Origin of the sequence: Actinomadura sp. 21ATH, from assembly GCF_041951345.1 — a bacterium.
GTDB lineage: Bacteria > Actinomycetota > Actinomycetes > Streptosporangiales > Streptosporangiaceae > Spirillospora.
The window spans coordinates 112,011-227,353 of record NZ_JBGNUR010000009.1 but is presented as its reverse complement, the minus strand read 5'-3'; the positions used below and the strand labels follow the sequence as shown (position 1 = coordinate 227,353).

At 73.8% G+C, this 115,343-nt stretch carries 97 protein-coding genes and 1 pseudogene (2 of these 98 cut by a window edge); 62 read left to right on the top strand and 36 right to left on the bottom strand.

Features of this window, described 5'->3' with window-relative positions; translation table 11 throughout:
• Window positions 1-57, top strand: partial view of a hypothetical protein gene (locus tag ACA361_RS25790; RefSeq protein ID WP_375015868.1) — the end only. 609 nt of this gene lie to the left of the window's left edge; only the last 57 of its 666 coding nucleotides appear in the window; its start codon lies beyond the left edge, outside the window; it ends in the stop codon at window positions 55-57.
• Window positions 58-132: 75 nt separating this feature from the next.
• Here ACA361_RS25790 and ACA361_RS25785 read toward each other — a convergent pair whose 3' ends face one another.
• A complete protein-coding gene (locus ACA361_RS25785; RefSeq protein ID WP_375015866.1) occupies window positions 133-570 on the bottom strand; it encodes a nuclear transport factor 2 family protein in 438 nt (145 codons plus the stop codon).
• Between the two features lie 42 nt (window positions 571-612).
• On the opposite strand from ACA361_RS25785, the gene ACA361_RS25780 reads away from it, so the two are divergent.
• The 9 genes and pseudogenes from ACA361_RS25780 to ACA361_RS25740 form a co-directional block, all read left to right on the top strand.
• Window positions 613-1,227: a sigma-70 family RNA polymerase sigma factor gene (locus ACA361_RS25780; RefSeq protein ID WP_375015865.1), complete on the top strand. Its 615-nt coding sequence runs from the start codon at window positions 613-615 to the stop codon at window positions 1,225-1,227.
• On the top strand, window positions 1,224-1,943 hold the full coding sequence (locus ACA361_RS25775) for an anti-sigma factor family protein (RefSeq protein WP_375015863.1): 720 nt from the start codon (window positions 1,224-1,226) through the stop codon (window positions 1,941-1,943). The genes ACA361_RS25780 and ACA361_RS25775 overlap by 4 nt, the downstream gene beginning before the upstream one ends.
• 146 nt (window positions 1,944-2,089) lie before the next feature.
• Window positions 2,090-2,392, top strand: a complete 303-nt coding sequence (locus ACA361_RS25770; protein ID WP_375015989.1) for a TlpA family protein disulfide reductase — start codon at window positions 2,090-2,092, stop codon at window positions 2,390-2,392.
• Window positions 2,393-2,649: 257 nt separating this feature from the next.
• Window positions 2,650-2,802 (top strand): hypothetical protein, encoded by a 153-nt coding sequence (locus tag ACA361_RS25765; RefSeq protein ID WP_375015861.1) that lies wholly within the window; start codon window positions 2,650-2,652, stop codon window positions 2,800-2,802.
• Window positions 2,799-3,638: a sulfurtransferase gene (locus ACA361_RS25760; RefSeq protein ID WP_375015859.1), complete on the top strand. Its 840-nt coding sequence runs from the start codon at window positions 2,799-2,801 to the stop codon at window positions 3,636-3,638. Before ACA361_RS25765 ends, ACA361_RS25760 begins: the two co-directional genes overlap by 4 nt.
• A 62-nt stretch (window positions 3,639-3,700) precedes the next feature.
• Window positions 3,701-4,009: a DUF1416 domain-containing protein gene (locus ACA361_RS25755; RefSeq protein WP_366623850.1), complete on the top strand. Its 309-nt coding sequence runs from the start codon at window positions 3,701-3,703 to the stop codon at window positions 4,007-4,009.
• Between the two features lie 189 nt (window positions 4,010-4,198).
• Entirely contained in the window at window positions 4,199-4,777 is a 579-nt protein-coding gene (locus ACA361_RS25750; protein WP_375015858.1) for an RNA polymerase sigma factor, read from the top strand.
• Window positions 4,774-5,676 (top strand): hypothetical protein, encoded by a 903-nt coding sequence (locus tag ACA361_RS25745; protein ID WP_375015856.1) that lies wholly within the window; start codon window positions 4,774-4,776, stop codon window positions 5,674-5,676. Before ACA361_RS25750 ends, ACA361_RS25745 begins: the two co-directional genes overlap by 4 nt.
• Window positions 5,677-5,758: 82 nt before the next feature.
• Window positions 5,759-5,887, top strand: a pseudogene (locus ACA361_RS25740) (DUF397 domain-containing protein); the annotation flags it as partial.
• Window positions 5,888-5,919: 32 nt separating this feature from the next.
• Here ACA361_RS25740 and ACA361_RS25735 read toward each other — a convergent pair.
• From ACA361_RS25735 to ACA361_RS25710, 6 genes are all read right to left on the bottom strand, one after another.
• Window positions 5,920-7,743 carry an ABC transporter ATP-binding protein gene (locus ACA361_RS25735; RefSeq protein WP_375015854.1) on the bottom strand — a complete coding sequence of 608 codons (1,824 nt, stop codon included), beginning with the start codon at window positions 7,741-7,743 and terminating at the stop codon, window positions 5,920-5,922.
• A gap of 100 nt (window positions 7,744-7,843) precedes the next feature.
• A complete protein-coding gene (locus ACA361_RS25730; protein ID WP_375015852.1) occupies window positions 7,844-8,080 on the bottom strand; it encodes a hypothetical protein in 237 nt (78 codons plus the stop codon).
• A gap of 50 nt (window positions 8,081-8,130) precedes the next feature.
• Window positions 8,131-8,601, bottom strand: coding sequence for a S26 family signal peptidase (locus ACA361_RS25725; protein ID WP_375015851.1), 471 nt, complete (start codon window positions 8,599-8,601; stop codon window positions 8,131-8,133).
• Window positions 8,598-9,149, bottom strand: coding sequence for a TlpA family protein disulfide reductase (locus tag ACA361_RS25720; protein WP_375015850.1), 552 nt, complete (start codon window positions 9,147-9,149; stop codon window positions 8,598-8,600). Before ACA361_RS25720 ends, ACA361_RS25725 begins: the two co-directional genes overlap by 4 nt.
• The gene (locus tag ACA361_RS25715; protein WP_375015848.1) at window positions 9,146-9,694 is read right to left on the bottom strand and encodes a MauE/DoxX family redox-associated membrane protein; all 549 of its coding nucleotides are present in this window, start codon (window positions 9,692-9,694) and stop codon (window positions 9,146-9,148) included. The genes ACA361_RS25720 and ACA361_RS25715 overlap by 4 nt, the downstream gene beginning before the upstream one ends.
• A 202-nt stretch (window positions 9,695-9,896) precedes the next feature.
• A complete protein-coding gene (locus ACA361_RS25710) occupies window positions 9,897-10,655 on the bottom strand; it encodes a BTAD domain-containing putative transcriptional regulator (protein ID WP_375015846.1) in 759 nt (252 codons plus the stop codon).
• Window positions 10,656-10,864: 209 nt separating this feature from the next.
• Between ACA361_RS25710 and ACA361_RS25705 the strand changes: the two genes are divergently transcribed.
• Window positions 10,865-12,163: a hypothetical protein gene (locus ACA361_RS25705; protein ID WP_375015844.1), complete on the top strand. Its 1,299-nt coding sequence runs from the start codon at window positions 10,865-10,867 to the stop codon at window positions 12,161-12,163.
• On the opposite strand, the gene ACA361_RS25700 is transcribed toward ACA361_RS25705, so the two are convergent.
• The 3 genes from ACA361_RS25700 to ACA361_RS25690 are packed head-to-tail and all read right to left on the bottom strand — an operon-like array spanning window position 12,054 to window position 13,908.
• Window positions 12,054-12,701, bottom strand: a complete 648-nt coding sequence (locus tag ACA361_RS25700; protein WP_375015842.1) for a hypothetical protein — start codon at window positions 12,699-12,701, stop codon at window positions 12,054-12,056. The two genes, ACA361_RS25705 and ACA361_RS25700, sit on opposite strands and share 110 nt — an antisense overlap.
• Window positions 12,698-13,276 carry a hypothetical protein gene (locus ACA361_RS25695; RefSeq protein ID WP_375015841.1) on the bottom strand — a complete coding sequence of 193 codons (579 nt, stop codon included), beginning with the start codon at window positions 13,274-13,276 and terminating at the stop codon, window positions 12,698-12,700. The genes ACA361_RS25700 and ACA361_RS25695 overlap by 4 nt, the downstream gene beginning before the upstream one ends.
• Before the next feature lie 8 nt (window positions 13,277-13,284).
• Window positions 13,285-13,908 (bottom strand): hypothetical protein, encoded by a 624-nt coding sequence (locus tag ACA361_RS25690; protein WP_375015839.1) that lies wholly within the window; start codon window positions 13,906-13,908, stop codon window positions 13,285-13,287.
• A gap of 144 nt (window positions 13,909-14,052) precedes the next feature.
• On the opposite strand from ACA361_RS25690, the gene ACA361_RS25685 reads away from it, so the two are divergent.
• Both ACA361_RS25685 and ACA361_RS25680 read left to right on the top strand, forming a co-directional pair.
• The gene (locus ACA361_RS25685) at window positions 14,053-14,511 is read left to right on the top strand and encodes a hypothetical protein (protein ID WP_375015837.1); all 459 of its coding nucleotides are present in this window, start codon (window positions 14,053-14,055) and stop codon (window positions 14,509-14,511) included.
• Window positions 14,512-14,585: 74 nt separating this feature from the next.
• On the top strand, window positions 14,586-15,776 hold the full coding sequence (locus ACA361_RS25680) for a S8 family serine peptidase (protein ID WP_375015835.1): 1,191 nt from the start codon (window positions 14,586-14,588) through the stop codon (window positions 15,774-15,776).
• A 168-nt stretch (window positions 15,777-15,944) separates the two neighbouring features.
• Here ACA361_RS25680 and eccCa read toward each other — a convergent pair whose 3' ends face one another.
• Window positions 15,945-19,955, bottom strand: coding sequence for a type VII secretion protein EccCa (gene eccCa / locus ACA361_RS25675; protein ID WP_375015833.1), 4,011 nt, complete (start codon window positions 19,953-19,955; stop codon window positions 15,945-15,947).
• 133 nt (window positions 19,956-20,088) lie between these two features.
• Here eccCa and eccD point away from each other — a divergent pair, with 133 nt between their 5' ends.
• The 7 genes from eccD (at window position 20,089) to ACA361_RS25640 (ending at window position 27,282) form a co-directional block, all read left to right on the top strand.
• Window positions 20,089-21,519: a type VII secretion integral membrane protein EccD gene (gene eccD, locus ACA361_RS25670; RefSeq protein ID WP_375015831.1), complete on the top strand. Its 1,431-nt coding sequence runs from the start codon at window positions 20,089-20,091 to the stop codon at window positions 21,517-21,519.
• 4 nt (window positions 21,520-21,523) lie between these two features.
• Window positions 21,524-22,966: a type VII secretion protein EccB gene (eccB, locus tag ACA361_RS25665; RefSeq protein WP_375015829.1), complete on the top strand. Its 1,443-nt coding sequence runs from the start codon at window positions 21,524-21,526 to the stop codon at window positions 22,964-22,966.
• A 221-nt stretch (window positions 22,967-23,187) separates the two neighbouring features.
• Window positions 23,188-23,508, top strand: a complete 321-nt coding sequence (locus ACA361_RS25660; RefSeq protein WP_375015828.1) for a WXG100 family type VII secretion target — start codon at window positions 23,188-23,190, stop codon at window positions 23,506-23,508.
• Between the two features lie 32 nt (window positions 23,509-23,540).
• The gene (locus tag ACA361_RS25655) at window positions 23,541-23,831 is read left to right on the top strand and encodes a WXG100 family type VII secretion target (protein ID WP_375015826.1); all 291 of its coding nucleotides are present in this window, start codon (window positions 23,541-23,543) and stop codon (window positions 23,829-23,831) included.
• A gap of 107 nt (window positions 23,832-23,938) precedes the next feature.
• The gene (locus ACA361_RS25650) at window positions 23,939-24,478 is read left to right on the top strand and encodes a hypothetical protein (protein ID WP_375015824.1); all 540 of its coding nucleotides are present in this window, start codon (window positions 23,939-23,941) and stop codon (window positions 24,476-24,478) included.
• Window positions 24,479-24,509: 31 nt separating this feature from the next.
• Window positions 24,510-25,625: a hypothetical protein gene (locus tag ACA361_RS25645; protein ID WP_375015823.1), complete on the top strand. Its 1,116-nt coding sequence runs from the start codon at window positions 24,510-24,512 to the stop codon at window positions 25,623-25,625.
• Window positions 25,626-25,827: 202 nt separating this feature from the next.
• Window positions 25,828-27,282: a S8 family serine peptidase gene (locus tag ACA361_RS25640; RefSeq protein WP_375015821.1), complete on the top strand. Its 1,455-nt coding sequence runs from the start codon at window positions 25,828-25,830 to the stop codon at window positions 27,280-27,282.
• Window positions 27,283-27,413: 131 nt separating this feature from the next.
• Here ACA361_RS25640 and ACA361_RS25635 read toward each other — a convergent pair whose 3' ends face one another.
• On the bottom strand, window positions 27,414-28,274 hold the full coding sequence (locus ACA361_RS25635; protein WP_375015819.1) for a hypothetical protein: 861 nt from the start codon (window positions 28,272-28,274) through the stop codon (window positions 27,414-27,416).
• Between the two features lie 175 nt (window positions 28,275-28,449).
• On the opposite strand from ACA361_RS25635, the gene ACA361_RS25630 reads away from it, so the two are divergent.
• The 10 genes from ACA361_RS25630 (at window position 28,450) to ACA361_RS25585 (ending at window position 51,846) form a co-directional block, all read left to right on the top strand.
• The gene (locus ACA361_RS25630) at window positions 28,450-28,671 is read left to right on the top strand and encodes a hypothetical protein (protein ID WP_375015817.1); all 222 of its coding nucleotides are present in this window, start codon (window positions 28,450-28,452) and stop codon (window positions 28,669-28,671) included.
• 275 nt (window positions 28,672-28,946) lie between these two features.
• On the top strand, window positions 28,947-29,342 hold the full coding sequence (locus ACA361_RS25625) for a YbaB/EbfC family nucleoid-associated protein (RefSeq protein ID WP_375015815.1): 396 nt from the start codon (window positions 28,947-28,949) through the stop codon (window positions 29,340-29,342).
• Window positions 29,339-29,644: a hypothetical protein gene (locus ACA361_RS25620; RefSeq protein WP_375015814.1), complete on the top strand. Its 306-nt coding sequence runs from the start codon at window positions 29,339-29,341 to the stop codon at window positions 29,642-29,644. Before ACA361_RS25625 ends, ACA361_RS25620 begins: the two co-directional genes overlap by 4 nt.
• A gap of 3 nt (window positions 29,645-29,647) precedes the next feature.
• On the top strand, window positions 29,648-44,776 hold the full coding sequence (locus ACA361_RS25615; RefSeq protein ID WP_375015812.1) for a hypothetical protein: 15,129 nt from the start codon (window positions 29,648-29,650) through the stop codon (window positions 44,774-44,776).
• Entirely contained in the window at window positions 44,773-45,546 is a 774-nt protein-coding gene (locus tag ACA361_RS25610; protein WP_375015811.1) for a hypothetical protein, read from the top strand. The genes ACA361_RS25615 and ACA361_RS25610 overlap by 4 nt, the downstream gene beginning before the upstream one ends.
• Window positions 45,547-45,673: 127 nt before the next feature.
• Window positions 45,674-47,638, top strand: a complete 1,965-nt coding sequence (locus ACA361_RS25605; protein WP_375015809.1) for a glycohydrolase toxin TNT-related protein — start codon at window positions 45,674-45,676, stop codon at window positions 47,636-47,638.
• 43 nt (window positions 47,639-47,681) lie between these two features.
• On the top strand, window positions 47,682-48,521 hold the full coding sequence (locus ACA361_RS25600) for a hypothetical protein (RefSeq protein ID WP_375015807.1): 840 nt from the start codon (window positions 47,682-47,684) through the stop codon (window positions 48,519-48,521).
• Window positions 48,522-48,528: 7 nt separating this feature from the next.
• The gene (locus tag ACA361_RS25595) at window positions 48,529-49,710 is read left to right on the top strand and encodes a hypothetical protein (RefSeq protein WP_375015805.1); all 1,182 of its coding nucleotides are present in this window, start codon (window positions 48,529-48,531) and stop codon (window positions 49,708-49,710) included.
• Window positions 49,711-49,834: 124 nt separating this feature from the next.
• A complete protein-coding gene (locus ACA361_RS25590; RefSeq protein WP_375015803.1) occupies window positions 49,835-51,433 on the top strand; it encodes a MinD/ParA family protein in 1,599 nt (532 codons plus the stop codon).
• Entirely contained in the window at window positions 51,430-51,846 is a 417-nt protein-coding gene (locus ACA361_RS25585; protein ID WP_375015801.1) for a hypothetical protein, read from the top strand. The genes ACA361_RS25590 and ACA361_RS25585 overlap by 4 nt, the downstream gene beginning before the upstream one ends.
• Window positions 51,847-51,873: 27 nt before the next feature.
• On the opposite strand, the gene ACA361_RS25580 is transcribed toward ACA361_RS25585, so the two are convergent.
• The gene (locus ACA361_RS25580) at window positions 51,874-52,665 is read right to left on the bottom strand and encodes a hypothetical protein (protein WP_375015799.1); all 792 of its coding nucleotides are present in this window, start codon (window positions 52,663-52,665) and stop codon (window positions 51,874-51,876) included.
• 307 nt (window positions 52,666-52,972) lie between these two features.
• On the opposite strand from ACA361_RS25580, the gene ACA361_RS25575 reads away from it, so the two are divergent.
• Window positions 52,973-53,821, top strand: coding sequence for a hypothetical protein (locus ACA361_RS25575; protein ID WP_375015797.1), 849 nt, complete (start codon window positions 52,973-52,975; stop codon window positions 53,819-53,821).
• On the opposite strand, the gene ACA361_RS25570 is transcribed toward ACA361_RS25575, so the two are convergent.
• Window positions 53,818-54,783 (bottom strand): DUF6177 family protein, encoded by a 966-nt coding sequence (locus ACA361_RS25570; RefSeq protein ID WP_375015796.1) that lies wholly within the window; start codon window positions 54,781-54,783, stop codon window positions 53,818-53,820. The two genes, ACA361_RS25575 and ACA361_RS25570, sit on opposite strands and share 4 nt — an antisense overlap.
• Before the next feature lie 113 nt (window positions 54,784-54,896).
• Between ACA361_RS25570 and ACA361_RS25565 the strand changes: the two genes are divergently transcribed.
• On the top strand, window positions 54,897-56,351 hold the full coding sequence (locus ACA361_RS25565; RefSeq protein WP_375015794.1) for an LCP family protein: 1,455 nt from the start codon (window positions 54,897-54,899) through the stop codon (window positions 56,349-56,351).
• Between the two features lie 198 nt (window positions 56,352-56,549).
• Window positions 56,550-57,527 carry a glycosyltransferase gene (locus tag ACA361_RS25560; protein ID WP_375015791.1) on the top strand — a complete coding sequence of 326 codons (978 nt, stop codon included), beginning with the start codon at window positions 56,550-56,552 and terminating at the stop codon, window positions 57,525-57,527.
• 42 nt (window positions 57,528-57,569) lie between these two features.
• On the opposite strand, the gene ACA361_RS25555 is transcribed toward ACA361_RS25560, so the two are convergent.
• Entirely contained in the window at window positions 57,570-60,680 is a 3,111-nt protein-coding gene (locus ACA361_RS25555; protein WP_375015789.1) for a hypothetical protein, read from the bottom strand.
• Window positions 60,681-60,765: 85 nt separating this feature from the next.
• A complete protein-coding gene (locus ACA361_RS25550; RefSeq protein ID WP_375015787.1) occupies window positions 60,766-62,295 on the bottom strand; it encodes a sulfatase in 1,530 nt (509 codons plus the stop codon).
• A 128-nt stretch (window positions 62,296-62,423) separates the two neighbouring features.
• On the opposite strand from ACA361_RS25550, the gene ACA361_RS25545 reads away from it, so the two are divergent.
• Window positions 62,424-63,890 (top strand): family 43 glycosylhydrolase, encoded by a 1,467-nt coding sequence (locus ACA361_RS25545; RefSeq protein ID WP_375015786.1) that lies wholly within the window; start codon window positions 62,424-62,426, stop codon window positions 63,888-63,890.
• Window positions 63,891-63,924: 34 nt separating this feature from the next.
• Here ACA361_RS25545 and ACA361_RS25540 read toward each other — a convergent pair whose 3' ends face one another.
• The 4 genes from ACA361_RS25540 to ACA361_RS25525 are packed head-to-tail and all read right to left on the bottom strand — an operon-like array spanning window position 63,925 to window position 68,963.
• Window positions 63,925-65,469, bottom strand: coding sequence for a glycosyltransferase family 39 protein (locus ACA361_RS25540; protein WP_375015784.1), 1,545 nt, complete (start codon window positions 65,467-65,469; stop codon window positions 63,925-63,927).
• Window positions 65,470-65,476: 7 nt separating this feature from the next.
• Window positions 65,477-66,457: a glycosyltransferase gene (locus ACA361_RS25535; RefSeq protein WP_375015783.1), complete on the bottom strand. Its 981-nt coding sequence runs from the start codon at window positions 66,455-66,457 to the stop codon at window positions 65,477-65,479.
• The gene (locus ACA361_RS25530) at window positions 66,454-67,650 is read right to left on the bottom strand and encodes a hypothetical protein (RefSeq protein WP_375015781.1); all 1,197 of its coding nucleotides are present in this window, start codon (window positions 67,648-67,650) and stop codon (window positions 66,454-66,456) included. The genes ACA361_RS25535 and ACA361_RS25530 overlap by 4 nt, the downstream gene beginning before the upstream one ends.
• Before the next feature lie 14 nt (window positions 67,651-67,664).
• Window positions 67,665-68,963: a hypothetical protein gene (locus ACA361_RS25525; RefSeq protein WP_375015779.1), complete on the bottom strand. Its 1,299-nt coding sequence runs from the start codon at window positions 68,961-68,963 to the stop codon at window positions 67,665-67,667.
• Window positions 68,964-69,108: 145 nt separating this feature from the next.
• Here ACA361_RS25525 and glf point away from each other — a divergent pair, with 145 nt between their 5' ends.
• From glf to ACA361_RS25470, 11 genes are all read left to right on the top strand, one after another.
• The gene (gene glf, locus ACA361_RS25520) at window positions 69,109-70,278 is read left to right on the top strand and encodes a UDP-galactopyranose mutase (protein ID WP_375015777.1); all 1,170 of its coding nucleotides are present in this window, start codon (window positions 69,109-69,111) and stop codon (window positions 70,276-70,278) included.
• On the top strand, window positions 70,275-72,341 hold the full coding sequence (locus ACA361_RS25515) for a glycosyltransferase (RefSeq protein WP_375015775.1): 2,067 nt from the start codon (window positions 70,275-70,277) through the stop codon (window positions 72,339-72,341). The genes glf and ACA361_RS25515 overlap by 4 nt, the downstream gene beginning before the upstream one ends.
• Window positions 72,338-73,207 carry an ABC transporter permease gene (locus tag ACA361_RS25510; RefSeq protein ID WP_375015774.1) on the top strand — a complete coding sequence of 290 codons (870 nt, stop codon included), beginning with the start codon at window positions 72,338-72,340 and terminating at the stop codon, window positions 73,205-73,207. The genes ACA361_RS25515 and ACA361_RS25510 overlap by 4 nt, the downstream gene beginning before the upstream one ends.
• A gap of 2 nt (window positions 73,208-73,209) precedes the next feature.
• Complete coding sequence (locus tag ACA361_RS25505; RefSeq protein WP_375015772.1) at window positions 73,210-73,983, top strand: ABC transporter ATP-binding protein; 774 nt, start codon at window positions 73,210-73,212, stop codon at window positions 73,981-73,983.
• A 76-nt stretch (window positions 73,984-74,059) separates the two neighbouring features.
• Entirely contained in the window at window positions 74,060-76,714 is a 2,655-nt protein-coding gene (locus ACA361_RS25500) for an HAD family hydrolase (protein ID WP_375015770.1), read from the top strand.
• Window positions 76,715-76,794: 80 nt separating this feature from the next.
• Window positions 76,795-77,796: a class I SAM-dependent methyltransferase gene (locus ACA361_RS25495; protein ID WP_375015768.1), complete on the top strand. Its 1,002-nt coding sequence runs from the start codon at window positions 76,795-76,797 to the stop codon at window positions 77,794-77,796.
• Window positions 77,793-79,352, top strand: coding sequence for a DUF2142 domain-containing protein (locus tag ACA361_RS25490; protein ID WP_375015766.1), 1,560 nt, complete (start codon window positions 77,793-77,795; stop codon window positions 79,350-79,352). The genes ACA361_RS25495 and ACA361_RS25490 overlap by 4 nt, the downstream gene beginning before the upstream one ends.
• A 43-nt stretch (window positions 79,353-79,395) precedes the next feature.
• Entirely contained in the window at window positions 79,396-80,286 is an 891-nt protein-coding gene (locus ACA361_RS25485) for a class I SAM-dependent methyltransferase (RefSeq protein WP_375015765.1), read from the top strand.
• 30 nt (window positions 80,287-80,316) lie between these two features.
• A complete protein-coding gene (locus ACA361_RS25480; protein ID WP_375015763.1) occupies window positions 80,317-80,586 on the top strand; it encodes a hypothetical protein in 270 nt (89 codons plus the stop codon).
• Between the two features lie 27 nt (window positions 80,587-80,613).
• On the top strand, window positions 80,614-80,850 hold the full coding sequence (locus ACA361_RS25475) for a hypothetical protein (protein WP_375015761.1): 237 nt from the start codon (window positions 80,614-80,616) through the stop codon (window positions 80,848-80,850).
• Entirely contained in the window at window positions 80,847-81,398 is a 552-nt protein-coding gene (locus ACA361_RS25470) for a hypothetical protein (protein WP_375015758.1), read from the top strand. The genes ACA361_RS25475 and ACA361_RS25470 overlap by 4 nt, the downstream gene beginning before the upstream one ends.
• A gap of 2 nt (window positions 81,399-81,400) precedes the next feature.
• Here the strand turns inward: ACA361_RS25470 and ACA361_RS25465 are convergent, their stop codons facing one another.
• On the bottom strand, window positions 81,401-82,600 hold the full coding sequence (locus ACA361_RS25465) for an endonuclease/exonuclease/phosphatase family protein (protein WP_375015757.1): 1,200 nt from the start codon (window positions 82,598-82,600) through the stop codon (window positions 81,401-81,403).
• A gap of 455 nt (window positions 82,601-83,055) precedes the next feature.
• On the opposite strand from ACA361_RS25465, the gene ACA361_RS25460 reads away from it, so the two are divergent.
• Entirely contained in the window at window positions 83,056-85,128 is a 2,073-nt protein-coding gene (locus ACA361_RS25460) for a hypothetical protein (RefSeq protein ID WP_375015755.1), read from the top strand.
• Window positions 85,129-85,161: 33 nt separating this feature from the next.
• Window positions 85,162-88,116, top strand: coding sequence for an ATP-binding protein (locus tag ACA361_RS25455; RefSeq protein ID WP_375015753.1), 2,955 nt, complete (start codon window positions 85,162-85,164; stop codon window positions 88,114-88,116).
• A gap of 14 nt (window positions 88,117-88,130) precedes the next feature.
• On the opposite strand, the gene ACA361_RS25450 is transcribed toward ACA361_RS25455, so the two are convergent.
• Together ACA361_RS25450 and ACA361_RS25445 are read right to left on the bottom strand one after the other, a co-directional pair.
• A complete protein-coding gene (locus tag ACA361_RS25450; protein WP_375015751.1) occupies window positions 88,131-88,979 on the bottom strand; it encodes a hypothetical protein in 849 nt (282 codons plus the stop codon).
• 170 nt (window positions 88,980-89,149) lie between these two features.
• Window positions 89,150-90,550 (bottom strand): hypothetical protein, encoded by a 1,401-nt coding sequence (locus ACA361_RS25445; protein WP_375015749.1) that lies wholly within the window; start codon window positions 90,548-90,550, stop codon window positions 89,150-89,152.
• Between the two features lie 317 nt (window positions 90,551-90,867).
• Here ACA361_RS25445 and ACA361_RS25440 point away from each other — a divergent pair, with 317 nt between their 5' ends.
• The gene (locus ACA361_RS25440) at window positions 90,868-92,118 is read left to right on the top strand and encodes a MurT ligase domain-containing protein (protein WP_375015747.1); all 1,251 of its coding nucleotides are present in this window, start codon (window positions 90,868-90,870) and stop codon (window positions 92,116-92,118) included.
• A complete protein-coding gene (locus tag ACA361_RS25435; RefSeq protein ID WP_375015745.1) occupies window positions 92,108-92,827 on the top strand; it encodes a type 1 glutamine amidotransferase in 720 nt (239 codons plus the stop codon). The genes ACA361_RS25440 and ACA361_RS25435 overlap by 11 nt, the downstream gene beginning before the upstream one ends.
• A gap of 7 nt (window positions 92,828-92,834) precedes the next feature.
• Here ACA361_RS25435 and ACA361_RS25430 read toward each other — a convergent pair whose 3' ends face one another.
• Both ACA361_RS25430 and ACA361_RS25425 read right to left on the bottom strand, forming a co-directional pair.
• The gene (locus ACA361_RS25430) at window positions 92,835-93,854 is read right to left on the bottom strand and encodes a TerC family protein (protein WP_375015743.1); all 1,020 of its coding nucleotides are present in this window, start codon (window positions 93,852-93,854) and stop codon (window positions 92,835-92,837) included.
• Window positions 93,855-93,972: 118 nt separating this feature from the next.
• Complete coding sequence (locus ACA361_RS25425) at window positions 93,973-94,335, bottom strand: DsrE family protein (protein ID WP_375015741.1); 363 nt, start codon at window positions 94,333-94,335, stop codon at window positions 93,973-93,975.
• Window positions 94,336-94,518: 183 nt separating this feature from the next.
• Between ACA361_RS25425 and ACA361_RS25420 the strand changes: the two genes are divergently transcribed.
• The 4 genes from ACA361_RS25420 to ACA361_RS25405 all read left to right on the top strand — a co-directional run bounded on the left by ACA361_RS25420 (window position 94,519) and on the right by ACA361_RS25405 (window position 97,393).
• On the top strand, window positions 94,519-95,004 hold the full coding sequence (locus ACA361_RS25420) for an FABP family protein (protein ID WP_375015986.1): 486 nt from the start codon (window positions 94,519-94,521) through the stop codon (window positions 95,002-95,004).
• Window positions 95,005-95,327: 323 nt separating this feature from the next.
• Window positions 95,328-95,750: a Fur family transcriptional regulator gene (locus ACA361_RS25415; RefSeq protein WP_375015739.1), complete on the top strand. Its 423-nt coding sequence runs from the start codon at window positions 95,328-95,330 to the stop codon at window positions 95,748-95,750.
• Window positions 95,751-95,780: 30 nt separating this feature from the next.
• Entirely contained in the window at window positions 95,781-96,773 is a 993-nt protein-coding gene (locus tag ACA361_RS25410; RefSeq protein ID WP_375015737.1) for a YgfZ/GcvT domain-containing protein, read from the top strand.
• A 74-nt stretch (window positions 96,774-96,847) separates the two neighbouring features.
• Window positions 96,848-97,393: a hypothetical protein gene (locus ACA361_RS25405; RefSeq protein ID WP_375015736.1), complete on the top strand. Its 546-nt coding sequence runs from the start codon at window positions 96,848-96,850 to the stop codon at window positions 97,391-97,393.
• Here the strand turns inward: ACA361_RS25405 and ACA361_RS25400 are convergent.
• A complete protein-coding gene (locus tag ACA361_RS25400) occupies window positions 97,384-98,859 on the bottom strand; it encodes an FAD-dependent monooxygenase (protein WP_375015734.1) in 1,476 nt (491 codons plus the stop codon). The genes ACA361_RS25405 and ACA361_RS25400 overlap by 10 nt on opposite strands.
• A gap of 136 nt (window positions 98,860-98,995) precedes the next feature.
• Window positions 98,996-99,421 (bottom strand): D-aminoacyl-tRNA deacylase, encoded by a 426-nt coding sequence (gene dtd, locus ACA361_RS25395; protein ID WP_375015732.1) that lies wholly within the window; start codon window positions 99,419-99,421, stop codon window positions 98,996-98,998.
• Between the two features lie 20 nt (window positions 99,422-99,441).
• On the opposite strand from dtd, the gene ACA361_RS25390 reads away from it, so the two are divergent.
• The gene (locus tag ACA361_RS25390) at window positions 99,442-100,269 is read left to right on the top strand and encodes a 3-keto-5-aminohexanoate cleavage protein (protein ID WP_375015730.1); all 828 of its coding nucleotides are present in this window, start codon (window positions 99,442-99,444) and stop codon (window positions 100,267-100,269) included.
• A 34-nt stretch (window positions 100,270-100,303) separates the two neighbouring features.
• The gene (locus tag ACA361_RS25385; protein ID WP_375015728.1) at window positions 100,304-101,287 is read left to right on the top strand and encodes an asparaginase; all 984 of its coding nucleotides are present in this window, start codon (window positions 100,304-100,306) and stop codon (window positions 101,285-101,287) included.
• A gap of 102 nt (window positions 101,288-101,389) precedes the next feature.
• Here the strand turns inward: ACA361_RS25385 and ACA361_RS25380 are convergent, their stop codons facing one another.
• From ACA361_RS25380 to ACA361_RS25360, 5 genes are all read right to left on the bottom strand, one after another.
• On the bottom strand, window positions 101,390-101,818 hold the full coding sequence (locus ACA361_RS25380) for a hypothetical protein (RefSeq protein WP_375015727.1): 429 nt from the start codon (window positions 101,816-101,818) through the stop codon (window positions 101,390-101,392).
• Window positions 101,819-101,908: 90 nt separating this feature from the next.
• Window positions 101,909-103,180: a CynX/NimT family MFS transporter gene (locus ACA361_RS25375; protein WP_375015725.1), complete on the bottom strand. Its 1,272-nt coding sequence runs from the start codon at window positions 103,178-103,180 to the stop codon at window positions 101,909-101,911.
• Window positions 103,177-103,881, bottom strand: coding sequence for a FadR/GntR family transcriptional regulator (locus ACA361_RS25370; protein ID WP_375015723.1), 705 nt, complete (start codon window positions 103,879-103,881; stop codon window positions 103,177-103,179). Before ACA361_RS25370 ends, ACA361_RS25375 begins: the two co-directional genes overlap by 4 nt.
• Window positions 103,882-103,973: 92 nt before the next feature.
• The gene (locus tag ACA361_RS25365) at window positions 103,974-104,207 is read right to left on the bottom strand and encodes a hypothetical protein (RefSeq protein WP_375015721.1); all 234 of its coding nucleotides are present in this window, start codon (window positions 104,205-104,207) and stop codon (window positions 103,974-103,976) included.
• A 65-nt stretch (window positions 104,208-104,272) separates the two neighbouring features.
• Window positions 104,273-105,994 (bottom strand): DUF2207 domain-containing protein, encoded by a 1,722-nt coding sequence (locus tag ACA361_RS25360; protein WP_375015720.1) that lies wholly within the window; start codon window positions 105,992-105,994, stop codon window positions 104,273-104,275.
• Window positions 105,995-106,115: 121 nt separating this feature from the next.
• Here ACA361_RS25360 and ACA361_RS25355 point away from each other — a divergent pair, with 121 nt between their 5' ends.
• The 4 genes from ACA361_RS25355 to ACA361_RS25340 all read left to right on the top strand — a co-directional run bounded on the left by ACA361_RS25355 (window position 106,116) and on the right by ACA361_RS25340 (window position 108,539).
• Complete coding sequence (locus ACA361_RS25355; protein WP_375015718.1) at window positions 106,116-107,069, top strand: neutral zinc metallopeptidase; 954 nt, start codon at window positions 106,116-106,118, stop codon at window positions 107,067-107,069.
• 123 nt (window positions 107,070-107,192) lie between these two features.
• A complete protein-coding gene (locus tag ACA361_RS25350) occupies window positions 107,193-107,621 on the top strand; it encodes a helix-turn-helix domain-containing protein (protein WP_375015716.1) in 429 nt (142 codons plus the stop codon).
• Window positions 107,618-108,079 carry a hypothetical protein gene (locus ACA361_RS25345; RefSeq protein ID WP_375015714.1) on the top strand — a complete coding sequence of 154 codons (462 nt, stop codon included), beginning with the start codon at window positions 107,618-107,620 and terminating at the stop codon, window positions 108,077-108,079. Before ACA361_RS25350 ends, ACA361_RS25345 begins: the two co-directional genes overlap by 4 nt.
• A gap of 127 nt (window positions 108,080-108,206) precedes the next feature.
• Complete coding sequence (locus ACA361_RS25340) at window positions 108,207-108,539, top strand: DUF2516 family protein (protein WP_366617729.1); 333 nt, start codon at window positions 108,207-108,209, stop codon at window positions 108,537-108,539.
• A gap of 3 nt (window positions 108,540-108,542) precedes the next feature.
• Here ACA361_RS25340 and ACA361_RS25335 read toward each other — a convergent pair whose 3' ends face one another.
• The gene (locus tag ACA361_RS25335) at window positions 108,543-109,370 is read right to left on the bottom strand and encodes an SGNH/GDSL hydrolase family protein (protein ID WP_375015712.1); all 828 of its coding nucleotides are present in this window, start codon (window positions 109,368-109,370) and stop codon (window positions 108,543-108,545) included.
• Window positions 109,371-109,441: 71 nt separating this feature from the next.
• Here ACA361_RS25335 and ACA361_RS25330 point away from each other — a divergent pair, with 71 nt between their 5' ends.
• Window positions 109,442-110,182, top strand: a complete 741-nt coding sequence (locus ACA361_RS25330) for an alanyl-tRNA editing protein (protein ID WP_375015710.1) — start codon at window positions 109,442-109,444, stop codon at window positions 110,180-110,182.
• Between the two features lie 57 nt (window positions 110,183-110,239).
• Here ACA361_RS25330 and ACA361_RS25325 read toward each other — a convergent pair whose 3' ends face one another.
• A complete protein-coding gene (locus tag ACA361_RS25325) occupies window positions 110,240-110,884 on the bottom strand; it encodes a TetR family transcriptional regulator (protein ID WP_375015708.1) in 645 nt (214 codons plus the stop codon).
• Between the two features lie 71 nt (window positions 110,885-110,955).
• On the opposite strand from ACA361_RS25325, the gene ACA361_RS25320 reads away from it, so the two are divergent.
• Window positions 110,956-113,307 carry an MMPL family transporter gene (locus ACA361_RS25320; RefSeq protein ID WP_375015706.1) on the top strand — a complete coding sequence of 784 codons (2,352 nt, stop codon included), beginning with the start codon at window positions 110,956-110,958 and terminating at the stop codon, window positions 113,305-113,307.
• A gap of 22 nt (window positions 113,308-113,329) precedes the next feature.
• Here the strand turns inward: ACA361_RS25320 and ACA361_RS25315 are convergent, their stop codons facing one another.
• Both ACA361_RS25315 and ACA361_RS25310 read right to left on the bottom strand, forming a co-directional pair.
• Window positions 113,330-113,992 (bottom strand): response regulator, encoded by a 663-nt coding sequence (locus ACA361_RS25315; protein ID WP_375015704.1) that lies wholly within the window; start codon window positions 113,990-113,992, stop codon window positions 113,330-113,332.
• Window positions 113,980-115,149, bottom strand: coding sequence for a sensor histidine kinase (locus ACA361_RS25310; RefSeq protein WP_375015703.1), 1,170 nt, complete (start codon window positions 115,147-115,149; stop codon window positions 113,980-113,982). Before ACA361_RS25310 ends, ACA361_RS25315 begins: the two co-directional genes overlap by 13 nt.
• 174 nt (window positions 115,150-115,323) lie before the next feature.
• Between ACA361_RS25310 and ACA361_RS25305 the strand changes: the two genes are divergently transcribed.
• Window positions 115,324-115,343, top strand: partial view of a DUF6069 family protein gene (locus tag ACA361_RS25305; RefSeq protein WP_375015702.1) — the beginning only. It continues 373 nt past the right edge of the window; only the first 20 of its 393 coding nucleotides appear in the window; it begins with the start codon at window positions 115,324-115,326; the stop codon falls past the right edge of the window.

Below are 115,343 nucleotides of genomic sequence, written 5' to 3'. Positions count from 1 at the left end.
CCCCGCCCGAAAGCACCCAGTTCCCGACGCCCCCGAACGGCCGGCCCGCCGTGGTAGGCCGCGAGCACCCGAGAGCCCGCCCGGGCGCGAGCGTGGTCGGCCCCGTCGCGCGCGAACGGTGGGCAGGGGGGCTTACGGGCGGGTGTCCTGGTGCCAGACGGGGTTGATCTTGACTTTGTGGATCAGCCAGTGGCCGTCGGGGGTTCGGTGGAGGACGGTGTCGTACCAGCCGCCCACGGCCCAGAAGTCCGTCGGGTCGCCGTTCCGGACGTGGGTCGCGTGGAGCGACGAGCGGACCGTGGCGACGTCCCGGTCGATCTCGATGGAGTGGTTGGCGGTGACGTGGTGGGTGGCGGTGTAGCCGCCCAGGTCGCGCTCGACGAACTCGGCGAGTCCGACGCGGCCCTGGTGCGTGGCCCGGGGCGTCGTCAGCGTGCAGTCCTCGGTGTAGAGGTCGGCATAGGCCCGCCAGTCCCGCTCGTCGAGATGGCGGGCGAACCTGACCAGGACATCGCTGATCTTGCCGGCCTCCAGATGGCGGAGGACATCGCTCTCATCGTGTACGGGCACGCCGCTCAGGTCCTCTCGTGACATCCCGCCGGGCGCCGCCGTATGGAGGCTTTGGACACGGAGCGTAACGAAGGGAGGTGGCCGTTCAAAGGAGGCTGTGAATCGTGTGAACCGAAACGGGCGGTCGTTCGTGTTCGTGGTGTGGGGCCGACCGCGGATGAGGAGTTGCTGCGTGCTCTGTACGACGAGCACGGTGGTCCGCTTCTCGGGTACGTGCTGCGCCTGACGGGGGGTGATCGGGCCCAGGCCGAGGACGTGGTGCAGGAGACGCTGCTGCGGGCCTGGCGGCATCCCGAGGCGCTGGGCGGGCGGCCCGTACGGCCGTGGCTGTTCACGGTGGCGCGGAACCTGGTGGTGGACGCGCACCGGGCGAAGCGGTCGCGGCCGCCGGAGACGGGGATCGACGAGCAGCTGCTGATGACGGCGGCCGGTTCGGACGACATCGACCGGGCGCTGGAGTCGTGGACCGTGGCCGAGGCCATGGCCGATCTCAGCCCGCAGCACCGGGCTGTGCTCGTGGAGACGTACTACCGAGGGAGGTCGGTGGCCGAGGCTGCCAAGGCACTGGGGATTCCGGCCGGGACGGTGAAGTCCCGCAGCTACTACGCCCTGCGGGCGCTCAAGCTCGCCCTGGAGGAGCGGGGGCTGGCGCCGTGAACGACTGCGCGGAGATGCGGGCGGCGCTGGGCGTCTACGTGCTTGGCGCGATCGATCCGGGCGAGCGGTCCAGGCTGGAGGCGCATCTGGAGGGATGCCCCGCCTGCCGGGACGAGCTGGCCGGGCTTGCGGGGCTGCCCGCGCTGCTCGGGCGGGTGACCGAACGGCAGATCGAGCAGATGGCGGGGCCGCCGCCCGAACTGCTGGACTCGCTGCTGGCGCGGGCGGCGCGGCGCAGGCGGTTCGCGCTGTGGCGGCGGCCTCCCGGCGGCGGGCGCCTCTGGTGGGGGCCGGGCGTGCTCGCGGCCTGCGCGCTGCTGGCCGTGGGTGTGCTGACGGGGGCCCTGTTCGCCTCAGCGCGGGAGAAGCCGCAGGTGGCCGCACCGGCGCCGACACCGTCGATCTCCACCGGCTCGGGCGCGGAGCGGCTGCGGGCCAGCGACCCCAGCAACAAGGTGCGGGCGGAGATGGTCCTGTACAGGAAGAAGTGGGGGACGAAGGTCGAGCTGCACCTGGCCGGCGCCCCGTACGGCGCGAGCTGCCGCTTCTACGCGGTGGCCCGCAACGGGCAGCGCGACGTACTGGGAAGCTGGCACGTCGCGTACCGCAGGGGGTACGGCCAGTACGCGGGCTCCACGATGTTCCAGCGCGACGAACTCTTCTCGTTCGAGGTCGTCACGATCGGCGGCCGGCCCCTCCTCACCATTCCGGCCTGAGCCCGCCCTGAGCCCGGCCTGGGTACGGCTGATCTCGTCTGGTTCCGCCTGACTCCTGCCGGGTCCGCCCGCGTGCGGGAAGTTCGGGGGCGCGGCGGGTGTTGGCATGGGACGACGGCGTCCGCGGAAAGGAACGGTACGTGCGGCTGGATGGCGGGGCCTTGGGGGCCGAGCTGGGCGAACGCGCCACGCTGGTGCAGTTCTCCACCGCCTTCTGCGCGCCGTGCCGGGCCACGCGGCGGGTCCTCGGCGAGGTCGCCGCGATGATCGACGGGGTGGCCCATGTGGAGATCGACGCGGAGGCGCGGCTCGATCTCGTCCGCGGGCTGGACGTGGTGAGCACCCCCACGGTGCTGGTCCTGGACGCCGCCGGAACGGTCGTCCGGAAGGCCGCCGGGCAGCCCCGCAAGGCCGATGTCATCGCCGCTCTCGGCGCGGCCATCTCGTGAGCGGGGACCCGTTGACCTGCGCCAAGACGAATGTCACTGTCTCGAAAGCCGAGACGGATGTGACAGCGCCGCGCCTGTCGGCTTACCATCGGACCGTGCGTTACTGGACAGAGCAGCTGCTCACGAAGCGTCGCGCGGTCGACTTCTGCCGCGTCTCGGCTTCGCTCTGTCGCATGGCCTGAGGCATCGAGCCCGCCGTTCCCGAGCAATCCGACTTCCGCTCGTACGCGCACGTTCTCTCCGCCAGGAGCAATCCGATGCAGGCTGATCAGCGTCCGGCCGCGGCCGACGCGCCGGTCATCCTGTACGCCGTGCTGAACGGGCCCGGAAACCGCCTCGGCCGTCAGATGCCTCCGCCGATCCGCCGCTTCACCACGAAGATCCGCTCCGACAGGGAGGTTCCCGCATGAGCCGCTCCGACGTCCTGGTTGACGCCGAATGGGTGGAGTCCAACCTGGACGCCCCCGGCCTCGTTCTCGTCGAGGTAGACGAAGACGTCTCCGCGTATGACAAGGGCCACATCCGTGGCGCCGTGAAGATCGACTGGAAGACGGAGCTGCAGGACCCGGTCCGCCGCGACTTCGTCGACAAGACCGGTTTCGAGCAGCTGCTGTCGTCCAAGGGCATCGCCAACGACGACCTGGTCATCCTGTACGGCGGCAACAACAACTGGTTCGCCGCGTACGCCTACTGGTACTTCAAGCTGTACGGCCACGACAAGGTCAAGCTGCTCGACGGCGGCCGCAAGAAGTGGGAGCTGGACTCCCGCGAGCTGGTCACCGACGTGCCCGAGCGGCCGGCCACCGACTACAAGGCCACCGAGCAGGACCTGTCCATCCGCGCGTTCCGCGACGAGGTCGTGGACGCGATCGGCAAGAAGGGCCTGATCGACGTCCGCTCGCCCGACGAGTTCAGCGGCAAGCTGCTGGCTCCGGCGCACCTGCCGCAGGAGCAGGCGCAGCGGGCCGGCCACGTGCCGACCGCGCGCAGCATCCCGTGGTCGAAGGCGGCGAACGACGACGGCACGTTCAAGTCCGACGAGGAGCTCCGCGAGCTCTACACCGAGGCCGGCGTCGACCTGAACAAGCCGATCATCGCCTACTGCCGGATCGGCGAGCGGTCCTCGCACACCTGGTTCGCCCTGCGCGAGCTGCTGGGCCTGTCCGACGTCAAGAACTACGACGGCTCCTGGACCGAGTACGGCTCGCTGGTCGGCGTGCCGGTCGAGCTCGGCGAGCCCAAGTAACACACCTTCCGCCCGTACCGGAGCATCATCCCGCCGCGACCGGCGGAGAAGGAGAGAAGACCATGACCCAGGGCTGCGCAGCGCCCGCGCAGACGGCGCACCTGCCGGCGACCGTCGACCTGACCAACGAGGCCGTCATCCAGGGCACCGTCACCCGTGACGGCCAGCCCGTGTCCAGCGCCTACGCCCGGCTGCTCGACTCGTCGGGCGAGTTCACCGCCGAGGTCGTCACCGGCGACGAGGGCGTGTTCCGGTTCTTCGCCGCGGACGGCGACTGGACCGTCCGCGTCCTGGCCGCCGGCGGTGTGAGCGTCGACAGCACCGTCAGCGCCAAGACCGGCGAGGTCGCCGCCCTGGAGGTCGCGATCTGACCAGGCCCCGCGCCTGACCGGCTCCGCCGCGAGACCCCGTCGCCCCTTTTCGGGCGGGGGGGTCTCGCGCGTCCGGACGGGAAACGCCGCGTCCGCACTCTCGGGTGAAATGCTGCGGCACGTGCGGACATGTGATCTCCATCTGGTCAGTTCGCCGCGCCCCGGGGGCGTGCGACGGAAGGAGAGATCTTGGCACCCGCCGTGGAGGACCACCATCCACCCGATGACCGGCGCCGCCGATTCGAGGAGATCTACGAGGCCAACCGCGTCCAGATCCTGGGGTACGCGCTGCGCCGTACCGCCGACGCGCAGGACGCGGCCGACGTCCTCGCGGAGACGTTCCTGACGGCCTGGCGGCGGCTGGACGACGTGCCGCGGGACGGGCGGGCGCGGCTCTGGCTGTACGGGGTGGCGCGCCGGGTGCTGGCCAACCACCACCGCGGCGAGCGCCGCCGCTCCGCGCTGGCCGCCGACCTCGGCCTGCGGCTGCGCACCGAGGCGGCCGAGCCCGACCGGAACCTCGCGGACGTCGGCCCCGCGTTCCGGAGCCTGTCCGAGGCCGACCGGGAACTGCTGACCCTCGTCGGCTGGGAGGGCCTGGACCACGGCGAGATCGCCACCGTCCTCGGCTGTTCCCGCAACGCGGTGCGGATCCGCCTGCACCGGGCCCGCCGCCGCTTCGCCCGCGCGCTGGAACGGGCGAACGCGAGCCCCGCCGGCCGTCCCCTGCCCACCGCCGCGCGGATCCCGAACGGAGAGCACCCATGAACCGCGACATCGACACCCTGATCGGCGCGCTCGCCCCCGTCACCGACGCCCGGGCCGCGGAACTGATGCCCGACGAGTCGGCCGCCGACCTGGCCGACCGCATCACCCGTACGGCGGTGGAGCCCGCCGCGCCGCGCCGCCGCCGCTCGCGGGGCCTCACGTTCGGCCTGCCGCTGGCCGCGGGCCTGGCGTGCGCGGCCGTGGCGCTGGCCGCGGTGGCGCAGGACCCCGCCGTCCAGCCACCCCCGAACGCGACCGGACAGAGCCCGGACGCGACCGGCACGGCGCAGAGCCCGAACGTCCGGCTGGCCTCGGCCCTGACCATCAAGCGCAAGGGCGACCACATCGACGTGCGGGTCCGCGACCCGCTCGCCGACCCGAAGCGCTACGGGAAGGAACTCGCCGCCCACGGCCTCAAGGTCGAGCTGTCCCTGGTGCCGGTCTCCCCGTCCATCGTCGGCACCGTGGTGATGATGGACACCAGCGACGGAACGAACGAGCGCGACATCACGACCATCACCGCCAAGGGCGAGTGCGAGACCGGCGGCGGAGGCGACGTCTGCCCGGTCGGCGTCCGGGTGTCGACCGGCTACGAGGGCACCGCGCAGGTCGTCTTCGGACGCGCGGCCCGTCCGGGCGAGCAGTACAACAGCGCCGCTCCGGTGACGGCACCGGGCGAGGTCATGCACGGGATGACGTTCCGGAAGAAGCGGGTGGGCGAGGTGCTGGCCGCGCTCAAGAAGCGGAACGTGACCGTCCCCGAGTACCGCTACATGGACGGCAACGTGAGCAAGGACGTGGGCCCCGACCAGATCCCCCCGACCTGGTACGTGCACGACGCGACCCCCTGGGCGAAGAACCAGGTCCTCCTCTTCGTAGGCCCCAACCCCACGGAGTAACCCCGCCGTCCGCCGTGTCGACTCGTGGCGTGTCGCCCTCTCGCGAGGCCACCGAAGGCGAACACGCCACGAGTCAGTAGAGGTTGCCCATCTTTCGCTCGGGATCGGCGTGCGGGACAGCAAGAATCCGCAGGCGGGGCATCTCGCCCTTGAGCGAGTCGGCTTCGCCGCCCTGCTGAGCAAGATCAAGGCCGGCGAGCTGGATCTCTGACGCCTGTGCTCGGGGGTGGGCGGCACGGCTGGCTAGAGGCGTTCGCCGGTGGGGGCGGCGGTCGGGGCTGGGGTGTAGCCGGATGCCTGGAGGTTGAACAGTCTGGCGTACTCGCCGTTCCGGGCCAGTAGGGTCTCGTGGGTTCCGCGTTCGACGACCCTGCCTGCGGACAGGACCACGATGGTGTCGGCGGTGCGTACGGCGCCGAGGCGGTGCGAGATGAGCAGGCTGGTCCGGCCGGAGCGGTGCTCCTTGATCGCGCTGTGGATGCGGTCCTCGGCCTCCGCGTCCAGGCCGGACGCCGGCTCGTCGAGGATCATCAGGTCGCGCTTGTCGCGCAGGAACGCGCGCGCCAGGGCGAGCTTCTGCCACTGGCCGCCGGACAGCGGAACGCCGGCCCGCGGGTCGTCGGCGTCGTCGTGGGCCGAGTGGAAGACGCGGCTGAGCATCGTGCCGTAGCCGCCGGGCAGCGTGGTGATCTTCTCGTGGACGCCGGCGCGCTCCGCCGCGGCGCGGACGAGCGTACGGTCGTGCAGCCGGGCGAGGTCGCCCAGCCCGATGTTCTCCGCCGCGCTGAGGTCGTAGGTCATGAAGTCCTGGAAGACGACGCCGATGTGCCGGCGCAGGTCCGCGATGTCGAGGTCGCGGATGTCGACGCCGTCCCAGCGGACGGAGCCGCGGGTCGGGTCGTAGAACCGGCACAGCAGGCTGACCAGCGTGCTCTTCCCCGCCCCGTTGAGGCCGGCGAGGGCGAGCGTCTCGCCCTTGGCGATGCGCAGGTTCACGCCCCTGAGGACCCACGGGTGGTCGGGGGAGTAGCGGAACCAGACGTCGCGCAGCTCGATCCCGTGCTCCAGCGGCCGGACGGCGCGGGCCGCACGGGGGGCGGGCAGGTCGGGGCCGGCGGCCAGGACCGTGCGGTAGTGGCCGAACATCAGCAGCGCCTGGTGCGCTTCGGCGATCGCGTTCGCGGAGCCGAGCAGCGCGCCCTGCACCCCGGCGACGGCCGTAATGAAGATCATGAGGTCGCCGACGGAGACCGTACCGGCCCGCGCGGCCAGCAGGCCCCAGAAGAGGACGGCGGCGGAGAGCACCGCGCCCATGAATCCCAGCCCGGCCTGGCAGATCAGTTCCCGCAGGTCCAGCCGCTCCCGCTCCGCGTCGGCGGTGCGGCGTTCGGCGAGGAAGCGTTCGCGGAAGTGGCGGCCGAGCCCGAAGAGCCGCACTTCCTTGGCGGCCTCGATGCTCGTGAGCAGCTGCTCGTAGAAGAGTTCGCGGCGCTCCATCGGGCTGATCTTCCAGAGGACGGCGGCGCGCCGCCTCGACAGGACCAGTTCCGACACCAGCATCGGGATCCCGCTGAGCATGACCAGGCAGGTGATCCACGGGTTGATCACCAGCAGCGTCCCCAGGAACCCGCCGATGGTGATGACCGACTGGACGAGCGCCAGCACGCTCTCGATCGCCTGGCCGGGACTGGTGCTCGCCGATTGCTGCGCGAGCCGCAGGCGATCGGCGAAGGCGGGCGTCTCGAAGCGGGCCAGGCCGGGGAAGCCGTTGACGGCGGTGAGCAGCCGGTCGTGGGCGAGCAGCCCGGCCCGCCGGTCCATCCCGGCCCGCAGGTACCGGGTGAGGTGCGGGACCAGCGCGGCGGCGAGGCCGACCAGCCCGAGACCGATCGTGTAGTGGACCAGCGTGGCCGCGTCCCGCCGCTCGATCAGGCCGTCGACGATCAGCTTGGTGAGCCAGGCGGCGGCGACCGGCAGGGCGCCCGCGGTGACGGTCAGGACGACGTAGCACGCCATGCGGAACGGGCTGGCCTTCGCCGACAGGCCGAGCACGGCGATGAGATGCACGGTGGAACGGCCTCCTCTTGCCGGGACGCGCCGCCCGGTACACGGGTGGGGGGATCCCGCGTACCGGGCGGACGTCATGAGGTCACCCGGATCGGCGCTTTCAGCAGCAGCAGCTGTGCGGGTCTCCGGTGCAGATGGCGACGCAGCACCGCCTGACGAGGATCTCGTCGCAGCTGGCCTTGAGGTAGTAGATGGACTTCACCTGCGAGGCGGTCCCGCAGGAACCGACGCGCCCGCAGACGACGTTGTACCGCGGGTTGCACGCGGCGGCCGCCGAGGCGGTGGGGACGGCGGCCGACACGAGCGCGTCCGCCGCGGCGCGGATCATTCTGGTCATGGTGGTACCTCTCGCTACCGGGATTCATCGGTGATGACGTTCGTCCGTGTTCAGTGCAGGGGCGCCTCCCTTCTTCCGCGCCGGGCGCGGGCGGCTGCTCGGCGCGTTCCGGGGCGGGACCGCGGGAGCAGGAGGTGGGCGGCGACCCCGATCACGCGGTCCCGCGGAACGCAGCCCCATTGCCTGGAGTCGAGGCTGTGCGGCGAGTCGCCGAGGACGACGACATGGCCCGCGGGCACGGATTCCGTGCCGGCCGTGGTGACCTGGGGCGGGATCGGATCGCCGGCCAGCGCGGTCACTCGCTTGACGTACAGCCCGCCCCCGGGACCCCTGAGCGCGACGATGTCTCCGGGACGGGCGAACCGGCCCGGCAACCGGACCATCAGCAGCCGGTCGCCGTCGGCCAGGGCGGGCCTCATGCTGCCGCCCTGGACGGTGACCAGGAGCAGCAGGCGCCTGCTCAACGCCAAGCCTCCGGTGGCGAGCGCCAGCCCGGCCAGGACGCCGCGCCGTCCGCTCACGCCGGTTCCGCCTCGCGGGCCGGTGCCGGGGCGGGGAGCTGCGCGCAGGAGACGGCGTTGGCCGTGACCGTCCCGCCGTCGACCCGCAGCAGCGTAGGGAAGGCGTCGACGCCGAAGACGTCGGCGGCCGGGGCGGACCGGTCCTCGACCACCACGAAGGCGCGGTCGTCGAACGGCTCCGACAGCCGCGCCGCCTCCTCCGCGCCGCCCGCGATGAACGCGACGCAGGGCCCGGCACCGGGTTCCCGGGCGAGGCGGGCGAACTCGGGCAGCTGCTCCCGGCAGGGCGCGCAGCCGGTGTCGAAGAACCCGATGTACGCCGCACCGGTGCGCAGCATCGAGGCGTCCACCGTGCGGCCGTCCCGGGTGGTGGCCGAGAAATCCGGCAGCTCGCTCCCGACCGGCGGGTGCGCGGCCCGCGCCGGCCCGGCGGGGACGAGGTCGGCGAAACGCGCCTCGTGCTCCTTGAGCCGGCGGACGACGCCGTAGGTGAAAACGAGGTTGATGAGTCCCATGACGGCGACCGCGATGGTGATTCCAGTGCTCATCCTCTGTCAACGCTCCTTGTGGCCGGCCGGGGCCGGATCAGCGAGAAGAATTCGGTGAACGACGCGAGCAGGAACGCCCAGAAAACGCCGAGGGGAATGGCCGGGGCGATGGCCTCGGCGTCGAACGCGTGCCGGCCGTGCGCCGCGAGTCCCAGGGCGCCGGCCGCCATCGCCAGCAGGATGGAATTCCTGTAGACATGGGCCCTTCCCATGGGTTCGCGGGTGCGGCCGAAACAGCTGCACGCGGTCCGGTCCCCGCGCCGTACCGACCGGACCACCACCGCCGTGAACGCGGTGAGCGCCAGGACGGCCGCCGCCGGGCCGTGCACGCCGAGGCGCGGGTCCAGCAGCAGCAGAGCGGTCACGAACTCCGCTCCCACCACGGACGCCGCGACCGGCGGGACGGCCCGTTCGGGAACCGGGCCGAGCGAGTGGATCGTGGCGGCGAAGTCCCGCCGGGCACGCGCCCGGTGGACCTTGCTCACCGCCGCGAAGAGGAAGACGGCGGCGAGGGCGATCCGGAGGGAAGCGTCGGCGAACGCCATCCCGCGCCTCCTCTCCTGCCCTGGGCGCCGCGGCCCGGTCGAGTGGAACCGATCACGGAAAAGGTGCGGTGCCTGGAGGAACGCCGTCAACGAGGATCTACCGCCGCTATGCCGGTCGTCTGCCGGACGGGACGCGCGACAAGGCGTGCGACGAGGTACGGAAGGGGCAGGGACGCATCGGGGACCGGCGCCGGCCGCCGGATCAGCGCCGGGGCGAACCGCGGTGCGGGGCCGTCCCGGCGCGCCCGGCGATGATCGCCTGCTCGGTCCGGACGAACGCGGCACTGGGCGTGAGCCCCAGCTCGTCACTGAGCCGCCTGCGCAGGTCGCGCGCCGTCGCGAGGGCGTCGGAGCGGCGGCCGGAACGGCAGAGCGCGACCATCAGGGCCAGGCGGAGCCGCTCCCGGAACGGATGCGTACGGACCAGCGCCACCAGCTCGGGCACCACGCTGTCGTGGCGCCCGCATTCGAGTTCGGCCCGCATCCTGAGCTCGACGGCCAGCAGGCGGCTCTCGTCGAGCCGCGCGGCGGCGGCGTCCAGCGCCGGGATCCCGCGCGTGTCCGCCAGCGCGGGGCCGCGCCACAGGCCGAGGGCCTCGCGCAGCGTCTCGGCCGCCGCCTCCGCGGCGCCCGATTCCAGGTCGCAGCGGCCCTTCTGGACGAGGGCCTCGAACAGGTCGGCGTCGAGTTCGCCGGGTTCGACGAGCAGCCGGTAACCGCCGGCGCGGGTCTGCAGCGTCGCCCCCTGCCGGTCGCAGAGCCGGCGGCGGAGCTCGCACACGTAGAGCTGCACGACCTTCTTGGCGCTGGGCGGCGGGCACGGCCAGAGGCGGGCGCAGAGTTCGGCGGTCATCACCGCCGTTCCCCCGGAATCGAGCAGCAGGGCGAGAACCGCGCGCACTTTCGAGGGCCGGATATCGACCCATTCCCCGTGGTGCCGGATCTCCAGCGGTCCCAGCATCCGGTAATGCGGACCGGACCGATTCGCCTTCGCGTTCGGGCTCGGCGATTCAGAAAAAGCACTCATGGCGCGCGGGGTGTCTCGCTCTTCGTGGGGGCGATTGCCGCGATCCTATTGCGCGGCGAGAAATGCCGGCCAGGGCCCTAGGACCTCAGAGAGTTCGGGCGTGTGCGGGCTGCGTGACGTGGCGGGTCTGTAGCATCTGGCGGGTGCTGGGAATTTCGGCGCGTTCGCCGCTCGTCCTGCCCTGGGCCACGCTCGTGCTCGCGGGGCGGTTCGTGCTGCCGCTCGCGCTGTGGTTCACCGTGGGGGAGCTGCTGCGCTTCGGGGTGCTGCAGGGCGGCTACCGGCTCAGCCAGGTGAAGGGCCTCGCCGCGAGCGTCGCGCCGCTGCTCACCGTCAGCCTGCTCGTGATGATCACGCTGGGCGTCACGGTGGCGATGGTGCACTGCGTCCGCGAGGGGCTCGCGGTCGTGCACGCGCGGGAGGACGACGGCGAGCTCACCCCGTGGGCCGTCGGCAACGACGAGCGCGTGAGCGGCGCGATGAGCCGGGCCGTGCTGCCGTTCGTGATCTTCTACCTGGCGTGGGGGATGCAGAGCGAGGACGCCAAGGAGTTCGCGGCGACGGCGCAGAGCGAGGGGTTCGCGGAGGGCGGGCTCCAGGGGCACATCGAGGGCCTCGGGATGCTCCTGGAACTGGAGCGCCACCTCGCCCTGGCCATCGGGCTCACGGTCGGGTTCCTGGCGCTGAAGCTGCTCGCCGAATGGCTGCTGCAGGACCGGCTGCCGACGTCCGGCGGCGCGGTGCTGGCGTTCTTCGAGGTCAATTTCGCGCTGTTCGGCATCTTCACGATCGACGAGCTGCGCAAGGCCGCGGGCGACTGGATCACCGACCGGGAGGTGTGGCAGGCGCTGACGGACGCGACCGGCCCGCTGCTGGACCTGTGGCCGCCGTTCCGGTACGCGGTGCTGGGCGGCCTGCTCTGGCTGGTGATCGCCGGGGTGATCCTGGGCCTGGACGCCGGCGACGAGCGCGTCGTGCTGGGGAGCGGCCGCGCCGCGCGGCGCTTCACCCGCGAGGCGGGCATCGAGCGGCACAACAGCCCCCGCGAGATCCTCACCCGCGGCATCCGCGACCTGGTCGTCCCCGCCTGGTACGGGCTGCGCCTGGTGCGCCGCTCGGGGGTGGTGCCGTTCGGGGCGTTCTGCGCGCTGTTCATGGGCCTGTACGTCGCGGAGGACCTCGTCAAGCGGCAGGTGTTCGAGCTCATCGGGGCGCACCCGCTGGAGTGGTGGCTGCCCCGCCAGGGGATGGTCGGGTTCGGCACCGGGATGGTGTTCGAGATCCTCCGGATCTGCCTGCTCGCCGCGACGTTCAACCTGGTGATGGCCAGGGTCAACGCGCGAAACGCAGCAAAGGCAGTGGGCCCTTCGGCTGGGAGTGCTCCGGCGGCCGCACCTCAAGGGCCACCGAGTTCGCCTTGGAGCGGGGCAGCGCGACCGTGACGGTCAGCCTGGTCGCCGCACCCGGCCGCGGCTGGGTGAGCGTGGAGCCGCGGCCGGACCACACGTGCCCTTCGGAGTCGGTGACCCGGTAGCCGAGGCCGTACGAGGTCAGCAGCTTGGCGCCCGCGTCGTTCATCGGCTTCACGGCGACGGCCAGCCGCAGCTCCGCCACCTCGGGGCCCTGGCCGAGCGGGGGCCCGGCGACGGACTGCGCGTACAGCCGCCACCGCACGTTGTTCCAGGTGGCGATCGTTCCCCGCGGAACGGTGGTGACCTTCTCGGGCCGGTCCCGGGTCACCTTGTCGGCGAGGTCGTCGTCGACGATCCAGCGCAGGCTCAGCAGGACGGGGATCAGCGTGATCAGCGCGATGGCCTCCAGGACGCGCCGGTCCCGCGGGGACAGCACCTGCCGCCGCTCCTCCGTCTCCGCCGGCGCGGCCTCGCTGGCGGGGTCGGGACGGGTCCGCTCGAACGGGTCCTCCTCCCCGGCGGACCCTCCGGCCGGCTCGGGCGGCCGGTACGCGTGGCGGCCCGTCATGGCCGCGCCGCCCGCGGATCGTACCCCTCGGCCGCGCCCCTGAGCAGCGCGGCCGCCTTCGCCCCGGTGAGGCCCAGGTCGATGTCCGCGGCGGCCGAGAGCTGGGGGAGCAGCCCGCCGGTGCCGACCACGAGCCGCGCGCCCGTGACGGCCTTCCGGGGAAGCTCGAAGACGTACGACGACCTGGACCAGATCATCGGCTGGTAGTCGTTGGCCGTCGGCGCGCTCACCCCGGTCCGCGGCCCCGGCCGGAACGTGAGCCCGCCCGGCGTCTCCAGCACGACCGACTGGAGCGTGAGCGGCTCCTTCATGCTCATCGCCTGAAAACCGACGACGAGGAAGATCCCCTCCGTGCGCTCGGGGGCGCCGAGGGTGGACCTGAGCGAACGGGCCGCGACCACGCGATCCACCCGTACGCGGAAGTCGCGGGTGGAGACGACCGCGCCGACCCTGCCCTCGGTACGGATCGGCTCCAGCTCCTCGGCCTGCACGCCGGGGCGCACCGAGTACAGCCACATCGCGGTCGCCAGCAGCGCGGTGCCGACGATCGCGGCGCCGCCCCGTACCAGGATCATCCGGGCCTTCATCCGGCCGCCACCGGCAGCGTGAGGCGCCCGGCCATCCGGCCGCGCTCGGTCTGGACCCGCCACTGGTACGTGCTGTCGGAGAAGCCGGGCTCGTACTCCCAGTTCCGGAGCCCGATGGTGAACTGCTTAGGCGCGTCCGCCGGGCCCGCCTTCCACATGACGGACGCTTCGACCGGCAGCCCCGGCTGGACGTAGGTGGTCTTCGAGCCGGCGGCCAGACCCTCGATCTCGTCCGGCCTGACCCACTTCCCGGCCTTCGTCCGGGCGGCGATGCCGCCGCCGAGGCCGCCGATCCCCAGGGACGCGGAGTCGTTGCCGGTGTTGACCACGCGCATCCGCACGACGATGAAGCGCTGCCGGGCGGTGCCGAGGCCGGCGTCGAGTGTCGCGATCCGCGCGTCCCGTACGGTCACCGTGAAGCGTCCCTGGTCGATCGGTTTCCCGGCGGGCTTGACCGGCTGGCGCGGCGCCTCCTTGAGGCCGCCGGTCACCCACAGCACCGCGACCAGCAGCGACACCGCGGCCGCGACCGCCGGCGGCACGACGAACCGCCGCCGCGGCCGGTCCTCGGGAGGAGGCCCCGGCGGGGGCGGTGCGAACGCGGGAGAAGCGGCGTGCACCCGCCAGATGGTAACGCCCGCTTTACCGACCTCCCGCGCGAACAGGGACAAATGTCTGCAACGGCCGCCGCGTAAGCCCCGGTAAGGCCACCACTGGTCACTATGCTCCACAGACGCGGAACGACCACGGAGGGGAAGGCCGGTTTGACCGAGTTCTCTAGTGCGGACCTGGACCGGGTCCTTGCCGACGCCCGCGAGACGCTGGCGGCGATGCGCGCCGACGGCGAGATGACCACCGAAGGGGTCGGCACGGACGCGGCCGGGCAGATCACGGTCACCGCCGAGCGCGGGCGACTGCGGAGCGTCGTTCTGGAGCCGGCGGCGCTGGAGCTGGAGCCCGCGGAGCTCGGGGAGCGCCTGGTGGCGGCCGTGAACGCGGCGCTGGACGATCTGCGCCCGAAGTCCGGCGGCACCGGAACGAGGCCGAAGGCCGCCAAGAAGAAGCCGGCGAAGAAGAGCACCGCGAAGAACGGCGCGGCCGCCGACCCGGAGCCGGCGGGAACGGCGGGAACGGCGGGAACGGCGGAGCAGGGCCTCCAGCAGATGGAGCAGATCACCCAGGCGATCAACGACGCGCTCGCCAAGATCGGCGGCGGCCGGTGACCCGGCGGGGACGGACGCTCGCGATCCCTTAGAGTCGTGTTGCCGTTCCAGAGGGGCATCGGGAGATCACAAGCATGCGCGTAGCGGGACTCGTGGCCGGCGCCGGATGTGTCGTGCTGACCACGGCGCTCGCACCGCCGGTGCTGGCGGCGCCGGCGGCCGCGCCGGCGCAGTGCAATCCGGCGCAGGGCCAGCCGGCGAACCAGATCACTCAGCAGCCGTGGCCGCAGCAGCGCCTCGACTTCCAGGAGGCGTGGAAGGTCACCCGCGGTGAGGGCGTGACGGTCGCGGTCGTCGACAGCGGCGTGAGCGCGAACCACCCGCAGCTGCGCGGCCGGGTCGTCGCGAGCTTCGACGCCACCAAGACCACTCCGAACGACTGCTTCCAGCACGGCACGGAGGTCGCCGGCATCATCGGCGCCGCCGACCACCGGCAGTCGCGCGGGGTGCCGTTCGTCGGGGTGGCGCCGGGCGCGAAGCTGGTCAACGCCAAGTTCACCGCGGGCGAGAGCACCAGCGACAACACGCTGCTGCCCAAGGCGATCGAGTGGGCCGCCGACCGCGCCCAGGTCATCAACGTGTCCGTGGCGGCGCCCGACACCCCGGCGCTGCGCAAGGCCGTGCTGTACGCGCAGAGGAAGGACGCGCTGATCGTCGCCGCCGCCGGCAACGTGACCGACCAGCAGCGGGGCCAGGAGCAGAAGGCGTACCCCGCCAGCTACCCGGGCGTGCTGTCGGTCGCCGCCGCCGACGTGAACGGCACGATCGCCGACTTCTCCAACCTCAAGACGCGGGTGGACGTGTCCGCGCCCGGCCAGGGGATCGTCTCGACCGGCCCGACCGGCTACATCGGCGGCCTGGGCGGTACGAGCTTCGGCGCGCCGTACGCCTCGGGGGTGGCCGCGCTGGTCCGCTCACGGCACAAGGACCTCACGTACCAGCAGGTCATCGACCGGATCAAGGCCACCGCCGAGGGCGGCAACGGGACCGGCAGCGGCAACGGCATGATCAGCCCGATGCAGGCGGTCACCGGGCTGGTGGAGCCGGGCCAGGCCGGCGCGGGCGCCCGCCGGGCGGCCGGGCCGATCGACATCGGCGGCGAGCTCCCCGAGGACGGCCGCACCCGCGGCATCGCCGGCGTGATCGCCGCCGCGACCATCATCCTGGCCGTGCTCGTCGCGTTCGGCGGCGCGGTCGTCCCCCTGGGCCGCCGCCGCGGCTGGCGCCCCGGCCGCGCCCGCGTGGCCGCCGGCGACAAGGACTGACACCGACTGGCACCCGCACCCGCCTTGGGGGGTCGAGGGGGCGGAGCCCCCAGCAGGGGGTGCGGGGGACGGAGTCCCCTGCCCCGGGGAGTGGTGCCCGTAGCGAGGAACGAGCGCAGGGTGCCACCCCCCGGGGCGGGGGTGTGGGGGGGTCGCCCCCCCACACGGTTACTGCTCGCCCATGTAGGCCGTCTGGATCAGGCGCTTGCCCGTGCGGCGGTCGACGAACGTGCCGCGGCCCGGCGGCAGCGGCGACGGCCGCACGTCGCCGAACAGCGCGCCCTCGTCCTTGCTGCCGGACATGACCAGCGCCGGGCTGGCCATGTCCTTCAGCCGCTGGACGACCGGGTCGAACATGGCCCGGCCCGCGCCGCCCATCGAGCGCGACAGGATGACGTGCAGGCCGATGTCGCGGGCCTGCGGCAGCAGTTCGGCGATCTGCGCGATCGGGTTGCCGGACGGGGTGGCCACCAGGTCGTAGTCGTCGATGACCAGGTAGAGGTCCGAGCCCGTCCACCACGAGCGGTTGCGCAGCTGCTCGGGTGTCAGGTCGGACGGTGGGAGCCGCGCCACGAGCGCCCCGTTGATGTCCTTGAGCAGGCCGTTCGCGGCCGTGGACGACGCGGCGTATCCGATGACGTGGTCGCCCTCGGCCACGTCGAGCAGCGCCCGGCGGTAGTCGACCATGATCAGGCGGGCCTCGTTCGGGGTGTTCCGCGCCTTGATCGACTGGACGAGCAGCTGCAGCAGGTTGGACTTGCCGCACTCGTTGTCGCCGACGACCACGAAGTGCGGGTCGTTCTCCATGTTGAGCAGGACGGGCGACAGCGTGTCCTCGTCGATGCCGATCGGGATGCGCTTGCCCGTGTCGGCGGCCTGCGGGAGCTGCGCGGCGGGCAGCACGTCGGGCAGCATCCGCACCGGCGGCGCGCCCGGCCGGCCGCGCCAGCCCGCCCGCACCGTCTCGACCAGGTGCCGCATGCCGTCGGCCACGTCCTCGGTGGTGGCGCGGCCGTCGATGCGGGGCAGCGAGGTCAGGAAGTGCAGCGACTCGCGGCTGAGGCCGCGGCCCGGGCGGCCCTCCGGCACGTTCACCGCCAGCTTGCGGTTGATCTCCGACTCGTACGGGTCGCCGAGCTTGAGCTCCAGCCGGGTGCCGAACAGGTCGCGGATCGTCGTGCGGAACTCCGACCACTTGTTCGTGGCCGCCATGATGTGGATGCCGAAGCCCAGGCCGCGCGCGGCCAGGTCGGTGATGGCCGACTCGACCTGCTCGAACTCCGACCGCACCGTCAGCCAGTTGTCCACGACGAGGAAGACGTCCCCGAACCCGTCGCCGGGGATCTCCCCCGACGCCCGCATCCGGCGGTACGCGGAGATGCCCTCGATGCCGCGCTCGGTGAAGTACCGCTCGCGGGCCTCGATCAGCGCCGTCACCTCGGCGACGGTGCGGCGGACCCGGTCGGGGTCGAGGCGGGTGGCGACGCTGCCGACGTGCGGCAGCCCCTCCAGCCCGGCCAGCGAGCCGCCGCCGAAGTCGAGGCAGTAGAACTGCACCTCCTGCGGCGTGTGCATGAGCGCCAGCGAGGTGATCAGCGTCCGCAGCGCGGTCGACTTGCCGCTCTGCGGCTGGCCCGCGACGCCCACGTGCCCGGCGGCGCCGGACAGGTCCAGCCACATCGGGTCGCGGCGCTGGTCGAACGGGCGGTCGACGATGCCCGCGAACGCGTGCAGCCGGCCGCGGCCGTCCCAGCCCGCGGTGGTGAAGCCGAACTCCTCGGTGTGCTGGAGGTTGGGCAGCACCTGGTCGAGCGTGCCCGGCGCGTCCAGCGGCGGCAGCCAGATCTGGTGCGGCTCCGGCCCGGCGTTGGCGAGCCGCCCTACGACCAGGTCGAACAGGCTCTCCTTGGGGCCCTCGTCGGCCGGCTTGGCCTGCTGCGGCTGGTCGGGCTGCTGCGGCGGCTGCGGCGGCCGGATGTAGTCGGCGCCGAACGCCACGATCTGCGGCGGCGTCGTCCGCTGGGCGGCCTGGCCGTTCTGGCCGCGCTGCCCGTTCTCCGGCTCCGGCTCGTACGGGCCGGACACGTACGCGGCACGGAACCGCGTCATCGTCTCGGTGCCGACCTTGAGGTAGCCGTGGCCGGGCGCCTGCGGCAGCTCGTACGCGTCCGGCACGCCCAGCACCACCCGCGACTCGGCCGCGGAGAACGTCCGCAGGCCGATCCGGTACGACAGGTGCGTGTCCAGCCCGCGGAGCTTGCCCTCCTCAAGGCGCTGCGAGGCCAGCAGCAGGTGCACGCCCAGCGACCGGCCCAGCCGGCCGATCATGACGAACAGCTCGGCGAAATCCGGCTTCGCCGACAGCAGCTCGGAGAACTCGTCCAGCACGATGAACAGCGTCGGCATCGGCTTGAGCGGCGCGCCCTGCTCGCGGGCCTTCTCGTAGTCGCGCAGGGAGGCGTAGTTGCCCGCCGCCCGCAGCCACTCCTGGCGGCGCACCATCTCGCCGTGCAGCGCGTCGTACATGCGGTCGACCAGAGGAAGCTCGTCCTCCAGGTTCGTGATGATCGCCGAAACGTGCTTGAGGCCGTCCATGCCGAGGAACGTCGCGCCGCCCTTGAAGTCGACGAGCACGAAGTTCAGCGTCTCGGACGAGTGCGTCATCACCAGCCCGAGCACCAGCGTCCGCAGGAACTCCGACTTACCGGCACCGGTCGCGCCGATGCACAGGCCGTGCGGGCCGAAACCGCCCTGCGCGGCCTCCTTGATGTCCAGCTCGACCGGCCGGCCCTCCGGGTCCACGCCGACCGGGACGCGCAGCCGGTTCCGCGGCGCCCGCGGCTGCCAGGCCGTCCGCGGCTCGATCGCGCGCGGGTCGCCGACCTGCATCAGCGTCGTGAGCGTCGTGGACGCCGACAGCACGTCCAGCTCCTCGCCGCCGCCACCGCCGGACGCGGCGCTCGCGCGCAGCGGGGCCAGCTGCCGCGCCAGGCCGTCCGCCTGGATCACGGTGAGCTGATCGGGCCGCCCCAGCATGGTCGGCACGTCCTTGCCGGTACGGTCCCGGCGCAGCATCGCCATCTTGTCGGCGGCGACCCGCAGCCGCAGCATCGTGTTGTCGGCCGTCGGGTTCACCGAGTTCCCGCCGATGTCGATGACGCACACGCCCTCGATGCCGTCCGCGCCGATCTGCGAGTCAGGGGTCACCTGCCCGCCGTCCACCACGATCACGTGGTACGGCAGGTCGTTCGGGGACAGCCCCGGCGTGAACCGCGGCCGGTCCTTCAGCTCGCCCGCCAGCATCGACTCCAGCATCGACAGGGTGGGCGCGATCAGCCGGACCGGGCCCGCCGCGTCGTTCTCGGTGGGGTGCATCGCGTGCGGCAGCCACTTCACCCAGTCCCACTGCGGCAGCGCCTCGCGCGACGCGCACACCGAAACCCGCACGTCGTCGGGGGAGTGGAACGTCGCGATCTGGACGATCATCGCCCGCACCATGCCGCGGATCACGTCCGGGTCCCCCACCGGCATGATCCGCGAGAACGACGGCATCGACGCGGCGATCGGCAGGTTCGGCACCGTCGAGTGCGCCCGCACGAACCGGCGCAGCGCGCCCGCCGTCATCGGCTCCAGGTCCTCGATCGGCTTGGTCTCCGGCGGAACCACCTGGACGGCCAGCTTCTGCGGGCCCGCCCCGATCCGGATGTTGCCGAAGTCCTGGTCGGTGGGGCGGCGCTCCCACAGCCGGGCGCTCATCACCAGCGACCACAGCGACTCCGGCGGCGGGCTGTTCCACTCCAGCGCCTCGCGCTGCTGCTCGGCGGCCCGCCGGACCTTGCGCCGCGCCTGCGACAGGTAGCGGTAGTAGTCGCGCCGCTCGCCGTTCAGCTTGAACTTGCGCTCGCCGGAGCCGCGGCCCATCTGACCGATCATCATGACGCCCATGGCGATCGCCATGCCGCCACTGCTGATCATCATCATCGGGTTGCGGGCGCCGCCGCCCAGGAACATCAGCCCCATCATGACCGGCATCACGATCATCGGGACGTACATCAGCACCTGCTGGAAGCCGCCGCTCTGGGCCTCGGGAAGCTCCGGAGGCGACTCCAGTAGGATCTCACCCTTCGGCGTCGGCGGGGCCTGTCTGCGCTGCTGCCGCCGTACGAGGACGGTACTCACGTGGGGGTTCCTCCGGGGGGCCTCATCTGATCGTTCGGCGAATCGGTGCACGCCACATAGGCATCGGACGAATCTAGCGGTTGATTTCGCTTGATCGGAGCGAACATTCTAGGCTCCGCGCTGTGACCGCCAGGTGTCACCACCAGGGAGGACTGGACCACTCGTGAACTCGCCGGCTGCCCCCCCGCTGTGCAGGGTGACGATCGTCGCGCCGCGACGCCGTGTCGACCTGTCCATGCCGACCGACGTGCCCCTGTCGTACATGCTCCCCACGCTGCTGCGCGCCGCGGGCGAGAACCTCGCCGACGCGGGGCTCGCCCACTCCGGCTGGGTCCTGCAGCGCCTGGACGACGCCCCCTTCGACCCCGCGCGGGACCTGAGCGCGCTCGGCGTCCGGGACGGGGAGATCCTCTACTTCCGGCCGCGGTCGGCGCAGCTGCCCGAGCTGGCGTTCGACGACGTCGCCGACGTGATCGCCAGCGGAATCAAGGACCGCTCGGACCGCTGGCGGCCCACCACCACCCGCGCGTTCGGGATGGGCGTCGCCGCGGCGGCGCTGCTGGTCGGCGCCGCCGTCATCGCGCTGTCCGGACCGCCGTGGATCCTCCCGGCGATCGCCGCCGGGATCGTGGCGCTCATCACGGTGGTCGCCTCCGGCGCGCTGTCCCGCGCGTTCGGCGACGCCGGGGCCGGCAAGATCCTCGGGTACGCGGCGCTCCCGTACGCGTTCCTCGCCGGCCTGCTGGCCCCGGCGCGCAGGACGCTGGAGATCACCGAGCTCGGCGCCCCGCACATGCTCGCCGGCTGCGGCGCGCTGGCCCTGACCGCCGTCATCGCCGCCTTCCTGATCGTCGACGGGCTCCCCACGTTCCTCGGCGTGGCCATCGCCGCGATGCTCGGCGCCATCGGCTCGGTCGTCGCCTTCTTCGTCGACGGCCTGGAGCCCGCCGGGATCGCGGCCGTCGCCGCCGTCATCGCCATGGCGTTCACCGCGGCCATCCCGGCGCTGGCGTTCCGGCTGGCCCGGCTCCCGCTGCCGCCGATCCCCACCAGCGCCGAGGACCTCAAGAACGACACCGAGACCGTGGACGGCCGCAGCGTGCTGGCCCGTACCGGTGCGGCCGACGCGTTCGCGACGGGGCTGGTCGCCTGCATCTGCATCACCGCGCTCGGCGCCCTGTTCTTCCTCTTCACCGCCGACGGCTGGGCGGCGACGGCCACCACCGCCGCCATGTCGCTGTCGCTGCTGCTGCGCTCGCGGGTCTTCCGCAGCGTCGCCCAGCGGTCCTGGCTGATGGTCTCCGGGCTCACCGGGCTGGCCCTGCTGACCATCGGCACCGCGCTGGACCACGGGCAGGCCGTCTCGCTCGCCGCCGCCCTCGTCCCGCTGCTGCTGATCGGCGCCATCGTCGTCGGGATGGTGATGTGGCTGCCGAACAACCGCCCCACCCCGTTCTGGGGCCGGGCCGGCGACATCGTCGACATGATCGTCGTCATCACGCTGATCCCGCTGGCGCTCTGGGTGCTGGACATCTACGCCCGCGTCCGCGGTCTGGCGGGCTGACCCGATGCAGAACCGCCGAGACCTCTATCAGGCGCACCGCCTGATGATGCAGCGCGTCGGGCTCGCCCTGCTGAACGGCGAGCCCGACGTCGCCGAGTCCCCCATGCGCCGGCTCTCCGTCGGCGTGCTGATCGGCGTGGTGATCGCGGTCGTGCTGGCCGGCGTCTTCGGCATCTGGGGCATCCTGCGTCCCGGCGGCGCCAAGGGCCTCGACCAGGGCGGCGTGATCATCATCGAGAAGGAGACCGGCACCAAGTACGTCTTCGACACCAACTCGAAGAAGCTGCTGCCGGTCGCCAACTACGCCTCCGCGCTGCTGGCCGTCAACAAGAAGGGCGCGCAGACCCGTACGGTGTCGCGCAACTCGCTCACCAGGTACGAGCGCGGCCCGATGATCGGCATCCAGGGCGCCCCCGACTCGCTGCCCGCCGCCAAGCAGCTGCTGCGCGGCCCGTGGTCGGTGTGCGTGCGCGAGGCCGACGCGGGCAACGGCGTGAAGCGCCCGATGACCGCGCTGGCGGCCGGCCGGAAGATCGGCGGCCGCGCCCTCCCGGCGAACGAGGCGCTCGCCGTCCAGGCCGCCGGCCAGAACTGGGTCATCTGGAAGGACCGCCGGATGAGCCTGAAGATCCCGGCGGCGCAGGTGTCCGCGCTCACCGGCGGCGCCCAGCCCGCGCAGGTCGCGCCCGTCTGGCTCAACTCCATCCCGGCGACGGGCGACTTCGCCGCGCCGCAGGTCCCGGGGCAGCGCGGCAAGGCCGTCCGCGGCCCCGGCGGCCAGCCCTCCAGGGTCGGCCAGGTCTTCAAGGCCAACACCGGCGGCGGCGTCAACTGGTACGTCATGCTGGAGGACGGCCTGTCGCAGATCTCCGAGACGCAGGGCCGGATGCTCCTCATCGACCCGGCGACCAAGGCCGCGTACCCCGGCCGGCTCGCCGAGGCGCTCCCGACCGACCTCCCGTCGGCCACCTCGATGCAGTCCCGGACCCGCCTGTTCAGCGACGCGCTGCCGCCGACCATGCCGAAGTTCGTCTCCTGGACCACGACCGACCCGCTGTGCGCGGTCTACTCCGGCGGGAACTCCGCGACCGCCCAGCTCACCATCGGCGGGAGCCTTCCGGCCCCGTCCCAGACCGCCCTCGGCGCGGGCTCGGCCGGCGGCGGGTCGTCGGTCGACCAGCTGGTGCTGCCGCCCGGCGGCGCGTCCCTGGTACGGCTCACCCAGAGCGGCGGACAAACGAATACCGCGGGCGCCGCCGGATCGTTGTCCATCATCAACGACCAAGGCATTCGATTTGCCATTCCGTCCGCCGAAATTGCGGCCAATCTAGGTTATGACGCAGCGCGGGCCGCTCCGGTTCCCGCGAGTGTTCTACATCTCATCCCCGCAGGTCCGGCGCTGGATCCCAAGGCCGCTGCGATGCCCGTACAAAGGGCGGGAGCATGAGCACGGCGTGGCTCCTTGCGGTTGCGGTATGACCGAGGAGTCAGAGAGTTGTGATGGTCAATTGTCTCGACAATGCCAGTGTTACCCCGTATCGTGATCGAGTAATTTGGGTCACCGGAGGCGTCCCCCTAGCACTCTCTCCCCGCCGAGGCGTGCGCTGCCGGTTGTCCACGGGGGCTTCACAGGACCGCGTGATTCGCGCATAGCAACGGAGGTGAACCGTGAGCCAGCAGTCGGCACAGGACAGAGAGGCCATGGGCCAGGCGGCCCAGAGGATCGAGGAGTCCGCCGGGATCGTCAAGGGCCTGATGACCAAGCTCGACGGCCAGAAGGCGCAGCTGATGGCCGGCTGGCAGGGGGCGGCCGCAGGCACCTTCGACCGCGTCTTCAACGAGTTCCAGACGCAGATGGGCAAGGTGCAGGAGCAGCTGGAGGCCATGCACGGCAAGCTCACCAGCACCAAGATCCAGTACGAGGCGACCGAGCAGGAGCAGGAGGACGCGGCCAACAAGATCGCGCAGCTCCTGAACGGCACCACCTGATCGCGGCCCGGATCTGACAGCGGAGGAATCTGATGAGCTACACCAAGGCCAACTTTCCCGCCCTGCAGCAGGCCCAGGCGGACTTCACGCTCGCCTACCGCGCGCTGGTCGACGAGCTGGACGACCTGGAGAAGAACCTCGAGAGCAAGCTGAGCTCGTGGGAGGGCCAGGCCGTGGAGGCGTACTGGATCCACAAGCGCGAGTGGGACAAGGCCGCCGCCCACATCGGCACGGTCCTCAACCAGCTCGGGGTCGTGATCGGTGACGCGCACTCCAACTACACCGGCGCCGAGCGCGCCAACTCCGGCATCTGGGGCGGCTGACCCGTCCCTGCGCGTGACGCCGTGCGAGGCCCGTACCCGCGCACGGCGTCGCGCTTCGGCGGGTCCCGCGGTCACACGGAACGATCAGAGGCGAGGGTGAGGGTGGCGTGAGCAACTACAACTACTGCAGCTGCGACAACTGCATGGCGAACATGTCGCCGGAGCGGGCCAACGAGCTCTACCAGCATTACAAGGCCGAGGGTGAGCTCGCCGACCACCCCGAGCTGCAGCACCGGTACGTCATCACCAGCCAGGGGGACGCGCCCAACGTCGCGGACTACAACGGCCAGAAGCGCACCACCGAGCCGAGCGACACGTGGGGCAAGAAGGCGGAGGACGGCTACGACGTCGACCCCGACGAGCTGCGGAGCCTGCGGATCACCATCCTCAACGAGCTCGACGACCTCAAGGGCCAGCTGGGCGGCGTCAGGAACGTCAAGGGCTTCCAGGCCGACAAGGTCGGCGGCGGCGAGATCGGGCAGACGTGGGTGAACATGGCCACCAACGCCTCGTCGGTCTTCGGCACGAACTTCGACAACATCATGGCCAGCATCGAGGCCGTCGCGGAACGGCTCAAGGCCGCCGCCGACGCCTACGAGCTGGCGCACGACAAGACGCAGCAGTCGGCGGGGAACGTCCAGGTCTAGGGCGTGGTGCAACTGCGAGAGGGCGAAGACGATGGGTGAGCAGTGGCGTAAGACGAACGTCTACCACGACAAGGCGGAGGCGAATCCGCAGGCGCCTGGCGACATCAAGTTCAGCCAGGTCAAGGAGCAGCTGAAGAAGATCGACGCCAAGCCGGTCACGGACGCCTCCGACGCGTACATCAAGGCCGCCAACGCCCTGGCCGCCTACACCACGACGCTCGAGGGCTACGCCGACAAGCTGATCAAGCACTGGAAGGGCGAGAACGCCCAGAAGGCCCTCGACCAGCTGGAGCAGGTGCACCGGACCGCGCGCAGGATGTCCGACATCAGCCTGCGGACGTCGAACTCCTTCGGCTGGTACGGCAACGAGATCCTCCCCTGGTACAAGTCCGTCGGCGAGACGATGGAAGACGGCTGGGACGACGACGACTCCGACGACAACCGGTGGGCCAAGGAGAAGATCGAGAAGCTGTACATGCGCACCGCGGAGGCGCACAACAACACTCCGCAGGAGGTCGAGGAGGACCTTCCCGACCGGCGCGGCGGCAACGAGGAGCCCCCGCCGTACGGCGGCGGCGGCAACCCTCCGGGCGGCGGCGGCAACCTGCCCGGCGGCGGCCCGGGCGCGATGCCGACGGGCGGCTCCGGCTTCGACGGCGGCAAGTTCCCCGGCGCCGACAGCGGGCCGTTCGCGACGGCCGACAACAACCGCAACCCGCACCTCGACCCGGCCTCGCTCGGTAGCGGCAGCAACCTCTCCGGCATCGGGAGCGACGGTGGCTCCCCGTCGTTCGGCGGAGGCATGGGCGGCGGCAGCAACCTGTCGAGCATGGGCGACCCCGGCGGCATGCCCTCCGGCGGCGGCGGTGGCGGCGGTCTGCCGTCCGGTGCCGGCGGTGGCGGCGGCAACTTCCCGGGCGGCGCCCCGGGCGGTCTCGGCACGGCCGGCATGAGCTCCGGCATGGGCGCGGGCGGGATGCGCGGCGCCGCGGGCGCCGGGCGCGCCGGCATGCCCATGGGCGGCATGCCGATGGGCGGCGGCCAGAACAACCAGAGCGAGCAGGAGCGCGAGCGCACGACCTGGCTCACCGAGGACGAGGACGTGTGGGGCGCGGACGACGACACCGCGCCGCCGGTGATCGGCTGATCCACGCCCGGACCGCGCCGATCGCCGCCGATCCCGCCGATCGTGCTGATCGCGCCGGACCGAACGCCCCGGTGACGCGTCGATGTCGCCGGGGCGGCCGCTCGCCCGCCCCGGCCGGCGGTACGGTGTCGGACGCGCGCGCCGCGGAGCGCCGCGCGCCCACATCGCTTGCAGGGAAGCTCGCCGCAGGGAAGGGTGCATTGTGCGACGGCTGATTCGGTTCGCCTCAGCGGCGTCGGCGGTGGCCCTGGCCACCGCGCCGGCCACCGCGGTCCCGGCCTCGGCGGCGTCGGCGGCGTCGGCCTCCGCGGCCGCTCCCGTGAGCGCGCGCCAGTGGTGGTTCGACACCTGGGCCATCGAGAGCCTGGTGTGGCCCAAGACCAAGGGCGCGGGAGTGACCGTCGCGGTCCTCGACGGCGGTGTGGAGACCCGGCTGCCCGAGTTCAGGGGCGGGGTCGTCCCGGGCAAGGCGTTCCGCATCGGCGGGGACGGCGGCACCGACACCGACGACGCCGGGGAGTTCGGCCACGGCACCGGCATGGCCAGCCTGATCGCGGCGCGCGGCGGCCGTACCGGGTTCATGGGGGTGGCCCCCGAGGCCAAGATCATGCCGCTGGCGACGCCGGGCATCTCGGACTCGTCCTCGCCCGAGGCCATCCGGTACGCCGCCGACCACGGCGCCAAGATCATCAGCATCTCGCTGGGCAGCACCGCCGGGTCCTACCCGCACCAGTGCCCGCCGGAGCTGCTCCAGGCCGTCGGCTACGCGGCCCAGAAGGACGTCATCATCGTGGCCGCGGCGGGCAACGAGGGCGCCAGCGGCAACCGGCCGAGCTTCCCCGGCTCCTGCCCCGGCGTCGTCGCGATCGGCGCCATGGACAACCGGGGCCAGGCGTGGGCGAGCACCCAGCGCCAGGACTACGTGACGCTGTCCGCCCCCGGCGTGAACATCGCCGCGCTGAGCCAGGACGGCCGGGTCTGGCCGAACGGCAACGGCACCAGCCACGCGACGGCCCTCGCCGCCGGCGCGTTCGCGCTGCTGCGCAGCGAGTTCCCGCAGAAGTCGGCCCGCGAGATCGTCCAGCTGGCCACCAACACCGCCAAGGACTTCGGTCCCAGCGGCAAGGACGACCGCTTCGGGTACGGGACCCTGAGCCTGCGCACGGCGCTGACCCGGCAGGTCCCCGCGAGCGCGCCCAACCCCGTGTACGAGCGGCTGGACGCCGCGCTCGCGCAGACGAAGAAGCGGCCGGCGAAGGCGGGCGGCGGTGACACGGCGGCCGAGGAAGGGTCGTCCGGGATGAGCCCGCTGCTCCTGGTGGGCGGCGGTGTCGTGGTCGTCGGGGCCGTCGCGCTGGTCGCGTTCCTCTTCCTGCGGCGGGGCAAGAGCGCCGGTTCGCGGGCGCCCGCCGGGTCCGCGCCGCCTCCGGGATTCGGCGGCCCGGCCGGACCGAACGCCCCTGGCCCGTTCGCGCCCGGAGCACCGCAGCCACCCGCCCCCGGCGCGGCCGCACCGCAGCCCTCCTACGGAACGGGTGCGCCGTCGGGATACGGAACGCCGCAGTCCCCGCAGCCTCCCATGGGCTACGGCGCGCCACCGCCCCCGCAGCAGCAGCAACAGCAGCCGCCGCAAGGCACACCGCCTCCGCTGACCTGATGCGGTGACCGAGAGCGTTCACCGCGTTCACCTGCCGGCCCGCTGTGTCGACTCGTGGCGTGTCCGCCTTTCGCGGCGCTCTTGGAGAGAGACACGCCACGAGTCAACGTCTGGGGTGGCCCGGCGGCGGGTCAGCTGCGGCAGGAGGAGCAGGCGGTCAGGGCGGCCAGCGCCTCCCGCGCCGCCGCCTCCGCCCCGGTGCGTGCCGTCGCGCTGCCGGCGGGCCGCGCTCCGCCGTCCTTGCCGTCCTGCTCGTCCGCGGGGTGGACGGCGTGCACGTACCCGACCGTCACCAGCACGTTGCCGTCCCGGACGGTGACGGCGACCTTGCCGATCCGGGTGAACGAGCCGTCCGACCGGGTCGGCCTCGCGAACGCCTCGTCGCCGAACCCCTTGAGAGGGAACGGGCGGTCGAGTTCGAGGCGCACCGGCCCGCCCGTCGCCTTTCCCGCCCCGGAGAGCGCGGCGCGCCACTCGCTCTCGTACGCGCTCCCGGCGAGCGCGGTCGCGTCCGTACCGTCCCGGTCGAGCATCAGCCGCATCTCGACCTCGAAGCGGTACGCCGAGAGCGTCCCGTCCGGCCCGCTCGCCGGCCGCTCCTTCCACTCGCAGACGCCGAGCCGTTCCCCGGCCGCCGCCTCCCGGCCGGGTGGCCGGAGCGCCGCGGCCCTGGGAGCGAACCGGTCGAGCGTCCCCCGGGACAGGACCGAGCACGCGTCGGGCAGCGCGGCGTACCGCGGCTCGCTCCGGGAAGCGGAGCCCCCGTCGAGCCCCCACAGGATCGCGCCGCCGGCCAGCACCGCCGCGGCGATCCCGGCGCCGAGGAGCGGCGGCCGCAGGCGGAAGCCCGGTTTCCGGGCGGGCGCGGCCTCCGCGATGGCCGGCTCGCGGTGCGCGCCGCCGTCCGGCTCAGGCTCCGGCGGCAGCATCTCGGGACGCGGCGGCCGCGGGGGCGGCGCCGCCGCCTCCCGGGCCGGGCCGTCTTCGGTCACGAGCGCTCCAGATTCGTCCACGGTGCATCGACGGCACCGACATTAGAACCTCACCGGAGGGCCGCGAACGGAACCGTCCACGCACGGAAGCGCAAGTTGCGCCGAGTGGTGCCCGAGGTGACAATGGCCGCTCGCCGCGGGACGCGGGACGCGGGGGCACGCGACAGGAGGAAGCATGAGCACGGAGGATCCCGAGCGCGCGGAGGTCTCCCGGCGTCTCAGCGCCTGGCACTACGAGTGGGTCGAGCGGCACGGGTTCGACCTCGACGACGACGCGGCTACACCGGAGGCCGTCGCCGAGTACGAGCGCGGCGCGCGCGAGATCATGGGCCTGGACCCCGAGACCGGGCTGCGGCCGGGCGCCGCCCCGGTACGGCGCCGCCGCCGTGAGGGCTGACCAGCGCCCCGCCCGGCTCGTCCGGCGGAGGGCGGTGAGCGAGGTACGTGAGGCATGTCACCGGCGCCGCGTGAACGCGCCGCCGAACCGGCCCGGCCCCCGCCGCGTCTCATGCCGAGAGATCATGGCTCCCGTTCCCCGCCAGAACACCCCCGTGACGGTCGGCGACACCGAGGTTGCGACGGGTTGGTTCGGGCGGGAAGATGGCAGATCATCGCGACCATGGGGGCTTGCGGGCTCGACTGTGAGAATCGGTTCGTAAGGAGTTCTGCCGGATGCGTGAGGAATGGCAGGCGCACATCGACGAGCTGCTCGAGAAGTACAGCGAGCAGCGCGAGCGGCTGAAGGACATGCAGGCCAAACTGGCCGCGGTCAGCGCCACCGGTGAGGCCGCCGACGGCATGGTCAAGGTCACCGTCGGCGCCCAGGGCCAGCTCACCAAGGTCGAGCTCGACCCCCGCGTGTACCGCAAACTCGCCTCCGAGGAACTCGCCGAGGCGGTGCTGGCCGCGTCCCAGGACGCGGTCCGGCAGACCGAGGGCCAGCGCCGGGAGGCCATGGCCGGTTCGGTTCCCCAGGAGGTGCTGGACGGCGACTTCGGCAAGCTGCTGCCGGACGATCCCACCGACATCGACGCGGTACGGGCACGCTACGGGCTGCGTGCCAAGTGAGCCCCGGCGGTGAGCTGGAGGTCGAGCGGGACCAGCTCAAGCAGGCGGGCGGCGGCTTCAAGGACGGCGGCCAGGCGCTGCGGGCGGTGGGCACCAAGCTCGACGGCATCCTGTCCGGCGAGGGCAAGTGCTGGGGGGCCGACGAGACCGGCAAGGCGTTCGAGCAGGACTACCTGAAGAACGCCGAGGACGTGCTCAAGATGATCGAGCAGGTCGCCGAGAACATCGTGCAGATGAAGCAGGGTATCGACGAGATGGCCGGCACCGTGGGGGACGCCGAAGACGCCACCGGTGGTGCCTAGCCCATGGGAATGGAGATCCCCGACTCCCTTCTCTGGCTCGAATGGATCGTCGGGTCCGACTGGCCCGAAGGCGACGAGACCGCGATGCGCCGCTGCGCCGAGGCGTGGCGCGAGGCGGGCATCGAGATCGACGCCGTCGTCGACGAGCTGACGGCGGCCGCCACCAAGGCGCTGGCGAACGTCCGGGGCGAGGGCGCCGAGACCTTCCGCCGGAACTGGCAGGGGTACGTCGACGTCGACCCCCTGGTCTTCCCCAACCTCGTCCAAGCCTGCGAGCAGCTCGGCCAGGCACTGGACGGCGGCGCACTCGAGATCGAGTACGCCAAGTACATGTTCATCGCCCTGCTGATCATCACGGCGATCGAGATCATCATGCTGATCCAGGCCGCGTTCGCCACGTTCGGCGCGGCCGCGGCCGGGATCCCCGCCGTCCAGATCAGCGCGCAGCTGGCCAGCCGCACCATCGGGCAGACGCTGCTGAAGACGCTGGCCAAGCACATCATCATGGGCGTCATCGAGGGCGTCGGGCTCGACCTGGCCGTGCAGGGCCTGCAGATCGCCCTGGGCAACCGCAACGGCGTCGACTGGCAGAAGACCGGCATGGCCGCCGTGGACGGCGCGATCGGCGGCGCCCTGTCCGGCGGCATCGGCGCCGGCCTCGGCAGGACCGGACTCGGCGACGCGGTCGGGGACAGCGTCGCGCAGTCGGTCATCAAGCACACCGTCAAGGACGCGATCGCGGAGAGCGCCAGCGGGGTCGGCTCGGCGGTCGCCTCGGCGGCCATCACGGGCGAGCCGCTGACGGGCGAGGCGCTGGCGAAGGCGGCGACGTCCGGCGGTTTCGGCGGCGCCGTCGGAGGCGCCCGCGACGGCCTCAACCTGCGCCTTCCGGACGCGGACGTCCGCGTGGCCGGCGGCGACCCGCCCGGCGACCCCGGCGGCGACCCGCCCGGCGATCCAGGCGGCGATCCCGCGGGCGACCCGAGCGGCGGCGACCCGGCAGGCGATCCAGGCGGCGGCGGCCCAACGGGCGGCGGCCCGACCGGCGGCGGCCCGAGCGGTGCCGATCCAAGCGGCGGCGGTAACCCCGGAGGCGGCGACCCGAGCGGCGGCGGGGGCGGGGGCGACAACGGCGCGCTGCCCCGTGGCGGAGGCGACAACGGAGCCCTGCCCAGAGGCGGCGACCCCGGTGGCGGCGGCCCGTACCAGACGGTCGGCGACAACGGCCCGGGCGGCGGGACCCCGCAGAGCGCGGGCGACACCGGCGGCGGCAACCGCATCGCGGCGCTCCTCTCCGGCGAGTCCGGCGGCGGTGGCGGCGGTGGCGGCTCCACGCTCGCCGGCGGGGGCGGCACCGACACCGGTGGCGCGGGCGCGTCCCCCACTGGCGGCGGCGCACCCGCGGCCGGGACCGGCCCCGCGGGCGGCGGCGCGCCAGTAGGCGGTGCCGCCGCAGGAGGCGCCCCCATGGCCGGCGCCCCCATGGCCGGCGCCCCCGTAGCGGGCGCACCGGCCGCCGGACCGGCCCCCGGGAACGCCCCGGCGGCCGGCGGCCCGCCCGGCGCCGCGACTCCCGGCGCCGGTGGACGCGGCGGGCCCGGAGCCCCCACGACCGGGCAGCCGGGCGGCACGTCCAGGAGCGACACGCCGTCCACCTCGACCGGCAACGACGCGGGCCCACCGCCCGAGGGCACCGGCCCCCGCCTCCAACCAGATGCGAGCGCGCACGCGGCAGACGGCACGACCGACCCCGCCGCGGCGGACGGGCAGGACGCGCCGGGCGCCGTCGGGATCTTCCCGATGGGCGGCCAGCCGGGCGGCGCGAACGTGCCCGGCGGCGGTACGGGCACGCCCGGAAACCCCGGAAACCGACCCGCGGACGGCGGCCCCCGCCCGGTCAGGGACGAGCCCACCACCCCGACCGGCATCGGCATGCCCGAGCCCACGCCCGAGACCGCGCGCACGGAGACCGGCGAGCCGACCCGGACCACACCACCCACCACTCCCGAAACCCGCCCGGAGACCGGGCCCCCCACGCCCACGTCCCGCCCGGAGACCGGGGCCGGTGCGCCCGGAACGCGCCCGGAGGCCGAGACTTCCGCGCCCGGGCCGCGTCCGGAGAGCGAAGTTGGTGCGCCCGGGGCGCGTCTGGAGAGCGAGGTTGGTGCGCCCGGGGCGCGTCTGGAGAGCGAGGGCGATGCGCCCACGTCTCGTTCGGAGGCCGAGGCTGGTGCGTCCGATGCGCGTTCGGGAAGCGAGGCTGGTGCGTCTGCGTCGCGTCCGGAGAGCGAGACCGCTGCGCCCGGGCCGCGTTCGGAGAGCGAGCCCGCTGCGCCTGGGGCGCGTTCGCAGGGGGAGGCTCCCTCGATTGCGGCTCGTTTGGATGGTGAGACCGGTGCGTCCGGGTCGCGTGCGGAAGCAGAGACGGCCGCGCCCGGATCTCGTTCCGAGGGCGAGGGGCCCGCGCCTGCGTCTCGTACGGACGGTGAGGTCGGGGGTGATGGGCGGCGGGATGTCGATCCGCTGGCCGAGGACGCGGCGCCGCCCGATGTGTACGACGAGTTGTCCGGCCGGCACGGGCGCGGCACGGTCGACGCCGCGGTCGACGGCGTCATCCAGGACTTCCGCGGCTCGTGGCGGAACGCGTACAACCAGATCGCGACCGTCGACCTGGCGTCGTCCCGGCTGTTCTCGGCGGGGGACCATGAACCGATCAACGCGGCGCTGAACTCGGGGGACCGTGCCGCGGCCGGGCCGTACGCCGGGCAGATCCGGTCCCATGACGGGGTGCTCGCGGCGCTGCCGCCCTTCGAGGGGCAGGTTCTGCGGACGGCCGACCTGGATCCGGCGCAGATCGCCCGGTACCGCGAGGGCGCGACCGTGCGCGAGCCGGGCTTCGTGATCGGGACGCTCGATCCGGGCGGGCGGCCGCGCGGCAACGCCGAGTTCGTCATCCAGTCGCGCACCGGCCGGGCGGTCGGCCCGGCGATCGACCCGCGGACGGGCGCCGTGCACTTCCCCCGCGGCACCGCGTTCGAGGTGACGCGGGTGGAGGATCTCGGCGACGGCCGTACCCGCATCCACATGGCCGAGGTCGACGAGGCCCGGCTGCCGGGGGACACGCAGGACGGGCGCGGGCAGGCGAGCGGTACGGAGCCGTCCGGTACGCGGCCGCGCGACACCGACGGCACGCGCGATGACGACGGTCCCGCGCGGGACCGGGACGCCGACGACCGCGAGCGGCCGCCCGCCGACGAGGATTCGCCCGCGAGCGAGGAGCCGCGCGGGCCGCGGCCGAGCATCGACGACCTGATCCCGCGTACGCAGGCCGAGGCCGAGGCCCGCCGGGCGGAGATCCTGGACGCTCTCAAGCAGGAGCTGGAGCGGACCTACGGCCCGTACACGATCAGGCTGGACGAGGAGAGCAGCACCGTCCAGGAGGGCGCGCTCTTCCTGCGCGGCGGCATCTACGACGGCGACCAGAGGGTCGGCCACTGGGGGCGTGACCTGCGGCGGGAGCGGGGGGACGTCCTCAGCGCCCACCACATCAGCCAGTTCATCACGTCCGAGTCGAACAAGGGCAGGGGCTTCTCCAACGCCTTCAACCACCACCTGGAGGGCTGGTACCGCGAGTCCGGCGTCGAGCGCGTCCACCTCAAGGCGACGAACGACGGCCGCGTCGTCTGGGCCCGCAAGGGCTGGGACTTCGCGCACGAGACCGAGGCCGACCAGTTCATCGGCGCGCTGCGGCGGGAGACCGAGCGGCTCGGCGAGTGGCTCGATACGAACGTCCACAACCGGGACATCAGCGACGAGCAGTACGAGCGCGCCGAGGACGACTACGCGGCGGCCCGCGATCTGCTGAGGCGCGCGGACCAGAACGACTTCGGCTCCGCCGGCTTCCCCCGTGCCCAGGAGATCGCGCAGCTCGGCTACCGGCCGGGGATGGGCCGCACGGACTCCTGGCTCGGCAAGCAGGTCATGACCACGACGGACTGGCACGGGGTCAAGCACCTCGGCGCACCGGACCGCGACGGCACCGGGCCCGGTTCCGACTCCGCCCGCCCCGCCGACGAGGCACCGGCCGCGCGGCGCCGCCGCGACGAGGCCGCGCAAGGGGACGAACCGACCCGGCACGGCCGTGCGGACGACCCGGCCCCGGACCGGCAGACCGACGGCTCCCACGCCCACCCGCCGGCCCGGGACGTTCCCCCCGGCCTGCCGCCCCATCTGCACGACGTCTGGCGCAGCAGCGTCGCCACGGAAGGCGGCAGGACGTTCCACGGCACCCGCGACCCCGGCGCGCCGCCGCCGGTGCGGGCGCGGATCGGGAACGGCTACGCGTTCGACGCGGTGGGCAACAGGTTCGGCCCGGTGGTCGGCGGGCAGCGGCTGACGCCGTCCGACGTGGCGGACCTGGTCCGGGCCGACCCGGCCTGGAACGGCCGCGACCTGTACTACCTGGTGAGCGACGCGGGGAACGGCCCGCGCTTCACCACCGAGGTCGCGCAGCGGCTCGGCGTACGGGTGATCGCCCCGAGGGGCGTGGTCGACTTCGACGCCGCCGGCCGGCCGCGGTCCGGCGACTGGAGCGTGGTCGACCGGAACGGCCCGGCCGGGAACGCCCCAGCCCGGCAGCCGGCCCGCCCGGCGGACACCGGGCCGAGCCAGGCCCGCCAGCCGGCCCATCCCGCGGACACCGGCCCGAGCCAGGCCCGGCAGCATGCCCACGGCGCGGCGCCGGACGCTCCGGGCGCCGCCAGGCCCCCGCACGGCGGCGCCCCCCAGCGCGGCAACGGCGTCCAGGACCTGCCGCCGCAGGCGCAGCGGCTGCTCGACGAGACCGCGACGCGGGCGACGGGACGGCCGTTCCCGCGCACCGGGTACGCCCTGCCGACGATCCTGAACGGGCTGGAGAACGAGTACAACTCCGCCTGGACGCTCGCCGGCCTCAACAACGAGAACGGCCGACTCCCGACGGCGCAGCGGCTGCGCGACATCTGGGCGAACCCGAACCTCACGCAGCAGCAGCGCGCCCTGCTCCACCACGTGCTGTCCTCCCCGGATCCGGACGCCCGGATCCAGGCCATGGGACGGAGCGCGCAGCAGTGGAGCTCGCTGTACCGGGCGCTGGGCACGCGGCCCACGGTCGAGGCGCTCGGCGGCCGGCCGGGGCCGGGGCCGGGCGCGGGACCGCGTGCGGACGACACGCCGCTCGCCCGTTCGGCGGGCGACGACCCCGCCGGCGGGGACGACACCGCGCCCTCGCGCGACGGTGATCAGGACGGCGCCGGGGAGCAGCCGCCCGAGGGGCTCCCCGCCGGCCTGCACGACCTCTGGCGGTCGAGCACCGAGACCCCGGGCGGGCGCGCGTTCTACGGCCCGGGCGAGCAGCCGCACCGCGACGCGGCCCGCCGGGTCCCGCCCGACCCGAACCGGTTCATCCTCGACATGCACGGCGACGCGAACGGCGTCCGGGTCGGCGATCGCCGCCTCAGCGTCGACGAGGTCGCCGACCTGATCCGCAACGACCCGAACTGGGACCGCCGCGAGATCATGCTGCTGTCCTGCGAGACGGGCGCCGGCGACTTCGCCCGCCAGCTCGCCGACCGGCTGAAGGTCCCGGTCACCGCCCCGAACCGGCTCGCCTGGTCGGACCGGGACGGCAACGTCTACGCCTCCACGAGCACCTCCACCGACCGGGACGGCAGGCCGATCCCCGACCACCCGCCGAACGGGGCCTGGACGACCTTCCACCACGACGGGAGCGAGGCGCCCGCCGGCCACGACGGCAACGCCCCCGGCCACCCGCACCCGGCGACGGAGCCGCCGCCACCCCACCCGGCGAACGCCAACATGCCGCACCAGCAGACGGACTGGGATCCGCCGCCGGTCGGCGGGCAGCGGCCGGAACGGATCGTGCTCAACCCCGGGCAGCGGATCGCCGACCGGCAGGACCTCCAGCCGAACCGCCTCTACCACGTGTACGAGCGGACCGCGTCGGGCGCGAACGTGCTGCGCACCATCGCCTACACCGGCCCCGCGGACGCCGACGGCCACGGGCGGGTCACGCACGTCACCACACCGCCGGTCGACCCGAACCGGACGCCCCCGTTCGACGAGAGCCGGCAGTACGCCCCGCCGTTCAACCCGGACGCGAACGCCGACTTCACGAGCCCGGCGCCGGGCGTCACCCACCGGGTCGACCTGGGAATCGGTTCGCCGCACCTCTTCGAGGGCGTGGCGGACGACGGGCGCACCCCGCCGGCCACGAACTTCGACCCGCGGGACCGTCCGCACGACGAGGTCCGCGGTTACGACGTCGACCGGCAGGGACCGTACTCGGCGCAGCCGGACCTGCCCAAGAACAGGCGGATCGCCGTCTACGACTCGCGGGGCGAGCTGCACGGCATCTTCTGGACGAACGAGCGCGGCGAGATCGAGCACGTCAGGACCTGGTTCGGCAACAACAGGATCGGGTTCAACCCGGAGCTCGGGATCAACCTCGACCACGACGTGCCGCGCCCGAACGCGCACTACATGGTGGAGCCGCGCGACCGGTTCGCCACGCTGGACCCGGCCGACTTCGACCCGATCCCCCGGGTCCGCGGCGGTGACCTGCGGGATGACGGCGTCCACGATCTGGGCGGGACGTTCCTCTACCAGACCGGCGACCGGGGCCACACGATCGCGGCCACCGGGCAGCCCCTCTACGGCATGTCGCCCGACCAGCGGCACGACATGCAGAAGATCGCCGGTTACGACGGGAAGGCGGAGTACCGCAACCCGCTCGACCGCCGGACCTCGCCGTTCAACGGCGGCCACATCTTCCCGCACGAGGGCCTGGGCCCCGGCGAGGGCATCAACTACTTCCCCCAGGAGGGCCGCACGAACCAGGGGAGCTGGCAGGGCGACCTGCCCCGGCCCCTCACCTGGCGGCGGATGGAGGAGTACCTCGCCCAGCTCGACAACCGGAACATCCAGATCGAGCGCTTCGACTTCCACCCCGAGCCGAACGACCCGCGCCGGACGCCGGTGGTCGTGCACGCGCGGTGGACGCAGGTCGACAACAACTACAACCCGCCCGTGGTCACCACGCACTACCGCAGCTTCCACAACCTGACCGCGCAGACCCGGCACCTGCACGGCGTCTTCCTGCCGAACCCGGAGCCGGACCTCCGCCCGGACCCGGCGAGCCCGGCCGTGGCACGCGCCGCGGGCGACGACGGGCCGCCGCCTCCGGACGGCGGCGCGGACAGGGACCTGGCCCCCGACCTGCGGGACGCCCTGGACCACTTCGCGTCGAACCGGATGCACGCCGCGCTGCTGCATCCCAACGCCGACCCCGGGCCCGGCCTGGACCACCTGCGGTTGCAGCGGTACACGGCCCAGCGGCTGACCGACCTGAACGACGGCGTCATGCCGGGGGCCGACGACGTGGCCCGCCTGCTGCTGCGGCCGAACCTCGCGCCGATCGACGGCATCGTTCTGCGCGACCTGGCGTCCGATCCGGCGGGTGCCGCGCGCCTCCACCAGATGGCGGTGGACGCCCGGCGCCACGACGACCTGCGGGCGATCCTGGGCGAGAAACCGACCCGCGACTCGTTCAACGCGATGCGGGACCGGCTCGACGACGCGCTCGCCCGGCCGATCACCGAGCCGGGACAGGTCGTGCGCGACCTGGACGATCCAGGCGCGCTGCGGCTCGCCGAGGGCGGCATGCTCGGTGCCCGGGACCCGCGGTCCCTGGTGGGGACGGTCCAGACCGAGCCGGGGTACGTGTCGATCCCGCCGCACGACCCGGATTCAGGCGACGGCCCGCGCTCCAACTACCGGCTGCGGCTCGACGTGCCAGAGGGCGCTCAGGGCGTCCGTACGGCGGACGGCGGGCTGTACCTGCCGCGCGGTACCCGCTACGAGATCACCGGTGTCGAGGAGCGCGGCGTGGACGCCGCCGGCCGGCCGATCTACGAGATCACGGCCACGGTCCTGCCGTCGGCCTTGCCCGACCACCTGCACGACACCTACCGGAACAGCGAGCGCGTCCAGTCCGGCCGCGCCATGTTCGCCGAAGGGGACGGGCTGCGGGAATCCAGCCGGCGGGTGCCGGTCGACCCCTCCCGCTTCTACCTCCAAGCGCACGCAGACCGGCAGGGCCTGGCCTTCGAGGGGCAGCGGCTCAGCGTCGACGACGTCGCGGCCATCATCCGCCGCGACCCGAACTGGATGGGCCGCGAGGTCCTCCTGCTGGCGTGCGACAGCGGGGCGCCGCCGTCCGCCGAGGGGCTGCCGGGCGGCCGCCCGTTCGCCGCACAGCTCGCCGAGCGGCTGGGCGTGCCGGTCACCGCGCCGGACACGTACGGCTGGGTCGGCCAGGACGGCAGTGTCCAGGCCTCGACGCCCCAGGTGGAGCAGAACGGGCAGACGTACCCCGCCTACCCGCCGGACGGCCGGTGGATCACCTTCCAGCCGGACGGCACCCACCGGGTCGTGGCGCAGGGCCCGGCCCCCGGGCACCGGCCGTTCGGCACGGGGACCAGCGCGGACAGCAGCCCGACACCCCCGGATCACAGCGCCGCCCCGACCGACGGCACACCCGCCGGCGGCACCCGGGGGGACGGCACGCCCGCAGACGCCGCCTCAACCGATGGCGCGCGGGCGGACGCCGGTGGCCGGGCGCCGGTCACGTTGCGGCTCAGGCCCGACGAGCCGATCGCCGGCCGTACGGACCTGGAGCCGAACACCACGTACCGCGTCGTGGAACCCGGCGCCGGCGGTACGGACGCCGTCCGCACCATCGCCCGTACCGGCGACCGGGACGCGACCGGGCGGGTCCCGGTCACGCACGCCGCCACGCCGCCGGTCGAGCCCGGCCGGCCGGTCGCGGACCCCAACGGCAACATCGACCTCACCGGGCCCGAGCCCGGCGTGACGCGCCGCGTCGACCTCGGCGTCGGCGAGCCGCGGACCGTCCGGGACGACGGCCACGACACGGCCGGCGACGGCGGAGAGCGGCGGACCCCGGACGGCCTCGCGCCGTCCGAGCCGCAGCCGGGCCCGCCGCCAGGAGAGCCGCAGCCGTACCAGCCGAACGCCGGCCCGACCCCCGGCCATGCCCCGGCGGGGCTGCCTCCGCACGTCCACGACCTGGCACGCCTCGTCACGGCGGACCCGGAGCTGGGCCGCCGGCTGGCCGACCACCCCAACCTCCGCAGGAACCTGGACCAGCTGCGGCTGCAGGACTTCGCCGCACGGCGCCTGGCCGCCCTCAACGGCGGATACCTGCCAAGAGCGGCCGACCTGCACCGCATCCTCCAGGACCCGAACCTCCCGCCCGCGGACCGCTTCTTCCTGAACGACCTGGCCTCCGACCTGAACACGGCGGACCAGCGGCTCCGGCAGTTGCGTATCGACGGCATGCGGTACCTCGAACTCGGGCGGATCCTGGGCGAGCAGCCCACCCCCGAGGCCGTCGCGCGGCGGATGGGTGAGCTCGACCAGTCGCTCGGCCGGCGGCTCCCGTTCCCGACCCGGGCGGTGCGCGACCTGGGCGACCCGCGGGCGCTCCGGCTGGCCGACGGCCTGCTCGGGAACAGGGACCCGCGGCTGCTGGTGGGGACCGTCCAGACCGAGCCGGGCGCCAGCGTGGCGGTTCGGCAGGCCGAAGGGGACGTTCCGCCGAACTACCGGCTCCTCCTCGACGTGCCGCCGGGTTCGGCGGGCGTCTGGCAGCGCGGCAGCCTGTACATGCCCCGTGGCATCCGCTACCAGATCACCAGCGTCGTGCCGCGCGGCCTGGACGCCGAAGGCCGCCCCACCTACGACATCACCGCCACGGTGATCCCGTCCGCGCTGCCGGACCACCTGCACGGTGTCTGGCAGGGCAGCTCGGCCCTGCCCGCGGGCCGGACCCTGAACGACCCGGACGACGTCGCCTACGCCCCGACGTTCAACATCCCGCCTTCGGCCGACCGGTACGTCCTCGTCGGGCACGGCTCGCCCAACTCGATGAGCGCCGGCCGGCACACGATGCTGACCCCGGACGACGTCGCGGCCCTCATCCGCAACGACCCGGACTGGAACGGGCGCGTCGTCGTCCTGTACTCCTGCCACACCGGCTCGGACGCCGGTCAGCCGCCGTTCGCGGCGCTGGTGGCGCAGCGCCTCGGCGTACCGGTCATCGCGCCGAGCACCCTCGCCTGGCACGACGCCGCCGGCAACCTGTACACGACGTCCGCCGAGCGCCAGCCGGACGGAAGCTGGACCCGAGAGTGGCCGCCGAACGGCCGGTGGACCACGTTCCAGCCGGACGGCACCCACTTCGTGGCGAGCACCGGGTACGCGCCGGGCCACCGGCTCCCCGACCCCGTCTACGGAGTCGTCCCGGGCCCGACCCCGCCGCCGGTGGTGTGGGACCCGCCGGCCCGCTCCGACCGGTCGCCGGTTGGGCTCCGGCTGGGCCGGGACGAGCGGATCGCCGACCGCACGGACCTCGTCCCGAACTCCGTTTACCACGTCTGGGAACCCGGACCCGACGGCGCCGACGTGCTCCGCTCGATCGCCTACACCGGCGACCGGGGACCTGACGGCCGGGTGGCGGTCACGCACGTCACGACGCCGGCCCCGGATCCGCACCGCCCGGTGGTGGACCCCAACAACAACATCGACGTCACCGCGCCGAGGGGCGGGGTGACCTACCGCGTCGACCTCGGCACCGGGCAGCCGCACCTGTTCCGCGGCCCCGACGGCGCCGACATTCCCCAGCCTCCGCGCGGCGCGCCGCAGGTACCCGCCGGCGACCGTCCCGACCCGGGCCACACCGACGAGGGCCACGCCGTCCAGGACGGCACGCCCCCGCGCGCGTCCGCCCCAGAGCCCACGACCTCGCCCACTCCGGCGAGCACGGCCGCGGACGGCCCTGAAAGCACAAGCTCGCCCACTTCCGGGACCACGGCTTCGGACGGTCCGGCGAGCGCGAACGCGGATGGTCCTGAGAGCACGGGCTCGCCCACTTCCGGGACCACGGCTTCGGACGGTCCGGCGAGCGCGAACGCGGATGGTCCTGAGAGCATGGGCTCGCCCACTCCGGAGATCGCGACTTCGGACGGGCCGGAGAGTGCGGGGTCGGACGAGGCTGAGAGTGCCGGGTCGGACGGTGGGTCCGGTGGGCCGGAGCGGGTGCAGGTCACGCGGGACGAGGCGGACTTCCCGCGGCGGCTTCACGATCTGCTGCTGCGCCTGGTCGCCGATCAGGGGCCGGACCCCGCGGCGGGGCCGGGGGTGCCGACGCGGCTGCAGAATCTGCTGCGCGAGCTGGCGGCCAATCCGAGGCTGGAGCGGTTCCTGCGCTCCGACTCGCGCGTTCAGGCGTACCTGGACCATCTGCAGGGCGAGCGGTACCTGGCGCGGAACCTGGCCCAGCTGAACCAGGGCTATCTGGGGCAGAGCGGTCCGCCGCGGCTGACCGACCTGGCCGAGCTCGCGCGGCGGCCCGACCTCACGCGGCTGGACCGGCACGCGCTGCGCGCCGTGCTGGACGACCCGGAGCCGGCGGCGCGCTACCTCCGGATGCTGGCGGACGCCCAGCTCGGCGAGGACCTGCACGCGTTCTTCGGATCGTCGCGGTGGGACTTCACGCCGCTGCTGGACGATCTCCAGCGGGCGGTGACGGAGCCGCTCGGCGAGCCGGGGCGGACCGTCCACGATCTCGACGATCCGGGCTTCCTGCGGCTGGCCGACGGCGAGGCGCTCGGCGACCGGGACCCGCACCTGCTGGTGGGGACGATCCAGACTCAGCGGGGCGTCGTGTCGAGCGCGCTGACGGACGAACCGGCCGCGGGCGGGTCCTCCCGGTTCCGGGTGCGGCTGGACGTGCCGGAGGGCGTGCGCGGCGCCCGGACGGACGACCGCCTGTACCTCGGCGATCCGCGATACCGCGTCACCGGCGTCAGGGAGATCGGCCGGGACGAGCAGGGCCGCCCCCGCTACGAGATCACGGCCACCGCCGAGCCGCCGGTGCTCACCGAGCGCAACCGCAGGTTGTACGAGGCCAGCCAGGGCATCCACCACGGGCGGATGCTTCTCAAGCCCGACGACCCCTACGCGGTCACGATGCCCACCGTCCGGTCGGATCCGCACCGGTACCGCTTCACCGCGCACGGCAGCCCCTCGACGGTGGGGTACGGCTTCACGTCGATCGGCGCGCCCGGGCTCGCGGCCCTGATCCGGCAGGATCCGGAGTGGCGCGGCCGGCCGGTGACCCTGGACGCCTGCGACGTCGGCAGGGACACGCTCGTCGACCGGATCGCCCGGCTGCTGGGGCTGGCCCCGCCGGGGCCGATCGCGGCGAGGCTGGCCAGGGAGCTGGGCGTCCCGGTCACCGGGCCGAACCACACCGCGTACACCGACGCGGCGGGCCGGAGCTACAGCACGTCCAGGCGCTACGGCCTCTTCGGTGCGCCGGTCATGCCGCCGGACGGCGACTGGATCACGTTCAATCCGGACGGCAGCCGTTCGGTGGCGAGCCACGGCTACGAGCCCGGGTTCGCCGTCTGGGATCCGCCGGTCGGTCCGGGCCCGGCACGGGAACCGGTGGCGATCAGGTTGGGGCCGGACGAGCGCGTGACCGACCGGACGGACCTGCGGCCGAACACGACGTACATGGTCGCGCAGACCGGCCCGGACGGCGTGGACACCGTTCGTTCGTTCGCCTACACGGGCGACGGGGACGCGGGCGGGGCCGCCCGGGTCACCCATGTCACCACGCCGCTGGCCGACCCGTTCGGGCCGGTGCCCGACCCGAACGACAACGCCGACTTCGCCGACCCGGTGCCCGGCGTGACCTACCAGGTCGACCTCGGCGTCGGGGAGCCGCACGTCTTCCGCGCGGAGGACGGCGCGGACGGGCAAGGGGACGGCGACGCTGACGGTGCCGCGCCCCCGCAGCGGCGCGCCATGTCGGACGAGATGATCCGGCGGATCCTCGACGCGCTGGACGTGCGCCGGATGCTGGACGGCGCGGGCGATCTCGGCGGGCCGCTGCGGGAGCGGCTGAGCGAGTCGCTGCCGTACCACCCCGACCTGGCCCGCGTCCTGGCCGGTGAGGGCCTCCGCGGCGAGGAGGCGGCGGTGCGGGAATCGCTGCTGGCGAACCCGCGGACCCTGTACGACCTGCTGTCCGGCCCCGAGACGGACTCGCCGGAGTCCGCGGCCGGCGAGCCCTCCAGCGGTGACGGCGGCGAGCCTCCCGCCGGGGACGGCGCGGCGGGACGGAACGACGGCGGCGACGGCGACGGCGACGGTGACGGTTCGCCCGCGGGCAAGGCCCCGGGGCCGCTGCACGGCCTCCGGTCGCGGCAGGACGAGCCGTGGGACCAGATGTGCGGCACCTGCGGCGAGCGGCGCGTGACCGGGTCCGGGCCGTGCCGGTTCGGGGCCGAGTGCCCGTTCGGGGACTACCCGTACAAGGGGGACCGCCTGCCGCGGGGCGGCGACCCGGCGGAGGAGGAGAAGGCCGCGCGGGAGGCGGCGCACGCGGAGGCGGAGCGGCGCGCTTCGACCTACGGCTGGTATGAGGAGCCCACCCCGGGCCAGGGGACCGGTGCGGGGGACGCCGGGCCGGGCGCCGGGGACGGTGTCCCGCCCGACCTGCCCGCCCACCTGCAGGACGTGTACCTCGACAGCATGCGCACTCCCGCGGGCCGCGCGTTCTACGGGATCGACGAGCCGGCGATGCGGGACGCGGCGCTGGTGGTGCCGAGCCGTTCCGACCGGTACACGGTCGACTTCCACGCCGGGCCGGAGGGGCCGCGTGCGGGCGGGCGGACGCTGAGCGCGGACGACATGGCCGCGCTGATCCGCAACGACCCGAACTGGCACGGGCGGGACGTCGTGGTGAACTCCCGCGGTGGCGCCGATTCCTTCGAGTTCCGCGCTCAGCTGTCGCAGAGCCTCGGTGTCAGCGTCCTCAGTTCGGTGGACGGCGACGCGGGCCTGTCCGGCGCCGGTACGGCCGGCGCGGAGCCGGCCGGCGCGGAGCCGGGCGGGGAGGGCGGCGGGTTCGTCGTGTACCCGTACTCCGCGCCCGCGGGGACCGCTGCCGCCGCCCCGGCAGGGAACGCCCGCACGCAGGGTCCGGCGCGGCCCGGCGACCGGAAGCCGGGCGCGCCCGAGGCGCCGGCCGAGTCCTCGCCGCAGGGGGCGCCGGCCGCCGTCCAGGGCGCGGCGGCCGGGGAGACCGCCCCGGTGCCGCGCCCCCGGGCCGCGGCCGAGTGGTCCGATCCCGCCGAGTACGGCGGCAGCGCCCTCGACCGCATGTACGGCGAGCTGCCGCAGGAGCTGCGCAACGCCGCCTGGCGGTACGTGACCGAGGCGATGCCCGACGCGTTCTTCCGCCTCGGGACGGTGGACGCGGCGCCGCACCTGGACCGCATGGCCCGCTCGCACCGGGCCGTCGAGCGGCTGGCCGGACTCAACGGCGGGCGGATGCCCGCGTCCAGGGCGGAGCTGCTGAAGATCCGGGAGCGCACCGACCCGCGCGACGGCGGGCACGGGCTGGTGGACGGGCTGCTGACCGGCCCGGTCCGGTCCCTGCGCGGCATGCTCGACCAGCTCTGGAACGACCATCTGGAGTGGGAGAGGTTCCGCGGCTACCTGGGCGAGGACCCCACGGCGGACGCCTTCGCGCGGCGCGTGGCCGAACTCGACCGGGCCCTGGAACGGCCGCTGCCGGAGCCGCTGCGGGTCGTCCGCCCGCTGCCGGAGATGTCCTACCTGGTGGCAGCAGACGGCCGGCAGCTCGGCCCGCGGAACGCCGCGGAGCACCTGACCGGGACGGTCCAGTCCGACGGCACGCCGACGATCGCGCGGCTCGCACCACCGGACGGGGCGCCCGCGGCCGCGGGCGCGCCGCAGGGGTCGCGGCTCGTGCTGTCCGTGCCGCGGGGCGCCGGCGGGCTCTGGCTGGGCGGCGCCGGGCGGCCGGAGCTGCTGCTGCCGCGCGGCACCCAGTACATGATCACGAAGGTGGCGCGCGCCGGCGAGGCGTGGGTGCAGCTCCAGGACGCCCGCCGCGTGCGGCGCGCGGTGTACGAGGCCGAGGCCGTGGTGATCCCGCCGGGGGTGCCGTCATGACCGTCACCCCGCCCGCTCCCGGCTACGCCCGCTGGACCCGGGAACCGGTGATCTACTTCGAGGTGCTGCTGGGCGGCCGGCCGATCGGCCGGCTGTGGGCCTCCCGGGAGCATCCGGCGGCCGGTTTCCTGTGCGACCCCGCCGCCCCGGAGGCGCCGGCGGCCGCCGAGGTCTGGGAGGACCGGCTGGCCGAGGCGCACGGCCGGCGCGAGCCGGCGGTGGAGGCGGTCCGGCGGTGCCGCGGCACGGCCGAGCAGCCCGGCCGCGGGGGCGTTCCGGCGAACGCGGTGGAGCAGGCCGCGCCGAGCCTGGCCGCGCTGTACGAGCTGGCCGAGCCCGGCGTGCCCGCGCCGCAGGGGCCGCTGGTGCAGGACGGCCGCTTCCCCGACGGCACGCCGGCGGACCGCTCGCTCGGCTCCGCGGCGCCGTACAGCGTGCTGCCCGCGAGCTACCCGGTGACCGCCTCCGGGCCGGTGACGTGCCTCCCGGTGACCCGGCGGAACGCGCTGCTGGGGTACGTGTGGGCGTCGCAGGACGGCCGGTCGGCCGGCTACCTGCCGTGCGCCGCCGCGGGCCGCGACGGGGAGATCGCCGCCGGCCTGTGGAAGCTGTGGCTGAGCCGGTCGTACCAGGCCCGCCTGTCCTCGGTGGACGCCCTGCGGCGGTGCGCGGCGGCCCCGGCGGACGAACTCGCCGGATACGTCGGCCGGGACGCCGCCGAGCGCGCCCTGCCGGACCTGGACGCGCTGCGGCGCCTGGCCCGGGGATGAGCGGCCCGGGGATGGGGGGCCGGCGGCGGGCGCTGACTACACTCTGGTGCGTCATGGCAGGTAGCGACGTACTTCCCGGCGTGCGCGCCCATCCGGGCCGCCGCGCGGCCGGACGGGAGGGCGCCTGATGGCCCTGTCCCCCGAGGAGGTCGAGACCCGGCTGCGGGCCGTGGTGGACGTGGTCACGCCGCTGATGCCGCGGAACTGGCGGCGGGGGCGGCTGCGCTACTTCGCGCTGGGGTCGTTCGAGTGCGCCATGGTCTTCGCCAAGGGCCCGGACGACGGCTGGGCGCTGCCCCGCTCGGGCGCCGTCGAGATGCTGCGCGACCTGCGCCGCGACTGCCACGACCCGGAACGGGGCGTGTGGCCGGGCGTGACCCTCGCCCTGACCGCCGCCGGCGAGTGGTCGGCGGAGCCGGAGGGCCTGGAGGACTTCTGGTGGCGCGACGAGGTCACCCCGGCGGACTGCGTCCTGGAGCTGTCCCGGTTCCCCCGGCCCGGCCGGCAGGTCCCGCCGTGGATGCGGGCCCTGCTCGACCTCCAGCGCGCCGCGGACGACTTCGACCCCGCGGAGGTCCTCGCCCGCCCCCGGGCGGAGGACGGGCTCGTCGAGGGGCGGCCGGACTACTTCGCGCAGGCCCGCGAGAGCCTGGAGGGGCTGCTGCCCGGCGGCGGCGACCGGATCCTGGCCGGCCGCCTGGAGGAGGGCCGCTGGTCGGTCGTCCCGGCGGGGGAGGCGTGGCTGGCCGTCCTGTACGCGGGCGGCCGGTGCGAGCGGGTCCGCCCGTTCGCCGGGGCCAAGGAGGCGTTCGCGCACGCCGCGTCCCATGTCATGGCCGCCGCGAGGGTACCGGTCGACTCCGGGCTGATGCGGACCGCCGGCCTCCTCACCAGGCACGCCAGGCCGGGGGTGGACGCCTGGGACCTGGACGAGGCCGGGGTCAGGGCGGCCCAGCTGACCGCCGCCTCCCCGCGCCCGGAAGCCGGCGACGCGTCCCCTCACGACGGGCCCGGCACCGGCTCTTATGTCGCGCTGGCCCCTCTCCGCAACCGGCCCGAAGAGCACTTCACCTGCGAGATCGGGCCGCCGCCGGAGGAAGGCCCGTTCATCGCCGTCCGCAGGATCCACGAGTTCGCGCTGCTGCGGGAACTGCCGGCGCTGATCCAGCGGCCCCCTGCGCCCCCCGCCTCTACTGCTTCGACGCCGTCACCACCACCGGCCGCCGCCGCCGGGCCCGAGCCGGTGCTCGTCCTCCCGGCGGGCACGGAGGTCGACGCGTACGGCCACCACGACCAGCGCCTCGTCTTCGCCGTCGGCACCCCCGACGATGTGCGCGGTAGGGTCTTCCGCGACGGGGACGCGGCGTACCACCTCTACCGCGTGGACCGCCCCCTCCCCGCCGCCCCCGCCCGGTTCGCCCCGTTCCCGGCCCTGGGCGACGCCGAGGCGGCGGAACGGGCCCGTACCGGCGAGGGGCAGGGCTACCTCCTCGGCGCGGACATCGGCGACCTGGTCCGCTCCGGCCACCTGAGCGAGATCGGCGGGACCGGCGGCGCGCCGCCCCGGCCGCCGGGCCCGCGGTACATCGAGCGAAGGAGAACGAACCTGATGGCCCCGCAGCCTCCGGACGCCCCGTCCGTCCAGCAGCGCCCGGTGCCGTACGACGGGGAGCGCCACGCGGAGCTGGAGCAGCGCCTCGGCCGGATCCTGCTCCAGATCGCGCCGCCGGGCTGGGCGCGGATCGACCTCCGCGTCCGGATGACCGTGGCGGTCTCCGAGGTCGCGCTGGCCGTGGTGCTGGAGGACGGCGGCCACGCCGAGGTGGAGCCGCCGCGCGACCTCGCCGCGATCGCGGCGGAGCTGCGGTCGATGATGTACCGGCCGGACGAGGGCACCTGGTTCGGGATGCGTTTCACGATGGACCCGCCCAGCGAGTACTGGGCGGGCTACAACGGGGAGTTCGACCCCGGCTGGACGCCGCCGCTGGCGGCCGCGGACTGGCGGCACGACCTGAGCGTGTTCCCCCGGTCGGACGAGCACGTGCCCCGCTGGCTGCGGGACCGGCTGGAGGCCGGTGACGGCGGCCGATGAACAGCGCGACCGCCGCCCCGGAAGCGGCGCTTCGACTCAACGGATGGGAACGAGAACCGTGGTGAACGACCCCGGACCGCTGGGCCCGGAAGAGCAGAACGAAGTGCTGCAGGAGATGACCCTGCTGCTGACGCACTCCCTCCCTGAGGGCTGGGAGGAGGCCACGGTCGCCTACCGCGCCCTGGGCTCGCACAGCGAGATGCTGGCGCAGGTCCAGCGGCTGGGGCGGCGGCTGCCGAGCCCCTACGCGCCCCCGCCGGAGCTGGCGGAGCTGTTCGAGCGGCTGCGCGCCGGCATGTACGTCCCCGGCCGCGGGACGTGGTTCACGGCCACGTACAAGCTCACCTACCCCGCCAGCTACGATGTCCGGTACGACGGCGACAACGAACCGAGCTGGGTGTCGGCCCCGCCGGAGGGCGCCCGTGCCGAGGAGGCGCGGAGGTTCCCCCGCGACGCGCGGTACCTGCCCGAGTGGCTGGGCGGCGAGGCCCGCCCGGCGGGCGAGGAGCCGATGCCCGTCGCCCGGCCGTACGACGACTCCGAGCCCGACGGCACCCCGATCTACCAGCGGCCGGAGGTGCCCGCGGAGGACGTCGACGCGCTCGTCCGCTACCTGGAGCAGGCGCCGATCATCCTGTCGGCGCGCAGCTTCAGCGAGGACATGATGGACCCCGAGCGCGCGCTCAGCGTGCCGATGACGTACCACACCGACGGCTCCTGGATCTGGCCCGGGGCGGTCGCCTACTACCTGCGCGAGCACGGCGTCCCGCCGGAGCCGGAGCTGGTCGCCCACGTCCGGGCCGCCGGCTTCGAGCTGGAGGAGCCTCCGGAGCACGTCCTGTCCGCCGCGCTGAAGCACCTCTACAGCTCCTTCGAACGATGAGGCCGTCATGAGCGATCTGCCGCAGCCTCCGCAGCAGGCGGAGCCCGCCTCCTACGAGCCCACCACGGCCGGCCCGGTGGTGTACCTCCCGGTGCTCCTGGACGGGCGGCACGTCGGCTACCTGTGGGCCGGCGTGGACGACCGCTCGGCGACGTTCATCCGCCGCAACGAGTTCCTGGACGAGGCGTACCTGGCGCCGTTCGTGTGGATCGAGCGGCTCCAGGAGGCGTACGCGCGGGGGCTGCCGGCGCGGGAGGCGGTCCGGGAGTGGATCGGGCGGCCCGAGGACCCGGTGGGCGGCGGGGTGCCCGCGGACGCGCGCGAGGAGACCGCCGGCCGGCTGGGCGAGCTGCGCGAGCTGGCCAATCCCGGCGAGCGGCGGCCGCCGTGGGCCTCCCTGGAGGAGGACCTCTTCGGCGGCGGTTCCGCAGTGGCCGAGGAGGGCGCGCCGGCGGCCGCCGGCGCGCTGCCGGGCTACGGCCTGGACACCGCCGGGCCCGTCCGCTACGTGCCCGTGGTCAAGGACGAGGTCACCCTGGGCTACCTGTGGGCGGCGGTCGAGGACGAGGCCGCGATGTACCTGCCCCGGGCCGATGCCGGGCTGGACGGCGCCAACGCCGCGGGCGCCTGGATCCGCCGCCTCCGCGACCTGCACGCCGGCGGGGTCGCCGCGGAGGAGGTGCTCGGGCGCTGCCGGGCCGTCCCGGACGACGGCGAGGCGGGCGCCGTCCCGCTGGTCGCGCCCGAGGAGCGGATGCCCGGCCTCCAGGAGCTGCGGGACCTGGCCTCCGTCTACGTGCAGTCGCTGCGCGTGTCGTACAACCCGGGGCCCGACGATCCGCTGGTGGCGATGCGCGAGCCGCTGCCGGAGGAGGAGCGCGAGGCCGTGCTCCGCTACCTGCGGGAGGCGCCCGTCGTGTACGACGGCGGCGACCCGCTCCCCGACTCCTTCGATCCGGCCCGCCCGGCCAGGGTCCCCGCCACCTACCATTCCGACGGCTCCTGGGTGTGGCTCGGCGGCGTCGCGTACTACCTGGAGACCCACGGCGTCCCGCCCGAACCGGATCTCGTCCGGCACGTCCGCGCGAGCGGCGCGCGGCCTCCGGTCCTGGACGCGGCCGGAGAAGAGGACGCGCGGCGCACGCTGGCGTGGTGGGGCGTTCTCGTACCGCCTCCTGACCCGGCGTAGGCGGCCGTTCACGGTCGCCGGAACGGCCGTTCGCGGCCGCCCGGAACCGGGCGTCACCGGGTGAGCCTCGCGCTGCGGGCGGGTCTGGGAGTCTCGTAGGCTTGGGGCGAGGAAAGGAGGGCCGGTGACCGACCCGAGCTGGCAGAGCACCGTACTACGCGAACTTGGGGTGGCCCAGACCGGCCTGGCCGTTCCTGACAGCATCTCTCCCAACGGGCACGCCGACAATTCGGGCATGGCGCCGATCCATGATCTTCCGCCTGCACAGAGCATGTGGGGCGGGGGGTCCACCGCCGCGCAGGACGTGCCGCAGGCGGCCCCCGAGCCGGTGGCGCACCAGCCGCAGGCAACGCCTCAGCCGCCGCCATCCCAGCCCCAGCCCCAGCCGCAAGCGCAGCCCGCCCCGCAGGCTCCACCGCAGCCGCAGCCGCAGCCGCAGCCGCAGGTCCAGCCGGAACCGCCGACGTTCCCGGCGCCGCCGCCCGAGCCGCCCGCCGCGCAGCCCGCCCCCGAACCGCCCGCACCGCCCGTGCCCGCCCCGCCGGTCGTCGAGCCGCCCGTTCCGCCGGTGGCCGAGCCGCCCGCTCCCGGTCCCGTTCCGGCCTCCCAGCCGGAACCGCAGGCCGCGCCGGAGCCGCCGGTGCCCGAGCCGCCGGCGCCCGGAGCGTTCGAGATCCCGCTCGTCGGATTCCCGCAGGAGCTGCTCGGAGATCCCGCCGCACCGGGCCCGGAGGCGCCGCCGCAGCAAGAGCGGCAGCACACCGGGGCGCAGCCCGCGCCCGCGCCGGTGCCGCCCGGTCCCGGCGGCCCGGGCCGGCGGCTGGACGCCGAGGAGCTGGTCGCCAAGAACCGGCACGGCGACCCGCTGCTCCGCCGCGTCGGCCGCGGCGTGATCAAGGGCCTGGGGTCGGGCGCGCAGGGCGTCCGCGCGCAGGGCGAGCTCGCCGACCTGCTCGGCCGGCAGGTGCCCAGCTACCGGCAGCTCGCCGTGGTGAGCGTGCGCGGCGGCGCCGGCAAGACGACGATGGCGGCGCTGCTGGCGACCGAGCTGGCCCGGCACCGGCAGGACCGGGTGCTGGCCGTCGACGCCGACGCCGAGCTGGGGTCGCTGCCGCTGCGGCTCGGGGTGCGCTCGGAGTACTCGCTGTTCGACCTGGCCGGCCGGCAGCCGCAGACGTTCGAGGAGGCGACGCCCTTCCTGGCCCGGACGCAGGACGGCCTGTGGGTGCTGCCCGCCAGCCGGAACGGCCGGATCGCCGGGGAGTTCACGCTGGAGACGTTCCAGCAGGCGCTCGGCGCGGTCAACCGCTACTTCGGGGCGGCGGTCGTCGACTGCGGCGCCGGCATCCTCACCGAGCTGCACGGCGGCATCCTCGCCACCACGCACGCGCAGGTGCTGGTGACCCCCGGCACGGTCGACGGCGCGCTCAGCGCCCGCGGCGCGCTGGAGTGGTTCACCGCGAACGGGCAGGGCGCGCTGCTGCAGCGCACCGTGATCGCGATGGTGTCGCACGCCCCGCACGGCGGGGCCGACATCGACCGGGCGGTGGGGATGCTGGCCGAGGGGGGCATGCACGTGGTCCAGGTGCCCTACGACCGGCATCTGGCCACGGGCAGCGGCGTCAGCCTGGACAAGCTGGGCGCCGCCACCCGCGGCGCGGTGACCAAGGTGGCCGCCGACGTGTTCGGCCGGGCGCTGGGGCTGTCGGGGGTGGCGCGGTGAGCAGCGACCTCGTCGCGCTGGTCCGGCGCGAGCCCGACGTGTACGCCGTCGCCGACGGCCTGGTCGCGCTGGGCGAGCCGGTGGAGCTGGTCGGCGGCCCGTTCCAGGCGGTACGGGTCCGCGACCAGGGCGGCCGGGTGCTGGTGTCGATCGAGGACCCGGTGCTGGTCGAGGCGCCCGGCGAGGTGGCGCGGCTGCTGGGGCGGCCGGCCGCGGAGCGGTTCGCCGCGGCCCCGGTGTGGTGGGTGGACGTGCGCGCGGTCGCCGACGTCCCGGAGGCGTCCCGGCTGGCGCGGCGGTTCGCCGAGGCGCTGGCGCACTGGGCCGGCGGCACGGTCTGGCCGGAGCTGCCGGCCGAGCCAGCGGCGCTGAGCTGGAAGGCCACCGGCGCGGCGGCGGCTCCGGACCGGTAGCCGGAGCGCCGCCCGCGCGGCGGTGCGTCAGCTGCTGAAGCGCAGCGTGTTGAGGACCTCCGTGCCGAGCTCGTCGCCGGCGTTGTAGACCGAGCCGTCGCGGTCGCCGACCGCGCCGCCCCGGGCCCAGTACGACTGCGCGTACACGACGCGCGAGTCCAGCGTCCACGCCTTGGTCCAGGAGTCGGGCTCCTCGGTCGGCACCGGCAGGCCGCTGGTGGAGGACGGCTTGAGCAGCTTGGGCCAGCCCTTGGAGTTGACCGCGCGGCTGATCGCGCCGGCGTCCGAGGCCGAGCCGAGCTTCATGATCGAGATGACGGTGACGATGTTGCGCGTCGGGCTGGCGTAGGCCGCCGAGTACAGCTGGTCCGTGCAGGGGTAGATCCGCAGCCGGCCGGCCAGCACGGTGTTGGCGCGCGTGGTGCAGCTGCCGGTGTTGATGCCCACCTGGTTGTACGTGCTGCCGTCCGCGGTGCGGATGGACGACTTCAGCACGCTCCGCGGGTCGCCGCCGGACGTGGCCGTGGGCGCCGGGTTCTCCCTGGTCGGGTACGTGTAGGTCGGCCGCGGCGGCGAGGTGAGGTCGCGGTCGTCGTCATCGTCGCCGGCGAGGACGACGAAGGCGCCCGCACCGATGACGACCAGCGCGAGGATGGCGCCGACGATGAGCAGGATGACGAGCCCGCCGCCGCCGCTCTTGCGCGGCGGCGGCATGCCGGGCGGCGGCATCCCGGGGCCGGGGGGCATGCCCATCCCGGGCGGCGGCGGGGGCATCGGCGGGCCGGGCGGGCCGAACGGCGGCTGTCCGGGGGGATTCATGGGCACTCCAAAGCCGGTTTTCAGATCAGGGGTTCCCTGTCAAGATCAGGCCAGGGTACGACACCTTTTCGGCCGGAACCGGCCACATTGGGCATCGCATCCGGGTCCGGCCTTGACGAACCCTCGCGTCCGGGGCGCTCCCGAGCATGCGAAATTCGTCGCATCCCCGTCGAAACCCCGTCAGAACTCCGACGCGGTGCGTGCCGGGAGCGTTCCACCTCGTTCCACCGTCCCGGGGTCGGAACGCCGTCGTCGCGCCTCGGTAGAGTGCCCGCAGTGATCCAAGCTCACGGATGAGGATGCCGCGTTGAGCGCACCACCCCCCTACCAGCCCGGTCCGCCGCCCCCGCCGGGCGGCCCGTACGGCGGCGGCCCGATGCCGCCCCCGCCCTCGTTCCCGCCGGGAGGGGGCCCGCCCATGCCCCCGATGCCGATGCCGGGACCGCCGGTCCCGCCGGGGCCGCCCAAGGGCGGCGGCAACGCCGTGATCGCCGTCCTCGCCGGCGGCCTCGCCGTGCTGGTCGCCATCGGCGTCGTGGCGTTCCTGGTGCTGTCAGGCGACGGCGGCCGCAAGCGCGAGCGGGCCGGCAGCAGCCTCGTGGTGCCGACCGCGACCATCCCGACCCCGCCGACCGTCGACGTGCCCTCGTCCGCTCCCTCGCCGACGTCGACCGGGCCGCGGGACGTCGATCTGAGCCCCACGTTCTTCGCCACCAGCGTGCAGACCTCCCGCGGCACGTACCGCCAGTCGAGCAACTGGGCCAGGGCCTGCACCGCCGAGGCCAAGCCGCAGCTGGCGGCGGTGCTGCGGCGCACGCCGTGCGAGGGCCGGCTGCGCGGGGCGATGTACCAGAGCCCCAACAAGAGCGTGTACGTGCAGATGACCGCGATGAAGTTCGCGACCGAGGCGGACGCCCGCAGGGTCGCGCGCGCCGTCAACGCCAACGTCGCGCCGAAGATCCGCGTCGCGTACGGCAACGAGCCCGGTCACTGGTGGTCGTCCTCGTCGTACGGCGACCACGTGCTGATCCGGCAGTCGTTCGTGAACGAGTCCCGCAACCCGGGCTCCCGGAACGGCCCCGCGCAGACCTACGGCGACACCCTCATCCGCAAGTTCCACGCGGTCCTGGGCAACCTCTACATCTGGGCCGACTAGCCGGGCGCCACTCCCGCGGCCTGCGCCGAGCGCAGGTGCTGCATGAGCGTGCGGTGCCGCTGCCACCCCTCCGGGGAGCGGCCGTCGCCCAGCGGGAAGAACGTGAGCGGCGCGCGCGCCGGGCCGACCTGCTGGCCGGGCAGCCCGGGCGGGCCGGCGACCGTACCGCTCACGGCCATGGCCAGCGGGCCGGGGGCGCCGGTCCAGCGCGGCTCGGTGGTCAGGTCGCTGCGGCCCGGGATGAGCTGCGCGAACAGCGACAGGATCGGCTGCTCGCCCGCCAGCGCGCCGACCAGCGACGGCAGGTGCTGGACGGGCGGCGGGTCCTCGTGCGTGTAGCCGATCGTGGCGGTGCCGACCTCGGCCATCGCGCCGCCGCCGGCGCCGGTGAACTCGCAGATCGCCTGGGCCGGGCGCGGGCCGTCCCCGACGACGAACAGGCGGGCCCCGTTCCGGCCCCGCGCGTACTCGGTGAGCAGGTCGGCGCGCCAGGTGTGCGACAGCGGCTCGGCCGGCCCCCAGCCCGTGGGCGCCAGGCCCGTGAGGAGCTTCAGCAGCCGCTCGACCGCCCCGCCGACGTTGCCTTCGGCGCCGTACCTGATGCGGTAGGTGAGGCTGAGCTGCGCGCCGATCGGCGCGCCCGGCCGGGTGGTGAAGCCCGGCGCGTAGTCGCGCGCCTCGGGAACGGGCACGAACGTCCCGTCGCTCCACTGGAGGGGCCGGCCGGTGAGGCCTTCGTAGTAGCCGGCGCCGTCGCGTACGACCCACTGCATGCCGGTTCCGGCCGCGGCGGCGCGCAGCGGCAGCGAGAGCCGCGAGTCCAGCGGCGTGACCAGCTGCAGGGTTCGGCCCGTCTCGCCGCAGTCGGCCAGGGCCTCGGCCAGCCAGGCGGTCAGCGGCACGACCGGCCGGTCCTGCAGCACGACCATGGCCTGCTCGGTCAGTACGTCTACGGTGCTCATCCTCACCCGAGTCTAGTCCTGTGCCCGGATGGGTCCGGGCGGGCGGCCGGGGGCGGGAGGAAGTTTCCCGTGGCGGCGGTGGCTGATGTCCTGCTTGTGCTGAAATGTTACGGATGCAGCAGCTGGCCGCTCCCGACCGCGTGTACTTCACCGGCGGCGCGCCGCCGCCACCGGAACCGCCGGAGCGGGGGCGCGGCTGGCGCGTGCTCGGAGGACTGTCGATCGCGCTGTCGGTGCTGCTGGTGGTCGGCAGCCTCACCGCGTACGGGTTCTGGCGCCGGCTGGACGGCCAGATCACCCGCGAGAACGTCGACGGCAAGCTCGGCGACGACCGGCCCGCCAAGCTCAACAGCTCGATGAACATCCTCCTCATCGGCTCCGACAGCCGGGAGGGCGAGAACGCCCGGTACGGCACCGAGGAGGGCCGCCGCTCCGACACCGCGATCCTGCTGCACCTGTCGCCCGGCGGCGAGCGCGCCATCGGGATCAGCTTCCCGCGCGACTCCATGGTGCAGATCCCGTCATGCAAGAAGGCCGGCGGCGGCACGGTCCCGGCCCGGCTCGACATGATCAACTCCGCGTACGCGCAGGGCGGCCCCGCCTGCACCTGGAAGACCATCGAGTCGATCACCGATGTCCGGATCGACCACTACGTCGAGGTCGACTTCGCCGGGTTCAAGCGGGTCGTGGACGCGCTCGGCGGCGTCGAGATCTGCGTCCCCAAGGCGGTGCACGACCCCAAGGCCGAGCTGTACCTGCGCGCCGGGAGGCAGACCGTCCGCGGCGAGGCGGCGCTCGGCTACGTCCGCACCCGCACCGGCGGCCTCGGCGACGGCTCCGACCTGTCCCGGATCAAGCGGCAGCAGGCGTTCATGGCCTCGGTCGTGAAGAAGGCCACCGACAAGGGCATGCTCGCCGACCCCGGCAAGGCGTACGCGTTCCTGTCCGCGGTCGCCAGCTCCATCAAGGCCGACGACCGGCTCACCGTGTCGGCGATGCAGAAGCTGGCCGGCGGGCTGCGCGGGATGAGCGCCGGCAAGGTCCGCTTCGTGACCGTCCCGGTGCAGGCCTACCCGCCGGACCCCAATCGCGTCCAGATCAACCCGGCGCAGGCCAAGCCGCTCTTCGAGGCGATCCGCGAGGACAACACCGTCCCCGAGGCGGCGCCGCCGCCCGTGAAGCCGGCCGGGCGGGGCGCCGCGAAGCCGGTGCCGCCCGCGCAGGTGAAGGTGGCGGTCTACAACGCGACCCGAACCGACGGGCTCGGGCAGCGCACCGCCGACCAGCTCACGGAGAAGGGCTTCCAGGTCGTCAAGGTCGGCACCCGCCGCAACCGCTCCGACGACGCCAGGACGCAGATCCTGTTCGGCCCCGGCGCCCGCCCGCAGGCGGCCGCCCTCGCCGCGGCCCTCCCTGGCCACCCGCCGAAGCTCTGGCCGTCCGGCCGGCCGGGCCAGGTCTACCTGATCATCGGCGCGGACGGCGCGGACCTCCCGGGCGCCGCGAAGACCGTCCCGAAGGTCGTCGGCGAGATCCGAGCAGATCAGGACGTTTGCGCCCAGCCCTGAGGGACACCCGACGAACCCGATATGTTGGCCGCGCTAAACCTAAAGACTCCCTCAGGCGTCCCTTGTAGGACGTAACCCCTCAATCCCATCCGCTCGCCACATCTCTCCCCCTCCCGACCCCCGCTCCCCGACTCCGGAGCCGATCCCGCCCCGGGCTCCGCCGGGCCTCCCCGAGGCCCGCTTCCGGAAATGGACCGCATGCGCCCCGAACCGTTCGCCCTTCTCATGACCGTCTACGGCGGTGACCGGGAGGAATTTCTCCGGGCGGCCTTCCGCAGCGCGGTGCACGACCAGCTGCGCCGCCCGGACCAGGTGGTGCTGGTACAGGACGGCCCGGTCTCCGACGGGCTCGCCGCCTGCATGGCCGAGCTGGTCGACGGCTGCCCGGCCGAGGTCGCGTTCGTCCGGCTGGCGGAGAACCGGGGCCTCGGCCCGGCGCTGGACGCGGGGCTGCGGGCCAGCCGGTACGACATCGTGGCCCGGATGGACGCCGACGACGTGGCCATGCCGCACCGGTTCCGGCTCCAGGTGCCCCTGGTCGAGGCGGGCGCGGACCTGGTCGGCGCGGGCCTGCTGGAGTTCGGGACGGACATCGCCGACGTCGTCGGGCAGCGCACCCCGCCGAGCGACCCGGGCGACATCGCCCGCTACTCGCGGCTGCACGACCCGTTCAACCATCCGACCGTGGTCTACCGGCGCAGCGCCGTCGTCGCGGTCGGCGGGTACGGCGACCTGCCGTTGATGGAGGACTACTGGCTGTTCGCGCGGATGATCGCCAACGGCGCGCGGGTCGTGAACATCGCCGAGCCCCTCGTCTACTACCGGGTCGGCGACGGCGCGTACGAGCGCCGCGGCGGCCGCGACCTGCTCCGTTCCGAGCTGCGGCTCCAGCGCGAGATGTACCGCGAGGGCTTCGTCACCCGCATGCAGTACTGGCGGAACGTCACCATCCGCGGCGGGTACCGGCTGACGCCGACGCTGATCCGCCGACCCGTCTACCGGATGCTCGTGGCGCCCTATGGCGCGCGCCGCAACCGTAACCGCAACCTGCCGGACGGCCCGCCCGCCGTCCCGGCTCCGGCTCCGCCCCCGGCTCCGGCTCCGGAGCAGCCTGCGGCGCCGCAGCGGCGGGCGCCCGCGCGGGCCTACGCGCCGCGCCACGCCCGCGACCGCTGACGCCGGCCGGCCCGGCCCGGCGGACCGGGCCGGACCGGGGCCTCAGGAGAGCGGCCGGTTCCAGAGGACGGGCTGCTCGCCGTCCTGGCCGGACGTGCGGCCGATGCCGATCAGCTTGTCCCTGAACGGCGCCAGCCCGGTGATCTGCTGGTCGCCGTCACCGCCGAGGCCCTCGCCGCCGGGGGTGTCCGCCGTCCAGGACGAGCCGTCCGCCGAGGTCCACGCCACCACGTCCGCCGCACCGGCGGTACCGGTCGTCCCGGTGGCGGCGAAGCCCTTCGGGGTGCCCGCCAGGGACGTCACGACGGCCTTGGCATCGCCGCCGGGGGCCGGGAGCGACCGCCACGTCTTACCGCCGTCCGCGGACACGTAGCCGAGCCAGACGAGCCCCTGCGGGGTCGCGGCGACACCGGCCGCCACCAGCGTGTCGCCCTTCGCGGCCACGTGCGTCAGGTGGCCCTCGGTGACACCGCCGGGAAGCGGCAGCTGCTGGAGCGTCCACTGCTTGCCGTCGGCGGACGACCACACCGCCGGGTGGTTGCCGGTCCTGGGGTCGCGTACGCCGCCGACCGCCGAGTAGCCGAACGAGCCCCCGGCGGCGCCGAGCATCCAGCGGGTGTCGCCGTTCTGGCTCTCCAGCGCCCCGTCCCGGCCGGCGCTGCGGCCGCGCTCCCACTGCTTCAGGTCGGCGGAGAACCAGGTCGCGCCCGACGTGCCCTCGGTGCCGACGATCACGTAGCCCGCCGGTCCGGCGGCCGCGGCGGCGGTCGCCGGCTGCCCCTTGGAGCTGCCGCGGAACGGCGCGGTGGTGTCGACCGACTGCCAGGTCGTCCCGTCGGCCGAGGTCACGACCAGCGGCCGCCGCGGGGCGGTCTGGTCGTAGCCGACGGCCAGCCAGCCGGCGGCGCCGTTCACCACCCCGGTGAGCTGCTGCGAACCCGGCCGGGTGAAGGCGGCGCCGAGGCCCTGGGCGGCCTTCCAGGTGCCGCCGTCCTGGGACGTCCAGACGGCGGCGTCGCCCGCGGCGCTGCCCACGGAGACCGCGCGGTCCCCGGTGGCGCCGACCGCGACGACGGAGTGGTCGGAGCGCAGCGCGCCGGGCACCTTGGCCAGGTCGACCGGGATCGTGCCGCCGCCCGCGTCCCAGACGCTCAGCAGCGGGTCGAGGTCGCCGCCGCCCGGTTCGAGGCCGACGGCGACGGTCTGCTCGCCGGCCAGCGCCGCGTCCCTGACCTCCCGGCCGGGCCGGGAGGGGAGGGAGCCGGCGTCGCGCCAGGCGGCGCCGTCCGCGCTGCGCGACACGAGGATGTCGCCGCCGCGGGCGATCACGGCCGCGTAGCCCCGGTCGTCGCTGAGGAGCCGGCTGGTCACCCGGTAGCCGGGGGTCTCCAGCCGGCCGGTCTGGGTCCAGGACGCGCCGTCCCTGGACGTGAACGCCTGGCCGTAGCTCTTGCCGCCGGCCTTGATCTCCCGCATGGCGACGAAACCGGCGGGCCCGCCGCCGATGGACAGGCCGCGGGAGCCCCTGGGAACGGGGACCTCCGAGTCGGCCCAGGTGCGTCCGCCGTCCTCCGAGCGCCAGACCCGGCGGAAGCCGCCCTTGCCCCTGTCCGGGGTGATCAGGCCCTCCAGCAGGATGACGTCGCCGCTGGCCGCGGCCTCGACGAGTCCCAGCTTCGCGTTGCGGACCTGCAGGCCGATCTGGTCGTCGTGGCGGGCCTCCCAGCGGCGGCCGTCGGCGGACAGCCAGGCGACGGGGAGCGCGTCGCTGTAGTCGCCCTTGCGCGTGCTCTCGCCGATGGCCAGGAAGCCGTTCCCGGCGGAGACGATCCTGCGGACCCGGGTGTTGGGGGCGAAGGCGTCGCCGACGGCGTTCGGCTCCCGGCGCCAGTCCTGCCCGTTCTCGCTGGTCCACACCGCGCCGGCGCCGCCGGGGCGGGTGCCGACGGCGACCCAGCCGTTCGCGGACCCGCCCACGGCGGCCGGGGCGCCGCCGCCGGTGCCCTCCGGCTTGGCCGGCTTGAACGTGCGGCCGCCGTCGGAGGAGACGAGGAACAGGCCGCGGGTGCTCTGCGGGCCCGCCTCGCCGCCCACCGCGACCACGGTGGAGCCCGCCGCCGCGACGCCGGTGATCTCCTGGTCGTGGCCGTCGGTACGGGCCGCGGCGTCCATCGGGAAGACCGAGCCGGCGAGCCGGGCGCCGCCGCCCGCGGTGCCGTCCTCGCCGGTCAGGGCGGACACGGCCACGATCCCGCCCGCGACCAGTGCGGCGACGGCGAGGCCGGCGCCGCCGACGAGCAGGAGCCGCTTGCCGAGCTTGCCGCCGCCGCGCTTCTTCTTGCCGCTCGGCGCGGTCCGCCACGGCTCGTCGATCTGCGGCGGCGGCGCCAGGGGCACCGCCGCCGGACCGGCCTCGGGCTGCCGCGGGCCCGGCGCGTTCTGGCCGGGGATCTCCTGGGCCCAGGGGAACGGCTCGGGCGCGGGCGGCGCCGGGGCCGGGGCCGGCGGGGTCGGCGGGGGCGCGTTCTGGCCGGGGATCTCCTGGGCCCAGGGGAACGGCTCGGGCGCGGGCGGCGCCGGCGGCTGGGGTGCCGGGGGCTGAGGGGCGGGCGGCTGGGGCGTGGGCGCGGCCATCGGGGTGCCCGGGATCTGCTGGGCGTACGGGAACTGCGAGGTCGGCGCCGCCTCGGACGGTCCCGGCCCCGGCTCGGGTGCCGGCGGCTGCGGGGAGGAGAACTGCTGCGTCTTGGCCGCGCCCGAGCCGGAGTCGGCCGGCGTCCCCGCGGAGGGGAGGAACGGGGAGAGGTCGGTGACGGTCACATCCGGCGCGGGCCCGCTCTCGGGCGCCGGGGGCTCCGCGGGCGGCGTGGGCGCCCCGGCGCTCTTGGGCGAGAACGTCTCGGTGCGCATCGCGTCGTCGCCGCCGGGGTCGGCGATGGTCGTCTCGGCGATGTCCGCGCCGCCCTCCGGATCCTGGGGGATCCCGTAGGGCGGGGACGGCAGCGCGGCAGCCTCAGGAGGCAGGAGCGCGTCGTCCGTTCCCTGGGGCTCCTCCAGCCACCTCGGGGGAGGCGGTGCCGCCGGATCCTCTGGGGAGGCCGCCCGAGGCTGGTCGCCGCCCGGCTCTTCTTCCGGAGTCCTGGGTGAGGTCACGCCCGTCTCCCCGCGATCTGGTAAGCACCGACAGTGCGCCCGATGGGCACGGAATCAAATGGGTCGCCACGGATCATATCGGCGCTCAGCGGGTGCGCCCCGCCGTCGCGCAGCTCGTTCCGGCGCACTGCTTCAAGGCGTACAGCAGCCCGGCCAGCTCCTCCCTTCGCTGCGGCGGGAGCGCGCCGGCGCGGTTCACCAGCGCATGGGGATCGCGGACGAGGTCGTAGTACTCGCGCTCCCCGTTGACGTACTCGACGTACAGCTCGCGCTGGGTGCGCAGGGCGTTGTAGGTCGGCGGCGCGCCGGGCCCGGAGTCCTGCCGGTCCGGGTCCTGCGGGCTGGGCGGCGGTTTCACGTGCTCGACGAGGGCCACATTGCGCCATCCGGAGGGGTTCTCGCCGCGCAGGAACGGGACGAGGGAGCGGCCGTCGGTCCCGCGGGGCACGGCGGCGCCCGCCAGTTCGAGGAACGTGGGGAGGAGGTCGGTGTTCTGGGCGAACGCGCCCTCGCCGCGGCCTGCGGGGACGCCGGGGCCGGTGACGACGTAGGGCACCTGGACGTCGGTGTCGAAGGCCGTCATCTTGCCGCCCGCGAGCCGGTACTGGCCCAGGTGGAAGCCGTTGTCGGAGCCGAAGACGAGGTAGGTGTCGCGGTCGCGGCCGGTCGCGGCCAGCGTCTGCTGGAGGCGGCCGATCATCTCGTCCACGGACTGGACCATCCGGACGCGGTCGCGGAAGCCCGCGTCGATCCGGGCGATCCCGGGCGCGCGGAGCCTGGGGCGCGCGCGCAGCCAGGACGGCTTGTCGGAGTTGTCGGCCTCGTTGAACGACGGGGGCCGGGGTGCGCGGAGGTTCGGGAACGCGCGGGCGTGCCGGGGCGCGGCGACGAACGGCCCGTGCGGAGCGAACGTGGAGACCTGGAGGAAGAAGGGCTTGCGGTCGGCGGACGCCTGCTGGAGGAACCGCACGCTCTTTTCGGCCAGGACGTCGGTGAGGTAGTCCTGCGGCCGGTTGCCGTAGTGGACCAGCTTGCCGTTCTCGTTGAGGTTGTAGCCGTACTCCTGGTACCCGTTGCCGGCGACGTGCCACTCGTCCCAGCCGGGCGGGACGTACGGCCGCGGCCCGCCCTGCGCGTCGTCCGGCTGGTAGCCGTTGAGGTACTTGCCCATGAGGCCGGTGCGGTAGCCGGCGGCGCGCAGGGCCGGCGCGTAGGAGGACTGCTCGCCGCCGCGCGCCTTGAAGACCCCGTACCCGCCGTCGGGCGGGAAGTTGGTGCGGACGCCGGTGTTGTGCGGGTACCGGCCGGTGAACATCGTGGCGCGGGAGGTGCAGCACAGCGAGTCGGCGACGAAGAAGTTGCCGAACGTGGTGCCCGCCCGCCGCATCGCCTGGACGCGGGGCATGTGCTCGACCAGGTCCCAGGACAGGTCGTCGGTGAGCACGAAGATGATGTTCGGCTTGCGGGGGGCGGCGGCCTTTCCCGGGGCCTTCCCGTCCGGGGAGCCGAGGGGGCCGACGCATCCGGCCAGTGCCGACGCGGCCGCCAGGATGACCGCGATGACCGCGATGAGGAGGCGGGAGGGCGAGCCGGGGGACCCGCTATGTCGGTACAAGCCCGTTTCTCCTCTTCCTAGGCGCCGACGAGCAAGGGTATTAGGTGTCGATCGCCCCTTCCATGCGGAGACGGCGGGGTCCGGTCCCCGGGGGTTTGGCATGATTCGGGGGGACAAGGGAGATAAGAGTGGATCAGCGAGCAGGCGGGCCGCTGGCGTCGCTGGCCGGCCGGGCCCCGGTCAGCGCGCTGCTGGCGCTCGCCGCGTTCGGGCTCGCGAACGCATGCCTCCCGCTTCCGGAACGGCCCGCGGGCGAGTCGTCGCCGCGCGTCTCGCGGGCGGCGGCCGCTCCGCCGCTGCCGAGCCCCGCGAGCACGCCGACACCGCTGGACGCGCCGGGCTACTCGCCCGTCAAGCCGGTGATCGGGGACTACTTCGCCGACCCCACCGTGATCCGGGTCGGCGGCACGTACTTCGCGTACGGCACCAACAACGCCGCGGGCGCGCTGCCCGTGGCCACCGCGCCTTCGCCGACCGGGCCGTGGACGCAGAACCCCGGGGACGGGCTGGCGCAGCTTCCCGCGTGGGCCGCGCCGGGATGGACGTGGGCTCCGGAGGTCGTCCCGCCGCGCGGCGGGAAGGGGCCGTACATCCTGTACTTCTCCGCCCGCCGCAAGGACCGCGACGTCCAGTGCATCGGCGTCGCCACCGCGAGATCCGCCGCCGGGCCGTTCGTGCCGGCCGAGGGCGAGCCGCTGGTCTGCCCGCTGGACCTGGGCGGGGCGATCGACCCGGCCTCGTACATCGAGGACGACGGCACCCGCTACCTGCTCTACAAGACCGACGCGAGGGAGAAGGCCGCCGTCCACCTGGTGCGGCTGACCCCGGACGGGCTGCGCCCGGCGGGCGCCCCGAAGCGGATCCTGGGCCGCGACGGGAACGAGCCCGTCCTGGTGGAGGCCCCCGACCTGGTACGGCGCGGCGGCAAGTACGTGCTGTTCTACTCGGCTGGCTGGTACTTCAAGTCCAACTACCAGACCCGCTACGCGACCGCCTCGTCGATCATGGGGCCCTACCGGAAGGCCGCGGCGCCGCTGCTGTCGACCGGCGCGTACGGCGGGCGGGTCCAGGGCCCGGGCAGCGCCGACGTGCTCGCCGAAGAGAGCGGCGACCGGCTCGTCTTCCACGGCATCCGGGAGTACCGCGGCGGCTCCCGGGTGAACCGGGCGATGTACGTGGCCGCGCTCGGCTGGGACGGGGCGCGCCCCGTCGTCCGCGGCGTCCCGGTCCGGTACGAGGCCGAGCGGGGGCGCCTGAACGGGTGCGTTACCGTGCTCGGCCGGCGCAAGGCGTCGGGCGGCCGGGCGGCGGGCGCGTTCGCCCGCGCGGGCTGCCCGCTGGAGTTCCCGGTGTTCGCGCCGGTCGCCGGGAGATACTCGGTCGCCGTCCGGTACGCCAACTGGTCCAAGGGGCGGTCGCGGCTGGAGCTGGCCGTGAACGGGACCGCGCCCGCGACGGTACCGCTGCGCCCGGGAAAGACCGGCTCGTGGGCCACCACCGCGACGGTCGAGGGCGATCTCGGCGCGGGCTGGAACACGCTGTCGCTGCGCCGGCTGGACGGCCGGGGGCAGGTCGACTACGTCGAGGTCCGCTGAAGCGGGCCAGGTCAAGGGCCAGGGGCCGCGGCCGTCACGGCCAGGGCGGCCGGGAGCCGGGCCGGAAGGGGCCGGTCCGCTCGTAGAGGGTGAGCACGCCGCCCCTGAACCGCCAGTCGCCCGCCACCCGCCACGGCCCGGCCACGAGGACGGTCCGGGCGCGGCGCCACACCACGTCCCCGGGCCGCGTCACGACCGACCTGCTGCTCATGACCCACACCCGGTCCGAGCGGATCAGCGCGCCGCGGATCTCACGGGGGAGCAGGTCGCGGCCCTTGAGGTTGCCGGCGCGCACCGGGTCCTCGGCCATCCCGATGTCGCGGAGCCGGCCGAACGCGTCCGGGTACGCGGCCGCGTCCCACCGGACGATGCCCGCGAGGTACACGATGGCGTCGCCGTCGCGGGCGTGCCCCCGGACGATGTCGGCGGCGGCGCGCAGGTCGTCCGGGCGGCTGTCCTGGCGCCGGATCGCGCGGTGCTCCGGTACGGACGGGACCGCGAGGACGGCCACCACCGCCACCGCGAGCGCGGTGCCGGCGGCCGGGCGGCCGAGCGCGGCGAGCCGGGCGAGGCCCGCACCGGCCAGCAGGGCGAGCGCGGGGACGCAGAACAGGACGTAGCGGAAGGTGAACAGCGGATCGGTCACCAGCGACGCGACGAGCAGCACCGCCGGAGGCACGAGCAGCCACGGAACCGCCAGCGCCGCGAGGGAGAGCCCGCCGCGGCCCCGCCGGGTCGCCACCGCGCCCGCGACCGCCAGCGCCAGCACCGGCGGGACGAGGGCGGGGGCGCCGGTCAGGAACTCCGCCAGCGTCCGCACGGTCCGCCACGTCGGCACCGGCAGCCAGTCCACCTGGACCTTCTGATCCCGCGCGGCCAGGCCGAACGGCACGAGCGCCGCGACGGCCGCGCCCGCGGCGACCGGCCAGCGCACCCACGTTCCGGCCCTCCTGGAACGTGCGACGGCGAGGGTGATCCCGTGCGCCGGCAGCAGCAGCACGGCGTTGAGGTTGAGGAGCCCGCCGAGGACGATCGCGAGGGCGTACCCGCAGAACCACGGCCACGGGCGCCGCACGTCCTTCTCGACGCCGCGCGCCAGCAGGTAGGAGGCGAGGACGGCGGCGGCCGCGACCATCGCGTACGACCGGGCCTCCTGGCCGTACCGGGAGACGGGGACGCTGCCCGCGTACAGGAGCCCGGCCAGCAGTCCCGCGAGCGGCCCGTGGCAGCGCCGGCCGAGGACCGCCACCCCGGCGGCGGCCGCGCCCGCCGCCAGCGCGCTGGGGAGCCGCAGCGCCAGCTCGCCGGTGCCGAACAGCGCCGCCCACGGGCGCATGATCAGGTAGTACGGGGCGTGCACCAGGTCGAGGTGGTCGAACACCCTCAGCATGTCCGCGGTGGAACGGCCGGTCATGCTCACCGTGGCGGACTCGTCCAGCCAGAACGACGCCCCGCGGATCCCCGCCAGCGACAGCGCGAGCGCGGCCACCGCCGGCAGCAGCGGCATCAGCCGGACGGGCAGGGCCTCCCGGGGACGGTCCGCCTCGCGGGCGCGCAACTCCGTCGTCGCCAGGGACATCTGGAGATCATGCCCGGACGCGCGGCGGAACGTCCACGCCCACCTCGCGCAGCAGCGCCTCCGTGGGGCGCGGCCGGGCGCGCACGCCCGCCCTGACGCCGCGGAGCATGGCCCCGCGCAGCACCGCCCGGTCCGAGGACGCGGCGAACGTGCGGAACCAGCGCCGCAGGGTGGCCCCGGCGTACAGGACGCGTTCCGGCGGGGCGAGCCCGGGACTGCCCGTGAAGAGCCAGATCTTGTTGCGGACCTCGTAGAAGAAGCGGTCGCCCGGGTCGGTCTCCGTCCCGCCGAAGACCCTGGTCTTGTGGACGGCGACGCTGTCCGGGCAGTACAGGCCGCGGCGGCCGCGCAGCAGCCGGGTGGTGAACTCGAAGTCGTCGTTCCACAGGAAGTAGTCGGCGACCGGCAGGCCCCGCTCCCGGACGGCGGCCGCGTCCACGAGCACCGAGACGAACGACGCGGACCGGACGGGCACGCAGCCCGCCGCGCGGGCGGTCTCCCATTCGGCGGCCGGGGCGCGCGGCTTGGCCCGGGGCGTGTTCATCGGGTGGTCGCGGCCGTCGGTCCACACCACCCTGCTGGCGACCAGCACGGGCGGCCCGTCCGCGCCGGCGCCCAGGGTCCGGGCGTCGAGCAGCGCCGCCAGGGCACCCGGCTCGGGCACGGTGTCGTCGTCGAGGAGCCAGAGGAGGTCGGCGCCCTCCTGGAGGGCCCGCGCCGTCCCGGCGGCGAACCCGCCCGCCCCGCCGACGTTGCGGGGGAGTTCCATCAGGTCCGCGTCCGGGAACCGCTCGCGGACCATCGCGGCGGTGCCGTCCGCGGAGGCGTTGTCCACCACGACGATCCGGTCGGGGGAGCGGGTCTGGGCGAGCAGCGCGGCCAGCGCCTCGGCGAGCAGCTCGCGCCGGTTGAAGGTGACGACCACCGCCGCCACGGTCGCGACGGCCGGTCCGGCGCCCTCGCCCGGGGGCGTGCCCGGCGCGCTCACGGGGCCCGCCTGGAGGCGGCGCGGCGCGCGGCGCGCTGGAGCGCGGGCGACGGCGACGCGGCGGACTCGATCAGCCTGTCCAGGTTCCGCCGCACGCTCGCCAGCTCGCTGTTCAGGTGGGCCATGCCGATGCGCTCCTGCGCGCCGGCGATCCGTTCCAGCAGGTGGGCGACCACCGCGACGGAGGCGGTGGCGATCCGCTCCTCCGGCAGGTCGCCCGGCTGGACCACGCCGTCCGGGTGGCGCGGGGTGGTGAGCTCGTCGAGGTCGCCGACGATCCGGTAGCCGGCGGCGCGCAGCGCGCCGGCGAGCCGCCGGGTACGGTCGGCGGCCCAGGCGGCGTGCCGTTCCGGCAGGCCCATCTCGGTCCGGCCGGCCGCGTCCGCGGCGTCGGCCAGCCCGGCCCCGACCAGGTGGTCGCGCACCACCCGCTCGTAGTCGCCGCCCAGCGCGGGAGCGATCTTGACGTTGAGCCGGCGGAGCAGCTCCGCCTCGATCACCGACAGCGGCTCCTCGGCCGGGATGCCCGCGACGTCGTACGCCGCCGGGTCGAGGCCCGTCACCGCGCAGTACCGCCCCCACAGCAGGCCGGGGTCCGGGTCGTACGGCGGCAGCGTGATCACGTGGATCCGGTCGCGCGGCACGGCCGCCTCCCAGGTGCGCAGCACCCGCTCCGGGTCGTGCAACCCCCAGAACATCGGGCCGTACGGCTCGGGCGCGCCGATGCCGTGCTCGACGAGGTCGTCCACGAAGCGCTCGAAGGTGATCGTGTGGGCGTGCCGGAGCTGCTCCTGCCAGTCGAGCACCAGCTGCCGGCCGAGGTCGCGGGTGATGAAGACGACGTGCACCTCGGCGGGCTCCAGCGCGGCCACGGCCCGCTTCGCCTGCTGCTCGGTGACGCCGCCCAGCAGCTCCTGGGAGAACAGCGCGGTGGGGCCGTCCCAGTCGAGGGTGCGGCGCGCCACGCGTTCCCAGGCTCCGTCCCAGGCCGGGTCGCGGCGGCCGCCCCACGACATCTCGCGCAGGTCCATGACCGCGCCGAAGTGCTCGCCGGGGCCCGCGAGCGGGTAGCAGACACCGGCGTCGCCGAGCCGCCTCCGGTTGGCCCACAGCGCCCGCTGGAGGAAGCCCGACCCGGCGATCGGCGCGCCGGCGTGCAGGTAGACGGATTTCGCGGGGCCGTGCTCGGCCATGTACGGGCTCACCTTCACTCGCTCGGGCCGCCGGGCCGGCCCGTCCTCGCCTGGATGCGCCGGTAGGCGCCGCCCAGCCGCCGCACCCCCGGATGGCGCTTGACGTTCTGGGCGGCCCGCCTGCTCAGCGGGGTGGCGTCGTGCAGCAGCCGGCCGGTGAGGTCGGCCAGCTCCGCCGCGTCCGCCGCCAGCTCGCCGAGCCGGTCGCCGGCCGCCGCCTCCGCGCCGGGCACGGCGGCGGCGAGCTCCTCACCCTCCACGACGCGCCGCAGCAGCGCGGTGATGGCGTCGGTGCCCACGTCGGCCAGCTCCGGCCAGCGCGGCTCGTCGGGGTCCGGCCCCGGCGCCCGCTCGTACGCGGGGATGAGCTCGTAGAGGTCGCCGACCACCCGGTAGCGGGCGGCGCGCACCGCCTCGACCGTCTCGATGGCGCGCTCCACCGCCCAGGGCAGGTGCTCCGCCGGCAGCGTCGTCCTGATCGGGGACGGGCGGCGGGTGAGCACCTCCTGAGCCAGGTGCAGCTTGACCTCGTCGTTGTAGGTGTGCCAGCCGATCCGCTCGTCCAGCGCCCCGTTGAGCAGCCGGACGTACTGCGTCTCGGCGAGCCCGAGCGAGGGGTTGCCGAACGCGGCGGACGGATCGCAGCCGCCGGGGTCCAGCCCCACGGCCGCGCAGAAGCGCCGCCAGAGCAGGTCGCGGGGGGCGCCCGGCCGGGGCAGCGTGACGACGTGGACGCGGTCGGGCGGCAGGCCGGCGCCCCAGCGCGCGAGCACCGCCACCGGGTCCTGGAGGCCCCAGAACAGCCGGGCGACCTCGAAGTTCTCCCAGTCGCGCCGGGACAGGGCGGCGACGAACTCCTCGAACGAGGTGGTGAAGCGGTTCTTGACGTCCTCCTGCCAGTGCGCGGGGATCTGCCGGCCCAGGTCGCGCACGGTGAAGACCACGTGGACGTCGGCGAAGTCGAGGTCGGCGAGCGCCCGCGCCACGTACTCGGCGCGGGTGGGCGCGAACAGCTCCTGGGAGATGATCGTCGTCCCCGGCCAGCCGCGGGCCGCGTCCACCAGCTCCCGCCACGCGCCCCGGACCGTGGGGTCGGTCGCGCCGCGGAAGAAGGTCCGGCGCAGGTCGAAGGCCGCCCGGACGTGGGCGGCGAAGTCGGGGCCCGGATACAGGACGCCCTGCTCGCGCAGCCGGTCGCGGTTGCGCCACAGGACGTTCTGCAGGTAGGTGGTCCCGCTCTTCGCCGCCCCCACGTGCAGGTAGACCGCGGGGCGGGCGCGCCGGGGCGCGCTGCCGGAAGGGGGCTGGGCCACTGAGATCCTTGGGGACGTGCAGATCCTCGGGGACTTGCACCTGTACCGATCGAACCCCGGGTATCTTATCCCCCGAATCCGTACCAATAGGCCGATAGGTATCTTCCGCGCCTGCCCGTACCCCGCGGAGACGGACGTTGTCCCTGTGAATGCTGATCTTGTAGTCGCCGGTTCCGGATTCTTCGGACTCACGGTCGCCGAGCGCTGCGCGGCCGAGCTCGGCCTGCGCGTGCTGGTACTGGAACGCCGCGACCATATCGGAGGCAACGCCTACAGCGAGGCCGAACCCGAGACCGGGATCGAGATCCACCGCTACGGCGCGCACCTCTTCCACACCTCCAACGAGCGCGTGTGGGAGTACGCCAACCGGTTCACCACGTTCACCGACTACCGGCACCGGGTCTACTCGACCTTCAAGGGCCGGGTCTACTCCATGCCGATCAACCTCGGCACCATCTGCGCGTACTTCGGCCGCGCGTTCACCCCCGACGAGGCGCGGGCGCTGATCGCCGGGCAGGCCGCCGAGGTCACCGCGCCGGCCAACCTGGAGGAGAAGGCCGTCTCGCTGATCGGGCGCCCCCTGTACGAGGCGTTCATCAGGGGCTACACCGCCAAGCAGTGGCAGACCGACCCGCGCGAGCTGCCGCCGGAGATCATCGCGCGGCTCCCGGTGCGCTACACCTTCGAGAACCGCTACTTCGACGACACGTACGAGGGCCTCCCGGTCGACGGCTACACCGCCTGGCTGGAGCGGATGGCCGACCACCCGAACATCGAGATCCGGCTCGGCACCGACTTCCTCGACCTGCGCGACGGCCTGGTCGGGAACGTCCCCGTCGTCTACACCGGCCCGCTGGACCGCTACTTCGGCTACGCCGAGGGCGACCTGGGCTGGCGCACCCTGGACTTCGAGACCGAGGTCGTGCCGACCGGCGACTTCCAGGGCACGCCGGTGATGAACTACGCCGACGAGGACGTGCCGTACACCCGGATCCACGAGTTCCGGCACTTCCACCCCGAGCGGGACCGGTACCCGGCCGACCGGACCGTGATCATGCGGGAGTACTCGCGGTTCGCCGCCCGCGGGGACGAGCCGTACTACCCCATCAACACCCCGGCCGACCGGGCCCGGCTGCTCGCCTACCGGGAGATGGCCCGGCGCGAGGACGGCGTGCTCTTCGGCGGGCGGCTCGGCACGTACAAGTACCTCGACATGCACATGGCGATCGCCAGCGCGCTCAGCATGGTCGACAACGATCTGCGTCCCCATTTCACCGCGGGCACGCGTCTCATCAGTGGAGGTGTGGACCAGTGACCGAGGTGACCGGCGCGGCCCGGGACCTGCGCGTGCTCCAGCGCGTGGTGATGCCGGTGGACCGCGACCTGGACGTGCTCAAGCTGTACGTGGAGGGCCGGATCGCCCGGGGCGCGGCGGCCCTGGAGGCCGAACGGGCCGTCGAGGACGACATCGCCCGCGCGGTGGACCGGCCCGGCGCGCCGCCCGCGGAGCTGGCGGCCGAGGACGTGGGGCGGCGCAGCGTCGTCGTGCCCATCGGCAGCCGCGTCTCGTTCGCCACCTACTTCAACGCGTTCCCGGCCGGCTACTGGCGGCGCTGGACCACCGTCGAGGAGGTGGTCCTGCGGGTCCGGCTGCGCGGCCAGGCCAACGTGATCGTCTACCGGTCGAGCGCGAAGGGCCACATCCAGCGGGTCGCCTCCGTGCGGATCGACTCGCGGGAGTCGCGGGAGGAGACCTTCCGGCTGTCCCTCCAGCCGTTCATCGACGGCGGCTGGTACTGGCTGGACGTGCTCGCGGGGGAGAACACCGCCGTGCTGGAACGGGCGGACTGGTGCGTGGAGGCCGGCGAGGCCGGCCGGGTCCGGCAGGGGCGCGTCAGCCTCGGCATCACCACGTTCAACCGGCCGTCGTTCTGCGTGGACCAGCTGCTCGCGCTCGGCGACGCCCCCGAGGTCCTGGACATCGTCGACGAGATCTACGTCGTGGACCAGGGGACCGAGCGGGTCCGCGACCACGAGGGCTACCCGCGCGCCGCCGAGGCGCTCGGAGCGAGACTGCGGGTGATCGAGCAGCCGAACCTCGGCGGCTCCGGCGGCTTCGCGCGCGCGATGGACGAGACGCTGCGCGCCGGGACCAGCGACTACGTGCTGCTCCTCGACGACGACGTGGTCACCGAGAGCGAGGGGGTGCTGCGGGCCGTCGCGTTCGGCGACCACGCCCGCACGCCGACCATCGTCGGCGGCCACATGTTCAACCTCTTCGTCCGGTCGCAGCTGCACGCGTACGGCGAGACGATCCAGCGTTACCGCTGGTGGTGGGACGCCGCGCCGCACACGCGCCGCGAGCACGACTTCGCCCGCCCCGCCAACCCGCTGACGGCCGACCTGCCGCAGGACGCCTCGCCGGCCTCGAAGCGGGCCAGCACGGGCAGCCTGCTGGAGACCAAGTGGCTGCACCGCCGCGTGGACGTCGACTACAACGGCTGGTGGATGTGCCTCATCCCCGTCGACGTCATGCGCAAGGTCGGCCTGTCCATGCCGATGTTCATCAAGTGGGACGACGCCGAGTACTGCGTGCGCGCGGGCGCGGCGGGCTTCCCGACCGTCTCGCTGCCCGGCATGGCCGCCTGGCACGTCCCGTGGCAGGACAAGGACGACGGCATCGACTGGCAGGCGTACTTCCACGAGCGCAACCGGCTGGTCACCGCGCTGCTGCACTCGCCGTACGAGCGGGGCGGCAACCTGGTCAAGGAGAGCTTCATCATCTCGGTGAAGCACGCCCTGTCGCTCCAGTACTCCACCGCCGAGCTGATGCTCTGGGCGATCGAGGACGTGCTGCGCGGGCCGGACCACATGCACGCCGAGATCGCCGGGAAGCTGCCGGAGATCCTGGCGTTCCGGGCGGCCTTCCCGGACGCGCAGAACCGTCCCAGCCACGAGAGGTTCCCCCAGGTGAGGCGGCGCAAGCCGCCCAAGCGCGGCCGCGACCCCAAGCCGCCGAGCGGCCGCGCGGCGCTGCTCGCCACCGCCGCCATCGGCACGCTGAAGCAGATGCGCCCGGTGGACGCGGGGGCGCGGGCGAACCCGCAGGCCGTGATCCCGCACATCGACCGGCACTGGGGCGTGCTGTCGCAGTTCGACAGCGCGCTGGTCTCCTCGGCCGACGGCATGAAGGTGGCCTGGTACCAGCGCGACCCGGAGCGGTTCAAGAAGATCATGAAGCGGACGTCCCTGCTGCACGCCCGGCTCAGCCGGGAGTGGCCGGAGCTGAGCCGCGGCTACCGGGCGGCGATGGCCGACCTGGCCGCTCCCGAGACCTGGCGGCGGACGTTCGGCGCCGCGGAACCCGGGGACCGATGACGGTCGCGGCGACCCCGGCGGACGGCGGGCTGCGGCCGCCCGAGGCGGACGGCGGCCTGCGCCAGGTCCTCCGCCGCCGCTACCTGCTGCGGCTGCTCGTGCGCCGGGAGCTCAAGTCCCGGTACAAGGGGTCGCTGCTGGGGCTCGGCTGGTCGTACGTGCGGCCCGCGGTGCACTTCTCGGTCTACTTCTTCGTGGTCGGGGTCTTCCTCGGCATGGACCGGCTGGTGCAGCACTTCCCGGTCTACCTGTTCGCCGGGATGGTGCTGGTCAACCTGTTCACCGAGACGCTGCACTCGTGCACGCGCGCGGTGACCGGCAACGCCCCGCTCGTGAAGAAGGTCTTCCTGCCCCGGGAGATGTTCCCGGCGGCCTCGCTGCTGGTGTCGCTGGTGCACTTCCTGCCGGGCCTGGCGATCCTGCTGGGCGCCGCGCTGTCGTACGGCTGGCGGCCGTCGGTCCAAGGGCTGGCCGCGGCCGCGCTGGGCTTCGCGATCGTCGTGACGCTCGGGCTGGGCCTGGGGCTGATCTGCGCCGCCGTCAACGTGTACTTCCGGGACCTGGAGCAGGTCGTCGACATCCTGATGATCGTCATCACCTGGACCGTCCCGATGATCTACCCGTGGACGCACGTGCGCGACAAGGCCCCGGACTGGGTGCTGGACGCCTACCTGGCCAACCCGCTCGTGTCGGCCGTCAGCCTCTTCCAGCGGGCGTTCTGGTTCCCCGGCACCCGGCAGGACTTCGCCTTCCCGCCGGGCCTGTACGGCCGGGCGCTGCTCTCGCTGGCGGTGGCCGCGCTCGTCCTCCTGGCCGGCCGGCTGGTGTTCGCCCGCGCCCAGCGCCGCTTCGCCGAGGAGCTGTGACCGTGACCGTGCCCTCGATCGTCATCGACTCGGTGAGCAAGCGGTTCACGCTGCGGCACGCCCGGTCCATCAAGGAGATGACCGTGCGGGCCGTCCGCCGGCAGAGCCTGTCGGAGACGTTCAACGCGCTCGACGACGTCAGCCTGACCGTCCACCCCGGCGAGACCGTCGCGCTGATGGGGCTGAACGGCTCCGGCAAGAGCACCCTGCTCAAGCTGATCTCCGGGGTGATGCGGCCCGACGACGGCCGGGTGCTGGTGCGCGGCCGCGTCGCCGGGCTGATCGACGTCGGCGCGGGGCTGCACCCGGAGCTGACCGGCCGGGAGAACGTCTTCCTGAACGCCGCGATCCTCGGCATGGGCGAGCGCGAGGTCGAGGCGAAGTTCGACGAGATCGTGGAGTTCTCCGGCGTCGGCCGCTTCCTCGACAGCCAGGTGAAGTTCTACTCGTCCGGCATGTTCATGCGGCTGGCGTTCTCCATCGCCGCGCACACCGAGCCCGACATCTTCCTCATCGACGAGGTGCTGGCCGTCGGCGACCCGCCGTTCCGGGAGAAGTGCCTGGCCCGCATCTGCGAGCTGCGCGGCGAGGGCCGCACCATGGTGATCGTCGCGCACGACATCCAGATGCTCACCAGGCTCTGCGACCGCGGCGTCATGATGCGCGCCGGCCGCAAGGTCTTCGACGGGAGCGCGGCGGAGGCCGGGGCGCTCTGGCGCGAGGACCGCCAGGCGCGCCGCATGACGCCCGCCGGGCGGAACGGGGCAGCTCAGTGAGCTTTCCCGGCATGTGGGACAGATCGGTAGGGTGTCCCGGACCATGGGGCAGGGTCCGAGCCAGAGAGGTACGGCGTTGACACAGCAGGAGATCGAGTGCCCGCTACTCGATGACGTCCATCGGATCATCGCCGACCGGCAGTGCACGGTGCTCTCCCTGGACATCTTCGACACCGTGCTGTGGCGGCGGGTGCCGCGCCCGACCGACGCGTTCGCCCTGCTGGCCGCCCGGCTGCGCGCCGAGGGGCTCTGCCCGGAGTGGGTCACCGACGCGACCTTCCGCCGGATGCGCATCGCCGCCGAGCAGGCCGCCCGGCGCGGCCGGAACGCCCTCGGCAGCGAGGTCTCGCTGTTCGACATCTGGCGGGCCATGCCCGCCGGGATCTTCGCCGCCGCCGAACTCGACCCTCTCGTCGAGGCCGAGGTCCGGCTCGAACGCGAGATCACCGTGGTGGACCTGGACATCGCGGCGGTGATCGCCGCCGCCCGCAAGCAGGACATCCGGATCGTCCTGGTCTCCGACACCTACTTCACCGAGGACCACCTGTCGCTCCTGCTCGACCGCTCCGAGCTGGGCCCGATGCAGGACGTCACGATCTTCCGCTCCAACCAGCACGGCGTCGACAAGGCGTCCGGGCTGTGGGAGATCGTGCTGCGCGACCTGGACAGCAGCCCCCGGCAGATCGTCCACGTCGGCGACAACGAGATCGCCGACGACGAGGTCCCGGCCGAGCTCGGCGTCCGCACCCTCTGCTACCGCAGGCTCGACGAGGCGTACGAGACCGTCCTGGAACGCGAGCGCGAGCCGGTCGCCGCGGTCGGCGACCACGCGCCCGACCTGGACGAGACCCACGGCGACTTCGGCCTGACCAGCCTGCGCGCCAAGACGATCCACGCCACCGCCCCGCACGCCACCTCGGCGCTCGACATCGCCTGGCGGTACGGTGCCGCCGTCCTCGGCCCGGTGATCACCGGATTCGCCGAGTGGGCCGCGGCCCGGGCGCACGCGTCGGGGACGCGCCTGCTCTGGTGCCCGATGCGCGAGGGCGAGCTGCTCGCCCAGATGATCAACAACGCGGCGGCGGCGCGCGGCTGGGACGTCGAGGCCCGGCCCGTCTGGCTGTCGCGGTTCGTGACCTCGCTGGCCGGGCTCGACCCGTTCGACACCGGCGCGGTCCACGCGTTCGTCCGCAGCGGCTACCAGATGACCGTCCGGCAGGTGCTGTCGGTCCTGGAGCTCCAGGCGGGCGAGGTGCCCGGCCTGGCCACCGAGCTGGACACCGTCATCGACAACGGCGACATCGCCGACCGGGTCGCCCGGTCGCTCACCGAGACGCCGCACCTGCGCAACCGGCTGGCCGTCACCGTCACCGCCGCCCGCGAACGGATGATCAGATCGCTGCGCGAGGCGGGCGCGCTCGACGGCCCCGAACTCACCCTGGTCGACCTCGGCTGGGGCGGGACCATCCAGCTCCAGCTCGCCAAGGCGCTGCAGATCGCCATGATCGACATCGTGCCGGCCGGGCTCTACCTGGCCACCGACCGCCGGTCCGAACGCGTCTACCTGGCCGGGCTGCGCGCCGAGGGCTACCTCGCCCAGGCCGGCGACCCCGCCCGCGTCGCCGACACCGTGACCCGCAGCCCCGAGATCGTCGAGCAGTGCGTCAACGCGCTGTGCGGATCGCTCATCGGCTTCGACGAGGACGGCGAGCCGGTACTCGGCGACACGGCCGACTCGGCGTCCCAGCTGGCCGAGCGGCGCACCGTCCAGGACGGCATCCTCGCGTTCCAGCGCAACTGGAACCGGTACGCGGCCGCCGGCGACGGCCCCGGCCTCACCACCGCCCCGGCCCTCCGCGCCCGGCTCGCCCGCATCCTCGTGTCCGCCCTTGAGGCGCCGACGCCCGAGGAGGCCGCCGTCTTCGGGCACTGGGCGCACGAGGACAACTTCGGCTCCGACCTGGTCACGACCCTCCTCCCGGACGACCTGCGCGCCGTCCCGTACATGTCCGCGAACGACCTGGCCGACCTGCACATGCGGGACTCGTTCTGGCCCGGGCTGCTCGCCGCCTCGGACCCGCAGCTCGGCGCGCTCACCCGCGCCATCGCCGAGGGCCACCTCGACCGGCGGGCGCTGGAACCGGCCGGTGAGCCCGTCGAGACGCGGCTGCGCTACCGCACCGTGGACGACCGCTGGCACGAGGTCATCCGCGCCCGGGTCCGCATCAACCACAACGGCCTGTCGTACGCGCGGCTGCGCTTCGAGCACCACGACACCGTCGACATCTCGCTGGCCATCCCCGGCCGCCCCGCGATCGTCCGGGTCGACTGGATCGAGGCGCAGGTCATCGCCGGCGGCCGCAGGCAGGAGCACGTGCTGCGCTGGGACAAGCCGGAGGACTTCGTCGGCCTGCACTACGCCGAGTGCCGCTACCTCGGCGGCAACCTGATGGAGTTCTTCTCCCCGCACGCGGCGGTCTGGCTGCCGATCGCCCGCCGCGCCGGGGCACCGGTCGTCTCGTCCGGCCAGGTCAGCATCGCGTTCGCCATGCTGCCCCAGTCGATGTCCGGGATGGCGCCGCGGATGCCCGTGGACAAACGGGCCGCGTTGTCGGCCCGTACCGCGCGGCTGTCCGACCGGCTCCGCGAGGAGTACCGGACCACCGGAGTGAAGGGCGTGGCGGCCGGTGCGAGCCGCATCGCCAGACGGAAGCTGGGAGGTGCGCCCTGAACCCCGACTTCGCGGGCACGCGCGAGGACCCGCACGCGCAGGCCCGGGCCGCCAGGGAACGGCCCATACTGCTGCACTCGATGGCGACGTTCCGCGAACTGTTCGAGACGGTCTTCGCCCACCGCGACTTCGCCACGGTGGTCGAGGTCGGCGTGGAATCCGGCCAGGTCAGCTCGGTCTACGCCGACCTGGGCGCCACCGTGTACTGCGTCGAGCCCAGCCCCGACGACCGGCTGCGCGCCGCGATCGACGGCGACCCCCGGCTCACCCTCGTCGAGGGCCTGTCGCCCGGCGTCCTGGCCGAACTCCCCGCCGCCGACCTCTACGTCCTGGACGGCGACCACAACTACGCCGTCGTCCGCCGCGAACTCGCGTGGATCATGGCGAACGCGCCGGACGCCGTCGTCGCCCTGCACGACGTGCTGTGGCCGTGCGGCCGCCGCGACTTCTACTACCAGCCGTCCCCGCTGCCCCCCGAGGACCTGCGTCCGGCGACCGAGGACGGCCCCAGCGTCTGGCACGACGGCGTCACGCCCGCCGGCTTCGTCGGCGACGGCGCGTTCACCGTGGCGGCCGAGGCGGGCGGCGAGCGCAACGGCGTGCTCACGGCCGTCGAGGACGCGCTCGCCGAGGACGGCGCCGGCTGGCGGTTCGAGATCGTTCCCGCGGTGTTCGGCTTCGGCCTGCTCGCCAGGGAAGGCGCCCCCGGCACGGACGAGATCTTCGCCGCGCTGCGGCCGTACACCTCCTCCGCCCTCCTCGGCGCCATGGAGAACAACCGGATCGCCCTCTACAGCCGCCTCCTTCAGTTGCAGTACGAGGCGCGGGCGCACGCCGAGGACGCCGACCGGCTCGCGGCGACGATCACCGGGCAGCAGGAGGAGATCGGTCGGCTGCGCGCCGAACTCGACCGCTCCCGCACCGAGATCGCGACCCGCCAGCGGGAGCTGCAAGGACTGCGCGAGGAACTGGCCCGGCTGTCGGCGCCCCGCGCCCCCGCGGCACCCGAGCTGGGCCCCGCGGTGAGCCAGCTCGGACGGGCCATCTCCGCCCGCGTCCGCCGCGGCCCGGAAGCACGGTGAACGCTCCGCCGCGACGGCTCCGGCTGATCGCGCTCCTGGCCTTCCTCGGCTTCTTCGCGGTCGGCGCCGCCTGGGCGGTCGCCCTCCCCTGGGACGGCGGCCCGGACGAGCAGGCCCACATCACCCGCGCGGCGGGCGTCGCCGGCGGCGACATCATCGTGCCGCCCGAGTACCTGCGGGCGCCGGGGACGGAGCGGCCGCTGCCCGGCACCCGGCAGACCGTCCCCTCCGGCGTCCAGCGGCCGTCGCCCGCGTGCTTCGCGTTCAAGGCGGAGCGGCCGGCGAGCTGCCTGGACAAGGTCCCCAAGGCGGCGAAGCGGCCGGACGAACCCAGGGTCGGATTCTCCGCCACGGGCCGCTACCAGCCCACGTACCACCTGGTGGTCGGCTGGCCGCTCAAGTGGTCGCCCGACGACACGGGCCTGCTGCTCGCCCGGCTTCTCAGCGCGGCCCTTTCGGCGGCGTTCCTGGCGGTCGCGACGTACAGCGTCCTGGCCTGGTCGCGGCGGCCGTTCCTGCTCGCGGGGCTGCTGGTCGCCGCCACGCCGATGGCGCTCCACCTGGCCGGGGTGATCAACCCGAACGGGTTGGAGATCTCGGCGGCGATCGCGATGTGGACCGCCCTCATCCCGCTCGTACTGGGCAGGGGCCCCGTCGACCGGCGGCTGCTCATCCTGGCCGGCGTCGCCGCCACCGTGGTGGCCTGGACCCGCCCCGCGGGCCCGCTGGCCGTCGCGCTGGCCGTGCTCATCCTGACCGGGACGGCCGGCCGCGCCCGGATCGTCCAGCTGGCCCGCGACCGCGGCGCGCGGGTGTTCGCCGCGGTCCTCACCGTGGTGGGCCTGACGTCGGGGATCTGGACGCTCGCCATGAAGGCCACCGAACTGGTCCCGGTCCCCGGCGGCGCCGGGCTCGGCCCCGGCGCCGCGCTGAAGGTCGTGATCGCCGAGCGGACGTCGTTCTACCTCAAGTCGATGGTGGGCCAGTTCGGGTGGCTGGAGGCCGAGATGCCCGGCGCCTTCCACGCGGTCTGGATCGGTGCCGCCGGGTTCCTCCTCGTCGCGGCGGTGCTCGCGGGCACGCGCACGGACCGGTTGCGGCTCCTGCTCGTCGTGGCGGGGGCGTTCGCGCTGCCGCTGTGGATGGACGTCTTCGGCGCCGAGACCGACGGGATGGGCGCGCAGGGCCGCTACATCCTTCCCGCCGCGGTCGGCGCGGCGCTGCTGGCCGCGTACACCATCGAGGAACGCGGCCTGCTCACCGCGCCGCTCGCGCGCTCGGCGACGGGCTGGCTGGCCGCCGCCCTGCTGCCCGCACATCTCGTCGGACTGGCGTACATGATGATCCGCTACCAGCACGGCCTGCACTACGGAGAACCGCTCATGAGCCCGCTCACCGGCGCGTGGCAGCCGGCCCTGGGCCCGATCACGCCACTGGCGACCATGGTGGCCGGGCTCGTGGCGCTGGGCGCGGCGATCGTGCTGGGCATCCGCAGCGCACGCCCCGAAGCTCCCGCGCCCGCCCCCGACCGCCCGGCGGCGGCCGCGGCGCACTGACCCCGCTCCAAGACGGCCCGGAATCCCGAAAGGCGAGCCGACGATGACCGACTACACCGCGACCGTGGCCATGCACGAGGGCTCCTGGGGGACCTTCCTCGACCCCGACCCCGGTCTGGCCGAAGCGGAGAACCCGCACGAGGCACTGGACATCCCCGTCTACAGCGGCCACCACGCCGACCTGGAGACCTTCGCGGGCCAGAAGACGATCTTCGACCGGGTCGCCGCGCGGATCCGGGCGTCCGACGTCGCCTACGAGGACCAGTGCAGCGCGTACCACTACTTCCACATGTTCGACCGCATCGAACGCACCCACCAGGACCTGACCCGGCTCGTGGACGTCGGTGTCTTCATGGGAGGCTCGGCCGCCGTCCTCGCCGGGTGCGTGGAGCCGATGGGCCTGGAACTCGACCTCGTGGACGTCAACCAGGCATACCTGAGGTTCACGCACGAGCGCCTGCGCCGCCTGTTCCCGAACGCGATGTCCCGCGTCCGCATGTTCCACGGCGACCTGCCGACGTACGTGGGCGCGGTCCTGGCGAACGAGCGGCAGACCCGGGCGTTCGTTCACCACGACGCCGCCCACGACTTCACCCAGGTCGTCAAGGACCTCAGCTCCCTCTACTTCGCCCGCGACCGCGTCCACGCCCTGACCATCCAGGGAACCCACCTGCGAGGACCGATCGGCTTCACCAACTTCGTGGACGCCGCCGTGTACGCCGTTTTCGGCGTCGACGTCCCGCACGAGCCGGTAGGCGCGAACTTCCCCCCGGACGCCCCGGTCACCCACCCCAACCAGTGGGACGGCAACTACTTCCTGGCCGGCCGGCCCGAAGGCATGTACATCCCGTTCGAGGGCCTGGACTGGAAGTACCCCCACCCCTCCATGGACCTGTCCGCCTTCCTGCCCGTGAAAGCCGACCCGCATCCCTGAACACTCGGCCTCCACACCGCGGGAGAACGCATGACGATGATCAGCCGTGATGCTCGGAGAATCCTGGGGGACGCCTTCCTGGATTCCGTCCGGCCGTCGGACATGTACGCCCCGCTCCGCGAAATAATCGAGGAGGGCTGGTCGGTGGAGCACGGCGCCGTTCTCCTGACCGCCTTCCGCAGATCATATTTCGGCCAGCGCTCAAGTTTCCCCGCCATCGGTGACTACGAAGCCGCGGTGAACGGACGCGGCATTCCTGACCTGGACATCGACCTGGTGGGGAGTGAACGCGTCCGGTAGCTGATGCGCAGAGGCGTCGCCTTCGCCTTGGACGCGCTGCAGATGCTCAACATCCAGTTGCCTGACAGATCCGTCACCGCACGCATCTCATCGTCGCCGATCGCCACGGACCCGACGGTGTTCACCGGGTACGTCACGTTCTTCTCGTCAGGATTTGTCGAAGAGTTGCGCGCAGCGAGCGATGACGAGTGGCCTGGAATTCAGATCCTCTTGTCGAGTGATGAGTGCAAGAACGCGCCGTCCAGAGGCGTTGGGCACCCATGACTTCGACCAGAGAGGCTGTCTGCTGGGGCGGCCCCGCGGTCGTCACCCTCTTCACGCTGGGACGAGTGGAGGAGTGCCTGCGAGAGGACGCGTTCGAGATCCCGGGCATGCGTCCGGACGAGATCGATATCATCCGGATGCGTCCCGAGCCAGATGTGAAAGAGGTGGCCGTATGGGAGTATGATCTCGTCTTTCATGATGTCGACCAGGATATCGCCTCCTATTTGCTGCAGTGCCTGCCAAGGGTCTGCGCGGGCGCGGAGGGAGTGGCCTGGTCGGCGTTCGAAGGATCTTTCCACTTCGACCACCTCTTCACCGACGACGTCGCGGAACAGATCTACGGCTACTGCATGGCGGGTGAGGAGCCTGCCGTGGCGTGGGAAGACGAAATACGTAAAAGCAGTGGATGGAAACGTCGCATAAGCGATGCGAGGTCCGCCGTGGAAAGAAGATTCCCGGCTTGGTTCTTGCCGGGGCGTGCTCCCCGCTCATTTCGCGCGACAAGTAGCGGCACGACCCCGGAACCGTCCCCGCCAATCGGATGCTGAGGTCAGGGGCGGGCGGTGAGCCAGACCAGGCGGTGGTCTGAGGTGGGGAAAGGGTAGGTGCCGGTCAGGCGGTAGAGGGGGTCGTTTCTCGTTGGCCAGAAGACGCCGCCGTTGGTGGGCTTGAGGTTCTTGGACGGCAGGACGTAGTCGACCCGCAGGTTTCCGGGGGCCGTGTCGGCGAAGTCGGCGGTGTCGTATTTCGGGTCGCCCTTGTGGGTGGTGTTCGCGCCGCCCTGGAGGGCGCTCGCCTCGGGGGCGCCGGGGCTGGACGGGGCGTACTTCGCGTTGACGCGGGGGTTGCGGAGGAGCTGGTGGATGGCGCCGGCGTAGCTGTCGCCGTCGTTCGGGTCGGCGTTCTGGTCGCCCGCGATGACGAAGCGCGCGCCCGGGGCCAGGCCGCCGCGGCGGCGCTTGTCGTCGTAGATGTAGCGGCTCTTGGACGGCTGTACGTAGTCGGCCCAGAAGCGGATCTCGTCGTGGTTGCGCCGCCCGTTGCGGTCCTCGGTGCCGTCGAACGACGGGGGCGTGGGGTGGCTCGCCAGGAAGTGGACGCGCTTGCCGTTGACCTTCACCGGTACGTCCCAGTGGCTCTTGGAGGAGAGGCGCAGGGACCTGAGTTCGGCGGCCGAGTAGTAGTTCTCGGGGAGGACGGCGCCCGGCATGTCGGCCCAGCGGAAGTTCTGGAACGTGCGGACGTTCCGGAAGTCGATGGGGTACCGGGAGTAGACGACCATGCCGTACTGGCCGGGGAAGAAGCCGTAGCCGTAGGAGTCCTGGCCGTACGCGTCGGAGCCCGGGGTGGTCGCCACCGTGCCGTCGTTGTTCAGGTCGTGGCCTGACGGGATGCCCGTGTTGCTCGGGGCGGTGTAGCGGTAGCGGTAGTTGATGGGGGACGCGCCGTTGTGTCCCACGGAGAGGTAGTTGTCCTGGAAGAGGCGCGCGGCCTTCCCGGCGGCGTCGTAGTCGAACTCGTTGATCAGGAGGACGTCCGGCCGGGCGCGCTGGATGATCTCGGCGACGGCCGCGGCCTGGGCGTTCGATCGCGTGGAGAGGTCGTTGACCAGGGCGCCCTCGGTGGAACGGTTGAGGGACGCGTTGAACGTGGCGAAGCGGATCTCGCGCCCGCCGCCGGCGTGGGCGGGGACGGCGGAGGCCGTGAGCGTGGCGAGTGCCGCCGCGGTGATGGCGCAGGTGCGCTTCATGTCCCCTCCATCAGTGCCGGGTACGTCCGGAAGATCGTTGCACGATCGGCAGGACCGGTCGAGGACGCCGCGGCAACGGCTGGGGGGCGATGGTGAAGGAGTTGATTAATGGCAGGTGAACGGGGTTCAGGCGGTGTCCCGTTCGGCTTTTCTGGAGGGCTGCTGCTTCGGCCTCTGGGGCGGTGTTCGTTGTGGACGTCGGGGCCTCCGCGGTGGCCGGATGTGGTCAGGGGGCCGTATCTCGGTGTCCGATCTTTGACCTTGGTGGGCAGGATGACCGAAATGGTGGGTGGAGTTGGGCATTGTCGGAGCTGTTCGGTTGAACGGGGCGCGCGGAGGGCGGATCCTCTTTAGTCTGTGCTGAGGAGGAGTCCAACCAGAACCACAGGCGTCCCACACCATCCCGTTACACCCAGAGGTCTCTCGACGTGACGGACATGGCGAGCGGTTCCGCGATGGCGCGGTTTGTGCAGGCCGACCGCGTCTATGTCGGCTGGCGCTACGCACAAGTGCATCCCGATCCCGGGCCGCCCCCGGGACGGCCCGAGCCCCTGGAGCCGGCGCCGGCGGTGCCGGTGGCCGAGCGGCGGCCGGGCGAGTACCTGGCCGTGCGGCCGCTGCGGATCGCGGCGTACGGCGCGGGCGTCGGGATCGTCCTGTTCCTGCTGTGCTGGGTGCTGGGCGTGCTGCCGTGGGCGTTCGCGGCGGCGGCGATGTGCGCGTGCGTGGCGGTCGTGGGGATCACCGGCTACCTGCTGTGGCAGGACGAGCGGGCCGTGCGGGCGCGGATCGTCCGGGAACGGCTCCGGGGCGAGCGCGAGCGGGCCGCGTGGCAGCGGCGGCGGGACGCGGCCGAGTCCGAGTATGTCGGCGCCTACGAGGAGTGGGAGCGGCGTCAGCGGGAGTACGCCGGGCAGCGCGAGTGGTATCCCGTGGCGGTGCCGCCCGACGTGGATCGTGTCGATGTGGTGGGCGGGACGCTGGCCGGGTGGGCTGCGGCGGTGACCACCATGGGGGCGGCGCGGCTGGCGGTGGGCGCGCGGGTGAGTGTCATCGACCTGTCCGAGGGCGCGGTCGCGCACGACCTGCTGCGGGTGGCGGCGGCGCGGGGGGACGATCCGCTCGTGTGGGTGCTGCCGGCCGACCTGCCGCGGCTGGACGCGACGAGGGGGCTGGGGCCCGAGGCGCTGGCCGACGTGCTGTCGCTGGTGGTGAGCGCGGGGGAGGAGGAGGGCAGCACCCGGGACCTGTCGTTCGACAACTCCATCCTTGAGCGGATCATCGAGGTGCTCGGGGAGGGCGTGACGATCCCGCGGATCACGGCGGCGCTGCGGGTGCTGGCCCAGGTCGGCGACCCGCGGGACGACCTGCGCAAGGGCCTGCTGAGCGAGGAGGAGCTGGAACGGGTCGCGACGCTGTTCGGGCGCGACGCGACCGACCGGATCGTGGTGCGGCGGGCGTGGGCGCTGGAGGCGCAGCTGCGCAAGCTGGAGAAGCTCGCCGCGGAGCCGGTGCGGCTGCCGCCGTCGCGGCTTCATGTCGTCTCCATGGACCGGCGGGCCGGGGTCCTGACGAACCGGGTCCTCGGGACGTACGTGACGACGGCTCTTACCCACCGGATCCGGGAGGCGCCTCCGGGGGGACGGTGGGATCACACGCTGTTCCTCTGCGGCGCCGAGAAGCTGCGCGGGGACGTCTTGGACCGTTTGATCGACGCGTGCGAGGCCACCGGAACGGGTCTTGTGCTGATGTACCGGTCGATCCCGCAGCACGTACGGGAACGGCTCGGGCGGCGCGGGCACGCGGCGGTGGGGTTCATGCGGTTGGGGAACCCCGAGGACGCCCGGGTTGCGGCCGAGCACATCGGCACGGACCAGCCGCTGCTGGTCGCCGAGATCACGGACTCGGCAGGGGAGAGCCTGGCCGACGTGGCCGCCGGGAGCTACGCCAGCACGGTCGCGTACGCGCGGGCGCGCGGCGACGAGCTGACCGATCCGGTGTGGTCGCCGCTGCCGGAGCCGGCGGACGACGACAGCGCGCTGGTCGAGGGCATCAGTTCGGCGACGGCGTGGGGGCGCGGGCTGGCCGCGACCGAGGACCGGCGGCGGGGCGACACCGGCGAGCTGAAGCAGGGGTTCCGCGAGCTGCTGGTGGAGCCGCCGCAGCTCCAGGAACTGCCGCCGACGGCGATGGTCTTCACGCATTCGGGCGCGACGGGCCGCCGGATCCTGATGGTGGACGCCAATCCCGGCATCATCACGCTGCCGACCGCGCATTCCATCCCGTTCGAGGAGTACCTGCGCCAGCAGGAGCGGGACGGCCACTCCAACGGGACGGCGGCGGGCGAGGAGCCCGAGGAGGCGGCGGACGACGTGCCGCTGCCCGCGCCGACCGGGGAGGCGCGGCCGCCGCAGGGGTTCCCGTGGACGTCCCGGGCCCGGCACGCCATGCCCAAGGCGACCCGCGGGCCGAGCGTCCGGATGAGGCCGAACGGGCGGCACGCGGCCGATCCGCCGGCGCAGCCGTAGCGCGCCGCGCCGTACGGGAGGAAGGATGCTCGGGTGACGACCCCGCACCCCCCGCACCCCTCCCTGCACGGTTTGCCGCCCATGCCCGTGCTGCCGGGCCCGTGGTACCGCATCCAGGCGATCCCCGCCCCCGAGCGCGCCGCGTCCGCCGAATGGGACTTCGTGAGCGTGCTCCCGGCCGCGCTGTCGGCGGCGCGGCGGCAGCGGCCGTTCGTGGTCGGCTGGCTGTCGGCGGGCGGCGGCGCGCCGCTGGAGCTGATCACCAATGCCGGGCCGGTCAATCCGGGGCCGGGCGGGCGGCAGGGGCTGCTGTTCCCGAGCGGGGCGCGCGGCGTGCCGGTCGGCGAGCAGTGGATGCGGCAGGCCGAGCGGATGGTGTGGACGCGCTGCCCGGGACGGCTGGCGCCGCAGGTCGGCCGGTCGGAGGCCGGATCGAGCCTGTTCGAGTCGACGCTGGTGACGTTGATGGAGCGGCCGTTCGGCTGGTTCGTGGTGGCCGAGCCGTGCGACGAGCGGCGGCTGGACGTGGAGATGCGCGAGCTCCAGCACGAGCTGCGGATGCTGCGCCGCGGCGAGGACGAGCGGGCCGGGCTGGCGGTGGCCCGCGCCGACCAGCGGCTGGCCGAGCTGGACGCGTTCCGCGAGGCCGGGCTCTGGGAGGTACGGGTCGTCGCGGGCGCCGCCGACCAGAGCGAGCTGGGGCAGATCGCGCCGGTGCTGGTCGGCTCGATGGAGCTGGGGCACCACCCGTACCGGCTGAGGTCGGGGCACGGGAGCGGGACGTTCGGCGAGGTCCTGCGGCCGGACGCGCTGCCGGCGGGGCAGCGCGGGGTGGTGGAGACGGCCGAGCGGCATCCGTTCGTCGCGACGGCGGGGGCGCTGGCGGCGCTGGCCGGGCTGCCGCGCCGCGAGGTGCCCGGGCTGCGGGTGCTGGACGCCGGATACTTCGACGTCACCTCCGAGACCGAGGACGCCACCCCGGGGACACCGGTGGAGCTGGGCGCGATCCTGGACGGGCAGGACCGCGAGGTCGGCCGGTTCACCGTCCCGCGCTCGACGATCAACCGGCACGTGTTCGTGACCGGGTCGACGGGGGCCGGGAAGTCGCAGACCGTCCGGCACCTGCTGGAGCAGCTGACCAGGGCGGGCATCCCGTGGCTGGCGATCGAGCCGGCCAAGTCGGAGTATGCGGCGATGGCGGGCCGCATCCGGGACCTCGGCGGGCCGGTCACCGTCGTGAACCCGTCCGACCCGGCGTCGGTGCCGCTGTCGGTCAACCCGCTGGCGCCCGAGCCCGGCTACCCCGTCCAGGCGCACATCGACATGGTCCGGGCGCTGTTCCAGGCCGCGTTCGACGCCGAGGAGCCGTTCCCGCAGATCATGGCGCAGGCGCTCCAGCGGGTGTACGAGGCGACCGGCTGGGACGTGGTGACCGGCGGCGGCGTCCCCGGCTCGCTGATCGAGCCCGCGGTGCCGACGCTGGAGCAGCTCCAGGCCGCCGCGCTCCAGGTGATCAAGGACGTGGGGTACGGCCGCGAGCTGATGGCGGACGTGCAGGGCTTCGTGGACGTGCGGCTGCGGTCGCTGCGGATCGGGTCGGCGGGGCGGTTCTTCGAGGGCGGGCATCCGGCCGACATCGGCGGGATGCTGCGCGACAACATCGTGCTGGCCATCGAGGACGTCGCCAACGACGAGGACAAGGCGTTCCTGATGGGCACGCTGATCATCCGCGTCGTCGAGCACCTGCGGATGCGCGAGCGGCGCGGCGGCGGCGGGGCGCCGGGCCTGCGGCACGTGATCGTCATCGAGGAGGCGCACCGGCTCCTGCGCAACCGCGGGCCCGAGCGGACCAGCTCGCACGCGGTGGAGCTGTTCGCCGGGATGCTCGCCGAGATCCGCGCGTACGGCGAGGGGATCATCGTCGCCGAGCAGATCCCGACCAAGCTGGTCCCGGACGTCATCAAGAACACCGCGCTGAAGGTCGTCCACCGGCTTCCGGCGTTCGACGACCGGCACCAGGTCGGCGCGGCCATGAACCTCGACGAGGACCAGTCGCGCGAGGTGGTCTCGCTGCGTCCCGGCGTCGCGGCGGTGTTCGCGGACGGGATGGACCGGCCCCTCCGCGTGCGGATCCCGCTGGGCGAGGGCCGCGAGGGCGTGCTGCCGGGCCCGCCGCCGCCGGTCGACGGGCGCCGGTCGGCCGCGTGCGGCTGCGAGTGCCGTTCCGGGCGGGCCTGCACCCTGTACGAGCTGCGCGAGGCCGACCTGCTCGCCGGGCATCCCGACTGGGCCTGGCTGCGCGTGTGGGGCGACACGCTCGTGCTGGCGCACGTCGTCAACCGGCCGCTGCCCGCCGTACCGCAGGAGCTGGGCCGCGCCTGGTCGCGCCTCACGCCCCGGCTGCGCGAGTGCACGCTGGCGACCGTTCTCGAACGGGCCGTCACCCGGCGCGCGTGGGCGCTGCGCACCGCGTACCCGCCGGCCGACCTGACCGCCGCCGCCGCGGCCGTCGCGCAGCGCCTCCTCGGCGGCGACCCCGCGCCGGCCGGCACCCGCCCGGGACCCGACTGGGTGATCCCGCAGGTGCGGTGGCTGCACGAGATGGACCGCCTCTTCCCGTACGGCGCCGGCGCCCCCGACAAGCACGCCCCCGCGCCGCCGCTGGAGTACCAGCTGCCCGGCCTCAAGCAGCCCCCCGAGCCCAAGCTCGGCCACCGCCTGCGCGCGCTGCGCCGCCACCCGCTGTCGATGGAGCTGGACCGCAACCGCCCGCTCGCGAGCACCGCGATCGGCGGCGCCGACGACCACGCGGGCTTCTACCGGGACCTCGCGGACGTCACGGTCGGCGTCGCGGAGGAGGACGAGATCGCCGACGCCGCCGAGACGATGCGCGTCGTCGCCTGGCTCGAACCCGTGCTGAGCTGGCCGGAACGCCTCGTCGCCCCCTTCGCCGACCCGTCCGGAGCCCTCCCCTTCCTCCGCGGCTGACCGCGCGGGGCGGGTCAGATCGTGTCGGCGGTCCGGACGTCGAGGCCGGCCTTCTCGGCGTTGGGGCGCCAGTAGCCGATGAAGTCGCGCTTGGCGGCGCTGGCCTCCCCGTTGACGCTCGCGACGTCGCTCTCGGAGGGGCAGCCGGGGCTCATGTCGACGTAGGTCTTGTTGGACGCGGACGACGCCGTCAGCGCCCGGACGAGCGCGTCGCGCAGCTCGGTGCCGCTCTCCAGCGCGCTGACGTCCAGCGCGCGGGCCTTGCGCAGCTGCTCCTGCCGCTGGTCGTAGATCCGCTGGAGGTCGGCGGTCCGGCAGCCGGCGGTCACGGCCGTGCCCAGCTCGGAGCGGGTGCTGGCCATCTCGGTCAGCAGCGCGTCCACCTGGCCGGCCTGCTTGTTGAGGGCGCCGTCCGAGGTGGTCGTGGGCTCCTCGCCGTCCGGTCCGGCGGCGGGGTCGGAGGAGCCGCCGGGCCCGGCGGACGACGAGCCCGCGGCCGGTCCGGCGGCCGGGTCGGAGCCGGACGGCCAGAAGATGATGGCCGCCGCGACCAGCATGAGCACCACCAGGCCGCCGCCGATCAGGACGTACGGAAGCGCCTGCTTCTTGGCCGTCGGGCCCGGCGACCAGACCTCCTCGGCCCACTGCTCGTGCTCCCACGGCTCGTCCGAGAGGGAGATGGTGCGCTCGCCGTCGCCGGACGGGGGCGGCGCGTCCCAGCCGGGCGGCGCGGCGGGCGGGGTCGTCCAGGGCGGCGGTACGGGCCCGGCGTCCGGGACGGGCACCGGACCCGGCTGCGGACCCGGCCCGGGGCCCGCGGACGGGTCGGGGGTCGTGAACGACTCGTCGCCCAAGCCCCTCAACGGGGCGTTGCAGCGCGTGCAATGGGGCAGCGACGGGGTCGTGTCACTACCGCAGCTCGGGCACCGCATGCCTGAACCTCCCCCGCGAAGCCTCGACGCAGCCAACATACTGCGCGACCGGCGAATCAGGAGCTTCCCGACAGGGGTTGCAATCCTGTTGTGATCGGCCTTTACAGCCCGTTCCAGAGCCGCGGCGGCTGACCGGTCGCGCGAGCGACAGGATTCCACATCGCGACGAACTGTTTCTTGGCTATCGTCGCGCGGCGCTCCGCCGGGATGCGGCCGGGCGCCTGGGAGACGGCCGGCCGGGGCTTGCCGCGGCACTTGCGCTTGGCCTTGTTCGCCCACGCGAGCAGCCGCTGGTCGGCCTCCAGCGACGCCTTGAACGCCTGGTAGAGCGTCACCCGCATCCGCGGGCCGTTGGTCAGCTTGTCGACCTTGAGGGCCTTGGCGCGGCGCATCTGGTTCGTGCGCCGCTGCGCCACGCCCTCGAACCCGCGGATCGCGGCGGGCAGCGTCTCGCACTTGGCGGTGCCGTTCAGCGCCGCCGCCAGCTCGCGGCGGGTGGCGGCGCTGGCGTTCAGCAGCGCGTTCAGCTGGACGGCCTGCTGGCGGGCCGGGCCGATGGGCTCCTTCTTCGCGACCGGGGTGTTCTGGCTCGGCGTGGGGCTGACCCGCGCGGCCGGGGGCTTGTCGTCCCCGCCCGGCCACAGCACGAGCCCCACCGAGGCGACCGCGATGGCGACGAGCGCGGACACCGCGATGAGCAGCGGCTTGCTCGCCTTGTCGGACATGCCCTGCGGCGGGGGATGGCCCATGCCCGGGTCGGGGCCCATCGGGCCCATGGGCGCGCCCATGCCCATCCCGGGCCCGTCGAGGCGGGTGGCGCCGCCGGCCGGGTAGCCGCCGGCGTCCATGACGGCCGTCTGGCCGTAGACGTCGCCCCCGCCGGCGCCGAGGCCGGGCGAGGTCGGCTGGGGCGCCCACTGCTGGACGCCCGGGTCCTGCTCGGCCTGCGCGTCCGGCTTGCGGGGGCGCGCGTACCACGATTCGGGAACGATCGACTCGTACGGTCCCGAGGTCTCAGAGGGCGCAGAGGGCGCGGGCGGCGGCGGGCTCCCCATGAGGTCGGCCTGCGGCGTCCCGACGGCCGGTGACGGCGCTCCCGGGCCCGCCGGAGCGGCGGACGCCCAGGCGGGCGGGGGCGGCGCGGTCGGGTGGGCGCCGCTGTCGTCGTCCGGGACGAACGCCCACGGCGCCGTCGACTCGGACGTCCCGTCGCCCGGCTCGGCCGCCGCGGGCCCGGGTCCGGGATCGGCGGCGGGTGCGGGGGCGGGTGCGGGGTCCTTCGGCAGGTCACCGGGCATGCCGCCGGGCCCGCCGGCCGGGAGGTCGATCGCCCAGGAGGGGGTGGCGGGCGGTACGACGACCGTCTGCTCGCCGAACGCCGGCGCCGCGGGCGGGGCCCCGAGCGGCTGCCCCAGGGGTGAGCCGTGCTCCATGGGGGCGTTGCAGTTCGGACACGTGCCGAGCGTCCCGGGCGTGTTCGTACCGCACGTCGGACACTGCATCGCTCAGACCTCGCCTTGTCGCCGCTTCGTCCGCCAGAGTGCGGGGAGATCCCCCGCCAAACCGCAGGGCTCCCGACAAAGTACTGGCTCAACGCCTCGCACAGGCGTGCTCGGGGGTATCTGAGACCCCATTGTTCGGGCTGCCGGGGACGCACAGAATCATGACATGTTCACATAGGTCAAGATTCGGTGGGACGGTTTACACCAAATGGTGTGATCCTCCTCGCAGTCGCTTCGGAGAGTGCCGCAACGGTACGTCCTCGTACCGGCTAGGCTCGGAACGGTTTTCACAGGCGCAACCGGAGAAGACGGAGTCCATGAGCGATCTTCCGCTGCGTTCGCAGCTGGCCGTCGCGCTCGGTCGTACGGCGGCGAAGATGTCCCGGCTCGCGGGCAAGGGCGACGGCTCGGTGATCGGGGGCAGGATCGGCCTCCGGTTGGATCCCGAGCTGCTGACCCGGCTCGCCCGGGATCGCAAGCTCGTCCTCGTCAGCGCCACCAACGGCAAGACGACGACGACCCGGCTGATCACCTCGGCGATGACGCCGCTGGGGGAGGTCGCCACCAACGCGTTCGGCGCCAACATGCCCACCGGGCACGTGTCCGCGCTCGCCTCCGCGCCCACAGCCCGCTACGGCGTGCTGGAGTGCGACGAGAAGTACGTCCCGATGGTCCTGGCGGAGACCGGCGCCAACGTGGTCGCGCTGATGAACCTCAGCCGCGACCAGATGGACCGCGCCGCCGAGATCTGGCTGCTGGCCGGCAAGTGGCGCAAGGCCCTGGAGGCCTCGCCGCAGAGCCACGTCATCGCCAACTGCGACGACCCGCTGGTCACCTGGGGCGCCTCGTCCGCCAAGAGCGTGACGTGGGTCGCCGCGGGCCAGCACTGGCGCGAGGACTCCTGGTGCTGCCCCGAATGCGGCGGCCCGCTCGACCGCCAGGACACCGACGAGGACAGCGACTGGCGCTGCCGCGAGTGCCACTTCTCCCGGCCGCGGCCCGACTACATCCTCAAGGGCGACCAGGTCACGGTGCCCGACGGCCGGACGTTCCAGCTGTCGGCGCTGTCGCTGCCCGGCCGCGCCAACCGGTCCAACGCCCTGATCGCGCTGGCCGTGGTGGCCCAGTTCGGCGTGCCGCCCGAGACGGCGCTGCCGCTGCTCAGCGAGGTCCGCTCCGTCGCCGGCCGCTACACCACGGTCGAGCACCAGGGCCGGCAGATCCGGCTGCTCCTGTCGAAGAACCCGGCGGGCTGGCTGGAGGCGTTCGACGTCCTGGAGCCCGCGCCCGGCCCGGTCGCCCTGTCGATCAACGCGCAGGGCCCCGACGGCCGCGACACCTCCTGGCTGTGGGACGTCGACTACCGCATCCTGCGCGGCCGCCCCGTCTGGGTGGCCGGCGAGCGCCGGGTCGACCTCGCCGCCCGCCTGGAGGCCGCCGACGTCCACTTCACGCTGGTCGACGACATCGACCAGGCCGTCATGGCGGTGCCCCCCGGCAAGCTGGACGTGATCGCGAACTACACCGCTTTCCAAGACATCCGAACGAGGTACGGCCGTGTCGTCTAACCGTCCACTCAAGATCGTCTGGATCTATCCGGACCTGCTGAGCACGTACGGCGACCAGGGCAACACCATCGTGCTGGAACGCCGGGCCGCGCTGCGCGGCATCCCGTACGAGACCGTCAACGTCCGGTCCGACCAGCCGGTGCCGCCGGACGGCGACATCTTCCTGCTCGGCGGCGGCGAGGACCGCCCGCAGATCCTGGCCGCCCAGCGGCTGCGCCGGGACGGCGGGCTCGCCGAGGCCGCCCAGCGCGGCGCCGTGGTGTTCGCCGTCTGCGCCGGCTACCAGCTCCTCGGCCACCAGTTCGGCGGCGAGGAGGGCCAGCCCGTCCAGGGCCTCGGCCTGCTCGACATCAGCAGCGGCCGCGGCGAGCAGCGCGCGGTCGGCGAGATCGTCGGCGACGTGTCGGCCGAGCTGAACGTCCCGCGCATCACCGGCTTCGAGAACCACCAGGGCGTCACCCGGATCGGGCCCGGCGCCAAGCCGCTCGCCAAGGTGGTCGCCGGCGTCGGCAACGGCGACGGGCAGGGCTTCGAGGGCGCCTACAGCGGCCGCGTGCTCGGCACGTACATGCACGGCCCCGCCCTCGTCCGCAACCCGGGCCTGGCCGACCTGCTGCTGACCTGGGCCGTCGGGCAGCAGCTCCAGCCGATCGACGACTCCTGGGCCGGCCGCCTCCGCGAGGAGCGACTGGCCGCCGTCCTGTCCTAGCCGGGGTTCAGGAGGAGCGCCGCTCCTCCTCTTCCTTCTTCGGCTTGCGGCGCATCCGGATGGAGTGGGCTTTGGCCTTCTCCTCCGGGTGCGCCCGGACCCGGACGATGCTCGCGACCGTCGTGACCACCAGGATCAGCAGGATCACCACCAGCGACAGCGGCGTCGGGATCTCGGGGATCGCCTTGTTCACGTCCTCGTGCAGGAAGAGCAGGATCAGCTTGACCCCGATGAACGCCAGGATCACCGACAGCCCGATCGACAGGTAGACCAGCCGCTCCAGCAGCCCCTCGATGAGGAAGTAGAGCGCGCGCAGCCCCAGCAGCGCGAACGCGTTCGCCGCGAACACCAGGAACGGCTCGTGCGTCACCCCGTACACGGCCGGGATCGAGTCGAGCGCGAACAGCAGGTCGGTGCTGCCGATCGCGATGAACACCAGCAGCAGCGGGGTCATCACGCGCTGGCCGTTCTCGTGCGCCAGCATCTTGCCGCCGTGGAAGTCGTTCGACACCGGCATGATCTTGCGGGCGCGGCGGACCAGGAAGTTGTCCTCGACGTCCGGCTCCTCGTTGCGGTGCCGGACAAGCTGCACCGCGGTCCAGATCAGGATCAGGCCGAAGATCAGGAAGGTGAACGAGAACAGCTGGATCGCCGCCGCGCCGACCGCGATGAAGATCGTGCGCAGCACCAGCGCGGCCGCGATGCCGAACAGCAGCGCCTTCTGCTGGAACTCGGCGGGCACGCTGAAGCGGGCCATGATGATGACGAAGACGAAGAGGTTGTCGACCGACAGGCTCTTCTCGACGATCCAGCCCGCGAAGTACTCGGTCCCGGCCGTCGTCCCGAGCTGCCACCACGTCGCGAACCCGAACAGGATCGCGACGGCGATGTAGAACACCGACCAGAACGTCGCCTCGCCCAGGTGCACCGCGTGCGGCCGCCGGACCGCCACCACCAGGTCGAACACGAACAACCCGATGACCAGGACGATCGTCGCCGTCCAGAACCACGCGGGGATTTCGACCACGCCGCTCACTCCCTCCCCTTGGTGCTGCTTATGTCCGCTCGGCAGAGGATCATTCGGAGCGCGGCGGATCAGTGTCCCCTCCGGGACGGGCCCCCAGGGCCGCCGCCCGATAAAAGATTCAGTAGACGAGGGCCTGCACGCCGTCGGCGGCGATCTCCTCGACGAACGTCGGCGCGCCGGCGATGCGGACGCCCGGGATCACGTCGTCCGGGCCGATCTCGCGGCGGGCCGCGCACTGCGTGCACACCGTCACCTGCCCGGCGGCCAGCACCGCCGCGAGCAGGTCGTCCAGCGGGGTGGCGTGCGCCAGCTCGAACTCCTTGGCGCGGCCGGGCAGCGCGTACCAGGCCGACTCGCCGGTCAGCCACAGGGAGACCGGCAGCCCGCTCGCCACGGCGGCCGCCGCGACCGTGAACGCCTGGTTGCACCGTTCGGGCACGTCCGCCCCCGCCGTCGCCTTGATCACCAGAGCTCTCGCCATACCGGCAGCGTAACCCGTGCGTCCAGGGACGCTGGCGTAGGATCGGGCGCCGTGGGCGGCATGGTGAACGCGGGAGTCCTGGTCCTGTTCCTCGCACTGATCGCGATCGCCGCGGTCCTGCTGGTGGTCAAGCTGTCGCGGCTCAAGTGAGCGCGAACGCCGCTACGCTCGGTGCCTATGTCCATGGAGCCTGAGCTGCACCCCGATCTCGAACCGCTGGCGTTCCTGCTCGGTACGTGGGAGGGCGCCGGTGTCGGCGGCTACCCCACGATCGAGTCGTTCAACTTCGGTCAGGAGATCTCGTTCACCCATATCGGCAAGCCGTTCCTGAGCTACGCGAGCCGGACGTGGCTGATCGAGGAGGACGGTTCGCTGGGGCGGCCGCTGGCGGTCGAGACCGGGTACTGGCGGCCGCGGCCCGACCACCAGGTCGAGGTCACGCTGGCGCACCCGACCGGGATCGTGGAGATCTACGTGGGGAACGTGGCGTTCAGCCGGGTCGAGCTGGTCACCGATGTGATCGCGCGGACCGAGAGCGCCAAGGAGGTCACCGGCGGCAAGCGGCTGTACGGGCTGATCGGCGAGGACCTGGGCTGGGCGTACGACATGGCGGCCGTCGGGCAGCCGCTCCAGTCGCACCTGTCCGCGCAGCTCAAGCGGGTCGCCTGAGAGGTCCTGGAAATGAACGATCCCCGGACCTTCCCGCCGGGAGGCGGGTGATGGACAGGACTGATCCATCGGTCCGGGGATCGGGTAACTGCCTGGTAGTGCCGGTCACCGACCGGCCTAACCGCCCCCTGAAGGAGCGGTTCCGAGGCGGAACGGCGACTAGCGGACAGCCACCTCGCGAGTCCTAATATCAACCATTGGCTAGGACCACCTCCTTTCACGCGTACCTCGCACGCTATGCGAGGCCCCGCGGGTCGGGCAAGCGGGTTTTCGGGGATCTTCCCGGGACCGCCGCCGCCGGTCCGGGCACATAGACTCTGGGCATGTCCGAGACGTGGCAGGAGGAACTGCGGGCCAAGGGGTACCGCGTCACGCCGCAGCGCCAGCTGGTGCTGGAGGCGGTGACCAACCTCATGCACGGGACTCCCGAGGAGATCTGTGCCGAGGTGCAGCGCACCGCCAAGGGCGTGAACATCTCCACGATCTACCGCACGCTGGAGCTCCTGGAGGAGCTCGGGCTGGTGAAGCACGCCCATCTGGGGCACGGGCCGCCGAACTACCACCTGGCGACCGACGCCGACCACATCCATCTGGTGTGCCGCGGCTGCGGGACGGTGAACGACGTGGACCCGGAGCTGGCGGCGGGGCTGGCCGAGCGGCTGGACGCGGCGTTCGGGTTCGAGACGGACGTGCACCATCTGACCGTGTACGGGCGCTGCAAGGAGTGCCGGGCCGGCGGGGCGTAGATCGCCTCCGCGGCGCATAGTGTGGGGCTCATGGAGAGCCCGCTGCTGCAGTTGCCCGGGGCCGTCCCGGCGGACGCGCCCGACCAGGAAGTCGCCGCTCATTACGGTGAGCCGTCGCAGGAACAGCGCGCGCTCGAGGCCGGTACGGCGTTCGTCGACCGGAGCGATCGCGGTGTGCTGAGGGTGTCGGGGCCGGACCGGCTGAAATGGCTGCACAGCCTGCTGAGCCAGCATCTGGAACGGCTGGCGCCGGGCGAGGCGACGCAGGCGCTGCTGCTGAGCCCGAACGGCCATGTGGAGCACCATCTGCACCTGGTGGACGACGGCGAGGCGGTCTGGGCGCACGTGGAGCCGGGGACGGCTCCGGAGCTGGCGGCGTTCCTCGACAGGATGCGCTTCATGCTGCGGGTCGAGGTCGAGGACCTGAGCGACGCGTACGCCGTGGTCACGACGCCGCGGGAGGCGGCCCCCGGGGTCCCGGTGTTCCCGGACGTGGCCGGCGCGGCGCGGATCATCGAGCGTTCCGCGCTGCCGGGCCTGGCGGAGGAGCTGCGGCCGGCGGGGCTGTGGGCGTACGAGGCGCTGCGGATCGCGGCGCACGTGCCGCGGTTCGGGCTGGACACCGACCACCGGTCGATCCCGCACGAGATGGGCTGGATCGACGTCGCGGTGCACCTGGAGAAGGGCTGCTACCGGGGCCAGGAGACGGTGGCGCGGGTGCACAACCTCGGCCGCCCGCCGCGCCGGCTGGTGTTCCTGCATCTGGACGGCAGCGTCGACCGGCTCCCCGCGCACGGCGACCCGGTGGAGATCCCCGGCGGACGCACCGTGGGGTTCGTGGGGTCGGCGGCGCGGCACCACGAGCTGGGGCCGATCGCGCTCGCGCTGGTGAAGCGGAACGTGCCGGTGGACGCCGAGCTGCTGGCCGGCGGGGTCGCGGCGGCGCAGGAGGTGGTGGTGTCCCCGGACACCGGCGCCAACGCCAAGATCGAGTTGCGGCGACAACCGGCAAAGCGGGCGTAAGCGGCCGGGCGCCCGGGCAAAATCGTCTCCCGTAGACGATGGTCCCGCTCGGGTGAGAGAGGTGGTCCGGCCCAATGGTCGCCAGCCCGGGGAACGAGGAGCCGCACCCGGACCGGGGCGCCCCGCGCGGGGACGCGCCGGGCGGGCCGGTCCGCCCGCGGAGGGGCGGTACGGCGCGGCGCCGGCGGCGGCCGCGGCGGGAGTCGGCGCTGGTGTGGTGGGCGCTGTTCGCGGCCTGGGCCGGGGCGGCCTGGTACTACCGGTCGTGGCCGGTGGCGCTGCTCGGGCTGCTGGTGTGGTGCCTGTACGAGTTCGTGCTGGTCCCGACCGTCTGCCGGACGATGACGCGGAAGGGCTCCTCGTGCCGCGAGCCGGTGCGGGGACGGCTGTTCGCCTGCGAGGACGAGCACCAGCGGCTCAAGGTGGACGGGCTGTGGCGGCTGGCCGGGATGAGGAACCCGCTCCGCGGCCCGGACGAGCCGGCGGAACGGGAGAGCGGCCAGGTGGTGGTGTCGCCGGAGGCCCGGGGGCGGCTGTCGCAGGTCGACCGGGCGCTGATCCTGCTCGCCGCCGCCGGGACCCTGGTGACGATCGTGGGGATGGTCTACGGCTACGTGTGAGGTCCGGCCCAGCGCGCCAGGGCGGCGCGCAGGCCGGCGGGGTCCGGCTCGTCGGAGGCCCAGGCGACGTACCCGTCCGGGCGGACGAGGACGGTCGTGCGCCGGTCGCTCGTCCAGCGGGCGGTCGCGATCCGGTCCGGGACGCCGGCGGGCGGCTCGCCGGCCGTGACCAGGACGAAGCGGCCGCCGCGCAGCAGCTCGTACAGGCGGCCCTCCCGGAGTTCGGTGTCGGGCGCGCGCCGGCCGGTGAGGCGGTGGGAGCCGCGGTCGGCGCGGTACCGGATGCCGATGCCGGTGATCATGCCGGCGGCCCGGTCGGAGACGGGCCGGACGCGGGTGAGGAGCGCGCCGAGCGCGGTGCGGGCTAGCCTGGCCGGCCCGGAGTGCAGGATGCCGACGCGGACGAGCGTCCCGCTCATCCGCAGGACGATCCTGCCGACCGCGTGCCGTTCGGCCTGGTAGGTGTCCAGCAGGCGGGGGTCGGCGCCGTCCCGCAGTATGGCGACCAGTTTCCAGCTCAGGTTGGCGGCGTCCTGGAGGCCGGTGTTCATGCCCATGCCGCCGGCCGGCGAGTGGACGTGCGCGGCGTCGCCGGCCAGGAAGACGCGGCCCTCGTGGTACGAGGGTGACTGCCGCTCGTCGCTGTGGAAGCGGGACTTCCAGCGGCATTCGGTGATGCCGAAGTCGGTGCCGAAGTTGATCCGCAGCAGCTCCTCGACCTCGTCCAGTTCCAGCGGCTCGTTGTCACGGAGGGCCTGGTTGCGGCGGTTCCAGCCGGTGATGCGGTACCAGCCGTCGCCCATCTCGGTCAGCAGGCAGAAGCCGTCCTCGACCGCGTTGACGGTGAACGCCTGGTCCGGCTTCCGCGCCAGCCGCACGTCGGCGAGGATCACCGAGCTGAGGAGCGTCTTGCCGGGGAACGGCAGCCCGAGCGCCTGCCGGACGCCGCTGTGGACGCCGTCGGCGCCGACGGCGTAGGACGCCCGGTACTCGGCGGCGCGGGCGTCCGGCCCGGCGTGCTCGCCCGGGACGGTACGGACGGTCACGCCGGTGCCGTCCTGCTCCACGCCCACCACCTCGGCGTCGTGGACGAAGGTGACGCCCGCGTCCAGGGCGCGCCGTTCCAGGACGCGCTCGACCTCGTACTGCGGAGTGAACAGCACGTAGGGGAAGCGGGTGGGGAGCCGGGACGGGTCCAGCCGCACGGACCGGAACAGCTGGAGCGCGGCGATCGGGTGCCCGCCCTTGACGATCTCGTCGGCGAGGCCGCGGGCGTCGAGCTGCTCCAGCGTGCGGGCGTGGGTGACGAGGGCGCGGGACAGGTTGCTGATCCCGTGCGGGCGGCGCTCGACGAGGGTGACGGCCAGGCCCGCCGCGGCGAGGTCGCCCGCCAGCAGGAGCCCGGTGGGTCCCGCGCCCACGACCAGGACGTCGATGCGGGCGCCGTTGCCGGTCATCGCGGTCATGTCTGTCCTCCAGAATCGAGCCGGAGAAGGTCAACGTTTGTTGGCCAACGTCTGTTGACCTACACGCTAGACGAAGCGGAACCGAATGCCAACAGGCGTTGGCAAACGATTCGAGAACGCCCCTCGCGGCGCCCGGCTAGATCTCCAGAGTGAGGGTGATCGGGCCGTCGTTGACCAGGGCGACCTTCATGTCGGCCCCGAAGACGCCGGTCTCGACCTTGGCGCCGAGCGCCCGCAGCTCCGCGACCACGGCGTCCACCAGCGGCTCGGCGACCGGGCCCGGCGCCGCCGCGATCCACGTCGGGCGGCGGCCCTTGCGGGCGTCCCCGTACAGCGTGAACTGGCTGATCACCAGCAGCGGGGCGTTCAGGTCCGAGCACGACCTCTCGTCCTGGAGGATCCGCAGCCCCCACAGCTTGGCCGCGAGCTTCCGCGCCCGCGCGGGCGTGTCGTCGTGCGTCACCCCGACCAGGACCAGCAGCCCCGGACCCTCGATCGACCCCGCGACGCGCCCCTCGACGGACACGCTCGCCTCGCTCACCCTCTGGACTACGGCCCTCATGACCATGCATTCTGCCTCGCATGGGAGCAACGACGCTCATCACGGTGGCGCCCACCGGCGCCGAGTCCGCCAAGGCCGACGTGCCGGCGCTGCCCGTCACCCTGGACGAGCTGGTACGCACGGCCAAGGAGTGCGAGGCCGCCGGGGCCGCGGTGATCCACGTCCACATCCGGGACGGGGACGCGCGGCCGACGCTCGACCTCGCCCGGCTGCGCGACACGGTCGCCGCGCTGCGGGAGGCGACCGGCCTCATCGTCCAGCTGTCCACCGGCGGCGCGGTCACCGACCCGTACGAGGACCGGCTACGGGTCCTGGACGCCGCGCCGGACGGATGCTCGCTGACCTGCGGGACGGTCAACTTCGGCGACGACGTCTTCATGAACCCGTGGCCGTTCATGGTGGAGCTCTACCGGCGGACGCAGGAGCTGGAGATCGTTCCGGAGTTCGAGCTGTTCGACCTCGGCCAGGTCGCGGCGCTGAACCGGCTGCTGGACAAGCACGGCGCCCCGTACGGCGGGCGGGTCCACTGCGACCTGGTGATGGGCGTCCCGGGCGGGATGCCGGGGGACGCCCGGACGCTCGTCGCGGCGGTCGAGGCGCTGCCGGCCGGCGCCACCTGGTCGGCGACCGGCGTCGGCCGCACGTCCGTGCCGGTCATGCTCGCGGCGCTGTCGGCGGGCGGGCACCTCCGGGTCGGCATGGAGGACACGCTCACGTACGCCAAGGGCCGTCCCGTCACCGGCAACGCCGAGCTGGTCGAGCGCGCCGCCGCGCTGGCCGGCCTCGCCCAGCGGCCGCCGATGGCCCCGGCCGAAGCCCGCTCCTTCCTGGGGGTACGGCCCCGCTGACCGGCCCTTCCCGGCCGATGAAGAGAATGAGGGCATGGTGGAGACCAACCCTGTCCTGGTCGAAGTGGAGCGGTCCGGCTTCGTCGAGTCGCGGCACCGCGGCTCGGCGGCGGGGCTGGACGCCTCCGGCGCGCTCGCCGTGCGGCTGGGCGCGCCCGACGAGCCGATCTTCCCGCGCTCGGCGAACAAGCCGATGCAGGCGGTCGCGATGCTGCGGTCCGGCCTGGAGCTGGACGGGCAGGAGCTGGCGCTGGCCGCCGGCAGCCACTCGGGCGAGGACTTCCACGTCGAGGGCGCGGAGAAGATCCTCGCCGGGGCCGGGCTGTCGGCCGAGGCGCTGCGCTGCCCGGAGGCGTGGCCGCTGGACCGGTCGGTCGCGATCGACGCGGCGCGCGGCGGCGGCGGGCGGTCCCGGCTGCGGATGAACTGCTCAGGCAAGCACGCCGCCATGCTCGCGACCTGCGTCGCCGCGGGCTGGCCCACCGACGGCTACCTGGACGCCGACCACCCGCTCCAGGCCGCCGTGCGCACCGCCGTGGCCGACCTGACCGGCGAGCGCCCGGTCGCGGCCGGGGTGGACGGCTGCGGCGCGCCGCTGTTCGCGGTGTCGGTGACCGGGGTGGCGCGCGCGTTCCGGGCCCTGGTGCTGGCCGCGCCGGGGACCGCCGAGCGGCGCGTGGCCGACGCGATGCGCGCCCACCCGCACTGGACGTCCGGCACCGGCCGCGAGGAGCGCCGGCTGATGGACGCGGTGCCGGGGCTGCTGGTCAAGTGCGGCGCCGAGGGCGTGGACGCGTTCGCGCTCGCCGACGGCCGGGCCGGCGCCGTCAAGATCGACGACGGTGCGATGCGGGCCCGCACGCCCGTGACGGTCGCGCTGCTGCGGGCCCTGGGCGGGCACACGGTCGACGGCGCGGACGCGGCGGTGCTGGACGAGCTGGCGACCGTACCGGTGCACGGCGGCGACCGGCAGGTAGGCGCCGTCCGCCCCGCCCCCGGCGTCTTCAAGGCCCCGTAACGCGCCGCCTCGCTCGCCCGCCGCCCCGCTGCGTCGACTCGTGGCGTGTTCCGCCTTTCGCGGCGCTCCCGGAGAGGGACACGCCACGAGTCAACCCGCGGATCAGCGGTCCGTGCCCTCGGGGTAGCGGCGGTGGCGGCGGGGGAGGCGGCGCCACGAGCGGGTGCCGCGCCTGGTCTCGCGTTCCAGGAGGGCGACGTCCGAGCCCTGCCTCTCCTGCGGGCGCTCCTGGGCGAGCGGCGGGTAGCCGGTCACGGACGGCGGGTCGAGGTACTCGGTCTCGGTGGGCGCGTAGCTGTGCGAGTACATGCCGGGCGTGTAGCGGTACAGGCCGCCCTCGATCGGGCCGCGGTGCGGGGACTGGTCGGGGTGGTCCGGATCGACGTTCTTGGTCTTGGCCGCGGCCTTGCCGACCAGCGTGAGCCAGGTCACCAGGGCGATCGCGACGACGATCGGGCCGAAGATCAGCGTGAGCCCGGAGCCGATGTTGCCCGGGTCGGCCAGGACCGGGGCCTGGGCCGTGAGCGTCATGTCCATCTCATCCACCCCGTTTCGTTCGCCACTGGGGACGACCTGCTGGTCCCATCCCCGGAAATCGGCGGCTGACCCGGAGTTGACCCGCTATCTCCCGGAATGTTGAGAAATCGGGGAGTCGGGGGCGCCGGTGGCGCCGGCCGGCGCGGCGTCCGGGATCCGGACGGTACGGTCCCGCCCGGCGGCCAGCCCGGGCAGGACCAGCGCGGCCGTGACGGCCAGCACCGCGGCGATCGGCACGTTCCAACCGCCCGTGGCGTCGTGCAGGGCGCCGAGGACCAGCGGGCCCGCCGCCGCGATCAGGTACCCGCAGCCCTGCGCCATCCCGGACAGCTGCCCGGCCACCCGGGCGTCGTGCGCCCGCAGCCCGATGAACGACAGCGCGGTCGCGAACCCGAGCCCCTGGCCGACGCCGAGGACCGCCGACAGCACCCACAGCGACCCGGCCGGCGCCCACGCGATCCCGGCGAACCCGGCGAACGTCACCACGACGGTGCCGACCACCAGCGGCCGCTGGTCGCGCATCCGCCGTACCAGGAGCGGCACCGCCAGCGAACCGAACGCCTGCATGAGGCTGTTGAGCCCCACCAGGTACCCGGCGGCCTCCTCGCCCATGCCGCGGTCCTGGCAGATCGTCGGCACCCAGCTGACGGTCACGTACGCCAGCAGCGACTGGATCCCCATGAACAGCGTCACCTGCCAGGCCAGCCGGGACCGCCACACCGCCGCCGCGGCACCCCGGGCGGGCGCGGCGGCGGCCGGGGCCGGGCCGGACCGGCCGGACGGACCGGACGGGGCGCGCAGCAGCCGCGGCAGCCAGGCGATCGCCGCGATGGCCGCGGGGATCGCCAGCAGCCCCAGCGGCAGCCGCCAGCCGCCGCCCAGCGCGTTCTGCGCCGGGATCACGGCGGACAGCGATCCGGCGGCGCCGCAGGTGATCGCCACCGTGTAGATCGAGGTGACCAGCGGGACCGAGTCCGGATGGTCGCGCTTGATGATCCCGGGGATCGCGATGTTGCCCATGCTGATCGCGATCCCCGCGGCCAGCGAGCCCGCGAACAGCGCGGCGGGCGCGTCCAGCAGCCGCGCCAGCAGCGCCACCACCAGCAGCGCCATGCTCGCCACCAGCAGCGTCTCGCCGCGCGGGGCGCGCCGCAGGAACGGCGCGATCAGCCCGTACGAGCCGAAGAACAGCAGCGGCAGCGTCGTCAGCGCGCCCGCCGCCGTCCCCGACAGCCCGAAGTCCGCGCGGATCTCCGGCAGCAGCGGCCCGACCGCCACGATCGCCGGCCGCAGGTTGATCGCGACCAGGACCAGCAGCGCCAGCCCCAGGACGAGGGACGCCCGCCGCGCCTTCACCGGGCCTCCCCGTCCGCCTCGTCGGCCGCCACGAGGGTCTCCAGCACGGCCAGCGTCGGCTCGACGACGGCCGCGGCGGCGCGCGCCGCGGCGGTGGCGTCCCGGGCGACGATGGCGTCCAGCACGGCCGCGTGCGCCGCCGGCCCGGCCTCCGGGACCTCCTGGTCGAGCCGTACGGTCGCCATCGAGTCGCGCAGCCGGCCCTGGAAGTAGCGGTGCGCCTCGATCAGGACGGGGTTGCGCGCGGCCTCGGCGACGCCGTGGTGGAAGCGGGCGTCGGCCTCGCCGAACGCCTCGGCGCCGGTCGCCTCGTTCCGGGCGGCGAGCAGGCCCGCGAGCCGCTCGATGTCGGCGTCCGTACGGCGGCGCGCGGCCAGCCGGGCGGCCTGGACGTCGTAGGCGAGCTGCACCTCGAACACGTCCCGCAGGGTGGCGCGGGCGACGCGGCGCAGCAGCGGCCGCGGGTCGGCGCTGCTGCGCACGTACGTGCCGTCCCCGCGGCGGACCTCCAGGACGCCGACGTGCGCGAGCGCGCGGATCGCCTCGCGGACGGCCGGGCGGCTCACGCCCAGCCGGGCCGCGAGGGCCAGCTCGCCGGGGATGCGGTCGCCGACCCGCCAGCCGCCGCCGCTCACCTCGGCCTGCAGCTGGTCGAGGACGGCGTCGACGGTCGAGCCGCCGGGCACGGGACTCAGGGCCACGGGGGTACTCCTGTGGGGCAGGGCGAAACCGATACGTCAGATGTCAGACATCTTACGATCTGCCCTGACCAGGCCCGGCGGCCGGGCCCGGATCAGTTCTCGCGGGGCGCCTCGTCGCGCCGCGTCCGCTGGCCCGGATCGCCCTCGATCACACCGCCCTGGACGGGACCGCGGTGCGCGGAACCGCCGCGGATCTTCTCCGGGCGCACCTTCCGGCGGGACGCGAGCACGGTCAGGCCCAGCCACACGGCCAGCGCCACCGCGACCACGATGGGTCCGATGATGAGCAGGATGTTGTCCCCGACAGGGGAGGCATCAGCGAGCATTTTGGGTCGAACCTCCTTACCGAGGCCCCTACCCGTCCTGCCCCGTTCAACCCGGGCGGCCCGCCTCACAGCCCCCGCGACTGGGAGATCGACCCCGACGTGGCCAGCGTGAACGTGCGCATCGACTCGGCGAACTTCGACAGGTCCCACTCGGCCGGGCCCTCGTACCAGTAGAGGTTGTCGGCGCCCTCGGCCCGCTCGCCCGCGTCCTCCACGGTCTGCGCCCACTTCGGCACGGCGTCGAACACCACCGCGTACGGCAGGAAGCGCGAGAACAGCGCGATCCGCTGCGGCGCCGCGCCGCCGGCCGTCTCCGCGGGCACCTCGCCCCGTTCCAGGAACGCCCGGAAACCGATCGTGTGCGCCAGCACGGTCGCGCCGCGCGCGGTCTTGGCCGGCATGAACTGGCCGCCGTACGCCAGCGCCGCACCCGCGATGATCACCGCGAGGCCGACCAGCGCCAGGTCCGTGAACAGCGCCAGCGCGACCGTCCCGGCCACGCCCAGCCCGGTCAGCACCATCCCGGCGATCGTCCAGCGGGACCGCACCGTGTCCGGCCGCCGCGCGAACCAGCCCTGCTCGACCACGTCGTCGTACATCGCCGACCGCACCGTGTCGAGCCGCGTCGCGAACGTCCCGCCCAGCTCCGACAGCTTCACCGTGCCGCGCGGCGACCCGTCCGGGGCGGTGAACAGGGCGTCGAGCAGCAGCCGCTCGTACTTCAGCAGGTCCTCGCCCGCGTCCCGCTGGAGCCGCCGCAGCGCCCAGTCCAGCCGGCCGGTGACCGCCCGGTCCTCCTCCTCGATCATCAGGTAGCCGCGCACCGCCAGGTCCACGATCGTCGCCGTGACGTCGATGACGTCGGCACGCTCGTCGATCAGCGTGCCGATCTGGCCGGGCCGCACCCCGTCCGGCGGCTCGAACTCCGACCCCGCCACAGGCGCGTGGTCGCCCTCCGCGGCCTTCTTCCCGACCACCCGGGCGTCCCGGCCGCGCAGCATGTACAGCGCCACGATCCCGCCGACCAGCAGCACCAGCAGGCCGAGCAGCGCGGCGCCGGTGACGCCGTTCACCGAGAACGCGGTCGCCACCGTGTGCCGCCGCTCGAAGATCGGCTTCCCGCCGGTCGTCCCGGCCGGCAGCCCCGCCACCACGGTCAGGTGCTCGCCCGACAGCATCCGCTGCTGCGCGAAGACGCCCTGCGTGCGGGAGTGGTTGGTGAAGAACTGCGTGCACCCGATGGCGCTGTCCAGCGGCCCGGTGAAGCAGTTGACATGGCGGATGATCGCGCCGCCGTCCACCGTCACCCGGGCCTCGTCGACCGGGACGTCCCAGCCGCCGACCGCCGTCCAGCGCAGCTCCTCGGCCGCGCCCATCGGCGCCACCGCGCCGCGCACGTCGTACTCCAGGACGACCGTGCGCCGCCCGTTGAGCGCCGCCGGGCCGGTGACCTCGACCACCGTCAGTGTGTCCCGCTCGGTGACCGCCACCTTGGTGGGGCCGCCGTCCGGGCTGGACGCGCGGACGTTCGAGACGGGCGTGACCCGGTCGTGGGTGATGCTGTCGTGCCGCCGGGTGACGAAGGTGCGCTCCAGCCCCTTGCCGCCGCCGAACTGGTACGTGATCGTCTCGCGGGCGCGCGCGACGCCGCCCGGCCCGACCGTCAGCGTGACCTCGTCCTTGATCACCCGTTCCGGTGCGGCGGCGGCTCCCGGTGCGGCGGCGGCCGCCGCGGGAGCGGGAACGATCGAGGGGAGAAGGGCGGCGATGGCCAGGGAAGCGACCATTGGCCGCAAGCGACCCAACATGGCGGCAAATCGTAGCGGCTGCGGGTGTCGATCAGGGGACGCCCCGCTGACCTGCGCGGTCGGTTCGTGTCGTTTGCCACCTGTGCAATGATTTTTCGCTATGGCAGGTCACCTCCCCTCCCCGGCGCCCGCACGGCCGCGCCCCCGCGACCTGCAAGAAAGCGTCTACCGGTACGAACCCCGCCGCCGCACGCCGCCGCGCCGCCCCGCCCTCGGCGGCGTGGCCGCCGCGATCCTCGGCGGCCTCGCCGGGCTGGTCGTCGTGATGATCCTCGGCTTCGCCGCGTTCGGCGACTCCGGCGGGACCGGTTCCGGCCTCCGCCCCGGCGCGCCGGTCGACCGCGAGACCGCCACCCGGAGCCGCCTGTACGCGACCGGCGCCCTCACCCCCGTCGGCTGCCGCCTGCCCGCCATCGAGCCGGGCGGCGCGTCCATGCGCCGCTTCATGGACGTCCTGAGCGACTGCCTGGACCGGTCCTGGCAGGGCCAGTTCGGCAAGGCGCGGATGCCGTTCACCCCGCCGAGCCGCGTCTTCTGGGAAGGGTCGGGGCGCAGCCCGTGCGGCACGTACCCGAGCCCCGGCTCCTCCGCCTTCTACTGCCCGGCCAACAACACGATGTACGTCGGCCTCCAGCACATCGTGGAGACCTCCGGCGGCGAGCCGCTCGGCAACTTCGCCGTCTTCGCCCGCGTCATCGCCCACGAGTACGGCCACCACGTCCAGGACCGCGCGGGCATCCTGCTGTACGGCCAGCAGCAGATGGAACGCTCTGACGCCCCCGCCCGCTCCGAGGCCAGCCGCCGCATCGAACTCCAGGCCCAGTGCCTCGCGGGCGCGTTCCTCGGCGCCGAGCGCGGCACCCTCCCGATGACCCGCCGGCAGTACGTGGCGCTGCTCGCCGACGTCCGCGGCCGCGGCGACGACCACCAGCCCGCCGACCAGCGCGACCACGGCACCTCCGAGAACTACGCCGGCTGGGTCGTCAAGGGCTACGAGGGCGGCGACCTCGCCACCTGCGACACCTGGACCGTCCCGGCCGCCCAGGTCGACTGAGAAACGCACCGGGGCGGGCTCCGGGCTGGTGCGTTCCATTGTGAAAATGGGTGTGAGGACACTCACGGACGGGTGCTAGCTGGGGTGCTTGCAATTGCAAGCACCATGACGCAGGGTGGGGATATGGCAAGTTCGAAGGTCGGCTCGATCGGGGAGTACATCCGGGAGCAGCGCACGCGGGCGAAGATCTCGCTGCGCCAGCTCGCCGATGTCTCGGGGATCTCCAACCCGTACCTGAGCCAGATCGAGCGCGGGCTGCGCAAGCCGAGCGCCGAGATACTGCAGCAGATCGCCAAGGGGCTGCGGATCTCCGCCGAGGCGCTGTACGTGCAGGCCGGGATCCTGGAGGAGCGCGAGGCCGACACCGACGCGCAGGCCGCGATCCGGGCCGACCTGATCCTCACGGAACGGCAGAAGCAGGTTCTGCTCGACATCTACGCGTCGTTCCTGAAGGAGAACGAGGCCGACGGCGTGAACGCCGGAAGCGAGAGCGAGGAGGCTCCGGAGGACCCAGCCCCGGAGCCGGGAGAACGAAGGGAAGAGGTCGGATGACGTTGGCGAACACCCTCCGCGAGAACAAGGCCGTCTACACGGTCGCCGGTGCCGGCGACCTCGCGGTGGAGAAGCTCCGCGAGGTGCCCGAGCAGGTCGGCAAGGCGCGCGAGAACGCGGGCAAGTACCAGGAGGACTTCCGCGGGAACCTGGACAGGTACCGCGAGCAGGTCCGCGAGACCGTCGACAGGTACCGCGGCGAGGTCCGCGAGAACGTCGGCCGGCTGGAGGTCAAGGACCTGCCCGGCGCCGCGGTCGCGTACGTGACGCACTTCGGCACCCGGACCGTCGAGTTCATCGACGAGCTGGCCGAGCGCGGCAAGAAGGTCGTGCACCGCGAGGCCGAGGAGATCGCCGAGATCACCGAGAAGCCGGCGCCGAAGAAGGCCGCGCCGCAGCGCGGGCCCGCCCAGGGCCAGGCGAGGACCGGTGCCGCCGCGAAGAAGAGCGACAGCTGAGCCGCCCCGCCGCGGCGCGAGCGCCGATCACGGAAAAGGAGCCCGGCCGGGATAGACCGGCCGGGCTCCTTCGTTGATTAGGGTGGGGAAGCACTGTCCACGGCGACGAGAGTGGTGAGCACTACCGATGGAGGCCCTCTCCTACTTCTTCTGGTTCCTGGCGATCGTCGCGTTCGTCTTCGAGGTCATCGCCCTCATCGACATCCTCGGCGTCCCGGAGGGCGCTTTCCCGGCGACCGACAAGCAGACCAAGAAGCTGTGGCTCATCCTGCTGGTGGTCGCGAACGTGGTCGGCCTCGGCGGCGCGGTCGGGTTCCTGCCGCTGCTCTCGTTCCTGCCGATCGCCGCGTTCATCGTGGCCGCGATCTACCTCGCCGACGTGAAGCCGGCGGTGCGGCCGTACAAGAAGAAGGGCGGCCAGGGCGGGCAGGGCGGTTCGGGGCCGTACGGCCCCTGGTAAGGGTCAGGGACGCTCGCGCGCGGCACGCCGGGTGGACGAGCCGGTCGGCAGAGCCTCGGCCGCCGCGTCGGGCGGGTTGTAGCCGACGTCGGTCTCGCCGAGTACGGGCGCGGCGAGCTTGAGGGCCCGCAGGTCGTCGGCCAGCCGGCGGGCGATGTACCGGTTGCCGGCCTGGTTGGGGTGGGTTCCGTCGCGGCGGATCAGCCGGGCGGCGTTGCCGGTGCCGCGCCGGACGTCACCGGTGATCCACTTTCCGGAGAGCGGGTCGATGAACGGGATCCGCAGGATCGCGGCCACGTCGCGCAGCGCGTCCCGGACCATGAGCGCCTTCGGGCCGGGGTCGCCGCCCCACATCGGGCCCATCAGGACCAGCTGGGTGCGGGGCCAGCGGTTCCGGACGCCCTCCAGCAGCGCGCGGGCCCGCTGGGTGATCACCTCGGGCCGCATCCGGACGTCGTTGTGGCCGCCGGAGATCAGCACCATGTCGGGGGCGGGCCGCCAGGAGAGCTGCTGCCCGAACAGCGAGGCGAACGTCTCGCCGGTGCCGCCGTCGTTGGCGAAGCCGGTGCGGGCCTGCCCGGCGACGACGATCTGCCAGCCGAGGGTGCGGGCGGTCTCGGCGGCGTACGCGCCCTCCGGCTTGATCCCGCGGATGCCGACCGTGTAGCTGTCGCCGAGAGCGAAGACGACCGGGGCGCGCTTCTCCGGTTCGGCGGTGGGGGCGCCGGTTCCGGGCGTACCCCTGCCGATCCTGTCCAGCTGGAGGGCGGCGCCGACACCGACGCACACCACCAGCACCACCGCCAACGCGGCCCAGAGCAGTCGGGGCACGCCGTACGCCCTCCAAGAAGCGAGTCCGGAACGGGCGGCGCGCCCGCCGCGCGACCCATATCGTGTCGAGGATGAGCAGCGGCACCCACCATCACGGACGGACCGGCCGGCTGGAGCTCGACGACCAGTCGCTGCGCGAATGGGACGCGGTCGTCCTGGACGCGGGACCCGAGGGCATCGTCCTCGACAGGTCCGCATTTTATCCCGGCGGCGGGGGCCAGCCGCCGGATCACGGCGTTCTTCTGTGGCAGGGCGTGCAGACGCGTGTCGTGGGAGTGCGCAAAGGCGACGATCTGGAGCTGATCCCGGCGGAGGGCGATCCGGTGCCGCCGGCCGGGACGAGCGTGCGCGGCGCCGTGGAGGACGGCCGCCGGACGGCGCTGATGCGGACCCATTCGGGCCTGCACCTGCTGTGCGGCGTGGTGTTCCGCGACTACGGATGCCTGGTCACGGGCGGGAACATGGAGCCGATGTCCGCACGCATGGACTTCGATCTGCGCGAGGTGCCGCCCGGGTTCAAGCAGGCCGTGGAGGACGCCTGCAACGCGGAGATCGAGGCGGACCGGCGGATCGACGTGCGGACGCTGCCGCGCGCGGAGGCGTTCGCGATCCCCGACATCGTCCGGACGGCGACGAACCTGGTGCCGCCGGAGGTCGAGGACGTGCGGATCGTCGACATCGTCGGGCTGGACACGCAGGCCGACGGCGGTACGCATGTCGCCTCGACCCGGCAGGTCGGGCGGATCGCGGTGGCGAAGGTGGAGAACAAGGGCCGCGGGTTCCGCCGGCTGCGGATCAAGATCTCGGACTGACCGCCGCGACGGGCCGGGTGCCGGGCCGCGGGCGCCTCCGCGGACCGGCACCCGGGTTCAGCGGCCCCCGGCGGGCGGCGCGGGGGCGGTCAGGGCGGCGATCGAGCCGAGCCCGTGCTCGACGATCGCCAGCGCGCGGTCGAGGGCGGTCCGGGTGGACAGCGGGTCGTACCCCTGCTCGCGGCAGTGGACGATGACGGCCTGCATGCCGCCGACCGCGATGCCGGCGGCCGCGACCGCCTCGATCTCGCCGATGTCGGGGCACAGCTCGTGCAGCCGGGCCCTGATCTCGTCCTGGATCTCGGTGAGGCGCTGCATGGCGCGGGCCCGGAGCCCGGGGCGTTCCAGGATCAGCCGGACCTGGACGGTGCCGTACGCGCCGTGCTCGGAGACCAGCGTCTCCAGCACGTCGACGACGCTCTGCCGGACGGTCTCCAGCGGTGTCTCGCCGGGCTCGCGGCGGGCGAGCCGCTCGGCGACCTCGTCGAGCCGGTCGTCGACCTCGGCGAAGACGACGTCCTCCTTGCTGGGGAAGTAGCTGAAGAACGTGCGGGGGGACACGTCGGCCGCCGCGGCGATGTCGGCGATCGTCGTCTCCTCGTAGCCGCGCTCCGCGAACAGCCGGAGGGCGGCGGTGGCCAGCGCCGAGCGGGTGCGGCGCTTCTTGCGTTCGCGCAGCCCGGGCTCCTCGGCGTGATGCATGTCACGCATTTTACCACGACTGCATTTTTGCATCTATTGCAGAAATCTACGGAACGTGCTGCCCTGGAAGCATGGCGCGATTTCTGGACCGGCTGGGCCGCCTCTGCGTGCGGCGGCGCCGCGCGGTCTTCGCGGTGTGGGCCGTCCTGATCCTGGCCACGGGCGTTCTCGGGCTCGCGCGCGGCGGCATCTTCGTCCAGCAGAGCACGCTGCCGGGCACCGAGACCCAGCGCGCCATCGACACGATGCGCGAGGACTTCCCCGCCATGGCCGGGCCCACCGCCACCGTGGTGTTCCACTCCACCCCGCGGGCCAGCCCCGGCGACTGGCGCATCGCGCTCACGGTCGGCGAGTCGATCCGCAACATCACCGAACTCGACCGCGTCGCGTTCACCGAGAACCCGTACGCCCAGGGCATGGGCGGCATGAAGACGCACGACGCGGTCGCGATCCGGCTCCACTTCACCGGCGACATGAGCGACGTCGGCCAGGCCGACCTGGACGCGCTCGACAAGGCGGTGGAGCCCGCCAGGATGGCCGGCCTGGACGTGAAGTTCGGCGGCATCACCGCGATGCTCCTCAACCAGCCCAAGGGCGGCCCGCAGGAGGGCGCCGGGATCATGCTGGCGATGCTGGTGCTGCTGCTGGCGTTCGGGTCGTTCCTGGCCGCCGGCATCCCGATCCTGGTGTCGCTGTGCGGGCTCGCGGTCGCGTACTCCCTGATCCACTTCGCGGCCGCGCACCTCGAGGTGCACCCGACCGCCCCGATGTGCGCCGCGATGCTCGGCCTCGGCGCCGGGATCGACTACGCCCTGTTCATCGTCACCCGGCACCGCCAGCAGCTCGCCGCGGGCGACGACGTGGAGACCGCCGTGGGACGGGCCATGGCGCACTCCGGGCACGCGGTCGTGTTCGCCGGCGGGACGGTCGTGTTCGCGATCTGCGGGCTGTTCCTGTCCGGGATCGAGTTCATCGGCCGGATCGGGCTCGCGACCGCGGTGGCCGTGGGGCTGATGGTGGTCGCGGCGCTGACGCTGCTGCCCGCCGTCCTCGGCGCCCTCGGAACGAACATCGACCGCTACAAGCTGCCGCGCGTCCGTCCCGACCGCGCCTCCGAGCGGTGGACGCGCTGGGGCCGGCACGTGGACCGCCGCGCCTGGCCGTACGCGATCATCGCGACGCTGGTCCTGCTGGCGATGGCGATCCCGACCCTCAGCCTGCGCTTCGGCGTGATGGCCGACAGCATCGCCTCGCCGCAGATGTCGTCGCGGCAGGCGTACGACGTCGTCGCGAAGGAGTTCGGCGCCGGGCACTACAGCCCGTTCGTCGTCGTCGGGAAGGTGCCGGGCGAGGCGGAGCGCCGCGAAGCGCCCAAGTGGGAGACCGAAGAGGAGAAGGAGAAGGAGGAGGGCGGCTCGTCCGGGCTGTCGGGGCTGACCGGCCTCACCGGCCCGTCCGGCGGCGGCGCGTCCCCGTCGCCGTCCCCGGAGCCGCGGCGGGACGGCTCGTCCCCCGTCAAGGGCGCCCCGGACCTCACCAAGAAGCCGGACCGGGACGCGATCCTGCTGGCGCAGGAGCTCAGGCGCCGCCTCGCCGAGGTGCCGGGCGTCGCGTTCGCCGCCGAGCCGGTCGTCACCGGGACGACCGTCACCCTCCAGGTCATCCCGGCGGGCGCTCCGCACGACGAGGCGACGACCGACCTGGTCCACCGGCTGCGCGGCGCCGAGCTGCCCGCCGTCAAGAAGGCCCATCCGGGCACGACGCTCTACCTCGGCGGCGAGAACCCGGCGATCATCGACCTGGCCGACACGGTCGGCGACCGGATGCTCACCGTGGTGATCGCCGTGGTCGGGGTCGCGCTGATCCTGCTCGTGATCGCGTTCCGGTCGATCCTCGTCCCGGTCAAGGCCGCGCTGATGAACCTGCTGTCGATCGGCGCCTCGTTCGGTGTGGTCACGGCCGTGTTCCAGTGGGGGTGGGGAGTCCAGTTGCTGGGGGTCGACCAGGCGATCCCGATCATGTCGTTCGTGCCGCTGTTCATGTTCGCCCTGATCTTCGGGCTGTCGATGGACTACGAGGTCTTCCTGCTCTCCCGGATCCGCGAGGAGTACGAGCGCACCGGCGACCCGCACGAGAGCGTCGTCACCGGCATCGCCGCCACCGCCCGCCTCATCACCTCGGCCGCGCTCATCATGATCTTCGTCTTCGCCAGCTTCGTCCCGCAGCCCGACCCGACGATCAAGATGATGGCGCTGGGGCTGGCGGTCGCCGTCGCGGTGGACGCCACGATCGTCCGGCTCGTGCTCGTCCCGGCCCTGATGAGCCTCCTCGGCCACGCCAATTGGTGGTTCCCCGGCCGGAAGCGCCCGGCCGTCCAGGCGCCCGAGGACGCCGGGAAGCGCGAGCTCGAACCCGCCCGCTGAACCCCGGCCGGCCGCCGCGCGGTCAGACCAGGCCGGCGTCGTGGGCCAGCAGGGCGATCTGGGTCCGGTTGTCCAGGTCGAGCTTGGTGAGGATGCTGGAGACGTGCGCCTTGACCGTCGCGACGGTCATGTAGAGGTCCGCGGCGATCCGCGCGTTCGCGTGGCCCTGGCCGACGGCGAGGACGACCTCGTTCTCCCGGGGGCTGAGGGACGCCAGCGCGGCGCGGGCCCGCTCGTACGCGCCCGCCTGCGTGGCGGCGCGCTCCATCAGTCGGCGCGTGATCCGCGGCGACAGGATCGGCTCGCCGGCGGCGATCCGGCGGACGGCGTCCACGATCTCCGCGGGCGGCGTGTCCTTGAGCAGGAAGCCGCCGGCGCCCGCGCGCAGGGCGAACAGGATGTTCTCGTCGCTGTCGAACGTGGTCAGCACGACCACCTCGGGCGCGTCGCGGTGCCGCCGCAGCTCGCGGGTCGCGGCGATGCCGTCCACCCGCGGCATCCGCAGGTCCATGAGGACGACGTGCGGGGAGTGCGCCGCCACGGCGGCCGGGACCTCGGCGCCGTCGGACGCCTCGCCGACGACCGAGATGCCGTGCGCCCCGTCGATCATCATGGCGAGGCCGGCGCGGACCAGGGGGTCGTCGTCCACGATGAGCACCCGCAGCCCGTCGCTCACGCGGACCATGGTAGCCAGGCGCGCAGCCGGAACTCGCCGCCGGCGGCCTGGTGGTCCAGCCGCCCGCCGGCCAGCCGCACCCGTTCGGTGAGGCCGACCAGGCCCGTGCCCGTACCGGGGACGGCGGGCCCGGCGGCGAGGTCCGCGGGGAGCGGGTTGCGGATGTCGATCTCCAGCCGATCGCCGGGCGCGCCCGCCACCGTCACCTCGACCGGCAGCCCGGCGGCGTGCTTGCGGGCGTTGGTGAGGCCCTCCTGCACGACGCGGTACGCGGTCCGCCCGGTCGTGACGGGCAGCGCGGCCGGGTCGGCGACCTCGTCGCGGAGCCGGACCGGCCAGCCGGCGCCGCGCGTCTCCTCGACCAGGGCGGGCAGGTCGGCCAGCACGGGCTGCGGCCGCTCGCCGTCGTCGTCGCCGGCGGTGTTCTCCGGGTCCCGCAGCACGCCGATCACGTCCCGGAGCTCGTCGAGGGCCTGGTGGACGCCCTCGCGGACCACCCCGGCGGCGCGGGCGAGCTGCTCGGGCGGGGCGTCCGGACGGTATTCGAGCGCCCCCGCGTAGGTGGCCAGGAGCGACAGCCGGTGGGCGAGGACGTCGTGCATCTCCCGCGCGATGCGGGTGCGCTCGGCCATCCGCGCCTCGGCGACCCGCCGGCCCTGCTCGGCCTCGGCGCGCAGGGCGCGCTCCCGCAGCGAGTCGACGAGGGCGCGGCGCACCCGCACCAGGACGCCCCACCCGACCAGCGCCCCGTACGCGACGGTGATCAGGGCCAGCCACCAGCCGAACGAGATGCCGCCGTTGGGACGCCACGCGCCCTGCGCGGCATGGGCGGCGACGCCCGCCACCGCGACCGCGGCCGCGACGCGGAACGGGCGCCGCTGCGCGACCAGCAGCACGGCCATCGTGGCCGGCGGCGTCGCCGCGGGCGACAGCACCGCGAGCGCCGTGAGCACCAGTGCGCCCCGCACCGGCCACCTGGCCAGGGCGGGGAGCAGCGCGCAGCACACCGCGCCCGCGGCGATGTCGAGCCACGGCGGCCCGGCGCCCGGGTCCGCCGCGTACCGGCCCCAGACGGCGCAGGCGGTCAGGACGGCGACCGCGGCGATCGCCACTCCCAGGGGCACGGCTCCGCCGCGGGCCTCCTCGCACGGCTCCTCGATGCTCACGGCCCGAGGCTAACCAGCGGCGGGACCCGCCGGCCCCCTACTTAAGTCGGTGATCGGCCCGTCCCCGGTCGGTGCGGCCGCCGTCCCGCGCCCGATGCGGCCGCCGCGCCGTGGCGGCGACTCTGGGATGGCCGGGGCGCCCGTTCCGGCCGTCCATCGAGAAAGGACACGACCGTGGCCTCCTGCACCCCCCG

Excerpts from the sequence above, each read along its gene's own strand:
- ACA361_RS25780 (WP_375015865.1), top strand. The coding sequence starts at position 613 with ATGGAGGCTTTGGACACGGAGCGTAACGAAGGGAGGTGGCCGTTCAAA.
- ACA361_RS25765 (WP_375015861.1), top strand. The coding sequence starts at position 2,650 with ATGCAGGCTGATCAGCGTCCGGCCGCGGCCGACGCGCCGGTCATCCTG.
- ACA361_RS25760 (WP_375015859.1), top strand. The coding sequence starts at position 2,799 with ATGAGCCGCTCCGACGTCCTGGTTGACGCCGAATGGGTGGAGTCCAAC.
- ACA361_RS25755 (WP_366623850.1), top strand. The coding sequence starts at position 3,701 with ATGACCCAGGGCTGCGCAGCGCCCGCGCAGACGGCGCACCTGCCGGCG.
- ACA361_RS25745 (WP_375015856.1), top strand. The coding sequence starts at position 4,774 with ATGAACCGCGACATCGACACCCTGATCGGCGCGCTCGCCCCCGTCACC.
- ACA361_RS25730 (WP_375015852.1), bottom strand. The coding sequence starts at position 8,080 with ATGACCAGAATGATCCGCGCCGCGGCGGACGCGCTCGTGTCGGCCGCC.
- ACA361_RS25720 (WP_375015850.1), bottom strand. The coding sequence starts at position 9,149 with ATGAGCACTGGAATCACCATCGCGGTCGCCGTCATGGGACTCATCAAC.
- ACA361_RS25715 (WP_375015848.1), bottom strand. The coding sequence starts at position 9,694 with ATGGCGTTCGCCGACGCTTCCCTCCGGATCGCCCTCGCCGCCGTCTTC.
- ACA361_RS25710 (WP_375015846.1), bottom strand. The coding sequence starts at position 10,655 with ATGCTGGGACCGCTGGAGATCCGGCACCACGGGGAATGGGTCGATATC.
- ACA361_RS25700 (WP_375015842.1), bottom strand. The coding sequence starts at position 12,701 with ATGACGGGCCGCCACGCGTACCGGCCGCCCGAGCCGGCCGGAGGGTCC.
- ACA361_RS25695 (WP_375015841.1), bottom strand. The coding sequence starts at position 13,276 with ATGATCCTGGTACGGGGCGGCGCCGCGATCGTCGGCACCGCGCTGCTG.
- ACA361_RS25680 (WP_375015835.1), top strand. The coding sequence starts at position 14,586 with ATGCGCGTAGCGGGACTCGTGGCCGGCGCCGGATGTGTCGTGCTGACC.
- eccB (WP_375015829.1), top strand. The coding sequence starts at position 21,524 with ATGCAGAACCGCCGAGACCTCTATCAGGCGCACCGCCTGATGATGCAG.
- ACA361_RS25655 (WP_375015826.1), top strand. The coding sequence starts at position 23,541 with ATGAGCTACACCAAGGCCAACTTTCCCGCCCTGCAGCAGGCCCAGGCG.
- ACA361_RS25645 (WP_375015823.1), top strand. The coding sequence starts at position 24,510 with ATGGGTGAGCAGTGGCGTAAGACGAACGTCTACCACGACAAGGCGGAG.
- ACA361_RS25630 (WP_375015817.1), top strand. The coding sequence starts at position 28,450 with ATGAGCACGGAGGATCCCGAGCGCGCGGAGGTCTCCCGGCGTCTCAGC.
- ACA361_RS25625 (WP_375015815.1), top strand. The coding sequence starts at position 28,947 with ATGCGTGAGGAATGGCAGGCGCACATCGACGAGCTGCTCGAGAAGTAC.
- ACA361_RS25615 (WP_375015812.1), top strand. The coding sequence starts at position 29,648 with ATGGGAATGGAGATCCCCGACTCCCTTCTCTGGCTCGAATGGATCGTC.
- ACA361_RS25610 (WP_375015811.1), top strand. The coding sequence starts at position 44,773 with ATGACCGTCACCCCGCCCGCTCCCGGCTACGCCCGCTGGACCCGGGAA.
- ACA361_RS25605 (WP_375015809.1), top strand. The coding sequence starts at position 45,674 with ATGGCCCTGTCCCCCGAGGAGGTCGAGACCCGGCTGCGGGCCGTGGTG.
- ACA361_RS25600 (WP_375015807.1), top strand. The coding sequence starts at position 47,682 with ATGGGAACGAGAACCGTGGTGAACGACCCCGGACCGCTGGGCCCGGAA.
- ACA361_RS25595 (WP_375015805.1), top strand. The coding sequence starts at position 48,529 with ATGAGCGATCTGCCGCAGCCTCCGCAGCAGGCGGAGCCCGCCTCCTAC.
- ACA361_RS25580 (WP_375015799.1), bottom strand. The coding sequence starts at position 52,665 with ATGAATCCCCCCGGACAGCCGCCGTTCGGCCCGCCCGGCCCGCCGATG.
- ACA361_RS25570 (WP_375015796.1), bottom strand. The coding sequence starts at position 54,783 with ATGAGCACCGTAGACGTACTGACCGAGCAGGCCATGGTCGTGCTGCAG.
- ACA361_RS25565 (WP_375015794.1), top strand. The coding sequence starts at position 54,897 with ATGCAGCAGCTGGCCGCTCCCGACCGCGTGTACTTCACCGGCGGCGCG.
- ACA361_RS25560 (WP_375015791.1), top strand. The coding sequence starts at position 56,550 with ATGCGCCCCGAACCGTTCGCCCTTCTCATGACCGTCTACGGCGGTGAC.
- ACA361_RS25540 (WP_375015784.1), bottom strand. The coding sequence starts at position 65,469 with ATGTCCCTGGCGACGACGGAGTTGCGCGCCCGCGAGGCGGACCGTCCC.
- ACA361_RS25530 (WP_375015781.1), bottom strand. The coding sequence starts at position 67,650 with ATGGCCGAGCACGGCCCCGCGAAATCCGTCTACCTGCACGCCGGCGCG.
- ACA361_RS25510 (WP_375015774.1), top strand. The coding sequence starts at position 72,338 with ATGACGGTCGCGGCGACCCCGGCGGACGGCGGGCTGCGGCCGCCCGAG.
- ACA361_RS25495 (WP_375015768.1), top strand. The coding sequence starts at position 76,795 with ATGGCGACGTTCCGCGAACTGTTCGAGACGGTCTTCGCCCACCGCGAC.
- ACA361_RS25485 (WP_375015765.1), top strand. The coding sequence starts at position 79,396 with ATGACCGACTACACCGCGACCGTGGCCATGCACGAGGGCTCCTGGGGG.
- ACA361_RS25480 (WP_375015763.1), top strand. The coding sequence starts at position 80,317 with ATGACGATGATCAGCCGTGATGCTCGGAGAATCCTGGGGGACGCCTTC.
- ACA361_RS25470 (WP_375015758.1), top strand. The coding sequence starts at position 80,847 with ATGACTTCGACCAGAGAGGCTGTCTGCTGGGGCGGCCCCGCGGTCGTC.
- ACA361_RS25465 (WP_375015757.1), bottom strand. The coding sequence starts at position 82,600 with ATGAAGCGCACCTGCGCCATCACCGCGGCGGCACTCGCCACGCTCACG.
- ACA361_RS25460 (WP_375015755.1), top strand. The coding sequence starts at position 83,056 with ATGGCGCGGTTTGTGCAGGCCGACCGCGTCTATGTCGGCTGGCGCTAC.
- ACA361_RS25445 (WP_375015749.1), bottom strand. The coding sequence starts at position 90,550 with ATGCAGTGTCCGACGTGCGGTACGAACACGCCCGGGACGCTCGGCACG.
- ACA361_RS25440 (WP_375015747.1), top strand. The coding sequence starts at position 90,868 with ATGAGCGATCTTCCGCTGCGTTCGCAGCTGGCCGTCGCGCTCGGTCGT.
- ACA361_RS25425 (WP_375015741.1), bottom strand. The coding sequence starts at position 94,335 with ATGGCGAGAGCTCTGGTGATCAAGGCGACGGCGGGGGCGGACGTGCCC.
- ACA361_RS25420 (WP_375015986.1), top strand. The coding sequence starts at position 94,519 with ATGGAGCCTGAGCTGCACCCCGATCTCGAACCGCTGGCGTTCCTGCTC.
- ACA361_RS25415 (WP_375015739.1), top strand. The coding sequence starts at position 95,328 with ATGTCCGAGACGTGGCAGGAGGAACTGCGGGCCAAGGGGTACCGCGTC.
- ACA361_RS25410 (WP_375015737.1), top strand. The coding sequence starts at position 95,781 with ATGGAGAGCCCGCTGCTGCAGTTGCCCGGGGCCGTCCCGGCGGACGCG.
- ACA361_RS25405 (WP_375015736.1), top strand. The coding sequence starts at position 96,848 with ATGGTCGCCAGCCCGGGGAACGAGGAGCCGCACCCGGACCGGGGCGCC.
- ACA361_RS25400 (WP_375015734.1), bottom strand. The coding sequence starts at position 98,859 with ATGACCGCGATGACCGGCAACGGCGCCCGCATCGACGTCCTGGTCGTG.
- dtd (WP_375015732.1), bottom strand. The coding sequence starts at position 99,421 with ATGAGGGCCGTAGTCCAGAGGGTGAGCGAGGCGAGCGTGTCCGTCGAG.
- ACA361_RS25390 (WP_375015730.1), top strand. The coding sequence starts at position 99,442 with ATGGGAGCAACGACGCTCATCACGGTGGCGCCCACCGGCGCCGAGTCC.
- ACA361_RS25385 (WP_375015728.1), top strand. The coding sequence starts at position 100,304 with ATGGTGGAGACCAACCCTGTCCTGGTCGAAGTGGAGCGGTCCGGCTTC.
- ACA361_RS25380 (WP_375015727.1), bottom strand. The coding sequence starts at position 101,818 with ATGACGCTCACGGCCCAGGCCCCGGTCCTGGCCGACCCGGGCAACATC.
- ACA361_RS25365 (WP_375015721.1), bottom strand. The coding sequence starts at position 104,207 with ATGCTCGCTGATGCCTCCCCTGTCGGGGACAACATCCTGCTCATCATC.
- ACA361_RS25360 (WP_375015720.1), bottom strand. The coding sequence starts at position 105,994 with ATGGTCGCTTCCCTGGCCATCGCCGCCCTTCTCCCCTCGATCGTTCCC.
- ACA361_RS25355 (WP_375015718.1), top strand. The coding sequence starts at position 106,116 with ATGGCAGGTCACCTCCCCTCCCCGGCGCCCGCACGGCCGCGCCCCCGC.
- ACA361_RS25350 (WP_375015716.1), top strand. The coding sequence starts at position 107,193 with ATGGCAAGTTCGAAGGTCGGCTCGATCGGGGAGTACATCCGGGAGCAG.
- ACA361_RS25345 (WP_375015714.1), top strand. The coding sequence starts at position 107,618 with ATGACGTTGGCGAACACCCTCCGCGAGAACAAGGCCGTCTACACGGTC.
- ACA361_RS25340 (WP_366617729.1), top strand. The coding sequence starts at position 108,207 with ATGGAGGCCCTCTCCTACTTCTTCTGGTTCCTGGCGATCGTCGCGTTC.
- ACA361_RS25330 (WP_375015710.1), top strand. The coding sequence starts at position 109,442 with ATGAGCAGCGGCACCCACCATCACGGACGGACCGGCCGGCTGGAGCTC.
- ACA361_RS25325 (WP_375015708.1), bottom strand. The coding sequence starts at position 110,884 with ATGCATCACGCCGAGGAGCCCGGGCTGCGCGAACGCAAGAAGCGCCGC.
- ACA361_RS25320 (WP_375015706.1), top strand. The coding sequence starts at position 110,956 with ATGGCGCGATTTCTGGACCGGCTGGGCCGCCTCTGCGTGCGGCGGCGC.
- ACA361_RS25315 (WP_375015704.1), bottom strand. The coding sequence starts at position 113,992 with ATGGTCCGCGTGAGCGACGGGCTGCGGGTGCTCATCGTGGACGACGAC.